Raw genomic sequence first — 115,343 nt, 5'->3', positions numbered from 1 at the left:
TTGCCCACCAGGGTGCCGAGCAAGGGCGGGTACTTGTCCGGGTTGTTGTCGATCAGCCCGGCCTGGTTCGGGGTCAGGCCGTTGTTGACCAGAAACAGCTTGACCCCGCTGTCGCGAGACAGGCGGATGATTTCTGGGGCGATGTACTGTTCGTTGACCAGCACCAGATAGTCCGGCCTTTGCCGGCCTTCAAGCGCTTCACGGGCCTGGGTCAGCGCCAGCTCCGGCCGGCGCTCGCTGTACTGGATGCTCAGTTGCATGCCGAGGTCGTCGGCGGCGGCCTGCATGAAACGCGAATAACCGACCCAGAAAGTCTCGTTGGAATAGCCCGGATTGAGAAACACCACGGAAGCCGCCTGTGCACCGGCCACCAGTGGCAAGCTCAGGCAAAGGCTTTGGCACAAGGCCTTGAGCATGGGTTAACGCTCCTGCTATGCAAACCGGCGATTATAACCGGCCGTAGTGGCACATTGGCTAAACGCCAGTCAGTCTCACTTAGTCCAAATGGTTCTTTTCATATGCTAAAACTTCACTTTTGCGCATAAACGCAAACTGCTATCTTTCCTCGGCTCCGCATCGGAGTGCGCGGCCGTGCGCGCGATTAGCTGCAAGCAGCTTGAGAACAGGACCCCTATGTACGTATACGACGAGTACGATCAGCGGATCATCGAGGACCGCGTCAAGCAGTTCCGTGATCAGACCCGCCGCTACCTGGCCGGTGAACTGAGCGAAGAAGAGTTCCGCCCCCTGCGCCTGCAAAATGGCCTCTATATTCAACGTTTTGCCCCGATGTTGCGGGTCGCGGTGCCCTATGGGCAGCTGACTTCGCGCCAGACACGGATGCTGGCGAAGATCGCGCGCGACTACGACAAGGGCTACGCCCACATCAGCACCCGGCAGAACGTGCAGTACAACTGGCCAGCGCTGGAAGACATCCCCGAGATTCTGGCGGAACTTGCCACCGTGCAGATGCACGCGATCCAGACCAGCGGCAACTGCCTGCGCAACGTCACCACCGACCAGTTCGCCGGTGTTGCCGCCGATGAAGTGATCGACCCGCGCCCATGGTGCGAGATCGTCCGCCAGTGGACCACTTTCCACCCCGAATTCGCCTACCTGCCGCGCAAGTTCAAGATCGCCATCAACGGCTCGAGCAGCGACCGTGCGGCCATCGAAGTGCACGACATCGGCCTGGAGCCGGTGTACAACCAGGCCGGCGAGCTGGGCTTTCGCGTACTGGTCGGTGGCGGCCTGGGCCGTACCCCGGTGGTCGGTGCCTTCATCAACGAGTTCCTGCCCTGGCAGGACCTGCTCAGCTACCTGGACGCGATCCTGCGGGTGTACAACCGCTACGGCCGTCGCGACAACAAGTACAAGGCGCGGATCAAGATCCTGGTCAAGGCGCTCACCCCTGAAGTGTTTGCCGAGAAGGTCGAGGCCGAAATGGTCCACCTGCGCGGCGCCAGCACGACCCTGACCGAAGCCGAAGTGCACCGCGTGGCCAAGCACTTCGTCGACCCGGACTACAAGTCACTGGATAACCTCGACTTCAGCGAGCTCGAACAGCAGCACCCGGGCTTTGCCCGCTGGCGCACGCGCAACGTACTGGCGCACAAGAAGCCTGGCTACGTCGCCGTGACCCTGTCGCTCAAGCCTACCGGGGTAGCACCAGGCGACCTGACCGACAAGCAACTGGATGCGGTGGCAGACCTTGCCGAGCGCTACAGCTTCGGCCAGCTGCGCACCTCCCACGAGCAGAACATCATTCTTGCCGACGTCGAGCAGAGCCAGTTGCACGCCCTGTGGCTGGAGCTGCGCGAAAACGGCTTTGCCACGCCGAACATCGGCCTGTTGACCGACATCATCTGCTGCCCGGGCGGTGACTTCTGCTCGCTGGCCAACGCCAAGTCGATCCCGATTGCCGAATCCATCCAACGCCGTTTCGACGACCTGGACTACCTGTTCGACATCGGCGAGCTGGACCTGAACATCTCCGGTTGCATGAATGCCTGTGGCCACCACCACGTCGGCCACATCGGCATCCTCGGGGTAGACAAGAAAGGCGAAGAGTTCTACCAGGTCTCGCTCGGTGGCAGCGCCAGCCGCGACGCCAGCCTGGGCAAGATCCTCGGCCCCTCCTTTGCCCAGGACGACATGCCGGATGTGATCGAGAAGCTGATCGACGTCTACGTTGAAAAACGTACCGAAGACGAGCGCTTCATCGACACCTACCAACGTATTGGCATCGACCCATTCAAGGAACGCGTCTATGCAGCGAATCATTAAGAATAACGAAATCGTCGACGAAACCTGGCACCTGCTGCCCAAGGATTTCAACATCGACGAAGTGACCAACTGCGACGACTACATCGTTCCGCTGCAGCTGTGGCGTGAACACGGCCATATGCTCAAGGCCCGCGACGGCGGCCTGGGTGTGTGGCTGGACGCCGATGAAGAGGCCGAAGAGATCGGCGAAGTCGCCAACCAGTTCCAGGTCATTGCCCTGAACTTCCCGGCCTTCACCGATGGGCGCAACTACTCCAATGCGCGCCTGCTGCGTGACCGCTACAAGTTCACCGGCGAGCTGCGCGCCATCGGCGACGTGCTGCGTGACCAGCTGTTCTACATGAAGCGTTGCGGCTTCGATGCCTTCGCCCTGCGTGCCGACAAGGACCCGGTCGAAGCACTGCAAAGCCTGCAAGACTTTTCGGTGACCTACCAGGCCGCCACTGACGAACCGCAACCGCTGTTCCGTCGCCGCTAACCCCTGTTGCAGCGGCCCGCCCTCGCGGGCCGCTGTGTCAGTGGGCTCAGACTGCCGCCCAACGTTTCCTTGCCTTGCGCAATGCGCCATCGCTCAACGCCTCGATCAACTTGCGCTCCGCCTTGCTGCGGCGCTTGGCATTGTCCAGGGTTTTATCCACGTGGACCGGGTTTGGCTGGTACGGATTCGGGCTCGGATACTTTTCATCCAGGTGATCCTGGCGCTGATGAAAAGGCGCATTGACCTGATCAAACTGCTCGCGTTCCTTGCGCTTGAGGTAGTCCACCCAGAACTCGCGCTTGATCAACGCCGCCAGCATTTGCGAGCTGCTCTTTTCCCGGGCCAGTACCTTGCCTGCCGCCTGGTCGAGCAAGGTTGCACTCACCCCTGCGGTCGGGCGGTGGCGCATGCCCCTGGGCTGGGCGGGCAACTCCAGACGTTGCGCCAACTCAACGCGAAAGGCCAGGTACACCTGCGCCTCATCCGGCATGCGCCCGGCGCGCTTGCGTGCGGCAATTTCCTGAGCGGCGAGGACATCGACCTGATCCAGACGTTCGAGGTTGCGTGCCAGCGACACCAGTTCAAACTCCGCGTCGCCAGCGGCAGCGGTCAGCTCGGCCTGGTGGACCAGCACGCTGATTTCCAGTCGATTGAAAAACAGGCTGGCCCCATCGGCGCAGGTCCGGTCATGGGCGGCCAGCTCGAACAGCTGGTCACGTAGTGCGCCATGCTCGCCGGCGGCATCAAGGACTCGCCAGACCCGGCTTTTGAGGTAGTCGTAGGCGCGTAGGTAGTCGGCGCTGCTGCGCAACTCATCCAGCAAGCGAAACAACGCTTCGTGCCCGGGCTCCTGGCGCAGGTGCTGCCAAAGCGCAGTGGCATCGCCGCTGATGACAGGCGCGTCGCCCCGCAGCCAGGGTTGAACCCCCGCAGGCGCCGGCAAGGCGGCTTGAGCCGCTGGGCGCATGCCCAGGCCAAAACTGATGTGGTGTTGCTCGGCATAGTCATGCAGGGCATTGAGGCTTTCGGCACTCCACGGATTGAAATTCAAGCGCGTACCCCGATTGATCCGCAGCACTTGCTCCTGCCATTGCGGCTCGGCGGCGATTACCGCCTGGGGTACCTGGCGCAAGTCGTTGCCGGCCAGATTGAGATGTTCAAGGGCCTGAAGCTGCAGGGCGCCGGTCGGCCAACGGTCGATCGCGGTTGCCGACAGGTCGAGGCTGAACAACTGATGCAGGCCGCTGACATCGGGCGGGACCGCCAACGGATTGTTGCTCAGGTCCAGCACCTTGAGCCCGCTCAGGGTCCGCAGGCGCGTGTTCAGATCGTCATCCCAGGTCACCCGGTTGTTTTGCAGGATGAGGCGGGTCACGCTGCTTCTGTTCTCCAGCGCCGCGGGCAAGGTTCTGAATTGGTTGCGACCCAGGTCAATCCAGCGCAGATTGGGAAATGCCGCGAGAAACCCCGACGACAGCTCCTGCAGCCTTGCCCCGCGAATGCTGAGAGCGCCAACATGGCTGAAATCGGCACTGAGCGTCGGCAGGGTATCCAGGCGCAAACCGTCGACCTCCAGGCGCAGGCCGATCTCGCGCCCATCGGCGGCGAAGGCCCGCGGCGCCTCCCGGCGCCAGCAGGCTTCGAGCGCCTGGACAAAAGCATGGCGATCGGTGTTGTGCGCAGGTATTGCCCAGCCTTCGGACAACGTGTTGACCCACGGCTCGTTGGCCCACTGCGCCAGTTGTTGAAGCAGGGTCAAGAGTTCCTGCTCGCGGTCGGCCAGCACTTGCGCGACAGCCAGTTCGTCATCGCCCAGGGCCCTGAGCATGGCCCGGGCACGGGGTTCGTCCAGGCTTGGGTACAGCGCCCTGAACCTGCGCATCAGGTTGATCGGACTGCGGGGTATGGCGCCGGCCTGACGGCCACTCAAGGGGTAGCCGACGCGCCCGTCCGCCAGGCGCAAAGGTGAGGTGAAGCGGCCATTGCGGGGCGCCATCCCCAGTGCCTGGGCAGTGGCCTGGGGGTCGATCAGGGCCTGTTCAATGGCCTTGGCCCGCAGGCTTTCGACCTCCTGCGCCGACACGCCCGGCGCGGGCATGCCCAGCAGCGCCTGTTCAAGCGGCTCGCGCGCAGGCATCGACGACCAGCCCGGCACACGGGGCAAGGTGGCCTGCAGCAATTGGCGGCTGTCGGCACTTGGCCCACGGCGGTCATACAACCCTTGCAGCGCACGACTGATACGCACCTGACGCAGGTACAGGCGGGCCTCCTCGGCCAGGCGCAGCGGCACCCTGCCCGCCTGCAACTGCTCACGTTCGGCTTGCCGGGCCTGGTCGACCAGCTCCAGCGCAAGCCGTCGCGGTAAACCGGGGAAATCCCGCTGCAGGGGACCGCTCAAGGGATGGGCGAGCGGTTCATCACGCCCGTACAGGGCCTCGAACAAGCGCTGGCGATTCACCCGGCAGTAGTCGGCCAATAGCTGGCGCAGGGCCTTGATCCTCTCGGCCGGGCTGGCAGGTAGTGTGCCCCCAAGCAAACCGCGCAACCGGGTTTCGTCGAGCTGCGCGACCAACCGAGGTGCCAACTGGCCTTGCAGCAGTTCGCTGCGGCTCACCGCAACGCGCGTAGTGATCATGCGGCCATGGCCGTACTCGACACGTGCGCCGCTCAGATCGTCGTGCTTGAACACCTGAAGCACCGCATCCTGGGGCCAGCCAGGTAGTTCGGTGATCAGCATTTGCGAGTAGTCCAGGCTGGCATCAAGCAGAGCGCCCTGTTCGATCCGTTCCGGCAGTTCGCTCAATTGACGATCCAGACGGATACGCGCGAGCAAGTCAGTCAGCAACGACGGCATCGGCCTGCGCTCGACAAGACAACGACGCACAACCTGCTCTGCTACACCACTGCAACGCAACGCCCGGTCCCGTTCGGCTTGATCCAGCCCGCTGGCAGCCTCTCCCAGGGCGCTCAACAGTTGGTTACGCGCGAACAACAGAGGCGACTCGTGAGCGTAGCCCCAGCCGCCCTCGCCGTGATACTGCATCGGCGGGCGGTAAGCACCGGAGCGTTCGGGATGCACCAGCCGCCATTGGCCCTGTGCACGGTCAAAGGCCTGTTCATACAGCTCGCCGTCCATGTGCACATAGGTGCGTGCGCCCAGCCGGTACTGACCCTGGTCATTCGCCTGCAACCCCTCGGGCAGCTCAATCCGGCTGCGGTAGGCGCTCAGGTCATTGTTCCAGAGCACCTGGCGGCCATCATTGAGCCGAACCTGTTCGAAGCGCTCGGTAAAGCCTATATGAGCGTCCAACTGAGGAACCCGCAGGTGCTGAGTAACGCCCAGCAACGTCACCTGTGCAAGGTTTTCCAGCACCCCGAACAGATGCGCCTGAGCACGCTGGTAATCACCTGCGCGCCAGTCCTGGATGCCCTCATAGACCTGCGCCAGCAATTGCCCGGCGGCCACCGGCATAAGCACCGTACCCAGCACCGGGACAAACAGCCCGGCAACATTGAGCAGGTCGAAACCGATTTCCAGCCAGGCCTCGATGTGTTGCCAGCGCAGTCGGGCGTCGACCTGGGCAGTGGGCATGGCGATGGCCTCGGCGTCCTCACGGACCCTGTGCAGATGACGCTCCAGAACGGTTTGATACAGCACGGCACTACTGGCCAACGCCGAGGGAATCAGGTGCAGACTGGCGCCCTCGCTGTTGACCGGCTGCCACGTCCCCTCGCGCCATTCGAGGCGGTTGAAACGGACCTGCAGCTCATGGGCGAAGGCGGCGCGATCCCTGACCCGCACCAGGCCGCTCAACAGTTGCTGGAACGGCCGTTGTGGCACCGGCCCGGCACTCCCCAGCGGCGCCTGAGACCGATCAACCTGCTGCAGGCGCCGGCGCCAGGCGCGCTGCCACTCGCGGCGGCTGGCATAGCGCTGCAAGGGCCCCAGCGGATCGCCCGGCAGGTAGACCAGGCACGGACGCAAGCCATCGGCATCGAGCGCCTGCACCTCGAACATCAGCACCTGGTCCAGGGGCAGGTTCCACATGCTCAAGCGCGAGACACTGAAGTGCCGGTCGCCCCTTAGCGCCAGGCCGGCCTCCATGGCCAGGTACTCAGCCTCGCTGATCCGCACCTCCAGCCTCGCCTGCAGCACATGCAGGCGCAGCGCCTGCTGTTGGGCGTTGAACAGCACTACATGCAAATGATCCGCCTGTGGCGGGGCGAAGACAGTGTTCAGATGGTGTTGATAACCCGCTCCCAGATCCAGCCCCCGGCACAGCCGGGCAAACTGCTCAGGTGGCATCGCCAGGGGATTGCCTTGCGCGTCCAGTAGCTGACTGCCGGCATCAAAACGTTCATCGCGGGCAAAGTTCTGCAGGGCGGCTTGCAACAGGCTGCGGCGCTGGGTTCTGAGCACCGCCCCCGGCCGGTCGCTACCGGCCCTGGCGCTGCGCTCGATGTGCAGCAAGGTCGAATGTTCCAGGGAAAGCCCGACAGGCAAGCCGGCATCGCGCAAGGCCTGCGCCAGCAATGGCCGGGCAAAGTCCCAAGGGTTCAGCCAGCCGGCCAGCGCCTGGCGTGCCTGCTCGCTAGCCTTCAGGCTACGCTCGGACTGCGACTGCCAGGCTTGGCGCTGCTCTGCGCTGCAGGCCTTGAGCCAATCAGGAAGACGTTGGGCGATCTGCTGGTGATGAGAGGTAGGGAAGGACGCTTGAGCCGACATGGGGAGTACCTGCTGATGACGTGAAGGTCATCAGCAGAGCATCCCCCCAGACGCGGAGTGCGTTAGTTAATTAGTGCGCTTGCGTTCAAAGTGCCAACACCCGCCATTACAGGCGCGTAACCTGGTTCGGAATACTATTCCAGATCTGCGTGGTCAGTGTCTCGATCAAGCGCCGCTCTTCGGCCTCGCGGCGCTGTGTGATGGTGTCCAACCGCGTGCGATAACTCTGATCCTGCATACTCTGCTTGTCTGCCTCCAATGCCTCAAACCGGGCAAAGTAAGGTTTGTTGACTGCCTCGAAGCGCGTGCCATAGCGTGACTTGAGAAAGGTTATCCAGAAATCCCGACTTGCAATTGCAGCCCTTAATGCCTCGGGCGTTTCAGCAGCCAACACTTCGGCTGCAGCGCTGTCCCGTTGCGCCGTAGTCACATTGGCCATGTTCGCGAACCGCATGCCTTGCGGTTGCCCTGGAATCTCCAAACGCTCCGCCAGCCCTATTCGGTAGGCCAGGCGCACCTGCACTTCGTCAACCCGAAGATTAGCCGCACGGCGCGCGGCAATGTCGCGCAAGGCAATACGCTCAACTTCATCCAGCCGGCTCAGGCCACGCGCCAGGTCGATCAATGCATACTCAGCGCCCACGGCTGTACCTGCCTCGTAGGCCTCCTGCACCAGCACCTGTATTTCCAGTTGGCTGAACACCAGGATTACACCATCGGCACAAGTCTCTGGGTGATTGACGAGCTCGAACAACGCTTGCCGTAAACGCGTATTGTCGTTGGCGGCCTTGAGCATACGCCAGACACGGTCACGCAGCGCCGGATAGCCCTGCCGAAAGTCAGCAGTGCTTTGCAGGTCATTGAGTAGCCGGAAGAACTCGCGGCTGTCCGCGAGTTCAGACAACGCTTGCCAATGCGCGCGAACCTCGGCCGCCTTTTGCGCGTCGGCACCTCGTAGCCAGATGTCCGAAGCCTGGGCAGGCGCTGGTAGCGCAACATGGGGTCCACGCAACACAGGCACCAGGCCCAGGTTCACGCCCGTTCTTTGCTGGTAGGCTGTGCGCCGTTGCAGGCTGTCAGCATCCAGCGGGTTGCCGTGCAACGCGGTGATGCCGTTGATCCTGTCGACACGCTGGGTATGCTCTGCTGGCTCAAGCACCGAGTCAGGAATGCTGGCAATACGGTTGTCGCGCAGGTCCAGGACATCTAGCCTTTCCAGCTCGAACACCCCCGGCGGCCAGGTACTGATGCCGGTGTTGCGCAAGAACAGGTTGAGCAGTTGCGTCATCGTGCCCACGGCGGGTGGCTGGCCGAGGGGGTTGTCGTTCAGATTCAGCGCCTTCAGGCTGGTCAGCCGGGCCAGTACCGCGCCGGTCGCTTGGTCCATCACCAGACGGTTATTCTGCAGGTGAAGCTTTGTCAGCCCCTGCAGCTCACCGACAGCATCGCCAAGCCCGGTGAGGCGGTTACCACTGAGGTCCAGCCAGCGCAGCCGGGGGAAAGCCTGCAAAAAATCGGAGGGTACCGATTGCAGGCCCATGCCTGAAAGGCGCAGTTCGCCAATGTGACTGAAGTCTGCGGTCAACGCTGGCAACTGACTCAGATGCAGGCCGTTCAGCTCTAGCCTGAAGCCGATGAATCGCCCATCACCTGCGTGCACGCGGGGGGTCTCCCGGCGCCAGGCTTTTCTGATCTGTTCGCTGACCCGGCGCAACACCCGCGGTGATACAACAGCGACATGGTCGTTGTCCACCTGGGTGAACTGCGCCTGCTCTACCCATTGATTCAAGGTGTCGGTCAACTGCTGGTACTCCACACGGCGTCGACCAAGTGCTTCGATGCGTTCGGCATCGCTGTGTCCCAGCTCTTCAAGAAAGCCCTCCACCTCCTCCGGCTCCAGGATTGGATACAAGCTGCGGACCTGACTCTGCAGCCCGGAACTGAACTGACCGCCAACAGCACCACGACCGCTGAGCGGATAGCCGATACGTCCATCGGCCAGGCGCATGGGCGTACGCAGCCAAGGCCGCACTGGCTGTTGGCCGAGCAAGGTCGAAGCGCGCAGCCGATCAGCCGTTGCCAGTTTCGCCAATGCCGAGCGCAGGTGTGTGGACTGGCCAATCTGCAGCCCCAGTGCTTGGCGTTCACTGTCCGGCAGGGCTCTGAGTAGCGCGCCAGGCATATCATCATTGACCGTCAGCTCGTTGCCTTCGGCATCGTAAGCGCTGTAGCGACCGTCCTTGTGCAGTAAAGTCTTCAGCGTGCCGGTGGGCTTTCCAACGGCTGCCAGCAACTGGCCGTCGGCTGAGCCCTCATGTACCTGCACACGAACCTCGCCGCTCCAACCGGGCATTTTCTCAAGCAGCAGCACCATCAGGCGGTCACTGTCCAGGCTTGCGCGCCTGGGCTCGAAGATTCCTTCGATGGCGCGGTTCAAGCGCACTTGCCGTTGGTACACACGCGCTTCTTCGGCCAGGCGCAGGGGTATGCGGGCAGATGCGCCCTGCAAGCTCTGCAATTCAACCGTGTTGGCGTTATCGACCAGCGTTTCAGCGCATTTCAGGGGCAACAAGGGGAAGTCCCGCTGCAGCAGGCGCGCCTGTGCACCGACCGACTCGGCAGGCGTGGCGTAAATACTGGCGAAAATTGCTTCCTGGCGTTGTTCTGCGCGACTCGCCAACAGGTTGCGCAGTGCCTGCAACCGATCAGACGGCTGCACCTGAGCCCCCAGCAAGCGTTCAATGGACGGATTGTCCAATTGTCGCAATATGACCTCGGGAAGCCTGTTGGCGTAGAGATCGCTCGCCACCACCTTGAAAGGCTCGGCGCTGGGCCAGCGGTCCAGGCCATGGACCGTTGACTCGCCCCATAATTCAGGGCCGTGAAACACTTTGACGGGCTGCTGCAGCCAACCGGGCATTTCTGTAACCAGTACCGCACCGATATCACGTCCGACACCCCCTGGCGTGCCACTGCGCAGGTTACCGATCCATGCCTGGAGCTGACGGTCCAGACGTAAACGTTGCAGGGTGTCGGCCAGCAGCGGTGGCAGCGGTTGCTGAGTCGCCAGGACACCTCGCAGCTCATCGTCGCTAACGCCACTGCTATCGGCCGCCTGCAGCAGTTCTGTATCGTTCAAGCCCTCAGTGGTGTGGCCCACCCGCCGCAACAACTGCAGGCGACTCCAGCTGGACGGCTGCTCGCCCGCCACCCGCCAGGCGCCCTGACCATTGTGTCTGAGCTCGGGTTGATAGGCCGCTGCATCCTGCGGATGGCGAATGGCCCACTGCCCGGCCTGAGTTTCGGTGACTTCGAAGGTACCGTCGTCGATGCGGATGTAGCGCTTTTCGCCCACCCGGTAATGGCCGCTGTCATTGGGCTCGACCCCACTGAGCTCGACGTCCTGGGCATAATCTGTCAGCACAGGCTGCCACAGCCGTTGTTGGCCATTGGGCAGCCGGACCTTGACCAGGCCGTCTACCACTTCACTGGCAGCCCCCCGCCGGAGCGCAGTGCCGGCGAGGCCGAGTCCGGCGATCACCGCAATGTTCAGGCCGACCGTCTCAAAGTGTCCCCAAGCCTGCGCCAAATCCCCCGCCTCCCAAGCGTGCGCGCCTTCGACAACCTCCTCGATCAGTTGCGCGGCAGCTACGACAGCCATGACGGCACCGAGTGATGGAACAAAGAACGCGGCGGCATTGAGCAGGTTGAAACCGATGGACGCCCAGTACGCCAGGCGGTTTTTCCAGGCTTGTTTATCGACCTCGGCGCTGGGCACCGCCAGGGAGCGGGCGTCATCTTTGATCTTCTGCACATGGCGATCTTGCAGGTAACCAAACAGCGCCTGATCAATGAAGGTTTCACGCAAGTGCAGATTGGCATTGGGGTCAGGGAGTCGCTGGTATACACCATTGTCACCTTTGACATTGTGATGCAGCGCGTCTTGCAGCCGCGTCAGCACATGCTCCTGTAATGAATGAGGTACGTATCGGCGCAATAATGCCTGGTAGGCAGGCTGACGCAACCTGGCCCTGAGGTCGTCTTGCGCCGCCCGCACCGACGCGTACTGCTTGAGCGGCGCGTCCGGCGCGCCTGGCAGATAGAGAATGACAGGCTGCACCTGAGTGTCATCACGTTCCGGCCCAATCACCAGCACGTCTGATACGGCTGCCCCAAACATGCTCAGTTGGCTGCAGCGCACCCGTTTGCCGTTCCAGCGTGGCGCACGAACATCTTGCAGCAGTTCAAGCAGTACCCTGCGGCCCTCCTCGCTGATCTCCTGTTTCATGAACGCGCTCTGCAGGCGAACACGCAGCAGTTCCTTGTTCAGGTCGATGGCAAGGGCTCGGCGCCTGGCGCTGCTGCTCGGGTGCTCGAAGACCGCCGTCAGGTGCCGCTGATACTGCCCCCCCAGATCCAGGTCATGGCACAAGCGGGCAAACGCCTGGGGGTCGGTGGCGAGCGTCTGCGTGTAGCGATAACGGAAACGCGGATAACCCTGCTCACTCCCCGGCACGAGTTCAAGGGAGAATGCATCCTTGGGAGCCAGCGCCGTACCCACTTCAAACTCACTGTCGGCGGCAAAGTTCTGCAGTGCGGCTTGCATCAGACTCTGGCGGCGGGGAATGGTCTTGAGCATTGAGCCAAGAAATGCTGATTCGCGCTCGATATGCACAAACTCATCACGGTCGATATCGGGCTCGACACCGAGGTCAGCCTTCAGACGAGCCTTGAGCAGGGGCTCGCAAAACGCGGTAATACCCTTGAGGTCCTTCAGCTCACGTGCCAGGCGTTGGCCGACAACGCGGCTGCGCTTCTGGTAATCGATCAGTAGCGTTTTTTCCGTTTCGCTGGCGTTGGTGAACCAGTCGCTCTGCTGCCGGCCATGCTGCTCCGGCAGCACCTGGGCACGCATTTGAGCAAAGTTTTCCGGCGTGGCATGCCTGATCCAGTCGGGCATACGCTGCGAAATAAAGGGGCCGTGCAGGCCAGGATAATGTTCTGAAGAGGGAGTGGTCATGTCAGGTCTCCTAGTGGCATGAGCGCCTAGGAGACCTGCTTGGGCATTGATGAAGGTGCTATTTAATTAATGCTCGCACCGCTTGCATCCAAGGCTGCGATTACCACACGCGCCCACTGAGACGACTCCAGAGTTTGACCGCCAGATGCTCGATCGAACCGCTGGCCGCCAACCCCACGCGCTCCTGCAGGCTCTTGCGCTCGGCATAGTGCAGGTGAAACAGGTTGGCCTCGCTGGCCCGTTGCAGCAGGTACTCGTCGCTGGTCATCAAGGTGTCGACCAGCTGCTTGTTCAGCGCCGCCACACCCAGCCAGACCTCACCGGTGGCGACGTCATCGATATGCAACTGCGGTCGATAGCGAGAGACGAAGTCCTTGAACAGCTGGTGAGTGATGTCCAGGTCTTCCTGGAACTTCTCCCGGCCTTTCTCAGTGTTCTCGCCGAACACGGTGACGGTGCGTTTGTACTCACCGGCGGTAAACACCTCGAAATCGACGTCGTGTTTTTTCAGCAGGCGGTTGACGTTGGGCAACTGCGCCACCACGCCAATGGAGCCGAGGATGGCAAAGGGGGCGCTGATGATCTTGTCACCAATGCAAGCCATCATGTAACCGCCGCTGGCGGCGACTTTGTCGATGCATATGGTCAAGGGCACACCGGCCTGGCGGATGCGCGCCAGCTGCGAGGCGGCCAGGCCGTAGCTGTGAACCATGCCACCGCCGCTCTCCAGGCGCAGCACCACTTCGTCCTGGGCGGTGGCCAGGCTCAGTACCGCACTGATTTCATGGCGCAGGCTCTCGGTGGCCGAGGCCTTGATGTCGCCGTCGAAGTCGAGGACGAACACCCGGCTCTTTTCTTCGGGGTTTTTCTTCTGCAGCTTTTGCACCTTGGCCTGCTGCTTGCGCAGGGCCTTGAGCTGGGCCTTCTCCAGCAGACCGCCTTCAAGGCGCTCGCGCAGGTCCTTGTAGAACTCATTGAGCTTGTTGACCTGCAACTGCCCGCCCGCCTTGCGCCGGCCCTTGCCACGCAACCCGGCGATAGCCGAGAGGACTATCAGAATCGCGATCACCAGGGTCGCGGTCTTGGCGAGAAAGCTTGCGTACTCTGCAAGAAACTCCACAGTAACTCCTTAAACATGCCGGCGCCCATGCGGCGCGAACCGATAGTCAAGCATACCGGTGCGTTCGGGCCCATACCAGCGTAGGAAATTTTCGGCAACGCAGTTCAAACGCTCTTTTCAAACGCTTGTATGTTTTTTCGTTGACAGCCTGCCGCCGGGAACCTAACCTCGGCTCATTCTTCCAGCAGGCAGACGACGTGGGCAGTATCTACCTGATTCGACATGGCCAGGCTTCCTTCGGCGCAGACGATTACGACGTCCTCTCGCCCGTGGGCATCCGCCAGAGCGAAGCGCTCGGCGAGCACCTGGCCCAGCTCGGCCTGCACCTGGACCGCTGCCTGGCCGGCGACTTGCGCCGCCAGCAACACACTGCGCAGCTGGCCCTGGCCGCCCTGCACAACGCCGGTTGCCCGGTACCGCTGCTGGAAACCGACAACGCCTTCAACGAGTTCGACGCCGATGCGGTGATCCGCGGCCTGCTCCCCGGGTTGTTGCCCGAAGAGCCCGAAGCCCTGCACATCCTGCGCAACGGCACACAGAACCGCAGCGAGTTCCAGCGCCTGTTCGCCCTGCTGATCCAGCGCTGGCACAGCGGCGAGCATGACTGCGAAGGCGTCGAGCCGTGGCTCGGCTTCGTCGAACGCGTCGACGCCGGCCTGCAACGCGTGCTGCAGCAGGCCCAGAGCGGCGACAACATTGCCATTTTCACCTCCGGCGGTACCATTGCCGCCCTGCTCCACCGGGTCACCCGTATCACTGCCGGCCAGGCCTTCGAGCTGAACTGGCAGATCATCAACACCTCGCTCAGCCAACTGAAGTTTCGTGGCCGCGAAGTGGCACTGGCTTCCTTCAACAGCCAGGCCCATGTGCAGCTGTTGAAGGCGCCGGAGCTCATCACCTACCGATGAACCCCGGCTCGATGTGACCTCACCCGTCACGCAAATCACTTAATAAGGAACACACCATGAGCGATGTAGCAAAAGCCGTCGAAGCGATGAAAGCCAAGTTCAACCCAGCCGCTGCCGCCGGCCTGGACCTGGTGTTCGGTTTCAATATCACCGACGAAGACAAGCACTACGCCCTGATCGTCAAGGATGGCACCTGCGAAATCCAGGAAGGCGAAAACGCCGACGCCAACTGCACCCTGGTGCTGGACAGCGAGACCCTCAAGGGTATCGTCAGCGGCGAAACCGACGGTATGCAGGCCTTCATGGGCGGCAAGCTGCGCGTTGAAGGCGACATGATGCTGTCGATGAAGCTGAGCGAGCTGTTCCCGGCCTGATCTGATTGCCGTGAATAAAAAAACCGAAGCCTGGGCTTCGGTTTTTTTTGCTTCGATAAAAGGTCAGGCTGGGGGGGCCGGTACGATAGCCTCGCGGGTCAACGATTCGGCCAACGCATCCTCCCACTGCACCAGCAGCCTGTGCAGCCGTCGCCGCCAGTCAGGCATTCGCGCCGGATCGTGTGCCTGCATTGTCACCGCCAGTGGTTCAACCTGCATGGCCCCGGCCAGCAAGCGAGTCACTTCATCGGACAGATTCTGCGGCAACGGTCGTGCATTGGCCAACGCATTGAGGTAGGCGCGAGCCTGCTGCCCCTGCGCGCGCAATTGCGCGAACTGCGGTGCATAGGTTGCACGCAAGTAGTCGAACCAATAGGACGCATCCAGCAGCCAGTCAACCAGATCACGGGCCTCGCTTCGTGACACGGCCTGCTCGGCTGCCTGCACCATCGCCTCATCGACCCAGGCAAGGGCGACATGAGGCGTGCGCCTGAGCAGCGGCGCACTCATGGGCAGGCTTTGCGCCAGCCTGAATTCAAGCTCCGCCAGCAGCGCTGTAACTTCAACGACCCGGCCGGGCATCCGCCACTCGTGTACATGGTCATCAACGTAACGGGCCAAGGCATGCCAGCGCCCGCGCGAGCGTGCTTGCGCGATCAGAACCGCACGGGCATCCCCTCCTCCCTGGACAACACGATACATCTGAGCGTTCTGGAACAGTTGTTCAGCAATGTGCAGGTTATCACGTCCCTCATTGAGCATGATCAACACGCCCCGACACATGGCCTGGAGGAAGGCCTGCTGTTCGGACATGGCATCAAACAACTGTTGCACCTGCTGCAAAAATTCCGCCCGATGGCGCCTTGCGGCCTCGGTTTGACTCACAAGCACCAGTGATTCAAACAACTGGCCCATGCCGGCGGTCGGGGCCTCACGGACAATTCCCCAGTTGACTCGTTGTATCGGCGAGCCCCCTTCGAACAGATCGATTGCAGGGTTGTCGAGCGATGTTTCGACAAAGCGATCGGGGTTGCCGACTGCGATCATGTCCGTCTCGACTTGTGCGCGCTCGGCTGGCGGCAATAGCGACAACGACACCCTGAGCCCTGTCACTCGCCCTGCCCCTACCGGAACGCCAGCAATACGGTTATCCAGCAACGACGCCCGGGTTATCGCTGCCAGGCTCTCCAGACCTGCCGGCCACCCGGTAATCTGCGTCCGGTCCAGCATCAATGTGCTCAAGCCCGTCATGCCCTGCAGATGAGGTGCCATTACCAGTGGATTACCGGAAAGGTCCAGACGTTGCAGCCGGGTCAACCCCTGCCAGAGCCCCGCGGTGTTTTCGTCAAGGGTGATCTGGTTTCCACTCAGCACCAGCTCCTCCAAGTGCCCCAGGTCGGCGAACGCACCCGCTTCGAAACTGGCTTGACTGTGAAAGATGTACAGCATCCTGAGACTGTCGATACTCGCCAGGGCAGCCATGTGCCGAGCCGTCCAGCGTGTTGTCTGCGCAGGCGAAAAACTCAGGTACAACGCGGTCAAGCTTGGTGCCCCGCGCAAAGGCTCCAAGTCGTCTGGGGTCAGCGTCGGGCAGACGAGCGCCAGGAACTCCAGCGAACGCAACTCAGTAAAGACAGCAGGCACACTGCGCAACGGCGTGCCTTCGATTCGCAGGAACTGAAGGTTGGGAAAGGCTCGCAGGAAGTCGTCCGGAATGCTGGCGATGTCCAGCCGGTTGAGCTCAAGCACTTCCACCGATGCCAGTTGACCGCTCAACGCTGGCAAACTGTCCAGGGCCATGCCGCTCAAGCGCAATTCGATACCACCCGAATCGAGCCTGATAACCCGGTCTTCAACAACCTGAAAACGCCATGCGGCATCAAGCAGGCGGGCGACTCGCAGGCGCTGCTCAGCTGCCACAAAATAGTGGCTACCATGCCCTTGCATGATCACCTCCATCCGGGTTCCCCTCACCCACGCGTTGAGCGAGTCGCTGAAGGCCCTGAACTGCTGCTCAAGTGCGGTTACCTCTTGTTCGCGCTGGCTCTGGCTGCCCGTCAGGCGCTGGACCCGCAAGGCGATCTGCGTAGGCGTATCATCAACGAAGATCGCCTCCAGGCGTTGCTGCGGCGTACGCGAAGCAAACAACCCGCCGATCTGACTGTCGAGCGGATAGCCACGACGCCTGGCCACGACAGGCAGTTCGGCACTCAGCCAGCGTGGCGGCGAGCCAATGTTCAGCAGCTGGCGAGCACGCTCGGGGTCCGCGGTTGCCAGGTTACGCAGCCCGCGACGCAAGGCTTCGAATGTCGCTGGGGGCGAGTCTATAGCATTGGTGTTGAGGGCTGGCAATGCAGCGTGCAAAGCGGCAAAGAAAGCGTGATTGGCATTGCTGAAACTGCCTAGGCGCAGACCGCCGCCATCGTACAGCTGCCAGCCTTCGTCAAAGCGCACCAGCAACCGATGATTGGTCGCGCTGACCTCACCAATACTGGCGATCAAACGCCCCTGAATGCTGGTATCACGCAGCTCCAGGCGCAACTGTCCCGGCCAGCCCGGCCACTGCTCAAGCAAGCGAAGGGCCAACACCTGAGTATCTTCATTACCTAGATAGACCAGTTCGAAATCGGTGAAGGCGCGACTCAATCGAACCCGACGCGAGACTTCCACCGCACGTTCGGTAAGCGCCAGAGAAGGCTGCTGACCGGCCTGCCAGCGCGCCCGTTCGCGAACATCCACCGTTCGCAGCAGCTCGGCGCCCACCGCCCGGGTCAAACCGGGGAAAAAGCCCCGCAAGGTGGTCAGCGCCTGTTCGTCATCGACCGTCACTTGCAAATGCCCCAGCGGAGCATGCTGGTAAAAATGCTCGAACAGCCTATTCAGCACTCGTTCCAAGCCTTCGGCCAGGGCCCGGCACAGGGATGCCCGCGGCTCATCCTGATCGTCGTTCACATCACGGCGCTGGCGCTGGGGGGCGATTGCTGCCAGAACCCGGTCAAGCAGACGCGTGCCCTGAAAATCCGCCCGGGCAACCTTGACCGGTTCAACCCCGGCCTCAGCAGTACCATTGACCTGCACTGGCGGCCCCCAGAACTCGACGCTGTCATACAGCACCAACTCCTTGCCCTTTGGCCAGTTTGGCAACTGCACCAGCACCTTGGCCACATGCGGATAGTCCTGTGCCAGTACCTGCCCCTCACGCACCCGGCTGAGCATTGCCCATATTTGACGATCCACACTCAGGCGGATCAGGGTTTCGTGCAGCACACCAGGTATCGCTTGATCGTCACGGTAAACCGTGCGCAACTCCTCGTTCGTCACCGCACTGATGTCACCGAGCAGGCGCCGCTCCCTGGCACTGAAGCGCTGGGTCAAATACCCCAGTCTGCGCAACAGCGTTGCCCGCTCCCACTGTTCGGGGCGCTCCATCACATGGTGCCAGGCGCCCTGTTCATTGTGCTCCAGCACCGGGCGGAACAGGTTTGGATGGACGGGCGAAACGATGCGCCACTTGTTCAGCCGGGTGTCTTTAGTCACCTGATAGATTGCACCGTCGATGCGCACCCACTGCCTGCCCTCGGCATCGTAGATACCGTTGCGGTTGTTCGGCGCCAGATTGTTCATCCAGTACACATTCTGGGCGTAGGGCAACAGGTCAGGCAACCACAATTGTTCACGGCCATCGTCCAGGCGCACGGCGACCAGGCGGGCCATGTCAGGTGTCAGGGGTACCTCTTCTTCACCATCGGCAATGCGCGCATTGAGCAGCACCGCACGCAGGAAGGCCTGGCCAGTTTCCTGCACCTTCACGTTCCAGTGATCGGCGCCATGGAAAAAATGCGACAGCCATTTCGACAACAGCACAACATTAAAGCCTACCCCCATGATGGGCATGAACAGTGAGCCGGCCAGTGCGGTGTTGTAGGCGCTGTCCAGGTCTCCCCGTTGAAGATCGTCGCTGTCCTCAGTACTGACTACCAGCGCTCGGGACTCATCCTTGATGAACTGGATGTTTTCCTTGTAAAGCACATCGAAGACCTCCCGACGCACCTGCACTTGCTGCCAGTTCTGGCTACGCTGCAGGCTAACGGCGTCTACTAACAGATCGAGCAGGCTTGGCCGCTCCTTGATCGTGGCAAAGCGCGCGAGGAACTGGCGAAAATCCCGGGAGGCGAGCCGAGTGACCAGGTCTTGCTGAAAATCATGCAACGAGGCGTATTGTTTGAGCGGATGCAGGGGGTCACCGGGAAGGTACACGACGCAAGGCACAGTACTGGCGGTTCCGCTGACGGAGGGTGCCAGGATCAGCACCTGAGTCAACGCCACCCCGTACAGCGCCAGCCGGGTGCACCACGTGTTATTGAACACATGATCTGCAGCAAGCCTGACCATTACTGGCGAACGGATTGGCGTGTTGGCTGATTGCGCCAGCAACGCGGTCAGCATTTCATAGCCTTGCTCGTCGATATCGCCCTTGAGGCGGGCAACGTTGGCGTCCACCGCCATAAGGTCGCGCAAGGCGGATTTTTTCTTGCTGCGTTGCTGCTCCTGGTTGGGTGCTTCGTCCAGCACCTCGAGCAGATGTTGCTGGTAGCGTTTGCCCAGATCGAGTTCACGGCAGGCCGTGGCGAAATCAACCGCGCTCAAAGGCAGGCGATCAGGGTAAGCCGGCTTGCTATCGGTTTTGCTCAGTATGCTGGTCTTGTCACCCGCCAGCCCTGCCAGCTCATCGCTGCTGAAGTTCTTCATCGCCGCCTCGAACAGCGAACAGTTGGCAACATTGAAGCCCGCTATGCGTTCCACGAATTGCCCCACGAGGATGTCGTCGACTTGTGCGCCACGGCTGTGCAGCAGGTTCTCGATCTGCGGCTTACAAAATTCATAGGCACTTTGCAATGCAGAGAACGCCTTGGCCGCCTCATGGCGCGATGCATGGCTGCGGGCCTGGCTGTTTTCCAGGTCCAGACGCTGTTGCCGAGGCGCACTTTTTAGCCACTGCGGCTCGCAAGCGGTTGCACTGGCAGGTAACACCTCCCCCAGTTCGGCGCTTGAAAGGTACGTCATCCAGATCGGAATGCGCGCTTTGATAAAGTCTATGTTGGGGTGAGAGGTGTCCATGGGTAGCGTGTTCCTGTAGTTCAGTGGAACACCAGTTGAGCACCCCGTGACGGTTTGACAGCGGTATATATATCTGCCCAAAAGCGCTTGAAACAAAAAACCGAAGCCTGGGCTTCGGTTTTTTGTTTCAAGCGCTAACCGTCTTCTACCCGGCATTACGCCCGATTTCTTCTCTCGTCAGGATCCCGGGGAGTTCATTTTCCTTCGCCTCCCTGGCGTCCTGCAGTTTTCTGTAGGCCTGAATCCATGCGGCTTCATCATAAGCTAACCGTGGCAGCTCGCTTTGCGCTACGCCAAATGCCAACGCCAGCTGTCCAGCCGTCTCACCCTCTACCGCAGGAAGCGCCATGGTCAGGTCCGGTTGCGAACCCCGTAGCCGCTTCAGTTCGTCCATAAATTCGATTGCCGGGTCGAATAGAGCTGCCAGTTGAAACGATAATGCAGCAAAACGCGCTTTGTACACACGCTTGAGATACGCCTGCCAGTAGACTTCGTTGGTCATCCATTCCGGCAGCAAACCCGTCTGGTCCTCGCGGATAACCCGCGCCGCCTCGGCCAACATAGCGTTGGTGACCCAGGAAACAGTTTGATCGTACTCCATCGCTGTGGGTTGATTACGCAAGCGTAACCTGTCCGCCAGGTGAATACGGAAATACAGCTCCACCTCGACATCATCGATGAATTCCCGGAAATCTTGATCGGCGTGCCAGCCACGAATTTGTGCCGCCACGTAGGTACGCAGGCGCTGCAGCCGCCAGCGGCTGATGCCCAGGGCGAGCAATTGGCGACTTGCCTCGTCACCTTGTGCCTGGGCAAGCTGGCCAAGCGCCTGATGGGCCTCTTGCAGCCCCTGCATATCACTGAACACCACGATGTCGCGGTCTTCGCATGTTTCAGCGTTATCCGCCTGACTGAACAGTTGCTCACCCAACCCCTCAGGTTCCGCCACTGCCGCCTCGATCATCCGCACGGCCTGAGCCTCGGTGATTTGTCTGTTGTTCAGCAACCGCGCCAGCAAGCGCCGCAATGGCCGAGACCCGTGCAGTTGAAACAGATCCAGCGCGGTCTGGCGCTGAGCGACAGTCAACTGCTGATAGGCGCTCAGGTCATCATCATCGGTATCCCCATACTCCATGTTTTCCATGAGAACGTCCGCCCCCGGCTCGGGTTGCACCTGCATTCGTTCACGGATCAGCCGGGTAGTGAGATCCTCGCTCATATTCTGATAACCAAACGACAGCCCTCGCATCAGGCCCGCGCCAACCGGCACCTCGGTGATGACATTGCCGTCGAGCCTGACCTCCATGGGTGAAGTGGTCAGCAGCCCAACCGGCCAGGTAGTGAGTTGTGCCTCGTTCAACAGCAAAAGACGCAGCGCAGGCATGCGGCTGATGTCCGGGGACAGCCGCAACGGATTACGGCCCAGGGACAGCTCCCTCAAGGTGGTGAGGCCGGCCAGCTGCGTAACATCGGCCTCGCTCAGCGTGATGTTATTGTGGAACAAGTACAGCTCACGCAGATCCGGTAGCTGTGCCAGCTCGGCGAAGACCCCCGGCCCGAAGCTGACTTCGTTGTCCATCAGCGACAACACGCGCAAGGCCGTTAGTTGGCGCAAGGGCGCCATTTGCGCGGCCGAGACCAGGGCCGGTGACGGCGAGACATCTCTGAGCTCAAGCAAGTGCAAGTGTGCAAGCCCGCTCAAACGCTGAAGATTGGCGAGACCTGTTCGGGTATGGTCAAGTACCAGCACCTGCAACTCACTCAGTTGCGCCAGGTTTTCAGGGAGTTCAATGAGGGGGGTGCTACGCACACTCAACCGGCGCAAATTCGGAAAGGCACGCAGGAAAGTGCTAGGTAATTCGCTGATAGCCGGCATGTAGTGCAACTCGAGTTCCAGAATCTGGTCGATTTCGCTCGTCAGGGGTGGCAGCGCATCAACCTGCGGGAGGCTCAGTGTCAGCCGGTAACCAGGCGCTTCATCCAAGTGGTACTCACTGACTTCAAGTGGCGCCCGGCGACGTAATTGCCATACATCCAGCAACTGCGTCGCCAGTTGCCTGCGCCGTTCGCGAACCGTGGCCGATGCACCTTGGTCTACCCAGGCCGACAAGCCTTGTCGTTCGGTCTCCAGCTCCTGCTCCAGATCGCCGATTACGCTCTGCAGGCTTTCGCCCTGCAAATCCACATTCCTGAAAAAGTTGCGCAACTGCACTTCGCTGTAGTCTGGAAACAGGCTTCTGAGCCGCTGTTCATGGGTGCGAGGTAACAGGCGCCCGACCACTCCGCCCAATGGGTAGCCACGGCGCCCGGCCCCGACCTGTAGGGGCCGCCTGAAGCCAACAGGGTCCACCGCCATGCCCAGCGCCAGCCTTGCCTTGGCAGGCTGCTGGGCTACCTGCTTGAGCAGCACGCGGCGCAGGGCGGCGTTGTCGCCAATGTGCAGGCCCAGTGCCACACGTTCGCTATCCGGCAATGCCTGCAGCAGGCTGTTGAAAAAACCGTGGTCGTCCCTGTTGATACTGCCCAGCGTCTCGCCTTGCTCGTCAAAGGCGCGCCACCCCTGCGAAGTTCTGACCAGGGTTTTGCGCACCCGTGCATCAGCACGCCCGATGCTGACGATCTCGTTGCCGGCTTCACTGCCGGTACGCACGCTCAGGTGCACGGTGTTCGTCCAGCCGGGCATCTGCGCCAGTAGACGCAGCGCCAGCGTGTAGGTGTCGTCGCTGGCCAGGTAACTGAACTCAAAGCCCTCACAGGCCCGCGACAGGCGCACCCGCCGGGAAGCCTCGCGGGCACGCTCGGCAAGCCTCAAGGGCACCCGTTGGCTGGTTTGCCAGCGGCTGCGTTGCGAGGCATCGGCCGCTTCGGCCAACGATTGTGCAACGGGCCGCGACAGCCCCGGAAAATCTCGCTGCAAGGCGATTTGCAATGGATCGCTGACACCCTCCATGCCGTTGGAAACACTCGCAAAAATGCGCATCCTCGACATCAGCATGTGGTCGGCAAGTTGGGCCCCCAACTCAGTTTGCCCGCGCACCCGGTAATCGCCTCCAAACCACGTGGTCAACTCCATGTGGTTCAACGTTTGGATGACCTTGCCGAGCAAGCGCCCGTTGAGCAAATCGTCGCGCGACAGCTTGATGGCCGCTACCCCTTGTGCCGGGGTACCGTAAACGCTCGGTACCCCCCAATACTCGGCGCTGGAGTAGAGCTCGATGGCCCTGCCACCTGGCCAGCCGGGCAACTCCGGCAACAGCGCAACGGGGTAACTGAAGCCGCTTTGCAGCCCTTGGCCCGAGCGAACCTTGCTGATCTGCGTGGTGATCAGCCGGTCGACTTCGAACCGGTTCAGGGTATCGGCCAACTGTATCGGGAGGGGTTGGTCGTCACTGTAAACACGGCGCAGTTCGGTTTCACTGACGCCGCTGACATCCGCCATGCGCTCAAGCAGCTCATCAGGCCAGCCCTCGAAGCGATGCCCCAGCCTGCGCACCAGCGTCGTGCGGGACCAGGTGTCCGGCCGCTCCAGTGAATGATGCCAACTCCCCTGGCCGTTATGCTCAAGCGGCGGCCGATAAGCCTGTGGATCGTCGGGGTGCTCGACACGCCATTTATCGAGGTTGGCATCCTTGGCGATCTGCAGGGTTTTGCCGTCGACCCTGATGTAGGTCTTGCTGCCGACGCTATACACACCCCGTGCGTCCGCCGACTGCTCCTGGAGAATTTCGGCGCCGCAATCGTAGGGGGCAAGCTCCGGTCGCCACAGGCGAATCTGGCCATTGGGCAACTCCACCGCCTGCAGCGCATCCACCGCCAGTGGCTGGTGCAACTCGGGCGCCACGCGCCCAGCCACGACGCCGAGCCCGGCAGTAATCGCCAGGTTGACACAGAACGACTTCAGGTAATCCAGCGCCTGCTCTTTGTCATTAGCCTCCCAGGCTTGCACACCGTGAAACAGCTCAGCAACGAACTCCGCGCCCATGACCACCAGCATGACTTCGCCCAGCCCCGGAGCGAAGAAAGCCCCGACATTGAGCATGCTCAGCCCCAGTTCGAAGTAGTGCTCCAGCTCAGTGCGCCAGGCATCCCGATCCACGGCATGGGTGGGTACCGCCAGTACTGCGGCGTCATCCTTGGCCCTGACCAGCATCAGATCATATAGATAGTTGTACAACTCGCCGCGCACCGCCATGGCCTGAGGTCGTTGCGCCAGCCAACTGCTGTTCGAGGTCAACTTGGCAACGATCTGTGCTTGCCCTCGACGCGGGAGAAAGCGGCTGAAAAAGCGCCGAAAATCCTTGTTCTGCAAACGCTCCTTTAAATCGTCATAGAACTCGACATAGGAATAGAATTCCTGGACTGGTTTGGCATCACCCGGCATGAACACCACCAGCGGCACCGGCAGTTGCGCAGTATCAGGGTCCGGGCTGATCAGCACTAAACCGCCTCCCAGGGTGGTACCGAACAGATTCAACTGGTAGCACGCCGAGTCGTCGAAAAAACTAACGCGGGTGCCGTCGTCGTAAACCTTCGCGACCTGCAGGGTCTGCCCAGCACGCGCGGTGGCGGACTGCGCCAGCAGTTTTTTCAGCATGCGGTAAGCGGGCTCGCTGATATGCCCGGCGACACGTGCCGCGTCGACCTGGGCTTTACTCAGGTCCCTGGCCGCCGCCGTCAATGCCTGGCGTACCGAATCACGAGTCGCGGGCGCGTCGAGCACCGATTGCAGATGGTCTTGATAGCGTTGGCCAAGATCCAGCTCGCGGCACATTTCGGCGAAATCGCGAGTGCTGATCGATAGCTTGCTCGTGTATCGAATTGACTGGTGGGCGCGTCGCTCAGGGTCAACTGTGGCGGGGAAAGCTTGCAGGGCATCAAGCGGCGCCAGTGCGCTGTAAGCGTCGGCGTGAAAGGCATCGACATCGGCTACGGCGAAATTCTGCAAGGCGGCCTGCAGCAGCGATTGCCGTGAGATCAGTACGGCATCCAAGCGGTCTTCCCGAAGCGAGGCATCATTACGCATGTGGACGAATTCGTTGGCCGTTGTATCGACATCCAGCTTGAAGCGCCGCTTGATCTCTGCGACCAACAGCGGTTCAGCGAACTCGCTGATCCCTTTCAGACCTCGTAGCACGGTCGCCGCCGCCGTGCTGGAAGCCTGACTGCGCCGGCGGCTGGTGGTCAATGCCTCGCGTAGCGACACGCCTGTATCTGCAGGCGGCTGGCTCGCGGGCAACTGGCGCTGGTGCAGTTCCTCGATAGCGTAGGTGCTGGAATGTTTTATCCAGTTGGGGATCTGCCCGTGGAAGAAGGTATCGTGAGATTTTAGAGTCTTGAGTGTGTCATCAGTCATGATGCGGCCTCGCGTACGGATTGAGAGCGCATTCGATCAAGACGGCGCGGGGCCGAGGCACTAGATAATTAGCTCCGCAGCACCGATCAGGCCTGCTGATTGCCCTGCAACACGCTCACCTATAAGGCCTGCGCAGCCTTGTCGGCCTGGGCGGCAAGCATTAGATTGGCCAATAATCTCTGGCTTCGATCATAAGGGGAAAGCATGACGCTCACTGACCAGTCCACCCAGGTACGCCCCGGCGAAGAACTCGATGCCGGCGTCATCGACCCTTACCTGAAGGCGCATATCGCCGGCCTGAGCGGCTCGCCGACAATCAGCCAGTTCCCCGGCGGCGCCTCGAACCTGACCTACCTGGTGCAGTACCCCGAGCGGGAGTTCGTGCTGCGTCGCCCGCCCTTCGGCCACAAGGCCAAGTCGGCCCACGACATGGGCCGTGAGTTTCGCATTCTCAACCAGCTCAACAGCGGCTTCCCCTACTGCCCCAAGGCCTATGTGCACTGCACCGACGAGTCGCTGATCGGCGGCGAGTTCTATGTCATGGACCGGGTCAAGGGCATCATCCTGCGCTCGGACTTGCCCGCAGAGCTTGGCCTGGACGCCCAGCGCAGCGAGGCGCTGTGCAAGAGCTTCATCGATCGCCTGGTCGAGTTGCACCAGGTCGACTACAACGCCTGCGGCCTGGGCGACCTGGGCAAGCCTGACGGCTATGTGCAACGCCAGATCGAAGGCTGGAGCAGCCGCTACGAAAAGGCCATGACCCCGGATGCGCCGCGCTGGGAAAAGGTTATCGCCTGGCTGCGCGAGAAGATGCCGGCCGACCACCCCAGGCCTGCAATCGTGCACAACGACTACCGCTTCGACAACGTCATCCTCGACGCCGACAACCCGATGCTCATCATTGGCGTGCTCGACTGGGAAATGACCACCCTCGGCGACCCGCTGATGGACCTGGGCAACACCCTGGCCTACTGGATCGAAGCCAATGACCCGGCGCCGGTGCAACTGATGCGCCGCCAGCCGAGCAACGCCCCGGGCATGCTGAGCCGCCAGCAGTTCGTCGACTATTACGCCGAACGCGCCGGCATCCGGATTGATAACTACGATTTCTACTACACCTACGGCCTGTTCCGCCTGGCCGGCATCGTCCAGCAGATCTATTACCGCTTTTACCATGGCCAGACCCACGACAAGCGCTTTGCCCAGTTCATCCATATGAACAAACTGCTTGAGCACATGAGCCTGCAGGTCATCGCCACGTCCAGCCTCTGACGACTACAACCAGGAAAAAATCATGTCCAAGACCCAACTGTTCGACCTCGACGGTAAAATAGCCTTCGTTTCCGGCGCCAGCCGCGGTATCGGCGAAGCCATCGCCCACCTGCTGGCCCAGCAAGGCGCCCACGTGATCGTCTCCAGCCGCAAGCTCGAGGGCTGCCAGCAAGTCGCCGATGCAATCATCGCCGCCGGCGGCAAGGCCACAGCCATTGCCTGTCATATCGGTGAGATGGAGCAGATCAGCCAGGTGTTCGCCAGCATTCGCGAGCAGTTCGGCCGCCTGGACATCCTGGTCAACAACGCCGCCACCAACCCGCAGTTCTGCAACGTGCTGGACACTGATCTTGGCGCCTTCCAGAAGACCGTCGACGTCAATATCCGTGGCTACTTCTTCATGTCGGTGCAAGCGGGCAAGCTGATGCGCGACAACGGCGGCGGCAGCATCATCAACGTCGCCTCGATCAATGGCGTCTCACCGGGGATTTTCCAGGGCATCTACTCGGTGACCAAGGCCGCGGTGATCAACATGACCAAGGTCTTCGCCAAGGAATGCGCGCCGTTCGGCATTCGTTGCAACGCCTTGCTGCCGGGCCTGACCGACACCAAGTTCGCCTCGGCACTGGTCAAGAACGACGCCATTCTCAATACTGCGCTGCAACAGATCCCGCTCAAGCGGGTGGCTGATCCGAAGGAAATGGCCGGAGCGGTGCTGTACCTGGCCAGCGATGCATCGAGCTATACCACGGGTGTGGCGCTGAATGTCGATGGCGGTTTTTTGAGCTGAATAGCAACCCTGTCAACAAGAAAAGGGCGTACGCCCCTTTCTTGTGCTACGGCTGGATCAGGTACGTCGCTGGGTACCGGAGGGGCCCGGCTGCGGGCTTTGCGGCGCGCGGGAAGCGAAGAAGTCAGTGAGCACTTGGCGGGTGTACTCCAACCTGGCCCTGTCGATCATTGCCGGCAACACGTTGTAGGCTTGCAGGCGGTGGTTCTCATCGTCCAATTGCAGTGGGCCTGGGTTGACGGTAACACCCGCCTGCGAGGCGATGCGCTCGCGTGCCTGGCGCAGCAGTTGCAGCAGATGTGTACGCGCCGGCTCCTCCAGATCCTGCGGCACCTCCTCGCCCACACGCATGTCCTGCAGGACTTCCTCGACCCGAAAGCTCCAGGGAGCGCATTCTTCGGCACTGATATGGTTCTGCCAGAACGGTTGATCAACCAGTGCGCGGGGAAAGTACTCCTGTTGCGCAGCCAGTACCTCACGCTCCACCTGGTCGGCCATGGCTGGCGTCATCCACTCCACCAGTTCGGCGTACCGCTGGACCGTCGGCTGGTGGCGCAGCCCCAGCCGCTGGGTCAAGGCAATACGGATATACAATTCGATTTCAGCATAGTCGTCCGTCACCCGCACCCCGGCACGGCGCCTTTCGGACAGCCAGTCCCGGTAGTGCTTGAGGACAGACTCGCGCAGGTAGCGCAGCCGCCACAACGACAACCCCAGCTCGATCAACTCGGCGCGCCGCTCGCCCTCCAGCGCGGTGGCGGCGATCCGGTCCGCCTCGGCCAGGCCCTGCAGATCGGCAAAACGCTGGGCGTCGGAGTCGCTACAGCCTTCATCCAAGGCTACCTGATAGAACTCCTCTCGGGTCTGCTCGATGAACATCCGCAGCACGATAGCCTGGATCTGTTCAAGCACCTCCGCTTGACGCTCGTCAGTGGCGCGGGCCAAAGTTCGGCGCATCAAGCCAAAGAAGGCCCGGCTGCCGGGGCTGTCCTGAGCCTCGAGCTGGTCGGCCAAGCGCCTGTCTTCAACCGCCATCCCCTCGAACAACGAGGCGGCCAGGCCATCTTCTTCAGCTTCCTCGTCTTCAGACTCACTGGATGTCCACGCCCCCACGTCCGCTCGGGACAAGCGCACGGGATCGTGATCGGCGCCTCTTTCATTGCCAATCGAGCTCATTTCCCGCAGCACCCGCTCCCGGTCGATTGTCTGCAGCCCGGCAACGGACAGGGACAGCCCGGGAACCAGACCGGCATTCACCGGTACCGTGGTCAGATCCATGGGAGCCAGATTCGCACGTTCGATGTGCGGCAACTGTTCAAGCCCGATTGGCCAACCGCTGCGTGTATAGCTCAGGTTCAGACAACGCAATGCTCGCAACGGCGTAACATTGGCATCTTCATACAGTGGGTTGCTGCTTAAATCCAGCTCACGCACGTGCACCAGGGCCGAAATGTTCTCCTCTTCCAAGGTGATGGAGTTGCGCGAGAGGTCGAGGTCAACAAGGTTCGGCAACTGCGCAAGCACGCCGAACACCCCATCCGCGAACACTGCCCGGCACGACTCGATCGACAAACGCTCAAGGCGGTTGTTGCCGGTTATGGCGGTCATCTCGTCGACGCTCCAGGTCCTTGCCTCTATAGCGGACATTCCGGGTCGTGGAGCGGGATAGGTCAGATTGCCGATATGCAGCTCTCGCAACGAGGCGATTTGCCCCAGCGGCCCGAGTGCCTGCGGCCACATCCGTGCGCCACTGAGTGCAAACACCCTCAATTGGGGCAGGTCAATCACTGCCGTCGGGAGTTGGCCGATCCGCATGACCAGACGCAATTCGCGCAAATTGGGGAAACTGGAAATAAAACCGCCGGGTAACTCACCTACATCAGGCAGGTCAAGGACCAATACTTCTATCGCCGTGAAGTCAACGGGCAACGACGGCAGATCTTCCAGGTGGGCGTTGTGCAGCTCCAGTCGACGCAGGGTTGGGTCAAGCGCACCGAGCAGCCTCGCGGCCATTTCACTTCGGTTGCGTGTTCGCCAGCCGCTTGCAGCGCTTTGGCCAATCCACCCGCGCATCGCGCCATCCAACCGCAGGCGCTCATCCTCAAGCGCATCAAGTGCGTGCGTGAGGGGGGGACCCTGTCGCAGCAGCGCCTGCTCAATCCGCCCGACATGCTCAACCGAACCCCGCGGGAACAGTAACTGCAATCGCTGTTGCGGGCTTTCGCGCTCGAAGTGGCCACCGGTCCCCCTCATTGCCCGCAAACGCCGCCATACTCCATCGGGATGCAAGGTAATGGGCGGCTGCTCGATGCCCAGCAGTGCCATGGCATCGCCAGGTTCAGCGTACGCCCGCTCACTCAACAGGTTGCGCAGCCGCTCCCCTTCGTGCATGCCCAGGCCCAGGCGCGTGCGCTGAGGTGCGCCAATCAGGTCGAGAAGGGCACGATAGAAGTCTGTTACTCGACGCTCTTGCAGCAGATTGTTCACATCCATGCGGGTGATGGTCCAGCCCAGGTGCCCCTCAGAAAGCCCCCATGACGGCGCCTCGGCCACCGGCCGATGTCGCGCCAGGGGAAATGACCACGAGCTTCGCCCATACAGCGCCAGGTTCAAGTCGACTTGCCAGCCGGGCAACCGCGCCAGCAAGGCAAAAGCCAAGCGATGGGTGTCGGAATGTGCCCCTGCCGGGTTGCGAAAGCCCATCAGCGCGCGGGTCAGGCGAAACGCGTTCCAGGCTCGCTGGGAACGCTCGAACAGGTCCGGATCGGGCATACCGCGACCCAGTGTACTGAGCATCGTCGGTGAAGACGCCTCGATCAGTTCCTCGAGAAGCAGCACGGGCAGCCCCGGAAAGTGCTGGCGTAATTCACCAATCTGCGCCTCTGAAGCCACCTGCCCTGCCGGCGGTAGGTCCCGGATTGTAATGCGAGTAAAAATCACCCTGAACAACCGGTCATACCACTCCAGGAACAGCACGGCCGGCGGTGCCCCGCAATCAGCAGCACAGTACTCTTCCCCGGTTTGCGGGCTGCGGCGGGGCCTGTTGTGCGATTCTGCGGCGCCATACTGCTGGTGAAATTCAGTGAGCAAGGGGACTTCGTATTCGCTCGGCACCGGGCGACCGTCCTTGATCAGGCGCATGATCGATTCGGTCTTGGCGATCAACCGCAGTTGCTCGATCGACCACCGCAACAACGCCGGTGGTCGTTCATCCTCACTGTAAACCCGGTGCAACCGATCATTGCTCACGCCAGCCAGGCGCCCGGCCAACAGCAGCGTGTCATCGTCCAGGTCATCCAGCCATGCCCCCAGGCGCCTGAGCAGCGACAACCGTCCCCAGCGCTCGGGGCGCTCCAGGCTGTGGTGCCAACTGCCCGCGCCATTGTGCTCGAGAATCGGCCGGTAGGCATTCTGATCGCCGACGATATCCAAGCGTTCCTTGCCCAATTGAGCATCATGCTGGATCAGAAAGTTGCGCCCATTGATCCGGATCGAGCGTCCCAACGACGACTGGGTGACTCCCTGTGCATTCGCCGGATCCAGCTCCAGCCCAGTGGGCAAAGCGTGACCACTCAGGTTGCTGGCCCAACGCACATAATGGCCATCGGGCAATATCACCCAGTTCAGGGGCAGTACATAGTCGCAAGCCACTTGCCCTTCGTTCTCCTCGCGCCCCTCGAAACCGATACCGGCAGCTAGCATCAGGTGGGTCCGAGTGGTTTCGACAAAGTCGGAAATCCGCACAAAGTTCTTGCGCCCCATCACCGTTTCGGTCGGTACTGCCAGAAACTCGGCATCCTTGCTGATCCGCTGGCGCATCTGCTCATACCAGTGCCAGTTCAGGCCTTTGTCCAGCGGCACAGCGCGCAGGTTCAAAAGATCAAGACGCTGCGCATCTTCGTTGGCACGCATTGCTTGCAGCGCCGCAGGCCTGGCGCTGCGCGGCACAAAGCGCAGGAAGTAGTTAGCAAAGGCAGTGGCGTCCAGCTGGTGGACCAGATCGGCAAAAAAAGCCGCGCGTGTCGGGTACACTTTCAACGGTTGCGCATGCCCGGGCAAAAAGGCTATACAGGCAGACTGCGTCTGCTCGGCGCAAAACAGCAGAACTTCACTGAGTGGCACATCTTCCAACAGGCGCAGGCTCCATATCCGGCAGCCGTTGAAGGCGGTCGATTTTTGTGGATTGCTGTCGGTCAGGTAATCATAACGCTGATCGCCTTGAGCTGCGCGATCGAGGAACAGGGTGATCGCCCGCTGGGCGTCAGCGGTGACTTGCCCCTTGATTTCAGCGATCAGCAGTTCTTCGCGCAAGACATTCACGGCAGCGGCACACTTGAGCGACAACAGCCTGTCGCCCTTGAAGGTGCTTTGCAGATACTCCTGGTACTGCTTGCCCAGATCGAGATTGCGCACCCGCAGGGCGTAGACAGTCCCCTCGTCCGGATACACGATGATCGAATTGATCGCCTGGGTGGCCTGTTTTTCCTTGCCGGTAAAACCGGCAAAAATGTCGAACTCCTGCGGTACCGCCATCTTGACGAACGGATTGCCTGCCAAGGCGACCAGTTCATGCTCGCTGAAATTCTGCAGCGCCGCCTCGTACAGTGAGCGATTGCTTTGCAGCACCTGATCCAGGCGGTCAGGCAGATTTGACGAAGCAGGCTTGAACACCAGGAACTGGCCATTGACAGTGTCGACTACCTGCCCGTTTGCCTCTCGCGCCATTTGTTCAAGCTTGGGCTGGCTGAACTGGTAGAGGCTCTGGATCTTTGCAATCGCTTCGGTGAACGCCAGACGCAACGCTCGCCCTTCGGCGCGCACACGCATCAGCGCCTGGCGCTTGGCTGGATCGGCATTCTGCAACCAGAGCGCCAGCCCCTCCTGCTCCAGTGGTGAAAACACAGAAGGGATGAAACCAATGGCGTGCCCTGGCAATAAAGCAGAGGACTGATCGGATGAATGCAAGAACATGAGGGGTGCCCCCTATTGAAGTTGGACCCTCACTTCAACAGAGCCACACCGCGTGGGTGACATACATAGTTATTCGCAGTGGCCGGTGCACTGGGCAGCGCAAACGCTTGCGTTTACCATAGCGACCTTCCGCGCTGCCGCCGCGCGCCCTGCCAAGCCCAAGCCATGCCATTCGAACTCAGCGTAGACCCAAGCACCCTTGCCATTCTTGCCGCCGTTGCCTTTGTCGCAGGCTTCATCGATGCCATCGCCGGGGGCGGTGGCCTGTTGACCACCCCGGCGTTGCTCACCGCCGGCATGCCGCCACACCTGGTGCTGGGCACCAACAAGCTCAGTTCGACCTTCGGCTCGGCCACCGCCGGCTTCACCTACTACAAGCGCAAGCTGTTCCATCCGGCGCAGTGGCGGCACGCCCTGGTCGGCACCTTTGTCGGCGCCCTCATCGGTGCGGTGGTGGCCCATTACCTGCCCGCCGAATGGCTGAACAAAATGCTACCGGTGATCGTCTTTCTGTGTGGCGTGTACCTGCTGTTCGGCGGCACGCCCAAGGCGCCGCTGGACGCCGACGCACCGGTGAAAAAGAAATGGCAGATCCCCCAGGGCTTCACCCTGGGATTCTATGATGGCGTGGCTGGCCCCGGCACCGGGGCGTTCTGGACCGTCAGCACCCTGCTGCTCTACCCCATCGACCTGGTCAAGGCCAGCGGCGTGGCGCGCAGCATGAACTTCGTCAGCAACGCCGCGGCGCTGTCGGTGTTTATCTTCTCTGGCCAGGTCGACTGGCTGGTGGGCCTGTCGATGGGCTCGGCGCTGATGGTCGGCGCGTTCTTCGGCGCACGCACCGCCATCAGCGGCGGCAGCAAGTTCATCCGCCCAGTGTTCATTACCGTGGTGCTGGCCTTGACCGTGCGGTTGGCCTGGCAGCATTGGTTTGGGCAGGTGTGAACCTGGCAATTCCCGCCAACGTACTCAGAGGTGAGTGACTTCGCGGCCAAAACGCTCTGCAACGATCTCCAGTAGCAGTTCAACCTCTTGCTTGTCGGCGGTTCGCCGCAGCCGTTCGACTTCGAACCTGTAGTCGATATCATTGCTGGCGTCTATGGACTCCAGTTGCTCATGCTTTGCTTCATCCAGATCGGTAAATCGCTGCGGATACTCTTCACGCACCAGCGAGATCAACTGCTCCATCTCCAGACGGTGATGTTCGATGGCATTTGAACAAGCTCTACTCTGCGACAGCTGCTCAAGCGCTTGCGCACGATTGTCGCGATGTTCCTGCAACACATTCACCGCCTGGCCTGCAATTTCCTGAGCGGTTTGCATAAGCTCAAGCATCGCCTCCCACCCTTGCTGCTCGATACCCTCCAGGTTCGAATGGTCTCTGGCAATGAACACTGCACCACGAGGTTGGCGCACGGGAATATCAAGCAGCCGGTCAAAGGGGTTGCCAGGCGCAGCAGCAGCTATTGCCGATTGCCATGACTGATCCTCAGAGAACGCCTGCACATTGTGATAGGCGTTAACACGAGCAGCCAAATCCAGTTGCCATGGCTGATTCTCAGAGAACGCCTGCACATTGTCATAGGCTTCAACACCGAAAGGCGAAAAAAACCAGCATCTGCCTTGCACAGAGTCCTGAAAAATCATTACTCCTTGAAGCTCCCCCCCCTGCACTGTTCGCACTTCGCGGGTGAGATACATGGGGAAAGCCTCCATCGGATCGGTATTGCGGCCAAACAGGGCCGCACGCTCCAGAATGGGCTTGAGGTCTGCACTGGAACATTCACTCATGAAACGCTCAATCAGCTGATTGTATCGCTGGTTACGTTCCTGATTCTGCATTGGCGGATTGCTGTCGAGAGAAACGCTGCGAGGTGAGGCAACGGATGAGGCGGCGGGGAGGCTTGCATTGATCATTGGTACTCCAGTCATACTGAAAACCGGCGATCATCGGCGATTCGATCAAGCCACCCCAGAGGGAATCACTTCCCTCAATTCACCAGCACCGGCTCCACCAACCCCAAGCGCCGCGCCACATACAGGTCAATCAGATACCGCGCAATCGACCGCCCCGCCGGCAACGGCGGCAGCGCATCGACCCGGAACCAGCGGGCGTCCTCGATCTCGTCCGGCTGCATGACGATCTCGCCGCCGGCGTATTCGGCATGAAAGCCGAGCATCATCGAATGCGGGAACGGCCAGCACTGGCTGCCGATGTACTGGATGTTGCGCACCTCGATCGCCACTTCCTCGCGCACCTCGCGCACCAGGCAGTCCTCGGCCGACTCGCCCGGTTCGGCGAAGCCTGCCAACGTGCTGTAGACCCCGGTGACAAAGCGCGGTGAACGGGCCAAGAGGATTTCGTCGCCACGGGTGATCAGCACGATCATGCTCGGCGAGATGCGCGGGTAGCTGCGCAGCTCGCACGGCGCGCAGTACATGGCCCGCTCCCAGTGGATCTGCTGCATAGGCTGGCCGCAGCTGCCGCAAAAGCGGTGCTCGCGAGCCCAGGTGCCGATCTGTGCGGCATAGCCAAGGATCTTGTAGGTGTCGAAGTCGTCTTCGAGCATGAACTGGCGCAAGCCGCGCCAACTGCAGCCCGCTATCGCCTGCGGGCTGCGCAACTCGAGGAGGAACACCGGCTGGCCATCGAAATGGCCGATGCCGTGCTCGCACAGCACGTCCAGCTCCTGGCGCTTGAGCCAGTCGCGCGGGAACAGCGCGCCATTGTCATCGACCAGGAACCCTTCGCTGCAGTGGGCTACAGCCCAGCCGCCGCTGATGTTGGTATCCAGTACTGCGGTGATCCAGCGCGCTGACATCGTGCGGTTCCTTGCGGGGTTCGCCGGTGTAAAGTCAGTCGGCGAACTCGGGTTTTTGTTTGCTCATGTGGGCGGCAACCGCCACCCGCAGATCGGTGGATTGCAGCATGGCGGCGTTCCAGGTGGCGATGTATTCCAGGCCATCGTCGATACGGTGATCGCGCATGTAGCTGATCATGTGCTTGGTGCCGGCCACGGCAAGGGGGGATTTTCCCGCAATTTCAGCGGCAATGGCAAAGACTCCGTCAAGCAGCGCCTCATAGCTGTCGAACACCCGATTGACCAAGCCGATGCGCTGGGCTTCGTCGGCCGCGACATTGCGCCCAGTGTAGGCCAGCTCGCGCATGATGCCGTCGCCGATGATCCGTGGCAGGCGCTGCAGGGTGCCGACGTCGGCGGCCATGCCCATGTCGACTTCCTTGATCGAGAACTGCGCATCGCTGCTGCAGTAACGCATGTCACAGGCCGAGACCAGGTCGATGGCGCCACCGATGCAGTACCCCTGGATCGCCGCCAGCACCGGCTTGCGGCAACTGTCGACGGCATTGAACGAAGCCTGCATGCGCAGGATGGTGCGGCGCAGCAGGCGCGTGTTGCGGCCGACGTCCTTGCCCAGTTCGTTGGCCACCGAGGCCAGTATCATCAGGTCGATGCCGGAAGAGAAATGCTTGCCCGCACCGCTGATCACCACCGCACGCACTTCGTCGGTGTCATCGATCCAGCGGAAGATCTCGACGATTTCGCTCCAGAACGCCGCGTTCATGGCGTTGTACTTGTCCGGACGGTTGATCTGCACGTGGGCGATGTGGTTGTTCAGTTCGACCTTGAACGCTTGGTAGTCAGTCACAGCGACACTCCGGGTTGCGGTGGGGAATGGCGGGACTATAGCAAGAGTGAGCGCAGTGACTATGCCGTGAAATTGCCAAAGCAGGGATTTAAAGTGGCTGGGATTAACCCCAGGCGCTGGAAGCGCCCGAGGATAAACCACCCATACATCAACGAGGTAATGCGCTAAAAACTCACATCAAGTTTCAACAGGCTTGACTCCCAAAGCACCAACTCGAATATTGTAATCCCTGTATTGATAGATATTCCCGTCAATTCGATTGACAACCAGTTGATCCACGGGATTCCCACCTATCAAAAAATACTCTTCGTGAAAATGCGGCCCACTTCCATTTACAATTTCTGGCCACCCGTAAAATGAAAGCCTCCCCCATTCTGAGCAAAGCCGGCCGTTGCGCCTTGCGTTCCTTTCAAAGGCTACTTCAGTCCTAACGGGCAATCTCCAACCTTCCGAGGTAAGTAGACTTACCGCTCCGGCATAGTGATATGCTTGGGATGTTGGTGTCCGAAACCAATACGTAAGTGGTTCAAGCGAATAACTACCACGCTTACCGTTTTCAAGAGTTGCTGTCACAATCAAGGTACCTTGCCAAGCACGGTCGACACTCACTTTTCCTTTGTTATCGACCCTGACGGCTGATTGATTGCTTACATAGGTTACAGCGCCGACGTGTCGAACTGCGCGAATATACCCCGCCCCGGCAAAACCTGTTACAGGCTCAAAATTACGCGTACGCCAACCATTAACTTCAAAATCATCCCAGCGCAACTGGTTACTGACCCACAACTCATAAGGTTTGGAAAAATGCGTACGGGAGCCTTCACGAATCACCCGGTAGCCAATCTTCACCACACTGTTGTTGCTCGGAATGATCCGGTCGTCCCAGACTTCAAAACGCAGATCTTCACCCTCGGCCCCAGGCGGCACAATCAGAGTATCGGTCCAGGTCCCGGCCGCGGTTTCGCCAATCCATTCGAAGATAACCTCATCATCTTCCTGGAATACATGCTCGCCCGCTTCATCCTTGCCCAGCAGCCGCACCGTGGCATAACCGGTGACCTCGTCCGGGTCCAGCCAGGCCCCTTCAGCGTCTTCGTAGATATCTTCGACGATCACCGAAGGCAGCACCTGCGGGCTTAGGCCAACATACAGCCGCAGTTTTTCGGATTCCTTGATCGGCGAGTCCGGGTCGCGCTCAGTCTTGATCCGGTACGAGACTTCCACCTCGCCGCCATCGAGCAGGTCGATATGTTCGCTGCGCACCACCCTGCGCAACAGCCGTCCCGCCTGACTGCCGGAGATGTAAAAAGTGTCTTCGTGCAGGTAAGCCTTGCCGTCCACCGTGGTGCCGCGCCACACCAGCTGGAACCAACTGCCGTTGACCATGCCCACCCAGGGCTGGATTTCGGCCACCACGAACGGCAGGCCGATGATCAACTGCCCCTCTTCGTCCAGCTCCTTGATCACCGGCGCCGGCAAGCCGAAGGGCTCGCCGATTACGCCTACGGTAGTTCGCCTGGATTGCACCGGATCGCCATCCGGGGGTAGGAGCTGATAGGAGACGATCGCCAGGCCGCTGGCAATCGCCTGGACCTTGTTGTTTGGCACCAACAATTGCACCCCCGCGCCATCTTCTTCCAGGTCCACCGTTTCGCGGTGTTCAACCAATTGTCCGTCGGGCGTACGGCCGATCCACTCCAGGAGCAGGCTGTCGCCAGCGGCAAACTGATCGTCTGCGCCAATGGCTACCCGGACATCGTCATAGCCGAGTACCTCAAGATCGATATACCCCTGCTCGTTGGCATCCAGCACCGTGGGTGCCGCCAAGGGGTAGCCCTGGGTATCGACCTTGATCGACAAATGCGGCGACCAGCCATCGGAGTGGTTGTGCACTTCGTCGACGATCTTGTACAGCACCGGCAGGTTCTCCGAATCGCCCGCGCGGGCGATGGTGTCGGGGTCGATGAACACTACAATGTCATCGAGCAGGTCCTCTTCCTCGACCCGTCGACGGATGATCACCCCGCCCCAACTGACCCGAATCGAATCCCCCGCCACTCTGCCCTCATAAGGCGGCACCCGCGCATCGAAGCCCTCGGCCGCCAAGGCTTCGTCGACGCCGAACTCGATGACCTCGTCGGGCAGTATCAGCAACTCCAGGCGTTGATGCCCCGGCTCACCGGGATGCGGGTCGATGCCCCCCGGCCGGTCCAGTTTCACCAGCACCCGCAAAGGCGCCGAATCGTCGCTGTTGCCATCCAGTGCGGTGATGCGAAAGAACGCCGTGATCCAGCCCGGGTTCTCTTCGATGCGCGCGCGAGGCAGGTAGAAGAACAGGTTCTTGCCGACGTCATCCGGGTCCAGCGGGTAGACATAGATCGGCAGCTGCGGGTCGTCCCAGAAAATCTCCACGATATCGCCACCTGCCATGCCTAGGTAAGGCTCGACGATCACCATGACTCCGTAGTCGCTGACCTCAAGGGCAGCGATATTCAGCCCGCCATCCCCTCCGGCCACCGGTTGGGCGAGATTGGGGATACGCAGTTGAGTCAGGGCCAAAGGCTTGACCACCTGCGGTTCGGGTGCTTCATCGAGTGCCTGATAGAGGGTGACCTGGCAATGGGGAAATTCGGTGGCTGCGCTTTCATCGTCAGCGCCATCGAAACTGACCGCAAGGATCAGGCTGAGCGCGCTCTCGTGACCGAGCGCTTCCAATTGCGCGCGGTCGATGAACAGGCGCAGGCCGAACTGCACCTGTTGGCGGCTTACCGGTTCGGCTTCGCAGACATGCCATTGCACTGGCTCGCCGTCAGGGTCATGGCCCAGGCAGCGAAGCCAGACCTTCTGCCCCTCCTCGATACCCGGCCAGGGCACTACCAGCACCGCAATATCATCGGGAAAGGTATCCAGGTACAGGCCATCACCCAGGGCTTGGGGCAACTCAGGGGGAAGCAGGTCGGTTGCAACGAAACCGGTCATCTTGAACCTCCAGCCACGCTTTTCACGAGAAGCGACCGGCCCGCCCGGCGCACTGGGGGGTATTACGCTACAAAAGCAAATACGGCGAAACTGACAAAAATGCTAGGTCTGCTGAGGAAATCGCTTCTTGATCTTGCTTGCCACATCCGGCACTTTGCCCAGCTGTTGAATCATAAGGATACATTTTCATGTCCCGCTCCCTGGCCGGCGCCCTGGCCCACAATTTTCTCGGGCAGTCGCCGCGCTGGTACAAGGCCACCTTGTGCCTGTTCCTGCTGCTCAATCCCCTGCTGCTGTTCACCTTGGGCCCGGTGGTGGCCGGCTGGGTGCTGGTGATCGAGTTCATCTTCACCCTCGGCATGGCACTCAAGTGCTACCCGCTGATGCCCGGCGGCCTGCTGATGATCGAAGCCCTGCTGCTGGGCATGACCACGCCGCAAGCGCTGTATGAAGAGCTGCAGCACAACTTCCCGGTGATCCTGCTGCTGATGTTCATGGTCGCCGGCATCTACTTCATGAAGGACCTGCTGCTGTTCGTGTTTTCACGGATCCTGCTCGGGGTACGTTCCAAGACCCTGCTGGCCTTGCTGTTCTGCTTTCTCTCGGCCTTCCTCTCGGCGTTCCTCGATGCCCTGACCGTGACGGCGGTGATCATCAGCGCGGCGGTGGGTTTCTATTCGGTGTATCACCGGGTGGCTTCGGGCGGCAATCCGCGGGAAGACTCGGACCTGGACAGCGACCAACAGATCGCCCACCTGCACCGCGAAGACCTGCAGCAGTTTCGCGCCTTCTTGCGCAGCCTGCTGATGCATGGCGCCGTGGGTACCGCCCTGGGCGGCGTGTGCACCTTGGTGGGCGAGCCGCAGAACCTGCTGATCGGCCACGAAATGGGCTGGCACTTCGCAGAATTCTTCCTCAAGGTTGCACCGGTATCGCTGCCGGTACTGGCCGCGGGCCTTGTGACCTGCGTCCTGCTGGAGAAGCTGCGCTGGTTCGGCTACGGCACCCTGCTGCCCGACAACGTGCGCCAGGTGCTGGCCGCCTACGCCGCCGAAGACGACGCCCAGCGCACCACCCAGCAACGTGCCGCACTGGTGGTGCAAGGCCTGGCAGCGCTGATCCTGATCATCGGCCTGGGCCTGCATGTGGCCGAAGTCGGCCTGATCGGCCTGCTGGTGATCGTGCTGATCACCGCCTTTACCGGCATCACCGACGAGCACCGCCTGGGCCGTGCCTTCCAGGACGCCATGCCGTTTACCTCGCTGCTGGTGGTGTTCTTTGCCGTGGTGGCGGTCATTCATGACCAGCAACTATTTACCCCGCTGATCCAGTGGGTACTGGCGCTGCCGGCCGATCAACAGCCGGGCATGCTGTTTATCGCCAACGGCCTGCTGTCGGCGATCAGCGACAACGTGTTCGTCGCCACGATCTATATCACCGAGGTGAAGCAGGCGTTTCTCAATGGCGGCATGAGCCGTGAGCACTTCGAAACCCTGGCGGTGGCGATCAACACCGGCACCAACCTGCCGAGCGTGGCCACGCCCAATGGCCAGGCGGCGTTCCTGTTCCTGCTGACCTCGGCGATTGCGCCGCTGATTCGCCTGTCGTATGGGCGGATGGTGTGGATGGCGTTGCCCTATACCGTGGTCATGGGTGGCCTGGGCTGGTGGGCGGTGACTTACTGGTTGTAGATAGCCAAGCGCTGTGGGGCTGCACTGGCCGGCCGCTGGCGGAAGTTTTGTGCGTGAACCCTCAACCAATCGGGTGCCAGACCCGTCGATCGCGGGTCAACAATTCATCCGCTGCGGCCGGGCCGTCCTCGCCTGCGGCGTAGGCCTGCACTTCGCCGCCCTCCTTCCAGGCATCGAGAAACGGCTGCACCGCGCGCCAGCCGTTCTCGATGTTGTCGGCACGCTGGAACAACGTCTGGTCACCGGTCAGGCAGTCGTAGATCAGCGTCTCGTAGCCGGTGGACGGCTGCATCTTGAAAAAGTCCTTGTAGGCAAAGCCCAGTTCGACGTTCTCCATGGCCAGGGCCGGCCCCGGGCGCTTGGCCTGCAGGTCGAACCACATACCCTCGTTGGGCTGGATCTGGATCTTCAGGTAGTTGGGCTTGAGCCGCTCGACCTCGGTGTCGCGAAACTGGGCATAGGGCGCCGGCTTGAAGCAGATGGCAATCTCGGTGTCGCGCACGCTCATGCGCTTGCCGGTACGCAGGTAGAACGGCACGCCGACCCAGCGCCAGTTGTCGATCAGCACCTTCAAGGCGACGAAGGTCTCGGTGTTGCTGTCGGGATCGACCCGGGGCTCTTGGCGGTAACCGGGTACTTTCTTGCGCCCTTGCTTGCCGGCGCTGTACTGGCCACGCACGGAGTTTTTCAGGGCCATGTGCTTCGACCAGGGCCGGATCGCACCGATGACCTTGGCCTTCTCGCTGCGTACCGCATCAGCGCCAAAGGCCGCTGGCGGCTCCATGGCGACCATGGCCAGCAACTGGAACAGGTGATTGGGCACCATGTCGCGCAAGGCACCGGTGCTGTCGTAGAAGGCGCCACGGCTCTCGACGCCGACGGTTTCGGCGGCGGTGATCTGCACATGATCGATGTAATGGTTGTTCCAGAACGCTTCGAACAGGCCGTTGGAAAAGCGGCTGACGAGGATGTTCTGTACCGTCTCTTTGCCCAGGTAATGGTCGATGCGGTAGATCTGTTTTTCGCTCATGACCTTGAGCAGGCAGGCATTGAGCGCTTCGGCACTGGCAAGGTCCGAACCGAAGGGCTTTTCCACCACCACCCGGCGAAAACCATCGGTTTCGTCAAGCAGGCCGGCGGCGCCCAGGCGCTGTACCACTTCGCTGAAAAAGCGCGGCGAGGTGGCCAGGTAGAACACTGCGTTGGCACTGGGGTTGCTGCGGATGCGTTCGGCAATGGCCTGGTAGGTGGCCTCGTCGAGGAAGTCGCCGGTGAGATAACCGATGCGCTTGGCCAGGCGCGCCCAGAGCTTGTCATCCAGGCACTTGCTGGCGTCTTCGCGGGCCGTATCACGCTCGCGCATGAAGGCTTGCAGGCGGGCGGCAAATTCACTGTCGGTGGCCGCGTTGTGGTCGACGCCAATGATGCGCAGGCCCTTGTCGAGCAGGCCGTCGCGGCTGAGGTTGTACAGCGCCGGCATCAACAGGCGCTTGACCAGGTCGCCATTGGCGCCAAACAGGAACAGGTTGCAGGGCGGGGCCGCTTCGATGTGTGTTTTGCTCATTCGGCTTTCTTCTCGACGTGACCACCAAAGCCGAAGCGCATGGCCGACAGCATGCGGTCGGCATAGGTGCCTTGCTGCTGGCGCGAGCGAAAGCGGGCAAACAGTGCACTGGACAACACCGGCACCGGCACCGCCTGCTCCACCGCTGCATCGATGGTCCAGCGCCCTTCACCGCTGTCGGCTACCGAACCGCTGTAGCCGCCCAGTTGCGGATCGGCCACCAGGGCATCGGCGGTGAGGTCGAGCAGCCAGGAGGTAACCACGCTGCCACGGCGCCACACTTCGGCGATTTCGGCCAGGTTCAGGTCAAAGCGCTGTTCGGCCGGCAACGCATCGCTGCCCTTGCTCTTGAGCAGGTCGAAACCTTCGGCATAGGCCTGCATCAGGCCGTACTCAATGCCGTTGTGGATCATCTTCACGTAGTGCCCGGCGCCCGCCGGGCCGGCATGAATGTAACCCTGCTCGGCACGCTCGGCCGGGCCCTGGCGGCCGCGGGTGCGGGGAATGTCGCCGACCCCGGGAGCCAGGGTGGCAAACAGCGGATCGAGCCGGTCGACCACGGCCTTTTCGCCACCGATCATCATGCAGTAGCCACGCTCCAGGCCCCAGACGCCACCCGAGGTGCCGACATCGATGTAGTGCAGGTTGCGCTTGCCCAGGTCGCTGGCGCGGCGCATGTCGTCCTTGTAGAAGGTATTGCCGCCGTCGATGATCACATCATCGGCGTCGAGCAGGTCGGCCAGCTGGGCGATGGTCTGCTCGGTCGGCTCACCGGCCGGCAGCATCACCCACACCGCCCGTGGTTTTTCCAGTTTGCCCACCAGCGCGCCAAGGTCGTGGGCGCCGTTGGCGCCTTCCTTGACCAGGGCTTCCACCGCCTGACGATCACGGTCATGCACCACCATGCGGTGCCCGCCACGCATCAAGCGCCGTGCAATATTGCCGCCCATGCGGCCCAGCCCCACGATTCCCAATTGCATGTGCGATGCTCCCCTGGATTGAAAAATACCGGCTCAGGCCTTCAAGGTTAGTCCAGCCCTCGCCCACTTGGTTCAGCGACGAACGGCAAGACACCCAGAAACAAAAAAGTTCCCATGAGTGACAAAAGAATTCAGAATCGCCGCCGATCAAGCAGCTACGCTGTTAGAAAAACGACCTACCCTATGCGAGGTGTGCAATGGGAACCCTTCTGCCGAAAATGCCTGCCCAGACCCTCTACGTGACGGTTCACCGCGACGAGCTGCGTCGCCTCAAAGAAGAACGCGACCAGTTGCAACAGCAAGTCGCCAAGCTCAACCTGCTGCTGCAGCAAGTCCAGGATGGCCAGGTGCCGGCCCGCGCCTGAGCATCCTAACTGTCGGCGGTGCAAAACGGCCTGCCGACGTGCACGACGGCGCCTTTTCCGAATGCGCCGTCCGACGCTTGGAGCGTCCCTGCCCACGGTTGTGTCGTCACACTGCGGGGCCCCATCGTAGAAACCCGCGTCGCCCCGCATAAAGTGACCAATGGGTCACATTCTCTCCGATTTCTCTCCTACACTCAGTATTCGGCCAGACATCGCCCGGAAAACTCGACTAAAAAAAGTCGAAACTTCTGCAAACGCGGTAGGTCAGGAACTAAGTAGGCCATCGATTCCGCTTCAACGGACGCGGCCCACCCACCCCATATCGTCACCACGCCGTCGGCAGGACGCCGGCTTGCGTAGCGCTTGTGCGCTTGGCTTCGGGGCATGGAACGCAAGGCAAGACCACTTACAGAGAGAAGTACCAGCAGAGAAACAACAACGGGCGCCCACGCTCGCACAACATAGGGACGGAGAGAAGTATGATCAGTGCCGCTGTCGAACCTCATGCAGAGCATTTCACCCCGGACACGCGTGAACCGCTGGTTGCAGCGGATTTCACGCCGACAGCCAAGGCACAGGGTGCTGACACCAGACATTCTTCGCATAAACGCAAAGTGTTGTTCGTAACCTCGGAAATCGCCGACCTGGTCAAGACCGGCGGCCTGGGCGATGTCTCGGCGGCGCTGCCACGGGCCATGCGTCACCTGCACGATGTACGGGTGCTGATCCCCGGTTACCCGCAAGTACTGGAAAGCGACAACCCGATTCACTTGGTTGGCGAGCTGGGCGGCCACGCAGCCTTGCCGCCGTGCAAGATCGGCCGCATGGACGTGGCCGATGGCCTGGTCATCTATGTGCTGATCTGCCCCGAGCTGTACCAGCGTGAAGGCACACCCTATGGGGCCAACAACGGTCGCGACTGGCCCGACAACCACATCCGCTTCGCCCGCCTGGGCCTGGCCGCCGCGGAGATCGCCGCCGGTGAAGGCATGGTCCACTGGAAGCCCGACCTGGTCCACGCCCACGACTGGCCAGCCGGGCTGGCCCCGGCCTACATGCACTGGCGCGGCCTGCAGACCCCGACCCTGTTCACCATTCATAACCTCGCCTACCAGGGCGTGGTCAGCCGCGCCTGCTGCCCGGAGCTGGCGATCCCCAACCATGCCCTGCAGCAGGAAGGCATGGAGTTCTACGGCAAGCTGTCGTTTCTCAAGGCCGGCCTTGCCTACTCCAGCCACATCACCACGGTCAGCGCCACCTACGCCCGGGAAATCACCACGCCGTCGTTCGGTTGCGGGCTGGATGGCTTTCTCGCCAGCAAGGCCCAGCAAGGCTTGCTCAGCGGCATTCCCAATGGCATCGATGAGAGCTGGGATTCGGCCAGCGACCCGCACCTGGCCCACCCCTTCAGCCTCAACGACTGGGACGGCAAGGCGGCCAACACCCGCCAGGTTCGCGAGCTGTTTGGCCTTGAGCCTTCGACCGGACCGCTGTTCGCCGTGGTCTCGCGCCTGGTCTACCAGAAAGGCCTGGACCTGACCCTGGGCGTGGCCGAGTACATCGTCCGCCAAGGCGGCCAGATCGCAATCATCGGCCGCGGCGAGCCGGAAGAAGAACACGCCATGCGCGAACTTGCCCTGCGCCATCCCGGGCAGATCGGCGTGCGCATCGGCTTCAATGAAACCGATGCCCGGCGCATGTTTGCCGGCAGTGACTTCCTGTTGATGCCGTCGCGCTACGAGCCCTGCGGGCTGAGCCAGATGTACGCCCAGCGCTTCGGTTCATTGCCGGTGGCGCGCAATACCGGCGGGCTTGCCGACACCATCGAGAATGGCGTCACCGGTTTTCTGTTTGACGAATCCACTGTCGACAGCTACCGCGAGGCCTTGAGCCGGGCGTTTTACGTGTACGGCAAAAAGAACCTGCTCAACGCCATGCGCTGCCTGGCCATGACTCAGCCGTTCAACTGGTGCCAGGCCGTCGAACCTTATGCCCGTCTTTATCAGGAGCTGGTGGAAAACGCCCGTGTAACCCCACGCTGAACGCGAGGTGGCAGGTATGCCCTTGAGGTCACAGGAACAGGCGACCCACGGGGCCGCGATGCTGGACAGCAACAGCGCCCGGTTTGCCCTGTGGGCGCCGGACGCACAGCGGGTGGACGTCGAGTTCGAGGCGGGCGCGCAGCACCCCTTGCAGGCGCAGGCTGACGGTTGGTTCGTCGGCCGCTTGCCGTGCAGGGCCGGTGATCGTTACCGCTATCGGATCGACGCCGACCTGGCAGTCGCCGACCCGGCATCGCGCTACCAGCCCGAAGGCGTGCACGGCCCCAGCCAACTGGTCGACCCTGGCGCCTATCGCTGGCAGCACCCGGGTTGGCGCGGACGGCCCTGGCATGAAGCGGTCATCTACGAACTGCACGTCGGCCTGTGCGGCGGCTATGCCGGGGTGATCGAGCGCTTGCCGACACTGGCGGAACTTGGCATCACTGCGATTGAGCTGATGCCGCTCGGGCAGTTCCCCGGGGACCGCAACTGGGGCTATGACGGCGTGCTGCCGTTCGCCCCGCAGCACAGCTACGGCACCCCGCAGCAGTTGCGTGAGCTGATTGACCAGGCCCACGGCCATGGCCTGATGGTGGTGCTGGATGTGGTCTACAACCACTTCGGCCCGGATGGCAATTACCTTGGCCACTACGCCAGCGGTTTTTTTCGCGAGGATCGTCAGACCCCCTGGGGCGCGGCGATCGATTTTCGCCGCCGCCAGGTGCGCGACTTCTTTATCGAGAACGCCCTGATGTGGCTGCAGGACTACCGCATCGACGGCCTGCGCCTGGACGCCGTGCATGCCATCGACGACCCGGACTTCCTCGCCGAACTGGCACGCCGGGTGCGCAGCGAAATCGCCCCGGGGCGTCAGGTATGGCTGAACCTTGAGAACGAGCACAACCAGGCGCACCTGCTCGAACAGGGTTTCGATGCGCAGTGGAACGACGACGGCCACAACGCCCTGCACGTGCTGCTCACCGGCGAGCAGGAGGCGTACTACGCCGACTACAGCGAGTCGACCATCGACAAACTGGCGCGCTGCCTGAGCCAGGGCTTCGTGTTTCAGGGCCAGCCCGACCGCAACGGCCGCCCTCGCGGTGAACCCAGCGGGCACTTGCCACCCAGCGCATTCGTGCTGTTCCTGCAGAACCACGACCAGATCGGCAACCGTGCCTTCGGCGAGCGCCTGAACCAGTTGTGCCCGCCCCAGGCCCTGCGCGCAGCCACAACGCTGTTGCTGCTGGCACCGATGATTCCGCTGCTGTTCATGGGCGATGAATGGGGCTGCGAGCAACCTTTCGTGTTTTTTACCGATCACCCTGACGCACTGGCCGATGCCGTGCGCGAAGGCCGGCGGGCCGAGTTTGCAGGTTTTAGCGCCTTCGCCGACGCTGCCAACCGGGCGCGGATCCCCGACCCCAATGCCGCCAATACCTTCAACGCTTCACGGCCGCTGGCACCTGAGTCATACCAGCAACCCTGGCTGCAGTTCTACCGTGAACTGCTGGCCCTGCGCGCGCGCTGCATCGTCCCCAACCTGCCTGGCATCCAGGCCCTCGGCGCCCGGGTATTAGGGCCCCAAGCGCTGACGGTGCGCTGGCAACTGCAAAGCGGCGACGAGCTGCGTATCGACCTGAACCTGGGCCCGACCGTGCAAGTTGCCGAGCTGCCCGACAGCGCTGCACGACTGTTCACCTGCAGCCAGGCCAGCGTCGGCACCAGGCAATTGCCGCCCTACACCACCCTGGTCAGCCTGAAGCCGACCACCCCTGCGGAGCCTGCCCATGACTGACCCACGCTTGCAGCAACTGGCCGAACTGGCGGGCCTGGCCGTGGACTGGATCGACGCCAACGGCCGCGCCCAGCGGGTCAGCGACCCGGCGCTGCAGCGGGTCCTGGCCGGGCTTGGCCACCCGGCCGACAGCGCACCGGCAATCGAAGCCAGCATCCAGGCCCTGCTCACCGCCCACGATGCCCGCCATTTACCGCCGCTGTTGACGGTTGATCAGGGCCTGGCGCTGGAGCTGAACGGCTATTTCCCTGCGTCGATGCCGTGCAAGGTGCTGCTCGAGGATGGCAGCCAACAACAGCTGCAACTGGATGACCAGGCGAGGCTTCCCGCCGGCCTGCCGATCGGCTATCACCAGGTGCAGATCGAACGCCAGCCGTTCACCCTGGCCGTCGCGCCAACACGCTGCTACAGCATCGCCGATGCCCTCGACACGCCGACACCGCGCTGCTGGGGCTTGAGCGCCCAGCTGTACAGCCTGCGCCGTCCTGACGATGGCGGTTATGGCGACTGCCTGGCCCTCGAAGCGCTGGTGCGCAGCGCCGCCGAACGCGGCGCCGATGCCCTGGCGATCAGCCCGCTGCACGCCATGTTTGCCAGCGACAGCCAGCGCTACAGCCCTTATTCACCGTCGAGCCGACTGTTTCTCAACAGCCTCTATGCCAGCCCTGCGGCGCTGCTCGGTGACCGCGCCGTGCGCATGGCCATCGAAGCCTGCCAGTTGCACGGGCCACTGGAGCAGCTTGAACAACTGCCGTTGATCGACTGGCCACAAGCCGCCTCGTTTCGCCAGCGCTTGCTACGCGCGCTGTATCGCGACTTCATCGCCGGCGAGCACCCGTTGTTCGCCGACTTCGACAGCTACCGCCAGCACGCCGGTCCCGCCCTGGAGCGCCATTGCCGCTTCGAGGTGCTGCTGGAACATGCACTCAAGCGCGATATCGGCCAGGACTGGCGCAACTGGCCCGCCACCTGGCACGACCCACACAGCCCGCAAATCAACGCCTTCGCCCGCCAGCACAGCGAAGAGGTGGAGTTTCATGCCTTCTGCCAATGGCTGATCGAACGCAGCCTGCAACGCGCCCAGGATGCGGCGCGCAGCAACGGCATGAGCATCGGCCTGATCGCTGACCTGGCAGTGGGGGCCGACGGCGCCGGAAGCCAGGCCTGGAGCCGCCAGGACGAGTTGCTGGCCGGCCTCAATGTCGGCGCCCCGCCGGATATTCTCAACCGCGCCGGGCAAAACTGGGGCATCTGCGCCTTCTCGCCCGAAGGCCTGCGGCGCAACGGCTACCGCGCCTTCATCGAAATGCTGCGGGCCAACTTCGCCCATGCCGGCGGCTTGCGCATCGACCATGTCATGGGCCTGCAACGCCTGTGGCTGATCCCCCAAGGCGCAAGCCCGGCCGAGGGCGCCTACCTGCACTACCCGCTCGATGACCTGCTGCGCCTGCTCAGCCTGGAATCGGTGCGCCACCAGGCTATCGTGCTGGGTGAAGACCTCGGCACCGTGCCCGAAGGCCTGCGCGAAAAGCTCGCCGCGCGGGCGATCCTCGGCATGCGCGTGCTGCTGTTCGAGCAAGACCCGCCCGGGCACTTCAAGCCCATTCTCGACTGGCCCGACAACGCCCTGGCCACCACCAGCACCCACGACCTGCCGCCCTTGGCCGGTTGGCTTGAGGCCCGCGATATCGACTGGAACCAGCGCCTGAGCCTGATCGACGGCATTACCGAACGGCACTGGCGCGAAACCCGCCAGCACGAGCGCCAGGGCCTGCGGCGCATTCTTGAGCAGAACTACGGCCAGGCCCTGGCAGACAGCGACGCCCTGATCGATGCCAGCATCCGCTACCTCGGCCATACCCGCACGCCTTTGGTGCTGGTGCCGCTGGAAGACCTGCTGGGCACCGATGAGCAACCCAACCTGCCCGGCACCGTCGACGGCCACCCGAACTGGCGCCGGCGCTTTGCCCTGCCGGCCACCGCCCTGCTCGACGACGAGGACGCGGCGCGGCGCCTGGAGCTGCTGGCCCAAGCCCGCGAACAAGCCTGGGAGCGTGACCGATGAAAGCCCTGAGCGCGACCCTGCGCCTGCAGTTTCATGCCGACTTCGACCTCGACGATGCGGCGGCGCTGGTGCCCTACTTCGCCCGCTTAGGGATAAGCCACCTGTACGCCTCGCCGCTGCTACGCGCCCGCCCTGGCTCACGACACGGCTACGATGTGGTCGACCCCGGCCAGGTCAGCCCGGAATTGGGCGGCGAAGCGGCGCTGGAACGCCTGGTGGCGGCCTTGCGCCTGCACGGCATGGGCCTGATCCTCGACATGGTCTCCAACCATATGGCGGTCGGCAGCGACAACCCCTGGTGGCAGGACCTGCTGGCCTGGGGCCGGCGCAGCCGTTATGCCGAGTTCTTCGATATCCAGTGGCACTCGCCCGACCCGCTGCTTGAAGGCCAGCTGTTGCTGCCGTTTCTGGCCAGTGACTACGGCGCGATGCTGCAAGGTGGCGAGATTCCTCTGCGCTTCGATGCCGCCACTGGCCAGTTGCATATCCAGCACCATGAACACCGTTTTCCGATCTGCCCGGCCGACTATGGCGCAGTGCTCGCCCATGGTGGCGCCGCCTTGCAGGAACTGGCCACGCGCTTCAGCGCCCTGCGCAGTGGAGCAGATGCGCCGGCGCGGGCCAGGCCACTGCTGGCTGAGCTTGCGGCGTTGTCCCGCCAGCAACCCCTGGATGATCTGCTGGGCGCCTTCGACAGCCGCACGCCCGAGGGCTTCAAGCGCCTGCACGCGCTGCTCGAACGCCAGCCCTATCGCCTGGCCAGCTGGCGCACCGCCGGCGACGATATCAACTGGCGGCGCTTTTTCGACGTCAACGAACTGGGCGGCCTGCGGGTCGAGCGCGCAGCGGTGTTCGAGGCCACCCACAGCAAGGTCTTCGAGCTGATCGGCCGCGGCCTGGTCGACGGCCTGCGCATTGACCACATTGATGGCCTGGCCGACCCGCGCGGCTACTGTCGCAAGTTGCGCCGGCGGGTCGACCGGCTGCTGGCCCAACGCCCGCTGGAGGCGGCGCTGGAACACTTTCCGATCTATGTCGAGAAGATCCTCGGCGCCGACGAGCAACTGCACCGCGACTGGCAAGTTGACGGCACCACTGGCTACGAGTTCATGAACCAGGCCTCGCTACTGCAGCATGATCCGGAAGGTGAAGCGGAACTGGCGGCGCTGTGGAGCGCGCTGAGCGATCGCCCGGACTTTACCGAGGAAGTGCGCCTGGCCCGCCAGCAGATCCTCAACGCCAGCCTGGCCGGCGATTTCGAATCGGTGGCCCAGGCGCTGTTGCAGGTGGCCCGCGACGACCTGATGAGTCGCGACCTGACCCTGGGCGCCATTCGCCGGGCGCTGCAGGCGCTGATCGAGCATTACCCGGTGTACCGCACCTATATCAATGCCTGCGGGCGCCCGGCAGAAGATGAAGCGTTCTTCCAGCAGGCAGTGCGCGGTGCCCGCCAGTGCCTGAGCGAAGCCGACTGGCCGGTGCTCGACTACTTGCAGCGCTGGCTCGGCGGCGAGCCCTGGCGCCGCATGCCGCCAGGCCGACCGCGCAAGCACCTGCGCCACGCCTGTGTGCGCTTTGAGCAACTGACCTCGCCCACCGCCGCCAAAGCCGTTGAAGACACCGCGTTCTACCGCTCGGCCCTGCTGCTGTCGCGCAACGATGTCGGCTTTGATGCCGAGCGCTTCAGCGCCCCGGTCGAGGATTTCCATCAGCATTGCCTCAAGCGCCTTGAGCAGTTCCCGGACAACCTGCTGGCCACCGCCACCCACGACCACAAACGCGGCGAAGATACCCGTGCGCGCCTGGCGGTGCTCAGCGAGCGCAGCAGCTGGTTTGCCAGCCGGGTCGAACACTGGTGCGAACTTGCCAGCCCCTTGCGCAGCAGCCTGGCCGACGGCGAGGCACCGGGCGCTGCGGATGAACTGCTGCTGTACCAGACCCTGCTCGGCAGTTGGCCGCTGACCCTCGACGAGAACGATCCGCTGGCGCTTGAAGCCTATGCCGAGCGCCTGCGCCTGTGGCAGCGCAAGGCCCTGCGCGAAGCCAAGTTGCGCAGCAGTTGGAGCGCACCGAACAAGGCCTATGAACAGGCCTGCCTGGACTTCATCGACACCCTGCTGCTGGAGCGCAGCAGCCAGCAGTTGCGCCACTCCCTGGCCGAGGCGGCGCAGGCGATCGCCTGCGCGGGTGCCCTCAACAGCCTGGTGCAGTGTTTGCTGCGCATGACCACGCCAGGGGTGCCCGACCTCTATCAGGGCAACGAATTCTGGGATTTCAGCCTGGTCGACCCGGACAACCGCCGCCCGGTGGATTTTGCCAGACGCCGCCACGCCCTGGCGGACGGCACCACAACCGCGCAGCTGCTGCAGGACTGGCGCAGTGGCCGGGTCAAGCAGGTGCTGATCAATCAGGTGCTGGAGCGGCGTCAACACTACCCGCAGTTGTTCCTGCGCGGTCAGTACCTGCCCCTTGAAGTGCGCGGCAGACACGCCGACCGGGTCCTGGCGTTTGCCCGGGTGAGCGCCGACGAGCGCGCCGTTGTCGTGGTGCCGCGCCTGGCCTGGGGCTTGCTTGCACAGTCACCCATTCCCCTGATCCCGGCACAGAACTGGGACGATACCCGGTTGGTCCTGCCGTTTGCCTTGTCGCCTGCCAATTGCTCGGGACTTTTTGCCACAGCCGCAGTCACAGCCTCAAAGGAACTGTGGCTGAGCACTGTACTCAAGGAATTTCCGGTCAATCTGTTCATTGAACCTATTTAAGTCCTCAGGAGCGTAGAGATGAGTGTCGAAGAAAAACGTATCCGTGAATTCGCCTATCAGATCTGGGAGTCGGAAGGTAAGCCCGAAGGCCAGGAAGAGCGGCACTGGGACATGGCGCGCAAGCTCGCCGAAGCCGAAGCGCTGGCGCCCAAGGTGACGCCGCGCAAGCCCGCCAAGGCGCCGGCGGCCAGCACCAGCAAGGCCAAGCCGGCCAGCGCTGCGGTGGCGCCGAAAAAGCCCAGGGCCGCCAAGAAGCCACCGACTGCATGAACCTGATCGTGGGGTAAGCCCGCGCCTACACAGGCTGTGGGAGCGGGCTTGCCCCGCGATAACCCCTGTGCCCCCCGGTCTCATCAAGGAGCCCCATGAGCAAGCCAAAGCCTACCGCCGAAGTTCACCTCGAACCGTCGCGCATCCGCGAAGGCCTGCCCTTCCCCCTGGGCGCCTCCTGGGATGGCCTGGGGGTCAATTTCGCGCTGTTCTCGGCCAACGCCACCAAGGTCGAGCTGTGCCTGTTCGATGCCAGCGGCGAGGTCGAGCTCGAACGCATCGAGCTCCCCGAATACACCGATGAAATCTTCCACGGCTACCTGCCCGACGCCCACCCCGGGCAGATCTACGGCTACCGGGTACATGGCCCCTATGACCCGGAGAACGGCCACCGCTTCAACCCCAACAAGCTGCTGATCGACCCCTACGCCAAGCAACTGGTCGGCAGCCTGAAATGGTCCGAAGCGCTGTTCGGCTACACCATCGGCCACCCCGACGGCGACCTCAGCTTCGATGAGCGCGACAGCGCGCCGTTCGTGCCCAAGTGCAAGGTCATCGACCCGGCCTACACCTGGGGTCGCGACCAGCGCGTGGGCACTCCCTGGGAACGGACGATTCTCTACGAGGCCCATGTGCGCGGCATCAGCATGCGCCACCCGGCGGTGCCGCAGGCCAGTCGCGGCACCTTCGCCGGGCTGATGTGCGACGAGCTGCTCGGCCATATCAAGCAGCTCGGGGTGTCGTCGATCGAGCTGCTGCCAATTCATGCTTTCGTCAACGACCAGCACCTGTTGCAAAAAGGCCTGAACAATTACTGGGGCTACAACAGCATCGCCTTTTTCGCTCCGCACCCGCGCTACCTGGCCAACGGCAAGATCGCCGAGTTCAAGGAGATGGTCGCACACCTGCACGACGCCGGCCTGGAGGTGATTCTCGACGTAGTCTACAACCACACCGCCGAGGGCAACGAACTGGGCCCGACCCTGTCCATGCGTGGCATCGACAACGCCTCCTACTACCGGCTGATGCCCGACGACAAACGCTTCTACATCAACGATTCCGGCACCGGCAACACCCTCGACCTCAGCCACCCCTGCGTCTTGCAACTGGTCACCGATTCGCTGCGCTACTGGGCCGGCGAGATGCATGTGGACGGTTTTCGCTTCGACCTGGCGACCATTCTCGGCCGTTACCACGAGGGCTTTGACGAGCGTCACAGCTTCCTTGTGGCCTGCCGCCAGGACCCGCTGCTGAGCCAGGTCAAACTGATCGCCGAGCCCTGGGATTGTGGCCCCGGCGGTTACCAGGTAGGCAACTTCGCCCCCGGCTGGGCCGAATGGAACGACCGTTTTCGCGATACCGTGCGGGCGTTCTGGAAAGGCGACGAAGGCCAGCTGGCCGACTTTGCCGCGCGCATGACCGCCTCCGGCGAGCTGTTCAACCGCCGCGGCCGCAGGCCCTATGCCTCGGTCAACTTCATCACCGCCCACGACGGCTTCACCCTGCGTGACCTGGTGTCGTACAACGACAAGCACAACCAGGACAACGACGAAGACAACCAGGACGGCAGCAACAACAACCTGTCGTGGAACCACGGCGTCGAGGGCCCCACCGACGATCCCCAGATCAAGGCCTTGCGCCTGCGCCAGATGCGCAACTTCTTCGCCACCCTGCTGCTGGCCCAGGGCACGCCGATGATCGTCGCCGGCGACGAGTTCAGCCGCACCCAGCACGGCAACAACAATGCCTATTGCCAGGACAGCGAGATCGGCTGGGTCAACTGGGAACTGGACGACGATGGCGCGGCGCTGCTCAAGTTCGTCAAGCGCCTGACCAAACTGCGCCTGGCCTACCCGGTACTGCGCCGCTCGCGTTTTCTGGTCGGTGACTACAATGAGGCGATCGGGGTCAAGGACGTCACCTGGCTCGCGCCGGATGCCAGCGAGATGAGTGTCGAGCAATGGCAGGATGCCCACGGGCGCTGCCTGGGCATGCTGATGGACGGCCGCGCCCAGGTCAGCGGCATCCTGCGCCCCGGCGCCGATGCCACCTTGCTGCTGATCGTCAACGCCCACCACGACACCGTGGCCTTCACCCTGCCCGAAGTGCCGGAGGGCGAATACTGGAACTGCCTGATCGACACCGACCGGCCGCAACTGCGCAAAGGCGAGCATCATGACTTCGGCAGCGAGTTCCAGGTCAGCGGTCGCTCATTGCTGCTGCTGGAGCTGTACCGTGACGACGATGTCTGAGCCAGGCCGCCAGCTTTAGCAATCATTCGGCATAGCCGCACTGCTGGAAAGAGCGGTTGCGGCTATCGGAAGTAAATTCTTGTTTAATTTCAGTAAATTGCTGCTTCCAATAGCTTGACAACGGTTATTTCACGCTTTCTTGACGCCCGCTCTCTCCTCTCCTTAGCTACAAGTAATGCAGCAACTGCAGATTTCATTCCGAGCCTCTAGCGTGCGCTTTTCAGCGCGCGGCGGGGAGCGGTTTGCTGGTTTGGGTCGCCCTCTGGTTTTGCTTTACAGCCCGTGACATCAGGCCAGAACCCTGGCTAAGAACAACAGAGGAGATCCGCCATGAAAAAAACTCCGAACCCTACGGGCTTTGAGTATGTTTTCTATGCGGTTTCCACGTCGCTGCTACTGGCAACCCCGTTGGAAACCCATGCGTTGGGCCTGGAGGATAACGACCCGTTCAACCACCTGGTGCAAGCTCAACCGGTGCTGTCGCTCAACCCGATCAGTGCCAGCGGCCTGGGCTTGAGCACCCTTGGCGCGTTTTCCGAGCGCCTGGCCGAGCGCAATGCTCCGGCGGCTACCGACAACATCGCCACTCAATGGGCACAGTTTTTCCCGACCCCGGTGCGCACCCCGAGCCCGGAAGTCGACCACCTCGGCACGCCGAACCAGAACTTGCAGATCAGCCCTGACCTGTTCATTCGTGAAACCGGTGGCGGCAATACTCACCGCGCCGGATTCTTCGTCGGCCACAGCAACCTGCAAAGCGGTTTTGATGGCCTGCGCAAACCCCAGGTCGGCGACAAGAAGACCGTCGTCAACCTCGACGGTGAAAGCCTGGGTGTGTACTGGAGCATGACCCACGACCAGGGCTGGCACCTGGATGCGGTGGCCATGGGCACCCGCTTTGACATCAACGGCCGCAGTGAAACCGGCCAGCGCCTGGACGGCAACGGCCACGCGCTGACCCTGTCGGTCGAAGGTGGCTACCCGATCAGCCTGGGCAACAACTGGACCCTGGAGCCGCAAGCACAGTTGATCAACCAGCAATACTTTCCCGGCAGCCAGACCCAGACCGATACCCAGCAAGCATTTGACCAACAGCCGAACTGGACCGGGCGGGTCGGTGCCAGGTTGTCGGCGCGCTACAACGTGCGCGGCATGCCGATCGAGCCGTTCGTGCGGACCAACGTCTGGTACGACTTCTCCAACGCCGACACGGTGAGCCTGGACCAGGTCGACAAGATCAGCAGCGGCCGCAATTCCACTACCATCGAACTGGGCCTGGGCCTGGTGGCACGGGTAACGCCGAAAGTGGCGCTGTTTGTCAGTGCCGACTACAGCAGTGACGTGGATGACAATGACTTGAACGGCCTGATTGGCAACCTGGGGGTCAGGATCAGGTGGTAACTTCGAACACGCTCACCAGGCCGGTCGGCAGCCGGCCCGGCGAGCGCCGCCTTACGCCGCAGCCTGTGGGATCAAGGGCGTTTCGCGGCTCAGGTCCGCCGTGGTCAGGCGGCTGTTCAAGCGTGCCTTGGACTGCTCGGCCACATTGATGCTGTTCAGTTCAAACTGCGGCGCCTTGGCGGAGCCGTAGACCTGATAGGCTGCGTTCAGTTTAGCGTCCGCGAAGTAGTGCTTGAACAGCGCTTCAAAATCACTGAAACGCTCGAACTCGACCAGCCCGGTGTTCGGATCATAAAAATAATACTTCGCCTGCCCTTGGCTGATGCGCTTGCCCACCAACATCGCATGGTTTTCGGTGCCTAACTCAAAGTAACCCGTTGCCGGCATTGCCTTCATGCGAGTGCAGACGCCGTCCAGCGAAACATGTGTCATGGAGCGCGAAGGCAGAGCGTCATGATTCAAGGCCACCACACCACGTTTGAACATGACGCTTTCGGCTGCCTCAGGCTCTGCGGCAAACAGGAACAACCTGTCTACCAGGTTGTTCTGTGCCCCATCGTCCAATGCCACAGCCATTGCCTTGACCAACCCCAGGCACCGCCCCTCGCCGGTCCCGACGACCAATGCCTGAGGCGCTGCCCGGTACACCGCATTGCCCTGGACATTGAATTGCTTGAACCTGTTGCCTGCCCGCAACAGGTTCTTCATCACGGTCTCGCGGTAAACGGCACTGTCGATACGCTGCGCTATTGCGCCTTTGTGCAGGTCAGTAAGTTGTGCTTGATGACGAAGGTACCAGTTCTTGAGTTCTGTACTTGACCAGCGCTGGGTGTTGGCCGGCAAACCGGGGATAGCTACCGGTTGTTTTTTCCCCAGTTCATATTCCGTCTTTCGCACGCCCGTTGCGAACTTCCACTGGTGCAGGTGCTCAGCATATTTTTTGTCGATAACCGGCGGGGCTTCGAGCAACTCGCCTTTGGGCTGCCAGAAGCGCCCCGTCACTTGTCTGTAATCCGCAGGCGCCTTGATCAACACCGCACCCTCCTGATAGCTGACAGGTGACATACCGCGCACTTTTTGCGCAAAGGCCTTGGCATCTTTAAACGTGGAAAATTCCCGATACTTCACCGTCCAGCCATTGGCCTTCTGATAAGCACCAACCCAGAGCTCTTCAGGCAGAGCCATCGAGCCGTCCAGCACTTCATTCCCCCACTTGCCTGGCAGTGCAGGCTTGAGGTCAAAAACCATGCGCCGTCCATTCGGGGCGGTCCCCACAGCGACATACTGGACGATTTTACGCTCACCCCTCCAGGCGCTCATGACCCGTACCTTGATATCGCCAAACCCGTGACCCTGCAGGTAATTGATCGCTTGTCGACAGTACTTTGCTTTTGCTCGCAGGTTATTCACCGGCAAGTCATGAAGGTAGCTGCGTTGCGCCTCAACCTCGGCAGCGGTCATGGCAGCCCTGCCTGGGCCAAGCAATGGTTCACCCCGGAACTCGGCCACCGAGGCATCTGCGTAAACCCGCACACGTTGACCTTGCAGATGGATGCCGTCCTCGGTGAATGTCAACTGCTCCTCCAGGTCGACCGACCTCCAGCCATTACTGGACGCCTCAGTCGCCATCGCCTGTCGGCCCGGCCCGCTGACTTTGCCTTCGCCAAGGCTCAGGGAACCGTGCACAAGCTCTGCGTCACTTTCCCTGACCACCGCGACTCTATGACCGCGCGGCAAGGCCAGCAGGTCTTCGGCCGTGTGCACCTGTCGGGCCTCACTGCCCAGAAACGCCTCGCGCCATCCCTGCCTCATCGAAGCCGATACAGACTCAGAACTCAGCACGCCAGCACTGCCTTGCAGGTGCATCACTTGTTGCCAAGCAGCAGTACCTTGAGCCGCGGTGGGCTCGAATCCAATTTCGGCCATCATGAGTGAACGCTCACGAGGCGAAGCGCGAAGAAACGTCATAACACCGAGTCGCTCGGCGTTTTGTGTCGTCTGTTGCCGAGCCATCAATCTGGCGAATTGCCGTAGGTCCGCGCAAAACGTCCTCACTTGTTCGAATGTGTGCAAGATCGGACGCGCAAACGCTGCCCCGCCCAAACCAGCACCGACAATCAACGCCAGTTTATCGGCATAAATATCCTCTTCGGCACGGCGCACCAATTCAGCGCTATCTGCTTGCGCCAGCAACTGGGAATCGAAGTAAAGGCTAGCTAAACCGGTGCCCAGATCCAGGCCCACCCCAAGCATAAGAGGAATGTCTGCTCCCCCCGTGAAAACGCCCAAGGCAACCGAGGCGAGTGCAGCCCCAAATTGCATCAGCCCTTTCTCAAGCCTCAGTTTTGCATTGGCACGTTGCTCATCCGTGGTGAAGACCGCGCTGTTCAAATTCGAGTCCAGCCAAGCCATCTCGGCCGTGAACAAACTCGAATAGGGATTGTGTGCCTGCAGGAAGGTCAACCTTGGCGTAAAAAAATCAACGTTGCTGACCCTGAAACGCTGGGCGATGATCTGCTCGTCGGTGACCAATTGCTGATCCAGTTGCGACAGGTGTAAACGAGTAAAACGCAGCAACTCGTCAGAGCGATCATTGACCGCCCACAGGTAAATCTGTCCGGTTGCCGTCGAAACAAGCAGGGCACCCTGCTTTCCCCACAACGCCAGCAAATGAGGCACAACCCTGTTGTCGACCTGCACCAGGCGTTCATGGGTATGCCCGGAGAACCATCGCCTGACCAAATAATGGCCGTAACCTGCCGGGCTACTCAGTAGATACTTGGTCAGTACACCGCGAACGCGCTGACGGGCAGTGCTCTCATAATTGCTTTTGTACAACGGGTCATTTTTCAGGGCCGCCAAATCTTGAGAGCATTGTTCGGCTACCTTTCCGGAAAAAGTGCTGTCCTTGAGAAAAGGCACGACGGGATGCCCACGCAATGCTTGACTGGGCACAACATCGGCAATCACCGTGGTCGTACGATAGTGCTTGCCGAGCAGGACCTCGCGCACGGTGTATGGTTTTTCCTCAGTGACAAAGGCATTACTGACTTTGTAACCTCTGGGCGCCACCTTCACAGTGACTGTTTGATCCAGGACCGACGCATCAATGGTCACATTGCCGCTGCGTTGTTGCTGCATCACCTTGATCAGCATCGCATCGATATATTCATCACTCCCCAACACGGTGGCAGAACGTGATTCGGCTGTTTGCAGAGAGCGCGTGTCGACGTCATCGCTTGCCATGGGCGCTGACGACGGTTCACGCTCCAGTGCACGAATCCTGCTTTCTAGTTCTTCAATCCTGAAGCGGTTGTAGACCCTCTGCTGTACAGTGCTTTCCTTTGCCAACTCAAAGAATCTCTTGTTACTTATCAGAGCGTTGGACAGCATACTGACCGCTATTGGAAATACCCCGCTCGCGGTGCGCTGTAACGCTGTGTAGTTGACATAGTTGCTGGACAATTCGCGACTCTGCGCCTTGAGTGCATTGATCGCTTTATCGAGCGACTCGCGTGCTTCATTGACATGCGCTGGCGAAGTTTGAGCGTGCAATTCAGGCTTGTCCGCCACAACCTCTGGTTGCGCAACGGGGGCTGCTTGAGCTCCTGAAGTCATCGCAAGAGCCAACCCTGCAATCAGGCCAGTACTGGGCGAGTCAGTGACCACAGCCACTGCCAGCGGCAACAGGACATTCACGGGAGCCTCGAGCGCGGTCCTCTGGGGCATCCGCAACGGCGCCCCGGTAGCATCACGCGGATCAGGCTTGGCCTCCCTGGATTCAACATGAGTCAGTTGCCTACCTGGCGGTATGACAGTACCGGCCTTGTACATCTGCCCTGGAACAAAGCAGGGAACACCAAGGTTTACCATCAACTCGAGCCCTGCGCCCACAGCCGTCTTTGCCGGGGTGAGGTCGGGCATGCGCTGCAGGTTTTTCCCTGCCGCGCGAACCCATGCTCCGGGGTCCATGCGCTCAAGTAACTCCTCCCCCATTACCCCGGGAGCGCGCTGCGCAAATAACTTCCTGACGTTGCCTACCACGGTTGTAACATCCAGGTCGCCCACCCTGGCATCGAGCTTGTTCATCAGTATCTGCAGTTGCGGGTCGTCGAGTCCGGGAAGACGGCTGGCCAACGCCAGCAACAGTTGCTCGCGACTCTCATCCGGCCCCGTTCTTGCCAGATGCACCGCGCTCGCCAGCGGCATGCCAAAGTACCAAACGCCGAGCGCCAGAGGTCCTATGCCACCGAACACACCAAAACTGGCGGCTACGCAAGCCAACATGCCGACACGCATCAGCAGACTTGCCGGATTGATCGACCAATCTTGCGCTTTCACCTCGTCAACCGAAGGATGTACCTGCTCCCAGATCCGCGACAACAGCGGCTCATTCAACAGCACCCACTCGGCAAGCTCATTACGTAGCGCCAATACTTGCAGATCGCTGATGATCTGCGGCGCACAGTCCACGACCGCGGCGATGACTACCTTGAAGAAGGCATCACCCTGCAGGTCGATCGCGCGGAACTCACCCTTGCTTACCAGGCCAATTCGCATGGGTTCCAGCCTGATCCTGACAGCCTGGTCCAATTGATTTCGCCCAAGATGCTCCGGCTCCAGAGGGCAGGCCGGGTCCGCAATATCCACCCCATACAGCACCTGGCCATCCACCCCTTCGAGTATCAGGGTTTTGCATTCAAGCACGCCACTGGCCACCAGCAACCCAGGTAGCACAGTCATGGCGATGTTGTCCTCAACCGCTGCCGTGCGCAGTGCTTTGGCGATGCGTTGCAGGTCCATCCCGGGAGGGCTTGGCATCGCGCTGGCTTGTTGGACCTGGGCTACGTTTGCTGTCGACGTCCGCGCAGGGCTAACCGACAGGCTGGAAACAACGGGCATGACTGCGCTTCCACTGGAAAACGGGGAGCGCAGTACACCACCCTCTTACCGCCTTGAGCTTTCACAGAACGCTCAGTCGTTGCCCCCCGCTCGCCCCCCCCCCCTCACAGCGGTCGTAGTATCAACACCCCCAGCGGCGGCAGGTTGAGCCCCAGCGACAGCGGCTGGCCATGGCTGGGCAGTGCCTGGCTGGCGACCTCGCCAAGGTTGCCGTAATTGGAGCCGGCATACCCCTCGGCATCGCTGTTGAACACCTCGGCCCAGCGCTCGCCAAAGGGCACGCCGATGCGATAGCCCTCGCGCGGCACCGGGGTGAAGTTGGCCACCACCAGCAACGGCTCGCCGCTCGCGCTCCAACGCAGCCAGGCGTACACACTGTTGTGCGCATCATCGCCAATCAGCCACTGGAAGCCCTGGGGCAGGCAGTCCTGCTCGTGCAGGGCGCGCTCATCGCGATACAAGCGGTTGAGGTCGCTGACCAGCCGTTGCACGCCCAGGTGCTCGGGGTACTTGAGCAGGTACCAGTCCAGTTCGCTGTCGTGGTTCCATTCGCGCCACTGGCCGAACTCGCAGCCCATGAACAGCAGCTTCTTGCCCGGATGCGTCCACATGAAGGTCAGGTAGGCGCGCAGGTTAGCGAACTTCTGCCAGCGGTCGCCGGGCATCTTGTCGATCAGCGAATGCTTGCCGTGCACCACTTCGTCGTGGGAGATCGGCAGGATGAAATGCTCGGTATAGGCATAGATCAGGCCGAAGCTCATTTCATTGTGGTGATAGGTGCGGTGGATCGGGTCATTCTGGATGTAGTGCAAGGTGTCGTGCATCCAGCCCATGTTCCACTTGTAGGCAAAGCCCAGGCCGCCCTGCTGGGTCGGCTGGCTGACGCCCGGCCAGGCCGTCGACTCTTCGGCGATCACCAGGGCACCGGGGGCCTCCAGTGCCACCACGTCGTTGAGGTGACGCAAAAAGTCGATGGCTTCGAGGTTCTCGCGCCCGCCATGGCGGTTGGGCACCCACTCGCCGGCCTTGCGTGAATAGTCGCGATAGAGCATCGAGGCCACGGCATCCACACGCAGGCCGTCGATATGAAAGTGCTTGAGCCAGTGCAACGCCGAAGCCAGCATGAAGCCATGGACTTCGGTGCGGCCAAGGTTGTAGATCAGCGTGTCCCAATCCTGGTGGAAGCCCTCCAGCGGGTTGTCGTACTCGTACAGCGCAGTGCCGTCGAAACGCGCCAGGCCGTGGGTGTCGGTGGGGAAATGCGCCGGCACCCAGTCGAGGATCACGCCGATGCACGCCTGGTGGCAGGCGTCGATGAAGGCGGCAAAATCCTCGGCCGTGCCATAGCGCGCGGTGGGCGCGAACATCGACAGCGGCTGATAGCCCCAGGAGCCGCCAAACGGGTGTTCCATGATCGGCATCAGCTCGATATGGGTGAAGCCCAGTTGCTGGATATAGGGCACCAGGCGCTCGGCCAGTTCGCGCCAGTTGTAAAAGCCTGCCACTTCGCCGTTGTCGTCCAGCTCGCACTGCCAGGAGCCGGCGTGCAGTTCGTAGATCGACAGCGGCGCGTTGGTGGCCTGGCGTTCGCCGCGCCGTTGCATCCAGTCCTGGTCTTGCCAGTCATGGGCCAGGGGCCCGGCAACCCTGGAAGCGGTGCTCGGCGGCAACTCGGTGGCGCGGGCCAGCGGGTCAGCCTTGAGCGGCAGGATGCCCTCGCGCCCGAGCACTTCGAACTTATACGCTTCGCCAGCGCGCAGGCGCGGCACGAACAGCTCCCAGACCCCGGAGGGATGGCGCAGGCGCATGGGGTGACGGCGGCCGTCCCAGTTGTTGAAATCGCCGACCACCGACACGCGTCGGGCATTCGGCGCCCACACCGAGAAGCGCACGCCGTCGACCCCTTCGACGTTCAGCGGTTGCGCGCCCATCGCCGCGGACAGGTCGCGGTGATTGCCTTCGGCAAACAGGTACAGGTCCATGTCACCGAGCAACGGCCCGAAGCTGTAAGGATCCTCGGTGACCTGCTCGCCACCCGCCCAGTTGATCTGCAACAGGTACGGCTGCAGCTCCGGCAGATGAGTGATGAACAACCCCGGTACCGGGCCCTGCTCCAGTTCTGCCAGCACGCGACTGTCATCGCGGGCCAACACCCGCACGTTCAGGGCGTTAGGCAGATAGGCGCGGACAAACTGGCCACCGGCACCATCCGGGTGCGGGCCGAGCACCGCGAACGGGTCGGTATGTTCGGCTCTTACCAGGGCATCGATATCACGCTGCCCCAGTCCTCCTTCCTCGCGCTTGCGTTGAGTCATTTACTGCTCTCCCCAGGTACTGATCAGACCATGCAGGCCATGCAAAGGCACGGCCAGCCAATGCGGACGGTTCTCGGCTTCGTAGAGGATTTCGTAGGCGGCTTTCTCGAGACTGAACAACGCCAGCGCCGCCTGCTCGCCGTCGCCATGCTCCCAGGCATGGGGCATGGCCGCACTGGCCAGGCCATACGCCTCGACAAAGGCATGCCGGGCCTGGTGCAGGTAACGGCGGGCGACGCGTTGACGCGCCTGACGGGCAGCCTCGGAAAGATCGACACCAGAAGCACTGCGCAGCACCATCGCTGCAGCATAGTCGAAGGAACGCAGCACGCCGCTGACATCCTTGTACGGGCTGTGTTTGGCCCGTCGCTCGTCCAGCGGCCGCGCCGGTTCGCCCTCGAAATCGATCAGGTAGGCATCGCCCTGTACCACCAGCACCTGACCCAGGTGCAGGTCGCCATGCACGCGCATCAACAGCCCGCCCACCGCCTGCTTGCTCAGCTCGCCAATGTGCTTGAGCAGGCTCTTGCGTTGCTGTTGCAGGTCGTCGACCAGGGCTTGGCTATCACTGTCGAGGCTGACCCGGTGCGCCTGCAGCAGGTCCAGGGCGCGGGCCAGTTGGGCGCTGATCTGCTGGCTCCAGGCCTGGCTGTCGCGGCGGGTGCTGGCCCGCGGCTGGAAAGCAGGGTCAGCGCTGGGCACTGCCAGCAGCAGGTGCATCTCGCCCAGGCGCTGGCCAAGCAAGGCGGCAAAATCTGCCAGGTCCTGCAGGGCATCGGTGTGTATGTCCTGCGCCTTGCTCGAGGGCTCCATCTCGTCACGGATGGCCCGCTCAAGGTTGTTCTGGGTCCAGTCCCAGGCGTCACCCTGGTTGCTCAGGTAGCCCTGGGCGATCATCAGCAGGTGCGGCTGGGCCTGGGCGTCGACACGGCTGAGCCAACCCAGCAGCGGCGAGATATTGGCGAAGCCTGCGGCGGTCAGGTAGGCGCTCATTTCCAGCTCCGGATGCACCCCAGGGTTGACCCGGCGGATCAGCTTGAGCACCAGGCTGGCGCCGACCACCACCGAGCTGTTGGACTGCTCGGCGCTCAGGTAGCGGACTTGGGCATTATCTCCCAGGTTCAGTGCCGCCAGTTGTTCGCTGGCCTCAAAACGCAGCTCGCCCTCGCTGCACGGCAGGCGCAAGCCGTCCTTACAGCCGGCGAGTACCGCGCGCACGAAGCTCTCAAGGACGAAGCCGTCGGTGATCAAACCTACCTGACGACCGCGACGCACCCGGGCCAGGGCCAGTTGCTGCGGCGCCGGGCTGTTGATGTGTTCTTCGCCGATCAGGCCGAATGGCAGTTGATAGCGGCTGCTCTGGCCAGCGCCCTGCACCTCGATCTCGCTGAGCAATACCGGGCTTGTGGCAGCGCCAAAGCGCACGCCATAAACGATCCGCACCTGGTCGATGCGGGCTTCCTTGCCGGCAAACCAGCGGCGCTTGGGCAAGTACTGAGGCAGGATGCTGTCTTCCAAGGTGGCCCGTGCCGGCGCTTCGAGCAGTTCTTCCATGCGCTTTTTCAGCACCAGGGTGGTGAACTCCGGCAGGCTCTGGGCCGGCTCCATGTGCCAACTGGGCATCTGGTCCTTGTCGGCCAGCAGGAACCAATAAAAGCCATAGGGCGGCAAAGTCAGCAGGAACGGCAGTTGGCCGATCGGCGGGAAGGCGCTGCCACCGAGCATCTCCACCGGCACCTTGTCGGCGTATTGCTGCAGTTCGAGCTCGGCCGCTTGGGCGGCGCGTGAGACGTTGGCCACGCAGAGGATGATCTCGGTCTTGCCGTCACTGCCGGTGTACTCGCGGATATAGGCCAGAATCCGCCGGTTGCTCGGTGAGAGCATCTTCAGTGTGCCGCGGCCAAAGGCTTTCTGCTGCTTGCGCACCGCCAGCAAGCGCCGGTTCCAGTTGAGCAGCGAATGCGGGTCGTGGGCCTGGGCTTCGACGTTGACCGACTGGAAGCCGTACAGCGGGTCCATGATCGGCGGCAGTACCAGGCGCGCGGGGTCGGCGCGAGAGAAACCACCGTTGCGGTCAATCGACCACTGCATGGGTGTGCGTACGCCATCGCGGTCGCCCAGGTAGATGTTGTCGCCCATGCCGATCTCGTCGCCGTAGTACAGGGTCGGCGTGCCGGGCATCGACAGCAGCAGGCTGCACAGCAGCTCGACCCGACGCCGGTCGCGTTGCAGCAGCGGCGCCAGGCGCCGGCGAATGCCGAGGTTGATCCGCGCCCGGCGGTCTTCGGCGTAGTAGTTCCACAGGTAATCGCGCTCGCGATCGGTGACCATCTCCAGGGTCAGCTCATCGTGGTTGCGCAAGAAGATTGCCCACTGGCAGTTGGCCGGAATCTCCGGGGTCTGGCGCAGGATGTCGGTGATCGGAAAACGATCCTCCTGGGCCACGGCCATGTACATGCGCGGCATCAGCGGGAAGTGAAAGGCCATGTGGCATTCATCGCCCTGGCCTTCGCCAAAGTACAGCTGGGTGTCTTCCGGCCACTGGTTGGCCTCGGCCAGGAGCATGCGGTCGGGGTAGTTGGCGTCGATCTCGGCGCGGATCTTCTTCAGTACCTGATGGGTCTCGGGCAGGTTCTCGTTGTTGGTGCCGTCACGCTCGATCAGGTACGGGATGGCGTCCAGGCGCAGGCCGTCGACGCCCAGGTCGAGCCAGTAGCGCATGACTCCAAGCACCGCCTTGAGCACCTGCGGGTTGTCGAAGTTGAGGTCCGGCTGGTGCGAATAGAAACGGTGCCAGAAGTACTGGCCGGCTACCGGGTCCCAGGTCCAGTTGGATTTCTCGGTGTCGAGAAAGATGATCCGCGTACCGTCGTACTTCTGGTCGCTGTCGGACCATACATAAAAGTCCCGGGCCTTGCTGCCCGGCTTGGCGCGCCGGGCCTTCTGGAACCACGGGTGCTGGTCGGAGGTGTGATTGATGACCAGCTCCGTGATCACCCGCAGGCCACGCTTGTGCGCCTGGGCTATGAAGCGTTTGACGTCAGCCAGGGTGCCATAGTCGGGATGCACCGCCTTGTACTCGGCGATGTCGTAGCCATCGTCGCGGCGCGGCGAGGGATAGAACGGCAGCAGCCACAAGGTGTTGACCCCAAGCTCGGCAATGTAGTCGAGCTTGGCGATCAGCCCGGGAAAGTCACCGATACCATCGTTGTTGGAATCAAAGAAGGATTTGACGTGTACCTGGTAGATGATCGCGTCCTTGTACCACAACGGATCATCGATAAAGGCGGCTGGGCGGGCGCGCTTGGCCATGCTCGACTCCTTTCTAGAGGGCTTTTTCGATACGCCAGATACCAAACGGCAGGTGCCAGGGCTCGATGCGCATCCATTGGGTCTTGCCGTGCCAGGTCCAGCGATGGCCAGTCATCAGGTCTTCACCGAAGGTGTCGGCATGGTCGTCCAGCCCCAGCTCCCACAGCGGCAGTTCGAAATGCGCTTCCTGGGCGTTGTGCGGGTCGAGGCTGACAGCGATGAGGATGAAGTTGTCGCGCTCGGCGGTGCGTTTGCCGAAGTACAGGATGTTGTCGTTCCAGGCGTGATAGAAGGCGACGCCCAGGTGGGTGTGCAACGCCGGGTTCTGCCGGCGGATACGGTTGAGCTGGGCGATTTCGGCGATGATGTTGCCCGGCTGGGTGAAGTCGCGCGGGCGGATCTGGTACTTCTCCGAATCCAGGTATTCCTCCTTGCCCGGCACCGGCGATGCCTCGCACAGCTCGAAGCCCGAATACATGCCCCACAGGCCCGAACCCATGGCCGCCAGGGCGGCACGGATGAGGAAGCCGGCGCGCCCGGACTCATGCAGAAAGTACGGGTTGATGTCCGGGGTATTGACGAAGAAGTTCGGCCGGTAGCAGTAGCGCCACGGCGGCTGGTTGAGCTCTTCGAAGTAGCTTTGCAGCTCGGCCTTGGTGTTGCGCCAGGTGAAATAGGTATAGCTCTGGGAATAGCCGACCTTGCCCAGGCGCGCCATCATCGCAGGCTTGGTGAAGGCTTCGGCGAGGAAGATCACCTCTGGGTACTGACTGCGCACATTGGCGATCAGCCAGTGCCAGAACGGCAAAGGCTTGGTGTGCGGGTTATCGACCCGGAAGGTCTTGACCCCCTCCTTGACCCAGCCGACCACCACGTCGCGCAGGGCCAGCCACAAGGCCGGGACCGCATCGGCGGCGTAGAAGTCGACGTTGACGATGTCCTGGTATTTTTTCGGCGGATTCTCGGCGTAGCGGATGCTGCCGTCCGGGCGCCAGGAGAACCAGCCCGGATGTTCCTTGAGCCAGGGGTGGTCCTGGGAGCACTGGATGGCAAAATCCAGGGCGACTTCCAGGCCGTGCTCGGCGGCGGCGGCCACCAGCCGGCGAAAATCCTCGCGGCTGCCCAACTGCGGATGAATCGCCTCGTGCCCGCCTTCGGCGCCGCCAATCGCGTAGGGGCTGCCCGGGTCATCGGGCTCGGCCTGCAAGGCGTTGTTGCGGCCCTTGCGGTGGCGCACGCCGATGGGATGAATAGGCGGAAAATACAATACGTCAAAGCCCATGTCGCGGATCATCGGCAGGCGTTCGTGCACGTCATTGAAGGTGCCGTGACGTTGAGGATCGTCGGTGATCGAGCGCGGAAACAGCTCGTACCAACTGGCAAATTGCGCCTGGATGCGTTCGACATCCAGCGGGTATTCGGGGCTGCGGCTAAGGTAGCTGCGGTGCTCGGCCTCGGCCATCAGCACGGCGGTGTCCGGGTGCAGCAGCAAGGCCACCTGCTCGTCGACGGGCAGCCCCGGCAGGTGCTGGTACAAGGCCCGCAAGTGGTCACGCAGGGGCCCGTTGCTGCGGCCGATGTTGTGCTCGATCAGCAGCAACCCTTCCTGCAGCTCCAGCGGCACCGCGACGCCGGCGTTGAACTTCTTCTCCAGGTCATGGCAGTAGGTGGCGAACGGATCGATCCAGGCCTCGATGCTGAACAGGTGCCGGCCCTGCTCGCTGACGGTGAACTCGGCCTGCCACAGGTCATTGCCGGCAAACTGCATCGCCACGCAATGCCAGCGCCGGCTGTGGGCCTGGCGCCAGTTGAGCCTCACCGCCAAGGCATCATGGCCATCGGCATAGACCTTGCTGCTGACCTGCACCGGCTCGCCGACCACCGCCTTGACCGCAAACAGCCCGCCGTCGAGCACCGGCAGGGTGTTCTCGATGACGATCCGCGGCTCGAGCAAAGCCTGGGACAGGCTCAGGGCCTGGTCCGGATGGTCGTTCGCCGAAGCCAAGCGGTCAGTTTCGAAGGGCTCATCGCGGGTCATCGAACGTTGCTCCGTTATGAAGTGGCGGTAAAGGTTCAGAGCGGGGGCGCGGCCCGGGGTTCAAAAAAAATGAGCGATTGATCGGCGTCGGGGTCGAAACCCTGAGCATGTCATCCATAACCCCGTTGCGAGGTCAGGCCATGAACATTCCCATCCCGGCACAAACGCCCGATCCGAATATCGACGACCCGACACTGCCACCGCCGGTGCCGGACGAAGAGCCTGAGGAATTGCCGGTCCAACCGACGGTGCCGCCCACCGTGGGCGACCCGCCAAGCAACGAGCCGCCGGTGAAAGCGTAGTCTCCAATCGCTGGCAAGCCAGCGATTGGAGCGCTGCGGACTCAGCGCTTGATCAGCTCTTCGATGCTGATCTCACGCATCCTGAACTTCTGCACCTTGCCGGTCACCGTCATCGGAAACTCATCGACAAAGCGGTAGTAACGCGGAGCCTTGAAGTGGGCAATGCGGCTCTTGCACCACTGCTGCAGTTCGATCTCGCTGGCGCTGTGGCCAGGGTGGAACTTGATCCAGGCGACGATCTCTTCGCCATAACGCTCATCGGGAATGCCGATCACCTGCACATCGGCCACCGCCGGGTGGGTAAAGAAGAACTCCTCAAGCTCGCGCGGATAGATGTTCTCGCCGCCGCGAATGATCATGTCCTTGTTGCGCCCGGCGATGCACACATAGCCGGCCTCGTTCATGGTCGCCAGGTCACCGGTGTGCATCCAGCCCGCCGGGTCGATGGCTTCGCTGGTGGCCGCCGGATTGCCCCAGTAGCCGAGCATCACGCTGTAACCACGGGTGCACAGTTCACCGACCTGCCCGCGCGGCACGATGCAGCCCTGCTCGTCGACGATCTTGCTCTCCAGCTGCGGCTGGGTCCGCCCCACCGTGGTCACGCGCAGCTCAAGGTCGTCATCCGGGCCGGTTTGCATCGACACCGGGCTGGTTTCGGTCATGCCGTAGGCGATCTGCACCTCGCTCATGTGCATCTCGCCGATCACCCGGCGCATCACCTCGATCGGGCAGGTGGCGCCGGCCATGATCCCGGTGCGCAGGGTCGACAGGTCCATCTCGCTACGCTGCGGGTGATCGAGCATGGCGATGAACATGGTTGGCACGCCGTACAGCGCCGTGGCCTTTTCCTCGGCGACGCAGCTTAAGGTCAGCAGCGGGTCGAAGGCGTCGTTGGGGTAGATCATGGTGCTGGCGTGGGTGATGCAACCGAGGTTGCCCATGACCATGCCGAAGCAGTGGTACAGCGGCACCGGGATCACCAGGCGGTCGTGCTCGCTCAGGCCCAGGCTCTCGCCGACCATGTAGCCGTTGTTGAGGATGTTGTAGTGGCTGAGGGTGGCGCCCTTGGGGAAGCCGGTGGTGCCGGAGGTGTACTGGATGTTCACTGGCTGGTCGAACTGCAGGCTGTGCTGGCGGGCCTGGAACTCAGCCGGGTCGGTTTCGCTGGCAAGCCAGGCCAGGCGCTCCCAGGGCAGAAAGCCCGCTGGCGGCTGCACGTCGAGGCTGATCAGCCCGCGCAGCTCCGGCAGGCGCTCGCTGCGCAGTTGGCCCGGCGCCTGTTGCGCCAGGTCCGGCAGCAGTTCGCCGAGCATGGCGTGGTAATCGGAGGTCTTGAAGGCGCCGGCGCTGACCAGCCAGTGGCAGCCCGACTGCTTGAGCACGTATTCAAGCTCGCTGGTGCGATAGGCCGGGTTGATGTTGACCAGGATCACGCCGATCTTGGCGCTGGCAAACTGGGTAATACACCACTGCGCGCAGTTGGGCGCCCAGATGCCGAGGCGATCGCCGGTTTTCAGCCCCAGCGCCATTAGCGCCCGGGCATGCAGGTCGACGCTGGCGGCCAGCGCCTGCCAGGTGTAACGCTGCTGTTGATGGCGTACCACCAGCGCCTCGCGCTCGGCAAAGCGCGACACGGTCTGGTCAAACGCCTGGCCGACGGTCATGGCCAGCAACGGCTTGTCCTGGCGGCCCTGGGTATAGCTCGGTTGATTCATGGCGGTCCCTTTTTGTGTTTGTTCTGGGAGCTGATTCAAGCGGGTCTTACTCTGGCGCATATTTACGTTAACGTAAAGGTCATGGCGAGATTGACAGTGACCGATGGCAGGTTTACGTTAACGTAAAGGTTACTGAGCAACAGGGTTTGCGGTGTGAACCTATCGCGGCTCCCACAAAGAACTGTGGGAGCGGGCTTGACCCGCGATGAGGCCAGCACAAGCACCCTTAATCCAAGAACAAACAAGAGAAGGTGCCAGCATGCGTTATCCGACCCTGAACTTCGCCCTGGGCGAAACCATCGACATGCTCCGCGACCAGGTCCAGTCCTTCGTCGCTGCCGAGCTGGCGCCACGCGCCGCGCAGATCGACCAGGACAACCTGTTCCCCGCCGACATGTGGCGCAAGTTCGGCGACATGGGCCTGCTCGGCATCACCGTCAGCGAAGAGTACGGCGGCGCCGGCCTCGGTTACCTGGCCCACGTGGTGGCCATGGAAGAAATCAGCCGCGGCTCGGCCTCGGTCGCCCTCTCCTACGGCGCCCACTCCAACCTCTGCGTCAACCAGATCAACCGCAACGGCAACGCCGAGCAGAAAGCCAAGTACCTGCCCAAGCTGATCAGCGGCGAGCACATCGGCGCCCTGGCCATGAGCGAACCCAACGCCGGCTCCGACGTGGTGTCGATGAAACTGCGCGCCGAACAGCGCGGCGACCACTTCGTCCTCAACGGCAGCAAGACCTGGATCACCAACGGCCCCGACGCCAACACCTACGTGATCTACGCCAAGACCGACCTTGAGAAAGGCGCCCACGGCATCACCGCCTTTATTGTCGAGCGTGACTGGAAAGGCTTCAGCCGCAGCAACAAGTTCGACAAGCTGGGCATGCGCGGTTCCAACACCTGCGAGCTGTTCTTCGACAACGTCGAAGTCCCCAAAGAGAACATCCTCGGTGCACTCAACGGCGGCGTCAAAGTGCTGATGAGCGGCCTGGACTACGAGCGCGTGGTGCTCTCCGGCGGCCCGACCGGGATCATGCAGGCCTGCATGGACCTGGTGGTGCCCTACATCCACGACCGCAAGCAGTTCGGCCAGAGCATCGGCGAGTTCCAGCTGATCCAGGGCAAGATCGCCGACATGTACACCCAGCTCAATGCCAGCCGCGCCTACCTGTACGCCGTGGCCCAGGCCTGCGACCGTGCCGAAACCACGCGCAAGGACGCCGCCGGGGTCATCCTTTATACCGCCGAGCGCGCCACCCAGATGGCCCTTGAGGCGATCCAGATCCTCGGTGGCAACGGCTACATCAACGAGTTCCCCGCAGGCCGCCTGCTGCGTGACGCCAAGCTCTACGAGATCGGCGCCGGCACCAGTGAGATCCGCCGGATGCTGATCGGCCGCGAATTGTTCAACGAAACCCGCTGAGCACAAGGAATCGCGCCATGGCTACCTTGCACACCCAGATCAACCCGCGCTCGGCGGAGTTCGCCACTAACAGCGCGACCATGCTCGAACAGGTCAACGCCCTGCGCAGCCTGATCGCCCAGGTTCACCAGGGCGGCGGCCCCAAGGCTCAGGAGCGGCACACCTCGCGCGGCAAACTGTTGCCACGCGAGCGCATCGACCGCCTGCTCGACGCAGGCTCGCCGTTCCTCGAAATCGGCCAGTTGGCCGCCCATGAGGTGTACGGCGAAGACGTCCCGGCCGCTGGCGTGATCGCCGGCATCGGCCGGGTCGAAGGCGTCGAATGCATGATCGTCGCCAACGACGCCACGGTCAAAGGCGGCTCCTACTACCCGCTGACGGTAAAAAAACACCTGCGCGCCCAGGCCATCGCCCTGCAGAACCGCCTGCCGTGCCTGTACCTGGTGGACTCCGGTGGCGCCAACCTGCCACGTCAGGACGAAGTGTTCCCTGACCGCGAACACTTCGGGCGGATCTTCTTCAACCAGGCCAACATGAGCGCCCTGGGCATTCCCCAGATCGCCGTGGTCATGGGCTCGTGCACCGCCGGTGGCGCCTATGTGCCGGCCATGGCCGACGAAGCGATCATGGTCCGCCAGCAGGCGACGATCTTTCTTGCCGGCCCACCGCTGGTCAAGGCCGCTACCGGTGAAGTGGTCAGCGCCGAAGACCTCGGTGGCGCCGATGTGCACTGCAAAGTCAGTGGCGTTGCCGACCACTATGCCGACAACGACGAACACGCCCTGGCCATCGCCCGGCGCTGCGTGGCCAACCTCAACTGGCACAAGCTCGGCGAGCTGCAGCAACGCGCCCCGGTGGCGCCGCTGTACAGCAGTGAAGAGCTGTACGGCGTGGTTCCAGCCGACGCCAAGCAGCCGTTCGATGTACGCGAGGTGATTGCGCGGCTGGTCGACGGCTCGCAGTTCGATGAATTCAAGGCGCTGTTCGGCACCACCCTGGTGTGTGGCTTTGCCCACCTGCACGGCTACCCGGTGGCGATCCTGGCCAACAACGGCATCCTCTTCGCGCAAGCGGCGCAAAAAGGCGCGCACTTCATCGAACTGGCCTGCCAGCGTGGCATCCCGCTATTGTTTTTGCAGAACATCACCGGCTTCATGGTCGGCCAGAAGTACGAAGCCGGCGGCATCGCCAAGCACGGCGCCAAGCTGGTCACCGCAGTAGCCTGCGCCCAGGTGCCGAAGTTCACGGTGATCATCGGCGGCAGCTTCGGTGCCGGCAACTACGGCATGTGCGGCCGCGCCTACGACCCGCGCTTTTTGTGGATGTGGCCGAACGCGCGAATCGGCGTGATGGGCGCCGAACAAGCCGCCGGCGTGCTGGCCCAGGTCAAGCGCGAGCAGAGCGAACGCAGCGGCCAGGCCTTCAGCGCCGAAGACGAAGCGCGCCTCAAGCAACCGATCCTCGACCAGTACGAGCACCAGGGCCACCCCTACTACTCCAGCGCCCGGCTGTGGGACGACGGGGTCATCGACCCGGCGCAAACCCGCGAGATCCTTGGCCTGGCGTTGTCCGCTGCCCTCAACGCACCGATCGAACAAAGCCGTTTCGGCATTTTCCGGATGTGACCATGAGCGACTTCACTACCCTTGAACTGATCAAGGACCCCCGTGGTTTCGCCACCCTGTGGCTAAGCCGGGAAGACAAGAACAACGCCTTCAACGCACAGATGATCCGCGAGCTGATCATCGCCATCGACCACATCGGCGCCGACAGCAGCCTGCGTTTCGTGCTGCTGCGCGGCCGCGGCCGGCACTTCAGTGCTGGCGCCGATCTGGCCTGGATGCAGCAGTCGGCGCAGCTGGACTACAACACCAACCTCGATGATGCCCGCGAGCTGGCCGAACTGATGTACAACCTGGCGCGGCTCAAAGTACCGACGCTGGCCGTGGTGCAAGGCGCAGCCTTTGGCGGTGCCCTGGGCCTGATCAGTTGCTGTGACATGGCCATTGGCGCCAGCGACGCGCAGTTGTGCCTGTCCGAGGTGCGCATCGGCCTGGCGCCGGCGGTAATCAGCCCATTCGTGGTCCAGGCCATGGGCGAGCGCGCCGCCCGCCGCTACGCCCTGACCGCCGAACGCTTCAGCGGTGAGCGTGCCCGTGAGCTGGGCCTGCTGGCCGAAGCCTACCCGGCCGCCGAACTGGAACAGCAGGTGGAGAAATGGATCGACAACCTGCTGCTCAACAGCCCGCTGGCCATGCGGGCCAGTAAAGAACTATTGCGCGAAGTCGGCCATGGCGAACTGACCCCGGCCATCCGCCGCTACTGTGAGAACGCCATCGCCCGCATCCGCGTCAGCCCCGAAGGTCAAGAAGGCCTGCGCGCCTTCCTGGAAAAACGCAGCCCGGCCTGGCAGGGCGAACCGTCGAACAAGGAGCCGCGCCCATGAGCCGCACCCCGTTGACCACCCTGCTGGTCGCCAACCGTGGCGAGATCGCCTGCCGGGTGATGCGCACCGCCAAGGCCCTGGGCCTGACCACCGTGGCCGTGCACAGCGCCATCGACCGTGAAGCGCGCCACAGCCGTGAAGCTGACATCCGCGTCGACCTCGGTGGGGCCAAGGCCGCTGAAAGCTACCTGGACATCGACAAACTGCTGGCCGCGGCCAAAGCCAGCGGCGCCCAGGCGATCCACCCCGGCTACGGCTTCTTGTCCGAGAACGCAGGCTTTGCCCGCGCCATTGAACAGGCCGGGCTGATTTTCCTTGGCCCACCGGCCAGCGCCATCGATGCCATGGGCAGCAAGTCGGCGGCCAAGGCCCTGATGGAACAGGCCGGCGTGCCCCTGGTGCCGGGTTATCACGGCGAAGCCCAGGACCTGGAAACCTTCCGCGCCGCCGCCGAGAAGATTGGCTACCCGGTGCTGCTCAAGGCCACCGCCGGTGGCGGCGGCAAGGGCATGAAGGTGGTCGAGCACGAAAGCCAGCTCGGCGAAGCCCTGGCCTCGGCCCAGCGTGAAGCGCAGTCTTCGTTCGGCGATGCGCGCATGCTGGTGGAAAAATACGTGCTCAAGCCCCGCCACGTCGAGATCCAGGTGTTCGCCGACCAGCACGGCAACTGCCTGTACCTGAACGAGCGCGACTGCTCGATCCAGCGTCGGCACCAGAAGGTCGTCGAAGAAGCCCCTGCCCCGGGCCTGAGCAGCGCCCAGCGCCAGGCCATGGGCGAAGCGGCGGTCAAGGCCGCCCAGGCCATCGGCTACGTCGGCGCCGGCACGGTGGAGTTTCTGCTCGATGCCCGTGGCGAATTCTTCTTCATGGAGATGAACACCCGCCTGCAGGTCGAGCACCCGGTCACCGAAGCGATCACCGGCCTGGACCTGGTGGCCTGGCAGATCCGCGTCGCCTGTGGCGAGCCGCTGCCGATCAGCCAGGACCAGGTACCGCTCAACGGTCACGCCATCGAAGTGCGCCTGTATGCCGAAGACCCGGCCAATGATTTTCTGCCGGCCACTGGCCATCTAGCGCTGTACCGTGAGTCGGCGCCGGGCGAAGGCCGACGGGTCGACAGCGGCGTCAGTGAAGGTGACGACGTCTCGCCGTTCTATGACCCGATGCTCGGCAAGCTGATCGCCTGGGGCGAAACCCGCGAACAGGCGCGCCTGCGCTTGCTGGCGATGCTCGACGAGTTCGCCATTGGCGGGCTGAAAACCAACATCGCCTTCTTGCGGCGCATCCTCGCCCACCCGGCATTTGCCGAGGCCGAGCTGGATACCGGGTTCATTGCGCGCTACCAGGAACAACTGCTGCCTGCACCGCAAGCCTTGCCTGCGGCGTTCTGGCAGGCAGCGGCCGAAGCCTTCATCCAGAGCCAACCGTTGGCACCACGGGCCGATGACCGGCATTCGCCGTGGGCCGCCAACAGCGGCTTTCGTGCCGGCGTCCCGGCGCAGATCAGCCTGCACCTGACCTGCAACGGTGAAGCCCGGGCCATCAACCTGAGCCAGGCGGCGGCATCGAACCTGACCCTGGACGGCGAGCAGTTGCTGATCGACCAGAGCGGCCTGCGCCGTCGGCACCTGGCCATCCGCCGTGGCGACACCCTGTACCTGCAGTGGGACGGCGAGCTGCACAGCATCAACCGCTACGACCCGATAGCCGAAGCCGACGCCAGCCACAGCCACCAGGGCGGCCTTGGCGCGCCCATGAACGGCAGCATCGTGCGGGTGCTGGTGGAGGTCGGTCAGGCGGTGGACACCGGCACGCAACTGGTGGTGCTGGAAGCCATGAAGATGGAACACAGCATCCGTGCGCCCCACGCCGGGACGGTCAAGGCGCTGTTCTGCCAGGAAGGCGAGATGGTCAGTGAAGGGGCTGTGCTGGTGGAGCTGGAAGAGGCTTGAGGGCCTCATCGCGGGGCAAGCCCGCTCCCACATGGACCTGTGGGAGCGGGCTTGCCCCGCGATCAGATTCACCTCAAAACTTGACCAATGCCTGCACCACCACCCCCAGCAACTCACACTGCTCGGTGCACAAGGCCTTGGGATAGGTCGGATTGAGCGGGCGCAAGTAGCGCTGACCGCCCTCCTCGCTCAACTGGCGAAAGCTGGTTGCCGTGCTGTCAGGTGAACGCGCGATCACCAGCTTGCCGGGTTCGGCCTCAAGCCCGGTATCGACCAGGATCAACATCCCCTCCGGCACGCTCAAGCCCAGCGGCGCGGTCATCGCGTCACCTTCAACCTTGAGCCAGAACGCCCGCCCCTGCGCCTTATAGTCGGTTGACTGGCGCGGGCAGTCGTCGGCCACCTCGAGCTCGTCAAGATTGCCCCATGGCAGAACCGGGTACCGAAAATACAGTTCGTGCTGTAGGCCATCGGCGCCAGTAACAGTAGTTGGATTGCCCAACACCGTGTAGGAACCGTTACTTTCAGCGACCTGATGAGGGAATACCATCTGCAACGGCGGCAGGCCTACCTCCACCAGGATCTGGTTGAGCACCTTGAGCTTCGGCTCGCGCTCCTCACGCAGCCAATGGCCCACGGCGCCTTGAGTGACCCCGATGCGTTCGGCGAGATTTTCCTGCGTGACCTTCAGTTCACGCATCCTGGCTTTGACCAGGTCAGTCCATTTATCCATCGCTGGCACGATACGGACTGCCTCTTGGCGCTCAATACACATATTGTAGTATTTAAACAATCGCAATAACTACATATCGTATTAGTATCCCCGAACACCTCTTTTCGCTTACCCAAACAGCAGGCAGCCGAATGAAGCCGACAATTCCTGACACGGACCTCAGCTTTGACAAACACGCATTAAGTAACAGTGACGCCGCCCGGCGCGCGCTGGATTACTACCTCAATCCGGCCCCCACCAGACTCGGCCCTGACGAGCCCCTGCTGGTCGCCCGCGAAGGCCTCAGCAGCGCCCAGGCCACGGCCCACGCCACCAACCTGTTGCGCTGCGCCGCCGCCACTGCCTACGAATCGGCGGACGGCCTGCAAGGGGTGCCGCGGGACCTGGCGCTGGCATCGATGCACATGATCAACATGGCCAGGGCCATGCTTGAACGCACAGCAGCCAACCAGGACCATGCCTGAGACAGGTTCGCATGTGACGTGGAGAGTCGACCGCAGGCGGGTGCTGGTGTCCGCCGGTCAGGAGGGAGTGCATTGCGTAAAAGTTTTTTACGCAATGACAGAAAATTCATTTGACTTGCAAATGATAACGATTACTATTGCTCACAACTGGTCGCGAGACTGGTTGGATAAACTGAAAGCCCTTAGGTCGGACTCTCAGATTATCTCCTCATCAGGCTAATCACGGTTTTTGACCCGGCTTTTTGCCGGGTCTTTTTTTTGGTCTTCAGGCTAATGAAGAGGGGTGTTGCTTGAATGGCCGCGATGATAGCAAATGAATGTCGCGCAGTGAATGGTTGTAACAGCGCTTTGCAGAATTAGCACTTGAGAATCAATCTCGTTACGATTAAGCTGTTACAGCATCACGGAAGACGCCCCCACTCCACCGACCAGCAAGGAGCTTGTACATGACCCGTCTGTTGCTGCCCCTTGAACACAATCCCCTTTCCCACGACCTGGCGGACGACGCTTTGCTGCAGCGGCTGAAAAAGCTGCCGCGCCGCGTTCAACAGGTGTTTTTGCTCAGCCGCCTCGATCAACTGTCGTTCGCCAGCATTGCCGAACGCCTGGGCCTGCCCGCGCTCACCGTCGAGCGCCACATGAACCAGGCCCTGCAAGCCGCACGCGAGGGGCGTGACGCCCTGGCCAGTGTTGCCGGCCAATGGTACGTGCGCCTGCAGAGTCCGGATGTCACCGCCAGCGAGCGCATCGACTTTCGCCGCTGGCTGGACAGCGCGCCCCAGCACCGCGAGGCATTCCATGCCACCGAACTGCGTTGGCGCACCTTGCTCGCCCCGGCCCGCCAGTTGGGCGAAGACGGCTGGTACCGGCAACCACGGGCCGCGCTGTCGCTGGGCGGTTGCTCGGTGGCCATCGGCCTGGGCCTGGCGGCATTGGCAGCGATCGGTTTCTGGTCCTGAGCCAGGCGTGTAGAGTAGTTGCCACAACAACTCTACATGGAGCCTGGTGATGACCGTGACGCTGCCCCCCCTGCATATCGACTGCGATTTCGATTCCGGCAACATTCTCGTCAAGGATGCCAGTGACCCTACACGGGTGCGCCTGGATATCCGCCCCGACACCAGCAGCGACCACTTCCAGTGGTTTCACTTCAAGGCCGACGGGCTGACGCCGGGCCAGCGCCATGGCTTTATCCTGGAAAACGCCGGCGCCTCGTCCTACCGCGACGCCTGGAGCGGTTACCAGGCAGTGGCCTCCTACGACCAGCAGCAGTGGTTCCGCGTGCCGACCACCTTCGACGGCAAGGCCCTTGAATTTCACCTCAAGGCCGAACAGCCCCAGGCCTGGTTTGCCTACTTCGAGCCCTACCCGCGGGCGCGCCACAATCAATTGATTGAACGGGCCAAAACCCTTCCCGGCGTCGAACTGCTGGCCACCGGCCGCAGCGTCGAAGGCCGCGACATCCAGCTGCTGCGCGCCGGCAGCGGCGAGCCGGGCAAGCGCAAGCTGTGGATCATCGCCCAGCAGCACCCGGGCGAGCACATGGCCGAGTGGTTCATGGAAGGGGTGATCGACCGCCTGCAAGACAATGACCCGACCATCCAGGTATTGCTGCAGCAAGCCGACCTGTACCTGATCGCCAACATGAACCCCGACGGCGCCATCCACGGCCACCTGCGCACCAATGCCAAGGGCCAGGACCTCAATCGCGCCTGGCAGGATGCGAGCATCGACACAAGCCCGGAAGTGTTGTTCGCCCAGCAGCAGATGAGACTGCATGGCGTCGACCTGTTCCTCGACGTGCACGGCGACGAAGAAATCCCCCATGTGTTCACCGCCGGCTGCGAAGGCAACCCCGGCTATAGCGCGCGTATCGTCGCACTGGAAACCACCTTCCGCGACAGACTGTGTGATCGCACCGTGGATTTCCAGCAGCTCCATGGCTACCCGCGCGCAGCTCCAGGCGAGGCCAACATGACCCTGGCCTGCAACAGCGTCGGCCAGGCCTATGATTGCCTGTCGCTGACCCTGGAGATGCCGTTCAAGGACCACAACGACGCGCCCAACCCCGAGACCGGCTGGAACGGCCTGCGCAGCAAGAGCCTGGCCAGCGCTGTGCTCGACGTGTTCGAAAAAATGGTCAGCACCCTGCGCTAACGCAGCTGGCGGGCTGGATCAACCGCCCTGGCAGGCAAAGCAAAGACCTGCCGGGGCCTTCCCACCCTAAATGGCGGCCACCAACGCCTCCGTTTAGGAACCCGCCCCATGACCACCCGCCTCCCCCTGCGTTCAAGGCTGCCCCCTGTGCCTGCTGCTTGCCCTGCCTCCGGTTCAGGCCCTTGAGCTGTACGCTGATGACGACACGCACCTGAACGCCAACTTCCTCGCCGTGTATGGCCTGTTCAACAGCCGCAAGAATTACGACGGGACCACGGGGGGTTCGACCTGGCGTGAGGGCTTCATCAAATATGGCCTGAGCGCCGACCAGCGCCTGGGCGAGCTGGGCACGGTCTACGGCACCGCCAACCTGGTCAGCTCGGCCACCTGGGGCGACGGCGATGCCGCCGGTATCAGCGATGGCAGCGAACGCACCACCAAGTTCGACGAAGCCTTCGCCGGCTGGCGCTCCGGCAGTTTGATTCCGGCACTGGGCGACGATGGCCTGGACCTGTCGTTCGGTCGCCAGGTGATCACCCTCGGCGATGGCTTCATCATCAACGACGACGGCTTGAACTTCGGTAAAGGCCCGGCCGATGGCGAGCTCAATCGTGGCGGCGCCTATTACCTGGCCGCCCGCCATGCCTTCGACAAGACCGCAGTGCTGCGCCTGGGCGGCAAGGAAGGCCTGCACGCCAGCCTGCTGTGGCTGAAGTCGGACAACCGCGCCCAGGCCAACAGCGAACTGGCTGCCAGTACCCTGGCCTACAGCGCCGCCCCCGGCACCCTGGAGCTGACTTACATCCGCGGCCTGAATGTCGATGATCGTTACGCCAGCGAGTTCCAGAAACAGCGCGAAGGCATGGACATCTACAGCTTGCGCGGGGCCGGTGACGCTGGAGTCGAGAACGCGCATTTTGCCTTCGAGTATGCCTGGCAACACAAGGACGCGGGGCCTGAGAAAGCCTGGTACGCCGAGGCCGGCTACACCTTCGCCGATGTGCCCTGGCGCCCCGACCTGACGTACCGCTACAGCCGCTACTCCAAAGGCTGGGACTCGATGTTCAACGGCATGAACCGTGGCTACGGCACCTGGTTCCAGGGCGAGGTCACGGGCAACTATTCGGGGCCGTTCAACAGCAACAACGACGTGCACTTTGTCGGCCTCAAGGCCACCCCGGCCGAGGCACTGACCCTGGGCGTGCTGCTGTTCAACTACAAGACCCTGCACGAGCGCGGCACGCTGAACCTCGATGGCCGCGAGCTGGACCTGTACGCCGAATGGGCGGTCAGCGAACACCTGATCATCAGCCCGCTGCTGGGCCTGTACCAGCCGCGCAAGAGCAGCGATAACGGCGGCAACCAGGTGGGCGGCAATGGCACCAACGTCTACAGCCAGCTGACCATAGCAGTACCGTTTTAAGCAGTACCGTGGGCCTTGTGCTTGAGTTTTTCGGTATCGACACGGACGAACACCGAATCGGCCGTCACGGTCAGCACGTCGTCGGCCCAGACCTCGCAGATCACCCGGGTCTTGCGCCCGACTTCACCCTCGACCCGAGCCTTGAGCAGCAACTCGACGCCCATGGGCGTGGGCTTGAGGTAGGTCAGGTTAAGCTGGCCGGTGACGCAATCGATGCGCGGCAGGCTGCCCGGCTCACGGCCTTCGGCACGGTAGTGATAGGCCATGGCGGTCCAGTTGGAATGGCAGTCGACCAGCATCGCCAGCAAGCCGCCATAGACCAGCCCCGGCCAACCGAGGAAGGTACTGTCGGGCGAGTGGCGGCACAGCAGGTGGATACCGTCGGCGTCCCAGTGGCTCTGCAGGTGCAGGCCGCTGGGGTGGGAACAGCCGCAGCCGTAGCAGACGCCTTCGGGGGCGGCGAGTTCCTGCAGGGATAAGGCTTGGGTACTCATAGGCTTCCTGATTGTCGGTTATTGGTGGGAAAGCGATCCCGATAGTAACGCCGCAGCACGAAAAAGCCCATGAACCGGTCATGGGCTTTTGCCTTGCCAAATGCCGCGCTAGAGGCCTTTGCCCGATACCGCCGGGCTGCCGGCCGGCTCGCTGGCCGGGGTTTTGCGCCGGGTCAGCGAAATCAGCAGGATGGCCAGGGTCACACCTGCAGTCATCAGGGTTTCATAGCGGTAAGCCGGGCTGATCAGCATGTAGCCCAGCACCAGGGTGATCAGGCCGATCACCAGCCAGGTCAACCACGGGAACAGCCACATCTTGAACGCAAGCTCCGTGCCCTGGCGGTCGGTGATGGCGCGCATGCGCAGTTGCGACACGGCGATCACCAGGTACACCAGCAAGGCGATGGCGCCGGTGGTCGACAGCAGAAAGCCGAAGACCTTGCCCGGGAACACGTAGTTGACCAGGCAACCGGCGAACCCGGCGAAGGTCGAGAGAATCACCGCCACGGTAGGCACGCCATTGCCGGAGATACGCTTGGTCATCTTCAGCGCTTCGCCGCGCGAGCCCAGCGAGTACAGCATGCGCGAGGCGGTATAGAGGCCCGAGTTCATGCAACTGGTCACCGCCACCAGCACCACCAGGTCGACCATCAGCTTGGCGCCCGGCACGTTGAGCACTTCCAGCACCCGCTGGAACGAACCCACCGCCTTGAGGGCCGGGTCGTTCCAGGCCACCAGCGAGACAATGAAGAAGATCGAGACGATGTAGAAGATCGCGATGCGGTACACCACCAGGTTGGTGGCCTTGCGGATCTTGTCCTTGGGGTTGGAGGTTTCGTCGGCAGCGATGGTGACAATCTCGGCGCCGAAGAACGAAAAGATCGTCACCAGCACGCCGCCGAGCACCGCGCCAAAGCCGTTGGGCATGAAGCCGCCGGTTGCCCACAGCTGTTGTACGCCCGAGACCTCGGCCAGGGGCCAGAAACCGAACACCGCCAGAGTGCAGACACCGATGAAGGCGAGAATGGCAATGACCTTGATCAGGGCGAACCAGTACTCGAATTCACCGAAGTTCTTCACGCTGATCAGGTTGGTGCCCGACAGCACGATCATGATCAGGAAGGCAAACAACCACGACGGTACGCCGGGGAAGTAGGCATGCAGGATATCGGCGCCGGCAATCGCCTCGACCGGAATGATCAACACCCAGAACCACCAGTACAGCCAGCCGATGGTAAACCCGGCCCAGGGCCCGATGGCTTGGCTGGCGTAGGTGGAGAACGAGCCGCTGTTGGGGTTGGCGATGGCCATTTCCCCGAGCATGCGCATGACCAGCAGCACCAGCAGGCCGGTCATGGTGTAGGAGATCAGGATGGCCGGCCCGGCGGTGGCGATGGCCGTGGACGAGCCAATGAAAAGCCCGGCGCCGATGATCCCGGCAATCGAGATCATCGACACCTGGCGCGAGGTCAGACCGTGTTGCAGCGAACGCTGTTTCTTTTGTTGTAGCGATGCCATGGGTAACCCTCAACTGCTGATTCTTATGCTCATTGCGGGGCAAGTGGGAGCGGGCTTGCCCCGCGATAGGGCCCGTCAATCGAACACAATCCCCTGCGCCAACGGCAGTTCACGGGAATAGTTCACGGTATTGGTCTGCCGACGCATGTAGGCTTTCCATGAATCCGAGCCCGACTCACGGCCACCGCCGGTTTCTTTCTCACCGCCAAACGCCCCGCCAATCTCCGCACCGCTGGTGCCGATGTTGACGTTGGCAATCCCGCAGTCACTGCCCGCCGCGCTCTGGAAGCGCTCGGCTTCGCGCAGGTCGGTGGTGAAGATGCACGAGGACAAGCCTTGCGGGACTTCGTTGTTCAGGCGCAGGGCTTCTTCAAATTCGTCGTAGGCCAGCACGTACAGGATCGGTGCGAAGGTTTCATGCCGCACCACGGCGCTCTGGCCTGGCATCTCGACGATGGCCGGGGCCACGTAGTAGGCATTCGGGTACTGGTCCTGGATCTGCCGCTCGCCGCCAAACACCTGGCCGCCTTCATCACGGGCCTGGGTCAGGGCATTCTGCATGGCGCTGTAGGACTGCTTGTCGATCAGCGGACCGACCAGGTTGTCTTTACGCGGGTCTCCGATACGCACTTTGGCGTAAGCAGCTTTTACCCGAGCAACCACTTCGTCCTTGATCGAGCGATGAACAATCAGCCGGCGCAAGGTAGTGCAGCGCTGGCCAGCGGTGCCGACGGCGCTGAACAGGATGCCGCGCACGGCCAGATCCAGGTCGGCACTGGGCGCAAGAATCATCGCATTGTTGCCACCCAGTTCGAGGATGCTGCGACCGAACCGTGCGGCCACACGCGGGCCGACTTCACGGCCCATGCGGGTGCTGCCGGTAGCGCTGACCAGCGGCACGCGCGGGTCGTCGACCAGGGCTTGGCCGGCGTCACGATCACCGATGATCAGTTGGCTCAGGCCTTCTGGCGCATCACCAAAGGCCTTCAGGGCTTTTTCGAACAGGGCCTGGCAGGCCAGCGCGGTCAGCGGGGTCTTCTCCGACGGCTTCCACACCACGGCGTTGCCGCAGACCAGCGCCAGGGTGGTGTTCCAGGCCCAGACCGCAACGGGGAAGTTGAACGCGCTGATGACACCGACCACACCCAGCGGGTGCCAGGTTTCACGCATGTGGTGGCCCGGGCGCTCGGAGGCGATGGTCAAACCGTACAGCTGACGCGACAGGCCAACGGCGAAGTCGCAGATGTCGATCATTTCCTGCACTTCGCCCAGGCCTTCCTGGGTGATCTTGCCGGCTTCGATCGATACCAGCTCGCCGAGTGCCGCCTTGTGCTCACGCAGCACTTCGCCGAACAGGCGCACCAGTTCACCACGCCGTGGTGCCGGCACATCGCGCCAGTGCAAAAAGGCTGCTTGCGCGGCATCGATACGGCGGGTTACCGCCTCTTTGTTTTCCAGGGTAAGCGCTGCGATCTGGCTGCCGTCGATGGGCGTAAAAACAGCATGCGTGCCGCCGTTATATAAACTTTCGGACACGCCCAAACGGGTAAGTAGTTCAGCAACCATCTTATTATTCTCCTACAGCGGATACGGGTTGAAATCGTTGATGCAGGTCAGTATTAATCTATAGGGCCGCTGCTCACAAACGACCTTTTAGAAGCACATGATTCCGTAACGGAATGACCTAATCTCTTTTTCGCCAGGTTGACCTCGCCCATGTCCAAACGCCTGATGCCCTCCACCACCGCCCTGCAGTGCTTCGAAGCCGCCGCCCGGCACCTGAGCTTCACCCGCGCCGCGCAAGAGCTGCACCTGACCCAGAGCGCGGTGAGCAAGCAGGTCGCGCAGCTCGAAGAAATGCTCTCGCACCCGCTGTTCCAGCGCATTCGCCGGCGCCTGCACCTGACCCCGGCCGGCGCCCTGTACCTGGCCGAGGTAAACAAGATCCTCGTGCAGTTGGACATGTCCAGCCGCTACATCCTCAGTTACGGCGGCGAAACCGAGGTGTTGCGCATTGCCACCCAGCCGACCTTCGGCGAGCGCTGGCTGGTGCCCAACCTCAAGGGCTTCGGCGAGCGTCATCCGCGTATTCACCTGGACATCCGCAACGAACTGGAGCCCTTCGACCTGGTCCAGGCCAAGGCTGACATCGCCTTCTTTTTCGGCCAGGGCACCTGGCCCGGGGCAACCTGCATCGAGCTGTTCAAGGAGCAGGTGGTGCCGGTGTGCGCGCCGGAGCTGCTGGCCCGGCAGCGATTCGACAGCGCCGAATCGCTCACCCAACACCGCCTGCTGCAGTGCACCTCGCGGCCCGAGGCCTGGCATGAATGGTTCCTCGGCCAGGGCCTGCACACCCAGAACAGCTACCACGGCCCGCGCTTCGATACCTTCTACATGTGTATCCGCGCCGCCCAGGCGGGCTGCGGCATCGCCCTGATCCCCCGCTACCTGGTGGCCGAAGAGTTGGCCGAGGGCAAACTGGTGATCGCCTGGAACCATCGGAAAACCAGTGAGGGCTCGCACTTTATCGCCCACGCCGAGCATGCTGCCGAGGTGCCCAAGGTCCGCGCCTTTGTCGAGTGGATCGCTGAACGGCTACGCCTGGCCGGGAAAGTTCCAGAATTGAAGGAATGATTGCAATCCAATATTTCGTTTGCGCTCAATTACCGCGGCTCGCTTAGATAATAAGAAACTGCAACGAGGCCGCGGGCACATGAGTCACGAAACTATCAGCCAGTCTATTTCCGTAGTTCACCCTATTACACTGTCCCACGGTAAAAACGCGGAAGTCTGGGACACCGACGGCAAACGTTATATAGATTTCGTTGGCGGCATTGGCGTATTGAACCTGGGCCATTGTCATCCGCGGATTGTCGCGGCCATCCAGCAGCAGGCCACGCGCCTGACCCACTACGCCTTCAACGCCGCCGGGCATGAACCCTACATCGAACTGATGCAGCGCCTGGCGCAGTTCGTGCCGGTGTCCTATCCGCTCAGCGGCATGCTCACCAACAGCGGCGCAGAAGCGGCAGAAAACGCCCTGAAGATCGCCCGCGGGGCCACTGGCAAGACCGCGATCATCGCCTTCGACGGTGGCTTTCATGGCCGCACCCTGGCCACCCTCAACCTCAACGGCAAGGTGGCGCCCTACAAACAGCGGGTCGGCGTACTACCAGGGCCGGTGTATCACCTGCCCTACCCCAGCCAGGACACCGGAATCACCACCGAACAGGCACTGCAGGCCCTGGAGCGCTTGTTCAGCGTCGAGATCGACGTCAATGACGTGGCCGCCTTCATCTTCGAACCGGTTCAGGGCGAAGCCGGCTTTCTGGCCATGGAACCTGCATTTGCCCAGGCCTTACGCCGCTTCTGCGACCAGCACGGCATCCTGATCGTCATCGATGAGATCCAGTCGGGTTTTGGCCGCACCGGCCAGCGCTTCGCCTTCCCGCGCCTGGGCATCGAGCCGGACCTGCTGTTGCTGGCCAAGAGCATCGCCGGTGGCATGCCGCTGGGCGCGGTGGTCGGGCGCAAGGCGCTGGTCGACAACCTGCCCAAAGGCGGCCTTGGCGGCACCTACTCCGGAAACCCGATGGCGTGCGCCGCCGCGCTGGCGACCCTGGAGGAAATGAGCGATGCCAACCTTTCGACCTGGGGTGAGCAGCAGGAAGCGGCGCTGCTCAGCCGTTTCGAGCGCTGGCAGGCGAACAAGCTCTCACCTTACCTGGGCCGCCTGACCGGCACCGGCGCCATGCGCGGGATTGAACTGCTCAAGGCCGACGGCACCCCGGCCACGGCACAACTGGCGCAACTGCTGGCAGCGGCCAGGAGCGCCGGCTTGCTGCTGATGCCCAGCGGCAAGGCCCGGCACATCATCCGCCTGCTGGCGCCACTGACCATCGAGCCTGACGTATTCGCAGAGGGCCTGGACATCCTCGAGCGCTGCCTTGGCGAACTGGTTTAACCCTGCAGCGGCTCGGGCCACTGTTCGACGCCCTGAAGGTAGTGCCGTGCCCTGAAGCCCCCGGCTTTCAGGGCCGTCACCGCATCACGGGAAAACACGCACCAGGGCCCGCGGCAATAGGCGACCACTTCCTGGCTGGCCGGCAATTCGCCCAGGCGCTGCTGCAACTCAGCGAATGGAATATTGATCGCACCCGGCAAATGCCCCTGGGCAAACTCCTCGGCCGGGCGCACATCGAGCAGGGTCACGCTGCGTTCCTGCAAACGCTCAAGCAACTCTTCCCTGCTGATCGCCTCCAACTGCTCGGGTGCGCTCACGCTGTCGCTCATCAACTCGCGGATTGCCGCGCGGTTGAACGCGGCCAACTGGCCGAGCGCCACCAACACCTCGGGGATCGGCCCGGCGCTGAGCCGGTAGAGCACGCGCTTGCCATCGCGGCGGGTCTGCACGAAACCGGCACGGCGCAAGTGCTGCAGATGCTGGGAGGCGTTGGCCACCGACAGCTCGCACTGCTGGGCCAGTTGCTCGACGGCAAGCTCGCCGTCGGCGATCTGTTCGAGCAGGTTCAAGCGATGGGCGTGGCCAAGGGTCCGCGCCAGTTCGGCGATGTGCTGGTGTTGCTGGGTTTTCATATCGGTCATTGACAGGAAGGTAGCATTGGCCAATCATTCAATCAATCTATTGAATGTTATTGAGTGGAGTACGCCATGCTTGCAGGAATAACCCTCGCGCTACTGATTGGCTTGACCGCCACTGCCCTCGCCGATCTCTGGTCGCTATTCCAGCAGCGCGTATTGGGCATGGGCGGGCCGAACTGGGGCCTGGTCGGACGCTGGATCGGCCATATGCCGCGCGGGCAGTTTGCCCATCAGAGCATCGCCAAGGCGCCTGCGCTGGCCAATGAACGATTGATTGGCTGGACCGCGCATTACAGCATCGGGGTGATTTTCGCCGGCTTGCTGCTGGCGATCTGCGGGCTGGAGTGGGCGCAGCAGCCACGCTTTGTACCGGCATTTGTGCTCGGCCTGGCGACGGTGGCGGCGCCCTACCTGGTCATGCAGCCCTGCATGGGCGCAGGCCTCTTCGCCTCGAAAACCCCCAAGCCGAATGCGGCGCGGGGCCGTAGCCTGCTGTCCCATGGCGTGTTTGGTGTGGCTTTGTACCTGGCCGGGTTGGTCTGGGCTGCCGTGCTGCAGCCCAACTGATTACAGGCCCAGTTCTTCCGGCGTGAGCATGTCGCTCTCAAACGCGATCCAGCCACCTTCCAGTTCGGCATGGCCGTTGACGATCGGGCCGTAGTAGCTCAGGCCGTTTTCCAGGGTCACGCAGAGATGCGTGGATTTGCTCGGGGCGGCCAGGGTCCCGACAAAGTGGACCTTCTTCAGCGACTCGGTAACGGCTTCAAGGCCAACCCGAATCGCAACGTTTTCCACGGCTTCGACGTCATCATGCTGGTCGTCGCTGACGGTCACGGTGGCTGTGTAGTTGTACATGGTCGAACTCCAACGACAATTCTATCGGCGTCTGCTGACGCGTGCGGGCGCATAGGGTAAAGGAGCGGCACGGAAAAAGCCCGCGGCCATCGACGAGGTGACGCACGAAGGTACCCTCGGCCCGCCCCGGCTGGTATTGTGCCCCTCGGTAAAAACCTGTCAGAGGAATGACATTGAGTGCTGAACAGAACCTGACCTCGGACATGTTCGAGGTCGACAAGCGCCTGGGGCTCAAGCCCGTGGTGGATTTCAACAACTACCTGGGCAAAGCCTTCGGTGACGGTCCGTGCACCTGCATCCGCTGCCGCAGCAGTGGCAGTGACGAAACGGGCTACGAGTACCAGCACACGTTCGTTCTTGACGGCCAGACCCTCAACCGCCGCTTTGCCAACACCGCGGGCAGCGATGTGCTCAATGCGCTGAAGAAGGCCTGGCTGTCGTATACCAAGGCCGACTTGCCGGCGCTGGGTACACTGGACCTGACCGCAGTGAAAGGCTTCGTCGAGCCGCAACTGCACAAGCGCTTGCTGCCGTTGTTCCTGGCCAGTGGCCTGGTGCGTGAGATTGACGGGCAATGGATGCTGCAGGTGCAGGCCGGCGATTGAGTACCCGGGGCTGCTCTTCGCAGCCCATCGCCGGCAAGGCCGGCTCCCACAGTTCTGTGGTCTGTACAGCACCTGTGGAAGCTGGCTTGCCAGCGATTAGGCCGGTCCTGCCAAATGCGCCCTCACCCGCCCACCGCCAAGGCAAACGGCCCCTGCGCCAGTTGCTCACGCAAGAACGCCACGCAACTGCGCACCTTTGCCGAACTGCTCGAACGCGCCGCCGTCACCGCCCAGACATCCGCCGGCTGGTAATACGCCGGCAACACCCTGACCAATGAGCCGTCCTGCAAGCTGCCGGCCACGTCCCAGTACGAGGCCATGATGATGCCGTGCCCGTCCATGGCCCACTGGCGCACGATATCGCTGTGGTTGGCGGCCATGGGCCCGGTGACCTTGACCGTTTCCGGACCGCCCGGCCCGAGCAGACGCCACACGCCAAAGCGATCGTCGCGGCTGCGAAACAGCAGGCAGTCATGCTGGGCCAATTCCGCCGGTACCCGCACCGGGCCGCGCCGCGCCAGGTACTCTGGCGACGCCGCCAGTACCCGCTTGTTCTCGGCAATACGATGGGCGATCAGGTGTTTTTCCTGCACTTCGCCGACGCGGATGTCGATATCGAAGTTCTCGCCAATCAGGTCCACGCGCCGATCGAGCAGCTCCAGCCAGATATCCAGGGTCGGGTAGCGCTTGCGCAACAGCGACAGGATCGGAGCGATGTGCTCGCGCCCCAGGCGCAGGCTGGTGCTGATGCGCAAGGTGCCGCGCGGTTCGCTGTGGGCGCCGGACAGCGACTCGAGCATCGACTCGACGTTCTCGAGGATCTTCTGCGCCCAGACGAACGCCGCCTCGCCATCGCTGGTGATGTTGACCCGCCGCGTGGTGCGGTTGAACAGCTTGACCCCCAGCAGCGTCTCAAGGGTGGCAATGCGCTTGCTGACATGCGCCGGCGACAGGCCGATCTCGGTGGCTGCGGCGATGAAGCTGGAGCGCCGCGCCACTTCGCAGAACAACTGCAGGTCGCGCAGCAGCGGGTCATTATTCGCTAATAGCGCATTCTGATTCTTCATCTGGCCCGATTATCTCCTGGGACTTTTTTATTAGCCTCTCACAAAACCGCTGTCGCGGTCCGCATAACAATAATGAGAGCGCCATGAACAAGATCCGCATTGCCGTCGCCGGCGCCGGCCTGATTGGCCGCAGGCATATCGAACTGATCCAGGCCAGCGCCGAGTGCGAACTGGCCGCCCTGGTCGACCCGGCCCCGGCCGCCGCCGAACTGGCGACCAGCCACGGCGTTGCCCTCTACCCAGGCCTTGAGCAACTGTTCGCCGCGCAGCGCCCCGATGGCGTGATCCTCGCCACGCCCAATCACCTGCACGTCGAAGGCGCCCTGGCCTGTGTCGAACACGGCGTCGCCGCGTTGATCGAAAAACCCGTGGCCCACACCCTGGACGAAGGCAAGCGCCTGCTGGCCATCGCCGAGCAAACGGGCGCGCGGCTGCTGGTCGGCCATCACCGTGCCCACAGCGCGATCCTGGCCAAGGCCCGCGAGGTGATCGGCGAAGGCCTGCTCGGCAACCTGGTGGCGGTGATGGGCAGTGCGCTGTTCTACAAGCCCGACGACTACTTCGACGCCGCGCCCTGGCGCCGCCAGATCGGCGGCGGGCCGGTGCTGATCAACATGATCCACGAGATCGGCAACCTGCGTTCGCTGTGCGGAGAGATCGTCGCCGTGCAGGCCCAGGCCTCCAGCGCCACCCGTGGCTTTGCCGTGGAAGACAGCGTCGCCATCAGCCTGCGCTTTGCCAGCGGCGCCCTGGGCACCTTCATGCTTTCCGACACCGCCGCCTGCGCCCGCAGTTGGGAGCAGACCGCGCGGGAGAACCTCGACTACCCCAGCTACGACGATGAAGACTGCTATGTGATCTGCGGCACCCAGGGCTCGCTGTCGATCCCGAGCATGCGCCTGAAGTACTACGAGCAGCGTGCCGAGCGCTCGTGGTGGAAGCCCTTCAGCAGCGCCGTGGCGCCGCTAGCAAGCGCCGACCCGCTGGCCCGCCAGCTGGCCCATTTCTGCCAGGTAATGCGCGGCGAGCAAGCGCCGCTGGTCAGCGTGCGCGACGGCTTGCGCAACCTGCTGATCGTCGAAGCCATCAGCAGCGCCGCTCGCAACGGCCAGATCGTGCGCACCGACAGCCTCTGAGGCTTTTTTCCAGCGCTACGCCTCCATAACAACAAACGGAGACAGACAGATGGCCAACCATCCCGACAAGCACGTGTTGCTGCTGTGCATGGCAAGGTCGACGCGCTGAGCCTGGACAAATCCACCTACGACGCCCTGCGCGCCAACGCCCTGACTGGAAACCACCCATGAATACCCTGCTCGTGCTCAACGGCCCCAACCTGAACATGCTCGGCCTGCGCCAACCCGAGGTCTACGGCCGCGAGACCCTGGCCGACGTCGAAAGCCTCTGCCAGCAGGCGGCCAGCCGTCTGGAACTGAAGCTTGAGTTCCAACAGACCAACCACGAAGGCCAGTTGATCGACTGGATTCACCAGGCCCGTGGCCGGGTCGCCGGGATTGTCATCAACCCCGGTGCCTGGACCCACACCTCGGTGGCGATTCATGACGCCTTGATTGCTGCCGAAGTGCCGGTGATCGAGGTGCATATCTCCAACGTCCACCGCCGCGAAGCCTTCCGCCATCACTCCTATGTGTCGCTGGTGGCCAAGGCGGTGCTGGCCGGTTTCGGCACCCACGGCTACGTGCTGGCCATCGAACATTTCGCCCGTGAACTCAAGCACGGCAACGGAGGCGCCCAATGAAAACCATGGCCGACCCACAGCAACGACTGCGCCTGGGCTTTGTCGGCGGCGGCCTGGAGTCGTCGATCGGTTCGACCCACCGCTACGCGGCGTCACTGGACGGGCATTACCAACTGGTCGCCGGAGTCTTTGCCCGTGACCCTGCGCGCAACCTGGCCGCAGCCCATGCCTATGGTGTTGCGCCAGAGCGCGCCTATGCCGACTTTGCAGCCATGGCCAAGGCCGAAGCCGCCCGCGAGGACGGCATCCAGGTAGTAGCGATCATGGCGCCCAATGCCGTGCATGTGCCGGCCAGCCTGGCGTTTCTCCAGCACGGTATCGATGTCATCTGCGACAAGCCGCTGGCGGCCAACCTCAGCGAGGCCAATGCCCTGCTCGAACAGGTCCGCCGCGGCCCCGCCCTGCACCTGCTGACCCACAACTACAGCGGCTACCCGTTGATTCGCGAAGCCCGCGAACTGATCGCCCAGGGTGCCATTGGCGAGGTACGCCTGGTGCAGGTCGAACACGCCAGCGCCTTCGGCACCCACCCGCTGGAACAGCAAGGGGTCAAGGCCCTGGCCTGGCGCACCGACCCCAACCAGGCCGGCGCTTCGTCGGTGCTGGCCGATGTCGGCGTGCATGCCCATCAGTTGCTGCGTTTTGTCACAGGCGAAGAAGTCAGCCAGGTCTCGGCCGAGCTCAGCACCCTGGTGCCAGGCCGCGTCTCGGACGACAACGCCCACGTCAAACTGCGTCTGAGCGGCGGCGGCCGAGGCTTGCTGTGGGCCAGCTTTGTCGCCGCCGGCCAGCGCCATGGTTTGCAAATCCGCATCTTCGGCTCAACTGGCTCGCTGTACTGGCACCAGGAACACCCCGAACGCCTCGAACTGCGCCACCAGGACCAGCCGCACCAGGTGCTGCGCCGTGGCGAAAGCTGGCTCAGCGACGCCGCCAGGCAAGCCACGCGAATCAAGGCCGGCCAGCCCGAAGGCCTGCTCGAAGCCTTCGCCAATATCTACAGCGACGCCGCCGAACTGATCAAAGCCCGTAGGGAGCAGCGCGCCCCGGCGCCCTTGGCACGCCTGTGCCCGACCGCCGAGGACGGCTTGCGCGGGATGGCGTTTATCGAGGCTTGTGTGCAGTCGGATCGCCAGGAGGGGCGCTGGATCGAAGTCAGCTGAGCGCACACTCGCGCAACCACTCAATCATCACCCGCAAACGCAGCGGTAACCTCTCCCGCGGCGGATGCACCAGGTAATAACCCTGCCCCGCCGCCTGGCTGAAGCCGCCCAGAGGCAGGATCAACGCGCCCTGATCGAGCAAGGGTTGCACCAGGCGCTGGCGACCGATGGCCACGCCAGCATGGTGGCCGGCGGCGGCGCTGCTCAGGTCGGAGCGGTCGAAGGTCAGATGGCTGGCGGGCAGGTGCTGCCGTACGCCCTGCTCACCGGCCCAGCGCTGCCATTCGACGTCGAAGGCGGCGTGTTCCCAGGCCAGGGCGTCGTGCAGCAAGGTGCACTGGGCCAGGCGCTCGGGATGGCCGATCAGGCCATGGCGTTCGGCGTACTGCGGGCTGCACACCGGGGCGACGCGCTCATCCATCAGCAGTTGACTGGCCAGCCCGGGAAACTCGCCATGGCCATACAGCAAGGCCAGGTCCACCGGGCGGGTACGAAAGTCCACCGGGTCGTTGCCGGTGCGGATGTCCAGGCTGACCTGCGGATAGCGCTGCTGGAAATCCGCCAGGCGCGGCACCAGCCAGTGCTGGGCCAGCGATGGCCGCACATACAGGCTCAGGGCACCGCTGACTTCTTCAGTCGACGGTTGCAGGGCTTCCTGCAGTTGCGCTTCCAAACCTTGCAGCACTTGATAGAGGCGCTCGCCCTCGGTGGTCAGGCGAATGCGCCGGGTCAGGCGCTCGAACAGGCGCAGCGCCAGGGCCTGCTCCAGGCGCGCAATGCGGTGGCTGACGGCACTGGCGGTCAGGCACAGCTCCTGCGCCGCCTGGCTGAAACTCAGGTGCCGGGCGACCGCCAGAAAGGTGTGCAAGTTGGCGAACTGGGCGCCGTTCAAGCGGGTAGCAAGGCGATCAGGCAGGTTGAGCATGGTCAATTGCCGGCCAGTTCAGCGCGGCCCCTGGCCAGGTAACGGTCCATCTCGTCGCGCGGCACCATGCTGCCACCGGTGCCCCAGACCAGGTGGGTGGCGCGGGCCAGGCGCTCATCGGTCAAGCCCAGGCGCTGACGGTAGCCTTGCTGCTCCTGCAGCACGTAAGACATACCCGCCAGCCCGGCCAGCGCCGACGGCTCGAGCTCGATACCTTCACACGCCTGCATCTGCGCCAACTGGCGGTACAGGGTGGCATCGCTGACGGTGTAGTAGCCGTCGATCAGGCGCTGCAGCGAGCGGCCGACAAAGCCCGAGGGCCGGCCCACCGCCAGGCCGTCGGCGGCGGTCAGGTTGTCGATGCCGAAGTCGTACACCGACACCCCGTCGTGTAGGCCGGTGTACACGCCGAGGAACATGCACGGCGAGTGGGTCGGCTCGGCGAACAGGCAATGCACCGCATCGCCGAAGATATGCTTGAGGCCGAAGGCCACGCCGCCAGGGCCACCGCCGACGCCACAGGGCAGGTAGACGAACAGCGGATGCTCGGCGTCCACCGCGATGCCCTGCTCCGCCAGTTGACGCTGCAGGCGCTCGGCGGCCACGGCGTAACCGAGGAACAGGTTCAGCGAGTTCTCATCATCGACGAAATGACAATGCGCATCGGCCTCGGCCTCCTGGCGCCCCTGCTCCACCGCCACGCTGTAGTCGGCGCTGTACTCGCGCACCTCGACGCCGCAGGCGCGCAGGCGGTCCTTCTTCCACTGGCGGGCATCGGCCGACATATGCACCGTGGCCTTGAAGCCCAGGCGCGCACTGATGATGCCGATCGACAAGCCGAGGTTGCCGGTGGAGCCGACCGCCACGCTGTACTGGCCGAAGAACGCCCGGGCCTGATCGCTGTCGAGCTTGGCGTAGCTGTCGCCCAGCTGCAGCAGGCCACCGGCCAGGGCCAGGTCTTCGGCGTGCTTGAGCACTTCATAGATGCCGCCGCGGGCCTTGATCGAGCCGGAAATCGGCAGCAGGTTGTCGGCCTTGAGCCACAGGGCGCCGCTTGGCGGCAACTGCTGTTCGGCGCAGAGCACCGCCTGCAGCGCGGGCAGCGGCAACAACGGCGATTCGATGATGCCGGCGCTGGGCTCGGTCTCGGGGAAGGCCGAGGCGATGAACGGGGCAAAGCGCTCGAGCCTGGCGCTGGCCTCACGGATGTCCTCGGCGCTCAGTGCCACGTCACCCAGGGCCTCGGCGCTCGGCGCCAGGGCCGGGTTGAACCAGCTGGTCGGGCGCAACGCCACCAGATCGGCGATCAACGGATGACTCTGACACCAGGCATTAACGGATTTTTCCAGCGGCATTGGGCGACTCCATCAGGCGGATAGAACGATTAAGCGTCAGCCCCAGATGCTTTACAACCGATGGTTACTCAGGCCATGGATGAACCTGCTTCAGCCATGGCCTGCCGTGCAAGGCGCCGCACTTCTGCTACCTTGGGAATACCCTCTTCTTGTGCATCACACACAGGTGACCCCTCATGGCGCGCACCACCCCCATCGAGCTGTACCGCAACATCGGCATCGTCGCCCATGTTGACGCCGGCAAGACCACCACCACCGAGCGCATCCTGTTTTACACCGGGGTCAACCACAAGATGGGCGAGGTGCACGACGGCGCCGCGACCATGGACTGGATGGCCCAGGAGCAGGAACGCGGCATCACCATCACCTCGGCGGCGACCACGGCGTTCTGGCAGGGCTCGACCAAACAGTTTCCGGACAAATACCGCTTCAACATCATCGACACCCCCGGCCACGTCGACTTCACCATCGAAGTGGAGCGCTCGCTGCGCGTGCTCGACGGCGCGGTGGTGGTGTTCAGCGGTGCCGACGGCGTCGAGCCGCAATCGGAGACGGTCTGGCGCCAGGCCAACAAGTACCACGTGCCGCGCCTGGCCTACGTCAACAAGATGGACCGCCAGGGCGCTGATTTCCTGAAGGTGGTCAAGCAGATCGACAAGCGCCTGGGCCACCACCCGGTACCGATCCAGCTGGCCATCGGCAGTGAAGAGCACTTCATCGGCCAGATCGACCTGGTGAAGATGAAGGCCATCTACTGGAACGAGGACGACCAGGGCACCAGCTACCGCGAAGAAGAGATTCCGGCCGAGATGCTCGCGCTTGCCAACGAATGGCGCGCGCACATGATCGAGGCCGCCGCCGAGGCCAATGACGAGTTCATGGAGCTGTACCTCGACGGCCGGGAGCTGAGTAACGAGCAGATCAAGGCCGGCCTGCGCCAGCGCACCCTGGACAACCAGATCGTCCCGGCGATCTGCGGCTCGTCCTTCAAGAACAAGGGGGTGCCGCTGATGCTCGATGCGGTGATCGACTACCTGCCGGCGCCGTCGGAAATCCCGGCCATCCATGGCACCGACCCGGACCACGAAGACAGGCACCTGGAGCGCCATGCCGACGACAACGAACCGTTCTCGGCGTTGGCGTTCAAGATCGCCACCGACCCCTTCGTCGGCACCCTGACCTTCGCCCGGGTCTACTCCGGCGTGCTCAGCTCCGGCAACGCCGTGCTCAACTCGGTCAAGGGCAAGAAGGAACGCATCGGCCGCATGGTGCAGATGCACGCCAACCAGCGCGCCGAGATCAAGGACGTGTGCGCTGGCGACATCGCCGCGCTGATCGGCATGAAGGACGTCACCACCGGCGACACCCTGTGCGATATCAATCAGCCGATCATCCTCGAACGCATGGACTTCCCCGACCCGGTGATCTCGGTGGCGGTGGAGCCGAAAACCAAGGCCGACCAGGAGAAAATGGGCATTGCCCTGAGCAAGCTGGCCCAGGAAGATCCCTCGTTTCGCGTGCGCACCGATGAAGAGACGGCGCAGACGATCATCTCCGGCATGGGCGAATTGCACCTGGACATCATCGTCGACCGCATGCGCCGCGAGTTCGGCGTCGAGGCCAATATCGGCAAACCGCAGGTGGCCTACCGCGAAAAAATCACCAAGACCTGCGAGATCGAAGGCAAGTTCGTGCGCCAGTCGGGTGGCCGTGGTCAGTACGGCCATTGCTGGATCCGCTTCGCCCCGGGGGCAGAAGGCAAGGAAGGCCTGGAATTCGTCAACGAAGTGGTCGGTGGCGTGGTGCCCCGCGAGTACATCCCGGCAATCCAGAAAGGCATTGAAGAGCAGATGCAGAACGGTGTGGTGGCCGGGTATCCGTTGATTGGCCTGAAAGCGACGGTGTTCGATGGCTCGTACCACGACGTCGACTCCAACGAAATGGCTTTCAAGGTCGCCGCCTCCATGGCCACCAAACAGCTGAAGGAAAAAGGCGGCGCGGTGCTGCTGGAACCGGTGATGAAAGTCGAGGTGGTGACCCCCGAGGAGTACCAGGGCGACATCATGGGCGACTTGAGCCGGCGCCGCGGGATGATCCAGGAAGGCGGCGAGACCCCGGCGGGCAAGGTAGTACGCGCCGAAGTACCGTTGGGCGAGATGTTCGGCTACTCCACCCAGATGCGCTCCATGACCCAGGGCCGGGCCAGCTACACCATGGAGTTCACCAAGTACGCCGAAGCGCCGGCGAGCATCAGTGAGGCGATCATCAAGAAACAAGGCTGATACGGCGACCGCTTCGCGGTCGATCGCCGGCCTTGCCGGCGATGGGGTGCGCAGCAGTGCCACCTCGAACAAAAGCCGATTGAACTCCCACCCCTGCCGCCCTATCCCAATGCTGAGGACCCGCCCAAAAGCTGCAGGAAACCGCCATGGCCAAGCCGTTGCAGGAGTACGCGCGCAAGCGCAATTTCGACGCCAGTCCGGAGCCCGCAGGCAATCGCCGCACCGGCAAAAAAGCCGCGCACGCCCTGCAGTACTGCATCCAGAAGCACGACGCCAGCCACCTGCACTATGACTTTCGCCTGGAGCTGGACGGCACCCTGAAAAGCTGGGCCATCCCCAAGGGCCCGTCGCTCGACCCGAAAGTCCGGCGCCTGGCCGTACATGTCGAAGACCACCCGCTGGACTATGCCGACTTCGAAGGCCATATCCCCGAGGGCCATTACGGCGCCGGCGACGTGATCGTCTGGGACCGTGGCGTGTGGATCCCCGAAGAAGATCCGCACAAGGCCTATGCCCAGGGCAAGCTGCGCTTTCGTCTGCAGGGCGAGAAGCTGTCGGGCATCTGGAACCTGTTTCGCACCCACCTGGCCGGCAAGAAGGAGCAGTGGCTGCTGATCAAGTCCGACGATGCCCAGGCGCGACCGCAGGGCGACTACGACATCCTCCAAGCCGAGCCCGATAGCGTGCTCAGCGAACGTACCCTGATCGCGCGCAAACCCAAGGCTGCGGCAAGCAAAACCACCAGCAAGACCACGCTCAGCGGTGCCAGGAAAGCCGCCCTGCCCGACTCGCTCAAACCAGAGCTGGCCACGTTGGTAGAGACCCCACCCGAAGGCGACTGGCGCTACGAAGTGAAATTCGACGGCTACCGCATCCTCGCCCGCATCGACGGTGACGATGTCCGCCTGTTCACCCGCAACGGCCATGACTGGACCGCCAAGCTGCCCAGACAGGCCAAGGCCCTGGGCAAGCTCGGCGTGCAAGCGGCCTGGCTCGATGGCGAGATGGTGGTGGCCAACGAGCACGGCGTGGCAGATTTCCAGGCGCTGCAGAATGCCTTCGACCAGGCCCGCGACGAGCAGATCATCTACTACCTGTTCGACCTGCCCTACCTCAACGGCATGGACCTGCGCACATGCCCGTTGGAGCAACGCCGTGCTGGGCTAGAGAAGGTGTTGGAGAAGGCCGATGACAAACGCCTGCGCTTTTCTGCCGACTTTGCGCAAAGCGTCGAGTCGCTGCTCGACAGCGCCTGCAAGATGCAAATGGAAGGCCTGATCGGCAAACGCCTGGGCAGCAGCTACCTCAACCGGCGCAGCAGCGACTGGATCAAGCTCAAGTGCAAGCAGCGCCAGGAGTTCGTCATCGTCGGCTATACCGACCCCAAGGGCTCGCGTGAAGCCTTTGGCGCGCTGCTGCTGGCCCTGCACGATGACAGCGGCGCGCTGCGCTATGCCGGCAAGGTCGGCAGCGGGTTCAACAGCACGACCCTGGCCCATCTTCATCAGCGCCTGACGCCGCTTGAAGTCGCCAAACCGCAGTTCGGCAAGCCGCCCACCGGCGCCGAGGCCAAAGGAGTGCACTGGCTCAAGCCAAGGCTGCTGGCCGAGGTCGCCTATGCGCAGATGACCCGCGACGGCGTGGTGCGCCATTCGGTGTTCCATGGCCTGCGCGACGACAAACCGGCCAAGGCCATCGGCCTGGAGCAGCCCGTGAAAACCCCGGCACGTAAAACCTCCGACCTGCACCTGACCCACCCCGAACGCATCATCGACGCCAGCACCGGCACTACCAAGCGCCAGGTCGCCGAGTACTACGCCCTGGTCGCCGAGTGGATCCTGCCGCATCTCAAGCGTCGCCCGGTGGCACTGGTGCGGGCCCCGGATGGCCTGGCCGGCGAGCTGTTCTTCCAGAAGAACGCCGCACAACTGAACATCCCCGGCCTTGAGAGCCACGACAAGGCCGAAGCCGGCCAGGCGCTGATGATCATCGACCAGGCCCAGACCCTGCTCGGCGCAGTGCAGATGAACACCCTCGAACTGCACACCTGGAACGCCACCGCCAAGGACTTCGACAAACCCGACCGTTTGATCCTCGACCTCGACCCGGACCCGGCGCTGCCGTGGAAAGCCATGCTTGAGGCCACCCAGTTGACCCTGGCACTGCTCGACGAACTGGGCCTGCAATCATTCCTCAAGACCAGCGGCGGCAAGGGCATGCACATCGTCGTGCCGCTGACCCGGCGTGCCAGCTGGGACGAGGTCAAGGGCTTCAGCCAAGCCATGGTCCAGCACCTGGCCGGGCTGTTCCCCGAGCGCCTGTCGGCGGTGTCCGGGCCGAAGAATCGGGTCGGGCGGATCTTCATCGATTACCTGCGCAACGGCAAAGGCGCCACCACGGTTTGCGCCTATTCAATCCGCGCCCGCGACGGGCTGCCAGTGTCGGTGCCGATTCGCCGCCAAGAGCTGACCGAGCTCAAGGGTGCGAACCAGTGGAACCTGCTCAACCTCGGCGAGCGCCTGGCCGAAGGCGATGACCCTTGGGCCGATTATGGCCAGGTGCGCCAATCGATCAGCAAGGACCTGCGTCGACGCATGGGCGTTGAATCATGAGCGCCCTGAAACTGCTCCAGGCCTTCGCCCAGCGGCCCCTGGCGTTGAACCTCGACCGTCAGCTGCAACGCTGCCTGGAACAATGCCGGGAAAGCGGCCTCGACCAACTGCCCCTGCCCGGCCATGGCCGCACCCTGCAGCGCTGGCAGATGCTGGCTGAGGTCGCCGGGGCCGACCTGGCCCTGGCCAAACTGTTCGAAGGCCATACCGATGCCCTGGCGATCATCCATGAGTGCGGCGCCAGCCATCTGGAACCGGCAGGCAGCTGGGGAGTATGGGCCGCCGAGCCGCCGAACGCGCGGGTACGCATCGTCAGGCGCAACGGCAACGACGTGCACCTGCAAGGGCGCAAGGCCTGGTGTTCCGGCGCCCTGCAGATCGACCGGGCGCTGGTCACCGCCTGGGACGAACAGGAGCGCCCGCAACTGGTGGCAGTGACATTGAATCAACCGGCTTTGCGCATCTTCAACGAGGGCTGGCAGGCCGTCGGCATGGCCGTCACCGCCAGCGTCGATGTCGAGTTCAACGACTGTCCGGCGCAACTGGCCGGTAGCAGCGGCCAGTACCTCAACCGCCCGGGCTTCTGGCATGGCGGCGCTGGCATTGCCGCCTGCTGGTATGGCGCGGCGCACAGCCTGGGCAACTTCTTGCTCGAACACTGCCGCAGCCGTGAAGAGCCCCACGCCCAGGCCCACCTGGGTGCGGTGGACGCCGCACTGGCTGGCGCCCGGGCAGCCCTGCACGAAACCGCCAGCTGGATCGACGGCCACCCCGGCAGCGACGCCGAGCTGGCCGTCCGGCGCCTGCGCGCGCAAGTCGAAAGCGCCGCGCTCAGCGTGCTCGATCATGTCGGCCGGGCTTTGGGCGCAACACCGTTCTGCCGCGACAGTCATTTCGCCCGGCTCAGCGCCGACCTGCCGGTGTTCCTGCGCCAGAGCCATGCCGAACGCGACCTGGCCGAACTGGGCCGACAATTGAGTGCAACCCCCGAGGGAGGCTGGCGGCTATGACCCTGCAGCAACCGCAAAACCCGATCCAGGCAACGGGCACGCCGCTGGCGCACTGGCAATCGTCGGCGACCCTGCAGGCGGTGCCGGCCATCACCCATGAGCAATTGGTGCCGCTTGGCAGCCGCCTGGTGGTGGTCGCCCCGCACCCGGATGACGAGGTGCTTGGCTGCGGCGGGGTGCTGGCCGGCATGCGCGGCCGCGAGCAGGAACTGCTGCTGATTTCGGTCAGCGACGGTGAGGCCAGCCACCCTGATTCACGCCACTGGACCAGCGAACGCCTGCGCCAGCAACGCCCACGAGAAAGCGCCGATGCCCTGCGCCGCCTCGGGCTCGACCTGACTCAACTGACCTGGCTGCGCCTGGGCCTGGCCGACAGCGCCGTGGCCAACCATGAACGCTGGCTGGCCGAACGCCTGGTGCAGCTATTGCGCACCAGCGACCGGGTGCTGACCACCTGGCGCCTGGACGGCCATTGCGACCATGAAGCGGTGGGCCGCGCCTGTGCCCGAGCCTGCGAAACCGTCGGCGCGCGCTTGATCGAAGTGCCGATCTGGGCCTGGCACTGGGCCCGGCCGAACGATCCGCGGCTGCCCTGGCAGCGCGCCCACAAGCTGTTTCTCGACCGCGCAGTGCTGGCCCTCAAGCAGCAGGCCGTCGCTGCCCATACCAGCCAGTTGCAGGCCGACGAACAGACCCCGCCGGTGCTGGACCGCGAGGCCCTGGCACGTCTGCTGCAACCTTTCGAACTGGTGTTCACATGAACGTATCGGCAAGCTATTTCGAGCGACTGTTCGAGCAGAGCGACGACCCCTGGGCCTTTCGCACCCGTTGGTACGAGAAGCGCAAGCGCGAGCTGCTGCTGGCCAGCCTGCCACGCCAATACTACAACCGGGTGTTCGAGCCGGCCTGCGCCAATGGCGAGCTCAGCGCCGCCCTCGCCGAACGCTGCGAAAGCCTGCTGTGCCAGGACCTCAACGCCACTGCCGTGCAGTTGGCCGGTGAACGCCTGCGGCCCTGGCACAACGCCCGGGTCGAGCAAGGCTGCCTGCCGGGCGATTGGCCGGCAGGCGAGTTCGAGCTGATCGTGCTCAGCGAGATCGGCTACTACCTGGACCCCAGCCACTGGCTGGAAGTGCTGGAGCGCGCAGCCGCCAGCCTCACCTGCGACGGCGCCCTGCTGCTATGCCACTGGCTGCACCCGATCGACGGCTGCCCGCAAACCGGCCATCAGGTCCATGAACTGCTGGCCGAACGCTTGCCGCTATACCGCAGCCTGCGCCATGAAGAGGCCGACTTCCTCCTTGAGTACTGGTGCATGCAGCCCTGTGCCATTGACCTTGACGAGCCTTGCCTATGATTGCCGTGATTGTCCCCGCGCATAACGAAGAACACCTGCTCGGCCGCTGCCTGCACGCCCTCGGCCGCGCCGCAAAGACGCTGGCGGCAGTGGGCGAAGAGGTGCAGACGGTAGTGGTGCTGGATAGCTGCAGCGATGGCAGTGAAGCCATCGCCCGTGTCCATGGCGTGAAGGTGCTCAAGGTGCAGGCACGCAACGTTGGCCACGCCCGCCACGCCGGTGCGGCGCTGATGCTCGAGCGTGGCGCACGCTGGTTGGCGTTTACCGATGCCGACAGCTGCGTGCCGGCCGACTGGCTGTTGTGCCAACTGGCCTTTGCCGCCGACGCGGTGTGCGGCACCGTGCATGTCCAGAGCTGGCAGGCGCATCAGGGTGCGGCGCTGCGCGAACGCTACCTGGCCCACTACCAGGCCCGCGAAGGCCACCGGCATGTTCACGGCGCCAACCTCGGCATCTGCGCCCGCGCCTATGAAAAGGTCGGCGGCTTCAAGGCACTGGCGCTGCACGAGGACGTGCAACTGGTCAACGACCTGCAGCGAAGCGGCGCGCACATCGTCTGGACTGCTCGCAACAGCGTGTCCACCAGCAGCCGCCGCGACTGCCGGGTGCGCGGCGGCTTCGGTGACTTTCTCAACAACCTGGGCGGCCAGGTCTGAACAGAGAAACCTGTTAAACGTCCCGCGCACTTCTTCACAAATGCCCTCAAGTTAATCATCAGCCTGGTTCTTATGATGAGACCCGCTTGATCAACCACGAGGGAGAAACACCATGGATGTCAGTTGGCAGTATCTGAGTACCCCGGCCGCCGATTATTTCAACGAGGTACTGCAGACCACACCTGCCCAAGTCAAAAATGACATGAGTCATATCTTCAAGAGTCTTTCGGCAAAGGCTGGCCCCGGCTGTGTCTTCAGTGTGGAAAAACAACAGGCCTTTGTGCTTGAAGGCGCTACCGGCTATGCCGACATCGAGAAGCAGAGCCCTTTGAATGCCGACTCGGTGTTCAACCTCGCCTCGGTGTCCAAGCAATTCACGGCCTTCGCCATTTACTTGCTGGCCCGCGAGGGCAAGTTGTCGCTGGATGACTCCATCCGCCGCTACGTGCCGGAGCTTGGCCGTTACGCCGACCCGGTGACCCTGCGCCATCTGCTGCACCACACCGGTGGCCTGCCCAGCTACGAGGAGGCAGCCCAGGCGCAAGGCATCACCGATACCCAGCCATTGACCGAGGCCCAGGCACTCGCCTTGCTGGCAGCCCAGAAGCAGGCGGAATTTGCCCCCGGCACACAGTTCTCCTACAGCAACAGCGGGTACTTCATGCTCTCGCTGGTGGTCGAGCGCGTCAGCGGCAAGAGCATTCGGTTGTTTTCCCAGCAGGCAATCTTCAAACCGCTGCAGATGAACCATACCCGGATCGTCGACAAGTACCCGCTGGATTTCGCCGTGGTGCGTGGCTATACGCGCCCGTTTTGGGGCCCGGTCAAGTTGTACGAGAGCCCGTGGGAGGTGACCGGCGATGGCCAGGTGCATTCCACCGTACGCGACCTGATGAAATGGGGAGCCAACCTGCACAGCGGTAAAGTGGGAGGCCCCGACCTGCTGGCGGTGATGTCCAGAAGCGGACCGCGGGTGGCAAAAGACCATGAGGATTACGCCATGGGTCTGTCGCCCAAACTGTACAAAGGCACGCGCCTGGTCGAACACTCGGGCGGCTGGGCCGGCTATGCGACGCAATTCATGTACTTCCCGGATGCGCAGACCACCATTGCGGTCTTGTGCAACGAAGAAGACATCAGCGCAGCCAATTACGGCAGAAAAATCGCCGACGCTTTAGCGGTCGAAAAGTGGACCCATCCCCTCTAGGCAAGCCTGCCCACCTTCTGTTGCGCCCCTGAACGCAGACGTGCCATGCCACGTGGCAGGTCTGCGCCGCTTGCGAAAAACATAATAACCGTTATGATCTTTTCCGTTACGCCGTTTTGCCCCTGTACAACGGAGAACGCCCTTGAGCCCTGATCTGAGATTTGCCCGCGTCGGTCGCGCCACCCTTGCCTATGAAACGCTGGGGCCTGAACACGCCCCGCCCGTACTGCTGATTCACGGCCTTGGCCAGCAACTGACGGGATGGCCCTACGCGCTGGTCCGCAGCCTTGTTCAGGGCGGATTTCGCGTGATTCGCTTCGATAACCGCGACATTGGCAAGTCCAGCCGCATGCAGGGCAAAGCGCACCTGACCCGGCATTACCTGTGCGCTCAGCTTGGCCTGGGCAGTTGCCCGCCCTATACGCTGGAGGAAATGGCCCACGACACGCTGGGCTTGATCGACAGCCTCAAACTCGGCCCGGTGCATCTGGTCGGGGCGTCGATGGGGGGCATGATTGCGCAGCTTGTCGCCGCCCGCTTTCCGTGCGCCGTACGGTCACTGACCTCGATCATGTCCAGTTCCGGCGACAGGCGCTTGCCCAAGGCCCGCGCCGATGTGCTCAGGCTGATGCTCAACCCTCCCCGCACCCCCTCGTTGCAGCGCGAAGTCGACTACAACGTCCAACTCTGGGAACTGATCGCCAGCCCCGCGCACCCGACAGCTCGCGAAACACTACGCGCCCGGGTTGAAGATGACCTCAGGCGCAACGCGCCAGCCGCCGGCGGTATCGAGCGACAGTTCGCCGCGATCCTGGCGTCGGGATCGCGTGTGCCCTTGCTGGCGCAGATCACCAGCCCCAGCCTGGTACTGCATGGCCTGGAAGACCCGCTGATACCGTTCGAAGCCGGGCGCAGCACCGCCGAGCACATACCCGGCGCGCAATTCGAAAGCATTGCCGGTATGGGGCACGACCTGCCACCGGAACTGTTGCCGGCGCTGGCTCAGCGCCTGCTCAGGCATTTTCGCCAGGCCTCCCGTGCACGCCTGCCCTGCGTCGATTTGCGTACAGCCCCTGACCTGCAACCAATAAACCAACAAACAGGAACACGACCATGAAGGTAATTGCACTGGGAGGCTGTGGCCATATGGGCCGGCACTTTGTCGACACGGCGATCAAGCTCGGCGCCTTTTCCTGGCTGACGGTAGCCGACCGTGACGGCGAAGAGGCGCGGCGCTACGTGACCAGCCTGGGACGGGCGGATGTCGATGTACTGCAGGTCGATGCGCGCAATCCCGAAGCCCTCACCCGGGTCTTGCGTGATTACGATGTCGTGGTGTCAACCATCGGGCCTTACTACCTGTTTGGTACTACGGTGTTGCAATGTGCCATCGATGCAGGCTGTCACTACATCGACATCTGCGATGACCCCGAACCCACCCTGGCAATGCTCGACCTCGATGCGCGTGCCCAAGCCGCCAATATCACCGCCATCGTCGGCATGGGCGCCAGCCCCGGCGTGGCAAACCTGCTGGCCAGCAAGGCCATCCGCCAGGTCGACGCCCCGCATCGAGTGGTCACCACCTGGGGCAGCGCTTCGCGCGCCAAGGAAGCCGCCAGTCACGATACTGACATGGGTGCGGCACTCGATCACTGGGTCGAACAACTGACCGGCAACATTCCGGTGTTTCGCGGTGGACGCATCGCCAGCGGCCTGCCGTTGACCGAAATCGACCTGATGGTGCCCGGCGTCGGCGCAGTGCGCGCCCATACGGTGGGGCATCCGGAACCTGTGACCTTGCCGAGCACCTTCGCCTCGATCCGTGAATGCACCAATGCAATGGTGTTGTCCAACAGCCTGCTCAGCCTGCTGAAACTGATTCAGGCCCGTGTCGACAAGCGCGGCCACAGTGTCAGCCAAGCAGCCTCGCAATTACGCAAAGTCGCGCTGAACAACGACCTTTCGGGCTTGAGCCTGGCTGAATCCATGTCCCTGCTGGTGGGTTCGGTAAAAGAAAGCCTGTTTGGCCGGCGCTACATTCCAGCAGAAATGTCAGCTATCGCCGAAGGCCTGCGCCAGGGTCGGCGCCATGTCTGCAGCGCCTGGCTCAACGGCGAAATCCCCGGCGGGATGGGGCCCAACACCTGCATACCGACAGCGGTTGCCTTGCTGATGCTGGGCCGGGGGCAAATCAGCCGCAAAGGGGCGTTTGCCCCCGAGGCCGGTATTGACGCCGACCAGTTCTTCACCCTGCTGCACCCCTTCATCAAGGCCGCTGACAGCAGCCAACCGGTCATCACCCTGCGCGAGGCGGTACTGTGAACGCGCGGTCGGCGCAACTGCCTTTGACCCGGGAACGCCGCGCCACCCTGGGGGAACTTGAACAGTTGTTGGGGCAGCCGGTGCAAGCCTATGTCTGGGCCTTTCGCAAGATCCACCCTGGCTGGCTGCTGTTCGCAAGCTTCATGACCTCGCAGGTGATCAACGAAATCATCATCTACGAGCTTTTCGAAGCGCGTGGCCGCTACGGCATCGAGCGAACCCTGGTGGAAATCGTTTCACCGCTGCTGCTGTGGTTTCTGCTCGACACCGCCATCCAGTTCATCTTGACGGTTGCCGGGCGTGGCCATCGCCTGCTGGTGCAAAGCCGCGACGGCGAACTGCTGGTGTTTCATCGCCGGCTCCTCAGCGCCCGGCCCGAACGACTGGAGCGGCGCATCTGCGGCTCGTTGGCGCTGGACGCGAAGCTGATGGGCTTTGCCATAGATCGCCTGGACACCAGCATCGGGCGGTTTTACGTCTGGGGCCGCTGGCGCGATGTGCGGCTGCTGGTACAGCCTGCTACGCAGGCAAGCCATGCGCACGCCTGACCCCTGCCCCTCATTCCTGCGGCATGAGAAACGCCTCGAAATGGCGCTTGACCAGCATGCGCTGCTGCTGCGCGAGCAAGCGCTGGCTATCGATGACTCGCCCGACGCCCAGGCCATCGGCCAGGGCGATCATGGCGTCAGCTTCCAGGCTCAGGTCAAGACCGTCCCGAATGGCTTTTTGTGCCTGCAACCGGGTCAGCTCGTCGACCAGGGCGTTGCGCATGAAGCTATAGCGTCGCTGGTGCTCCATGCCGAGCTTGTCGTTGCCCACCGAGGTGCGCAGAAACGCCAGCCAGATACGCCAGGCGGTTTCACCCTCTTCATCGAGCGGCAACGACGCATGCAGGATGCACTCCAGACGGGCAATTCCCTCCACCCCTTCGAGGCGTTGGGTGACCTCTTCGACCATACCGCTGATCAGGTGATCGAGTGCGTACAACAGCACTTCGTCCTTGGTCCTGAAGTAGTGCACGACGGCGCCGGTGGTGGCCTGCAGTTCGGCGGCAATCTCGCGGATGGTGACGTTCTCGACCCCAACGCGAAGAATCGCCCGCCAGGTGGCCTCCAGCACCTCCTGACGCTTGCGTTCATTGTTGGAAACCGCAGCGCCCGCCTTGCGTCGGGTGCGGGTCGGGGCTTCTCGGGATATCGCCATGGGCAGTGATCTCGCTGTTGGCAGGTTCGATTCTGCACACATCATAACAATGATGATCAAAAAATAAGATGCTCGATAAGGGAGAACGATGTGATCAATCAACCAAGACCCACGCTTTCGACGGCCCTGGACGCCGAGGTAATCATCGTCGGCACCGGCTTCTCCGGGCAGTGCATGGCCATCAAGCTGCGCCAGGCGGGTTTGCGCTCGGTTGTGCTGCTGGAGCGCGGCGCTACGGTGGGCGGCACCTGGCGTGACAACCATTACCCCGGCGCAGCCTGCGACATCCCTTCGCACCTGTATTCCTTCTCGTTCATGCTCAACCCGCACTGGTCACGCACCTATCCGGGCCAGGCCGAAATCCTCGCCTATCTGCAGGCCAGTGCCGAACGGAACGGGTTGCTCGAACACACGCGTTTCAACACCCTGGTCAGCGCTGCAACCTTTGATCCTAGCCGCCTGATCTGGCAGGTAGAGACCAACGCTGGGCCACTGCGCTGCCGGTTTCTGATCCTCGGTACCGGCGGTTTGAGCGAACCTGTGATACCCCGCCTGGAGGGCCTGGACACCTTTGCCGGTCGCACCTTTCACTCGGCGCGCTGGGACCACGACTATACCCTGCAAGGCAAGCGCGTGGCGGTGATCGGCAGCGGAGCCAGCGCCATCCAGTTCGTGCCGCGAATTGCCCCGCGCGTCGAGCGGCTCAGCGTGTTTCAGCGCACCCCGGCGTGGATCGTACCGCGCCAGGACCGCCCCTTCGGCACCTTGCGCAAAGCGCTTTACCGCTACCTGCCGGGGGTGATGCGGCTCAAGCGCTGGGGCATTCACTGGCTGAACGAAGTACAGGCCCTTGGCACGGTGGTTGACCCCAAGTACATGGCCCTGGGTGAGAAGATCGCCCTGCAACACCTGCACCGGCAAGTCGCCGATCCCCAGTTGCGGGCCCGCCTCACGCCCAATTATGTAATGGGTTGCAAGCGTATCCTCATTTCGGATGACTGGTACCCCGCCTTGCAACGGGCCAACACCTCGCTGGTGAGCGATGCCATCGAACGCATCACCCCCACCGGCATATTGACCTGCGATGGCCGCTTGCATGAGGTCGACGCGATTATCTTCGGTACCGGCTTCCAGGCCACCGAAGCGCTGTGCAAGCTCAGCATACGCGGGCGACTGGGCCGTGAACTGAACGAGGCCTGGGCACAGGGTGCCGAAGCCTATGTCGGCGCCAGCGTCAGCGGTTTTCCCAACCTGTTCCTGATCACCGGACCGAACACCGGCTTGGGGCATAACTCGATGGTCTTCATGATCGAAGCCAACGTGGCACACATCGTCGGCGCCCTGAAGGCTGCCCGGCAACGCGATGCCCAGGTGGTGGAGGTCAAGCGCGAGGTCCAGGCCCGTTACAACCAGAAGCTGCAGCAGCGCCTGGAAAAATCGGTATGGGTGACCGGCTGCAAGAGCTGGTACCAGGACAAGGCCAGCGGCAAGGTCACCACCCTCTGGCCTGGATTCAGCACTCAGTACTGGGCGATCGCCCACCGTTTCAAGGCTGACGACTACCTGTTGCTGGGGGCGGGGTTGCCTCAGGCTCCTGCGCCCGCTTCACCAAGGTAAGCCTTGATGAAGTCGAGCCAGGCGCGGACCTTGCGCGGCACATGCCGGCTCGACGGATACAGGGCGTACACGCCCTGGGGCGCAAAGCGGCACCCGGGCAGCGCATCGAGCAACTGCCCGCTGGCCAGCTCATCAGCCACCAGCCAGTCCGGCAACAGGGCCACGCCTGCGCCCTGCACGGCAAAGGCACGCAGGATCGAAGCATTGTCGGCGACCAGCAACGGCGTGCCCTGCGGCTCATACACAACCTTGCGCGCCTTGCTGTCGACCAGCGCCCAACGGTTGTTCTGCTCGAAGCGGCTGTGCACCAGTTGCGGCAGCCTGGCCAGTTGCTCCGGGGCACCGATCAGCGCAGCGCCATGCGCCGCCAGTAGCGCCGGCGCCAGCACCAGGCGCACTTCATAGTAAGCCAGGCACACGCCCCGGTAGTTGGAGTCCTGCACCTGACCCAGGCGAATGGCGACATCGAAGCGCTCGCGCACAAGGTCGGCCTGCGTGGTGTGGGTTTCCAGGCGTACGCTCAAGTCCGGGTGCAGGCGGCAGAACGCCTGCAGCGCCGGAGCGAGGACTTTCAGCCCGTACTCAACCGTGGAGGTGATCCGCAGGCTGCCCTGCAGGCCGGCATGCTCGGCGCGCGCTTCATCGATGGCGATGCGTGCCTCTTCAACCACTTGCAGGCAACGCTGGTAAAAGCGCTCGCCTGCATCGGTCAGGGCGATGCGGCGGGTGGTGCGAGTCAGCAAGGTCACGCCAAGTTCCGCCTCCAGCTGCTTGATGCTGAAGCTGACCGCAGCGCGGGTTTGCTGCAAACGCTCGGCGGCGCCGGTGAAGGAGCCGGCCTGAACCACAGCGCAGAACAGTTCGAAACGGTCGAGGCTGACCATGCGGTGCATTCGCCATTGTCAAAATAATTAGATCAATTTGCCGGGTTTACGCGCCTTATTCAAGCACCAGCAAGGCTCTAGACTGCGCCTTTCTTCGGCCCCTCGAATTGCCCATGCCCGATCGCACGAAAGTTACCCTGGTCTATCTGCTGGGTTTCACCCTCGACCTGCTCAACATGTTCGCCCTCAACGCCGCCTACCCGGCGCTGGGCCAGGAACTGCACGCCTCGGTGGCGCAACTGAGCTGGACCAGCAACCTGTACATGCTCGGCCTGACCCTGGTCATCCCGCTGGGCACCTGGCTGGCCACACGGCTGGGTGAACGGCAGACGCTGCTGCTGTCGCTGGCCCTGTTCGGCCTCGGCTCGACGCTGGCTGGCAGCGCTGGCTCGATCGAAAGCCTGCTTGCCTGGCGCCTGCTGCAAGGCCTGGGTGGCGGCCTGTTGATTCCGGTGGGCCAGGCCATGGCTTATCGCTTGTATGCGCCTGAGCAGCGCCACCACCTGACCTCGCTGGTGATGATGGTCGCCCTGCTGGTACCGGCCTTGTCGCCGGCATTGGGCGGGGTGGTGGTCGATCAGGGTTCGTGGCGCTGGATTTTCTTTGCCATGCTGCCGCTGACGCTGATGACTGGCGCACTGGTGCTGGCCTGGCTGCCGGCAAACCAGCCGTTGCCGGCGCCACAGCCGATGCTCGACCTACGTCTGCTCAGCCAGCCGCTGCTGCGCACGGCGATGCTGATCTACCTGTGCGTGCCGGGGGTGTTCATCGGCGCCAACCTGGTGGCAGCCTTGTACCTGCAACAGCGCCTCGGGCTGAGCGCCACGGCCACCGGCGCGCTGATGCTGCCCTGGTCAGTGGGCGCCTTGGGCGCGATTGCCTTGGTCCGCTGGCGCTTCAACCTGACCGGGCCCAAGCGCCTGTTGATCGCCGGGATGCTGATCCAGTGCGCCGCCCTGCTGTGGCTGGCCTTGCCCTGGGTTGCCGGGCATCACGCCTGGCTGGCGGTGATCTTTGCCCTGCTTGGCCTTGGCAGCAGCCTGTGCAGCAGCAGCGCGCAAAGCCTCGCGTTCCTGGCCATCGCGGCGCAGCAGATGGGCCAGGCCAGCGCCTTGTGGAACCTCAACCGCCAGTTGAGCTTCTGCCTCGGTGTCGCCGTGCTCGGCGCCGTGCTCAATCAACTGCTGCCCGGCGTACAGGCTTTCCAGCACACCTTCATCCTCGCCGCGCTGCTGACCCTGCTGCCGCTGGCGATGGTGTTGAAACTGCCTGGGGCTCGCGCCCTCGGGCTTACCAGCGCAACCACTTGAGCCCTGCCCATGAGCCAAACCCATCCCGCTTTCAAAGAAGTTATCGACGCCCACGTGGCGATCCAGCAATGGCTGTCCGGCACGGCCCCCGCCGCTGAGCTTGACCCGTTGATGGCACGCTTCAGCGCCCAGTTCTCGATGATCAACCTGCCCGGCCAGGTCGTCGATTATCGGGGCCTGCAGCGACTGTTCGAACACGCCCACGGCCAGCGCGCCGGGCTGGAAATCAGCATCGATGAGCTGCAGCTGATCGCCGAAGGGCCGAGCCTGAGCGTGGTCGGTTATCGTGAATGGCAGGTCGATGGCGCAGGCAATCGCTCGCTGCGCCGCTCGACCGCGGTGTTCGAGCGCGATGACAATGGCGCCCTGTGCTGGCGCCATCTGCATGAAACCCCGGTGAGCGGCTGATCAGGCCTTTTTGCGTGGTTTACTGGTTCCAGCGGGCTTTTTCGCCGCTGGCGCCGCTTTCTTCGCCGCCGGTTTACGTCCACCCAGGCTGCGTTTGAGCAGTTCGGTGAGGTCGATGATATCGGCGCTCTTCTGTTCGCCTTCGCCCTCCGGCGCCTCGACCGTGGCGATCTTGCCCTGGCTGGCCTTCTCTTCGACCAGGCTCATGATGGTGTCCTTGAAGTCGTTGCGGTAGTCCGCAGGCGTCCAGTGCCCGCTCATGTCCTCGACCAGGCGCTTGGCCATCTGCAGCTCGCGCTTGTCGATGCTCGAATCGCGCACGCTGGCATCCAGCTCCAGGCTGTCCAGGCCACGCACTTCCTCGGGCCAGCGCAGGGTGATCATGACCAGGGCGTCCTCCAGCGGGCGCAGCAGCGCCAGGTGCTGCTGGGTGTGCAGCACCACCTTGGCCAAGGCAACCTTGCCCGTGCTTTCCAGGGTCTCGCGCAGCAAGGCATAGACCTTGCCGCCACGCCGGTCGGGGCTCAGGTAATACGGGGTGTCGAACTGCTGCAGGGGGATTTCGTCACTGTCGACGAACGAGAATATATCGATGGTCTGGGTCGCCTCGGGGCGGGCCTTGCGGATCTCCTCCTCGCTGATCACCACGTACTGACCCTTCTGGTACTGCACGCCCTTGACGATATGCTCGCGGGCGATTTCCTTGCCGGTGACCTTGTTTACCCGCTTGTAGCCCACCGGTTCCATGCTGCGTTCATCGAGCCAATCGAAGTCGACCCGGTCGCTGCTGATCGCGGTACTCAACGACACCGGGATATGCACCAGGCCGAAGCTGATGGCACCTTTCCAGATGGCTCTGGCCATGACGTTCTCCCACTGGCAAGTGAAGGGCCCTTTGTCTGTCTGACTGCGCCGGGCCGTGAAGGTTTGCCGCCGGCCCCGACCGACGGTCCGCCAGCTCAATAAAACTGAACTCGACGAAAAGGCGTTTGCCCAGCAGATGATCAAGGATCACACTAAAGCCAATCAGCACCTGCTTGATCTGGCCAAGCAACTGCAGAACGCGCACCGCAAGAACTGAAGGAGGCTCCTGGTATGAGAAAGGTCAACCCGGCCTGCCCGACCTGCCTGCAGATCGACTTCGTTCAGGACACGCTGTTCGGTCCGGTAGCCCACAGCGCCGAATGTGAAGTACAACTGGCGCCGCTGAACATCAACGGCTTGCCCGGCCTGCGCATGCAAGTGAGCGCCCCGGTGCCGGCCAAGCTCGAACGCTCGCACAGCGTGGCGTTTGTCTGGGAAGGTCGTACCTATCGCGCAATCGTCCAGTATCACCGGCGCTGTGATGACGGCGGTTTGCAGTTGCAGCTTGAGCTGCAATAAGTACCTGTGGGGGCGGCGGTGCGACGATTCGAATTGAATCGCGATGAGGCCGGTGAATCCACAGACAGGAGGTTGTCAGTACAGGCCCTATCGCGGGTCAAGCCCGCTCCCACAATGGATCGGTGTACACCGCAATAGGGAGAGGTGTTTCCAGCCCTGCTTAACCGGAGGTCACCATGAGTACCCATCTGGTTCAACTCTTCACTCACCCTGACGATGCCTGGATGGAAATCCGCCAGGAAGAAGAACTGCACCCGCGCCACTACCTGCCGCACCTGCTGCTGATGGCGCTGATTCCCGCCCTGTGCCTGTTCATCGGGACCACCAGTATTGGCTGGAGCCTGGCCGGGACCGAGCGCGTGCGCCTGAGCGTGGCCAGCGCCGCTGAGCTCGGGGTGCTGCTGTATGCCGCGAGCGTAGTCGGGGTGATGATCATGGGCGGGTTCATTCGCTGGATGTCGCGTACCTTCGATGCTCGCCCCAGCCTCAACCAGTGCATCGGCTTTGCCGCCTACACCGCCACGCCGTACTTCGTCGCCGGTGTCGCCGGGCTCTACCCCGGGCGCTGGCTGGCGCTGATCGTGCTCGGTGCGGCTTCGGCCTATGCGACCTTTTTGCTGTACGTCGGCCTGCCGACCTTCCTGCGCCTGCGCAAGGAAGACGGCCTGCTGTACTCGACCAGTGTCTGGGCAGTAGGGCTGCTGGTGCTGGTGACCATCCTGGTGGCGATGATCCTGTTCTGGTTCAACGTCCTCAGCCCTGAATACCTGCGCCCGGCCAGCCTCGGCTGAGCGCAGGCACACGGTATTTCAGGCAAGTGCCTGGGGCTTGAGCGGAATCTGGCTGCGCCCCAGGCGCTGTTCTTCACGTACTTGGGCAACCAGGACGGCCAGTTCGTGGCAGGTGGTCAGGCTGTGCACCTTGATGCCAGTGACGGTCAGGCAGTCGCCCAGGCTATCGCCCTGGCCCACTTGAATGGTCAGGTGCTCGCCATCGGTGCAGGACACAACGCTGTGCTCAGGCAGCAATGCCTGTTCGATCATATGACACAACTCAAGGGTGGAAACGCCAATCAGTGACATGCTGCGATCCTCGTGTCGGAGGCCCCGACTATTCAGTTAGTACCCCATCGGCCCTCGATGCCAATTGAAATTGCTGATGCCGCGCCGCTTCCCCATGCAGGGCAGCAATGATCAATCGCAAGGGCTGCGGCGCAGGCGGACCGTTCGTCCCGCCACGGCGAAATATTTCAAACTTTGCCCTGCGCGCCCTCCTCCCAACCTGTGTAAGGCAAACGCCTTGCGAACATTCACAAG

Annotated in this window: 79 protein-coding genes (1 of these 79 only partly in view); 48 read left to right on the top strand and 31 right to left on the bottom strand. The window is 62.8% G+C overall.

All coding sequences use genetic code 11. The annotated features are described in order from the left end of the window. Nucleotides 1-416 carry the start of an ABC transporter substrate-binding protein gene (locus F8N82_RS08800; RefSeq protein ID WP_038994882.1) on the bottom strand. It extends 667 nt beyond the left edge of the window, so the window shows 416 of its 1,083 coding nt (coding positions 1-416); its start codon is at nt 414-416; its stop codon lies beyond the left edge, outside the window. Nucleotides 417-633: 217 nt separating this feature from the next. On the opposite strand from F8N82_RS08800, the gene F8N82_RS08795 reads away from it, so the two are divergent. Beyond that, entirely contained in the window at nt 634-2,286 is a 1,653-nt protein-coding gene (locus F8N82_RS08795) for a nitrite/sulfite reductase (protein ID WP_038994880.1), read from the top strand. Then, entirely contained in the window at nt 2,270-2,764 is a 495-nt protein-coding gene (locus F8N82_RS08790; protein ID WP_038994879.1) for a DUF934 domain-containing protein, read from the top strand. The genes F8N82_RS08795 and F8N82_RS08790 overlap by 17 nt, the downstream gene beginning before the upstream one ends. A 46-nt stretch (nt 2,765-2,810) precedes the next feature. Here F8N82_RS08790 and F8N82_RS08785 read toward each other — a convergent pair whose 3' ends face one another. The 3 genes from F8N82_RS08785 to sohB all read right to left on the bottom strand — a co-directional run bounded on the left by F8N82_RS08785 (nt 2,811) and on the right by sohB (nt 13,630). Beyond that, a complete protein-coding gene (locus tag F8N82_RS08785; protein WP_038994878.1) occupies nt 2,811-7,490 on the bottom strand; it encodes an NEL-type E3 ubiquitin ligase domain-containing protein in 4,680 nt (1,559 codons plus the stop codon). A 106-nt stretch (nt 7,491-7,596) separates the two neighbouring features. Further along, nucleotides 7,597-12,510 (bottom strand): NEL-type E3 ubiquitin ligase domain-containing protein, encoded by a 4,914-nt coding sequence (locus F8N82_RS08780; RefSeq protein ID WP_080764725.1) that lies wholly within the window; start codon nt 12,508-12,510, stop codon nt 7,597-7,599. A 100-nt stretch (nt 12,511-12,610) separates the two neighbouring features. Beyond that, nucleotides 12,611-13,630, bottom strand: a complete 1,020-nt coding sequence (gene sohB, locus F8N82_RS08775) for a protease SohB (RefSeq protein WP_038994875.1) — start codon at nt 13,628-13,630, stop codon at nt 12,611-12,613. A 197-nt stretch (nt 13,631-13,827) separates the two neighbouring features. Between sohB and F8N82_RS08770 the strand changes: the two genes are divergently transcribed. Further along, nucleotides 13,828-14,538 (top strand): histidine phosphatase family protein, encoded by a 711-nt coding sequence (locus F8N82_RS08770; RefSeq protein ID WP_095162899.1) that lies wholly within the window; start codon nt 13,828-13,830, stop codon nt 14,536-14,538. Between the two features lie 56 nt (nt 14,539-14,594). Further along, nucleotides 14,595-14,912: an SCP2 sterol-binding domain-containing protein gene (locus F8N82_RS08765; RefSeq protein ID WP_036995189.1), complete on the top strand. Its 318-nt coding sequence runs from the start codon at nt 14,595-14,597 to the stop codon at nt 14,910-14,912. A gap of 63 nt (nt 14,913-14,975) precedes the next feature. Here the strand turns inward: F8N82_RS08765 and F8N82_RS08760 are convergent, their stop codons facing one another. Next, a complete protein-coding gene (locus tag F8N82_RS08760; protein ID WP_038994873.1) occupies nt 14,976-20,030 on the bottom strand; it encodes a dermonecrotic toxin domain-containing protein in 5,055 nt (1,684 codons plus the stop codon). Nucleotides 20,031-20,175: 145 nt separating this feature from the next. Then, on the bottom strand, nt 20,176-25,383 hold the full coding sequence (locus F8N82_RS08755) for a dermonecrotic toxin domain-containing protein (RefSeq protein WP_080764724.1): 5,208 nt from the start codon (nt 25,381-25,383) through the stop codon (nt 20,176-20,178). 204 nt (nt 25,384-25,587) lie between these two features. On the opposite strand from F8N82_RS08755, the gene F8N82_RS08750 reads away from it, so the two are divergent. Both F8N82_RS08750 and F8N82_RS08745 read left to right on the top strand, forming a co-directional pair. Continuing rightward, nucleotides 25,588-26,655, top strand: a complete 1,068-nt coding sequence (locus F8N82_RS08750) for a phosphotransferase family protein (RefSeq protein WP_038994870.1) — start codon at nt 25,588-25,590, stop codon at nt 26,653-26,655. Between the two features lie 22 nt (nt 26,656-26,677). Next, nucleotides 26,678-27,445, top strand: coding sequence for an SDR family oxidoreductase (locus F8N82_RS08745; protein ID WP_038994869.1), 768 nt, complete (start codon nt 26,678-26,680; stop codon nt 27,443-27,445). A 57-nt stretch (nt 27,446-27,502) separates the two neighbouring features. On the opposite strand, the gene F8N82_RS08740 is transcribed toward F8N82_RS08745, so the two are convergent. Next, nucleotides 27,503-32,416, bottom strand: coding sequence for a dermonecrotic toxin domain-containing protein (locus F8N82_RS08740; protein ID WP_080764723.1), 4,914 nt, complete (start codon nt 32,414-32,416; stop codon nt 27,503-27,505). 165 nt (nt 32,417-32,581) lie between these two features. On the opposite strand from F8N82_RS08740, the gene F8N82_RS08735 reads away from it, so the two are divergent. Then, entirely contained in the window at nt 32,582-33,361 is a 780-nt protein-coding gene (locus F8N82_RS08735) for a TSUP family transporter (RefSeq protein ID WP_038994867.1), read from the top strand. A gap of 24 nt (nt 33,362-33,385) precedes the next feature. Here the strand turns inward: F8N82_RS08735 and F8N82_RS08730 are convergent, their stop codons facing one another. From F8N82_RS08730 to F8N82_RS08715, 4 genes are all read right to left on the bottom strand, one after another. Then, nucleotides 33,386-34,333: a hypothetical protein gene (locus F8N82_RS08730; protein WP_150776889.1), complete on the bottom strand. Its 948-nt coding sequence runs from the start codon at nt 34,331-34,333 to the stop codon at nt 33,386-33,388. A 74-nt stretch (nt 34,334-34,407) separates the two neighbouring features. Continuing rightward, complete coding sequence (nudC, locus tag F8N82_RS08725; protein ID WP_038994864.1) at nt 34,408-35,238, bottom strand: NAD(+) diphosphatase; 831 nt, start codon at nt 35,236-35,238, stop codon at nt 34,408-34,410. Nucleotides 35,239-35,272: 34 nt separating this feature from the next. Continuing rightward, nucleotides 35,273-36,085: a crotonase/enoyl-CoA hydratase family protein gene (locus tag F8N82_RS08720; RefSeq protein WP_038994863.1), complete on the bottom strand. Its 813-nt coding sequence runs from the start codon at nt 36,083-36,085 to the stop codon at nt 35,273-35,275. A 177-nt stretch (nt 36,086-36,262) separates the two neighbouring features. Further along, on the bottom strand, nt 36,263-39,064 hold the full coding sequence (locus tag F8N82_RS08715) for a hypothetical protein (RefSeq protein WP_038994862.1): 2,802 nt from the start codon (nt 39,062-39,064) through the stop codon (nt 36,263-36,265). Between the two features lie 188 nt (nt 39,065-39,252). Here F8N82_RS08715 and nhaB point away from each other — a divergent pair, with 188 nt between their 5' ends. Further along, nucleotides 39,253-40,755 carry a sodium/proton antiporter NhaB gene (gene nhaB / locus F8N82_RS08710; protein WP_038994861.1) on the top strand — a complete coding sequence of 501 codons (1,503 nt, stop codon included), beginning with the start codon at nt 39,253-39,255 and terminating at the stop codon, nt 40,753-40,755. A gap of 61 nt (nt 40,756-40,816) precedes the next feature. Here the strand turns inward: nhaB and zwf are convergent, their stop codons facing one another. After that, nucleotides 40,817-42,319: a glucose-6-phosphate dehydrogenase gene (zwf, locus tag F8N82_RS08705; protein ID WP_038994860.1), complete on the bottom strand. Its 1,503-nt coding sequence runs from the start codon at nt 42,317-42,319 to the stop codon at nt 40,817-40,819. Continuing rightward, complete coding sequence (gene gnd / locus F8N82_RS08700; protein WP_038994858.1) at nt 42,316-43,299, bottom strand: phosphogluconate dehydrogenase (NAD(+)-dependent, decarboxylating); 984 nt, start codon at nt 43,297-43,299, stop codon at nt 42,316-42,318. Before gnd ends, zwf begins: the two co-directional genes overlap by 4 nt. A gap of 197 nt (nt 43,300-43,496) precedes the next feature. On the opposite strand from gnd, the gene F8N82_RS08695 reads away from it, so the two are divergent. The 8 genes from F8N82_RS08695 (at nt 43,497) to F8N82_RS08660 (ending at nt 56,251) form a co-directional block, all read left to right on the top strand. Beyond that, on the top strand, nt 43,497-43,664 hold the full coding sequence (locus tag F8N82_RS08695) for a DUF6026 family protein (RefSeq protein WP_167336590.1): 168 nt from the start codon (nt 43,497-43,499) through the stop codon (nt 43,662-43,664). A gap of 479 nt (nt 43,665-44,143) precedes the next feature. After that, nucleotides 44,144-45,706, top strand: coding sequence for a glycogen synthase GlgA (gene glgA / locus F8N82_RS08690; RefSeq protein ID WP_038994857.1), 1,563 nt, complete (start codon nt 44,144-44,146; stop codon nt 45,704-45,706). A 16-nt stretch (nt 45,707-45,722) separates the two neighbouring features. Next, on the top strand, nt 45,723-47,501 hold the full coding sequence (gene treZ / locus F8N82_RS08685) for a malto-oligosyltrehalose trehalohydrolase (RefSeq protein ID WP_052251435.1): 1,779 nt from the start codon (nt 45,723-45,725) through the stop codon (nt 47,499-47,501). Then, nucleotides 47,494-49,566 (top strand): 4-alpha-glucanotransferase, encoded by a 2,073-nt coding sequence (gene malQ / locus F8N82_RS08680; protein WP_150776890.1) that lies wholly within the window; start codon nt 47,494-47,496, stop codon nt 49,564-49,566. The genes treZ and malQ overlap by 8 nt, the downstream gene beginning before the upstream one ends. Continuing rightward, a complete protein-coding gene (locus tag F8N82_RS08675; protein WP_038994854.1) occupies nt 49,563-52,328 on the top strand; it encodes a malto-oligosyltrehalose synthase in 2,766 nt (921 codons plus the stop codon). Before malQ ends, F8N82_RS08675 begins: the two co-directional genes overlap by 4 nt. 18 nt (nt 52,329-52,346) lie before the next feature. Beyond that, entirely contained in the window at nt 52,347-52,598 is a 252-nt protein-coding gene (locus tag F8N82_RS08670; protein WP_038994853.1) for a DUF2934 domain-containing protein, read from the top strand. Nucleotides 52,599-52,693: 95 nt separating this feature from the next. Next, nucleotides 52,694-54,850: a glycogen debranching protein GlgX gene (glgX, locus tag F8N82_RS08665; protein ID WP_038994852.1), complete on the top strand. Its 2,157-nt coding sequence runs from the start codon at nt 52,694-52,696 to the stop codon at nt 54,848-54,850. A 330-nt stretch (nt 54,851-55,180) separates the two neighbouring features. Further along, nucleotides 55,181-56,251: an autotransporter domain-containing protein gene (locus F8N82_RS08660; RefSeq protein WP_038994851.1), complete on the top strand. Its 1,071-nt coding sequence runs from the start codon at nt 55,181-55,183 to the stop codon at nt 56,249-56,251. Nucleotides 56,252-56,302: 51 nt separating this feature from the next. Here F8N82_RS08660 and F8N82_RS08655 read toward each other — a convergent pair whose 3' ends face one another. The 4 genes from F8N82_RS08655 to F8N82_RS08640 form a co-directional block, all read right to left on the bottom strand. Next, complete coding sequence (locus tag F8N82_RS08655) at nt 56,303-61,153, bottom strand: hypothetical protein (RefSeq protein WP_038994850.1); 4,851 nt, start codon at nt 61,151-61,153, stop codon at nt 56,303-56,305. Between the two features lie 104 nt (nt 61,154-61,257). Then, nucleotides 61,258-63,468, bottom strand: a complete 2,211-nt coding sequence (gene glgB / locus F8N82_RS08650; RefSeq protein ID WP_038994849.1) for a 1,4-alpha-glucan branching protein GlgB — start codon at nt 63,466-63,468, stop codon at nt 61,258-61,260. Next, nucleotides 63,469-66,780: a maltose alpha-D-glucosyltransferase gene (gene treS, locus F8N82_RS08645; RefSeq protein WP_038994848.1), complete on the bottom strand. Its 3,312-nt coding sequence runs from the start codon at nt 66,778-66,780 to the stop codon at nt 63,469-63,471. Nucleotides 66,781-66,793: 13 nt separating this feature from the next. After that, nucleotides 66,794-68,818 carry an alpha-1,4-glucan--maltose-1-phosphate maltosyltransferase gene (locus F8N82_RS08640; protein ID WP_038994847.1) on the bottom strand — a complete coding sequence of 675 codons (2,025 nt, stop codon included), beginning with the start codon at nt 68,816-68,818 and terminating at the stop codon, nt 66,794-66,796. A gap of 140 nt (nt 68,819-68,958) precedes the next feature. Between F8N82_RS08640 and F8N82_RS08635 the strand changes: the two genes are divergently transcribed. Beyond that, complete coding sequence (locus F8N82_RS08635; protein ID WP_167336589.1) at nt 68,959-69,120, top strand: hypothetical protein; 162 nt, start codon at nt 68,959-68,961, stop codon at nt 69,118-69,120. A 41-nt stretch (nt 69,121-69,161) separates the two neighbouring features. Here F8N82_RS08635 and F8N82_RS08630 read toward each other — a convergent pair whose 3' ends face one another. Next, on the bottom strand, nt 69,162-70,835 hold the full coding sequence (locus F8N82_RS08630) for an AMP-binding protein (protein ID WP_038994845.1): 1,674 nt from the start codon (nt 70,833-70,835) through the stop codon (nt 69,162-69,164). Nucleotides 70,836-71,094: 259 nt separating this feature from the next. Between F8N82_RS08630 and F8N82_RS08625 the strand changes: the two genes are divergently transcribed. From F8N82_RS08625 to F8N82_RS08610, 4 genes are read left to right on the top strand one after another with little or no spacing between them, the layout of a single operon-like run. Then, nucleotides 71,095-72,258 carry an isovaleryl-CoA dehydrogenase gene (locus tag F8N82_RS08625; RefSeq protein ID WP_038994844.1) on the top strand — a complete coding sequence of 388 codons (1,164 nt, stop codon included), beginning with the start codon at nt 71,095-71,097 and terminating at the stop codon, nt 72,256-72,258. Between the two features lie 17 nt (nt 72,259-72,275). Continuing rightward, a complete protein-coding gene (locus tag F8N82_RS08620) occupies nt 72,276-73,883 on the top strand; it encodes a carboxyl transferase domain-containing protein (protein WP_038994843.1) in 1,608 nt (535 codons plus the stop codon). A gap of 2 nt (nt 73,884-73,885) precedes the next feature. Beyond that, nucleotides 73,886-74,704, top strand: a complete 819-nt coding sequence (locus F8N82_RS08615) for a gamma-carboxygeranoyl-CoA hydratase (RefSeq protein ID WP_038994842.1) — start codon at nt 73,886-73,888, stop codon at nt 74,702-74,704. After that, nucleotides 74,701-76,656, top strand: a complete 1,956-nt coding sequence (locus F8N82_RS08610; RefSeq protein WP_038994841.1) for an acetyl/propionyl/methylcrotonyl-CoA carboxylase subunit alpha — start codon at nt 74,701-74,703, stop codon at nt 76,654-76,656. Before F8N82_RS08615 ends, F8N82_RS08610 begins: the two co-directional genes overlap by 4 nt. 73 nt (nt 76,657-76,729) lie before the next feature. Here F8N82_RS08610 and F8N82_RS08605 read toward each other — a convergent pair whose 3' ends face one another. Then, complete coding sequence (locus tag F8N82_RS08605) at nt 76,730-77,389, bottom strand: S24 family peptidase (RefSeq protein WP_038994840.1); 660 nt, start codon at nt 77,387-77,389, stop codon at nt 76,730-76,732. A gap of 131 nt (nt 77,390-77,520) precedes the next feature. On the opposite strand from F8N82_RS08605, the gene F8N82_RS08600 reads away from it, so the two are divergent. From F8N82_RS08600 to F8N82_RS08585, 4 genes are all read left to right on the top strand, one after another. Further along, nucleotides 77,521-77,853: a DUF6124 family protein gene (locus tag F8N82_RS08600; protein ID WP_038994839.1), complete on the top strand. Its 333-nt coding sequence runs from the start codon at nt 77,521-77,523 to the stop codon at nt 77,851-77,853. Nucleotides 77,854-78,299: 446 nt separating this feature from the next. Further along, nucleotides 78,300-78,812, top strand: coding sequence for a DUF4880 domain-containing protein (locus tag F8N82_RS08595; RefSeq protein WP_038994837.1), 513 nt, complete (start codon nt 78,300-78,302; stop codon nt 78,810-78,812). A gap of 49 nt (nt 78,813-78,861) precedes the next feature. Further along, on the top strand, nt 78,862-80,010 hold the full coding sequence (locus F8N82_RS08590) for a M14 family metallopeptidase (RefSeq protein ID WP_038994836.1): 1,149 nt from the start codon (nt 78,862-78,864) through the stop codon (nt 80,008-80,010). 145 nt (nt 80,011-80,155) lie between these two features. Continuing rightward, complete coding sequence (locus F8N82_RS08585) at nt 80,156-81,433, top strand: hypothetical protein (protein WP_338918975.1); 1,278 nt, start codon at nt 80,156-80,158, stop codon at nt 81,431-81,433. Here F8N82_RS08585 and F8N82_RS08580 read toward each other — a convergent pair. From F8N82_RS08580 to F8N82_RS08570, 3 genes are all read right to left on the bottom strand, one after another. Then, on the bottom strand, nt 81,430-81,927 hold the full coding sequence (locus F8N82_RS08580) for a PaaI family thioesterase (protein ID WP_095162872.1): 498 nt from the start codon (nt 81,925-81,927) through the stop codon (nt 81,430-81,432). The two genes, F8N82_RS08585 and F8N82_RS08580, sit on opposite strands and share 4 nt — an antisense overlap. A gap of 108 nt (nt 81,928-82,035) precedes the next feature. Then, nucleotides 82,036-83,445: an amino acid permease gene (locus F8N82_RS08575; RefSeq protein ID WP_038993878.1), complete on the bottom strand. Its 1,410-nt coding sequence runs from the start codon at nt 83,443-83,445 to the stop codon at nt 82,036-82,038. 75 nt (nt 83,446-83,520) lie between these two features. Then, entirely contained in the window at nt 83,521-85,011 is a 1,491-nt protein-coding gene (locus tag F8N82_RS08570) for an L-piperidine-6-carboxylate dehydrogenase (protein WP_095162870.1), read from the bottom strand. Nucleotides 85,012-85,161: 150 nt separating this feature from the next. Here F8N82_RS08570 and F8N82_RS08565 point away from each other — a divergent pair, with 150 nt between their 5' ends. After that, complete coding sequence (locus F8N82_RS08565) at nt 85,162-86,079, top strand: LysR substrate-binding domain-containing protein (RefSeq protein ID WP_038994832.1); 918 nt, start codon at nt 85,162-85,164, stop codon at nt 86,077-86,079. A gap of 79 nt (nt 86,080-86,158) precedes the next feature. Further along, nucleotides 86,159-87,409 (top strand): 2-aminoadipate transaminase, encoded by a 1,251-nt coding sequence (locus tag F8N82_RS08560; RefSeq protein WP_095162868.1) that lies wholly within the window; start codon nt 86,159-86,161, stop codon nt 87,407-87,409. Here the strand turns inward: F8N82_RS08560 and F8N82_RS08555 are convergent. Then, nucleotides 87,406-88,041 (bottom strand): ArsR/SmtB family transcription factor, encoded by a 636-nt coding sequence (locus tag F8N82_RS08555; protein ID WP_095162938.1) that lies wholly within the window; start codon nt 88,039-88,041, stop codon nt 87,406-87,408. The two genes, F8N82_RS08560 and F8N82_RS08555, sit on opposite strands and share 4 nt — an antisense overlap. 75 nt (nt 88,042-88,116) lie before the next feature. On the opposite strand from F8N82_RS08555, the gene F8N82_RS08550 reads away from it, so the two are divergent. Further along, nucleotides 88,117-88,614 (top strand): DUF2938 domain-containing protein, encoded by a 498-nt coding sequence (locus tag F8N82_RS08550; protein WP_038994829.1) that lies wholly within the window; start codon nt 88,117-88,119, stop codon nt 88,612-88,614. Here F8N82_RS08550 and F8N82_RS08545 read toward each other — a convergent pair whose 3' ends face one another. Then, a complete protein-coding gene (locus F8N82_RS08545) occupies nt 88,615-88,902 on the bottom strand; it encodes a hypothetical protein (RefSeq protein ID WP_038994828.1) in 288 nt (95 codons plus the stop codon). A gap of 167 nt (nt 88,903-89,069) precedes the next feature. Between F8N82_RS08545 and F8N82_RS08540 the strand changes: the two genes are divergently transcribed. Continuing rightward, nucleotides 89,070-89,507 carry a hypothetical protein gene (locus F8N82_RS08540; protein ID WP_038994827.1) on the top strand — a complete coding sequence of 146 codons (438 nt, stop codon included), beginning with the start codon at nt 89,070-89,072 and terminating at the stop codon, nt 89,505-89,507. Between the two features lie 122 nt (nt 89,508-89,629). Here the strand turns inward: F8N82_RS08540 and F8N82_RS08535 are convergent, their stop codons facing one another. Next, the gene (locus tag F8N82_RS08535) at nt 89,630-90,574 is read right to left on the bottom strand and encodes a LysR family transcriptional regulator (RefSeq protein ID WP_038994826.1); all 945 of its coding nucleotides are present in this window, start codon (nt 90,572-90,574) and stop codon (nt 89,630-89,632) included. 83 nt (nt 90,575-90,657) lie between these two features. On the opposite strand from F8N82_RS08535, the gene F8N82_RS08530 reads away from it, so the two are divergent. The 3 genes from F8N82_RS08530 to F8N82_RS08520 all read left to right on the top strand — a co-directional run bounded on the left by F8N82_RS08530 (nt 90,658) and on the right by F8N82_RS08520 (nt 93,496). Beyond that, entirely contained in the window at nt 90,658-91,710 is a 1,053-nt protein-coding gene (locus F8N82_RS08530; protein ID WP_038994825.1) for a Gfo/Idh/MocA family protein, read from the top strand. Between the two features lie 167 nt (nt 91,711-91,877). Further along, a complete protein-coding gene (gene aroQ / locus F8N82_RS08525; protein ID WP_038994824.1) occupies nt 91,878-92,333 on the top strand; it encodes a type II 3-dehydroquinate dehydratase in 456 nt (151 codons plus the stop codon). Beyond that, nucleotides 92,330-93,496, top strand: a complete 1,167-nt coding sequence (locus tag F8N82_RS08520) for a Gfo/Idh/MocA family protein (protein WP_218231870.1) — start codon at nt 92,330-92,332, stop codon at nt 93,494-93,496. The genes aroQ and F8N82_RS08520 overlap by 4 nt, the downstream gene beginning before the upstream one ends. Here F8N82_RS08520 and dsdC read toward each other — a convergent pair. Both dsdC and F8N82_RS08510 read right to left on the bottom strand, forming a co-directional pair. Continuing rightward, nucleotides 93,489-94,421 carry a DNA-binding transcriptional regulator DsdC gene (gene dsdC / locus F8N82_RS08515; protein WP_038994823.1) on the bottom strand — a complete coding sequence of 311 codons (933 nt, stop codon included), beginning with the start codon at nt 94,419-94,421 and terminating at the stop codon, nt 93,489-93,491. The genes F8N82_RS08520 and dsdC overlap by 8 nt on opposite strands. A gap of 2 nt (nt 94,422-94,423) precedes the next feature. After that, nucleotides 94,424-95,776 carry a D-serine ammonia-lyase gene (locus tag F8N82_RS08510; RefSeq protein ID WP_038994822.1) on the bottom strand — a complete coding sequence of 451 codons (1,353 nt, stop codon included), beginning with the start codon at nt 95,774-95,776 and terminating at the stop codon, nt 94,424-94,426. Between the two features lie 176 nt (nt 95,777-95,952). Here F8N82_RS08510 and fusA point away from each other — a divergent pair, with 176 nt between their 5' ends. From fusA to F8N82_RS08460, 10 genes are all read left to right on the top strand, one after another. Further along, a complete protein-coding gene (gene fusA, locus F8N82_RS08505) occupies nt 95,953-98,058 on the top strand; it encodes an elongation factor G (protein WP_038994821.1) in 2,106 nt (701 codons plus the stop codon). A 146-nt stretch (nt 98,059-98,204) separates the two neighbouring features. Continuing rightward, the gene (gene ligD / locus F8N82_RS08500; RefSeq protein ID WP_038994820.1) at nt 98,205-100,670 is read left to right on the top strand and encodes a DNA ligase D; all 2,466 of its coding nucleotides are present in this window, start codon (nt 98,205-98,207) and stop codon (nt 100,668-100,670) included. Next, nucleotides 100,667-101,680 (top strand): acyl-CoA dehydrogenase family protein, encoded by a 1,014-nt coding sequence (locus F8N82_RS08495; RefSeq protein WP_038994819.1) that lies wholly within the window; start codon nt 100,667-100,669, stop codon nt 101,678-101,680. The genes ligD and F8N82_RS08495 overlap by 4 nt, the downstream gene beginning before the upstream one ends. Next, nucleotides 101,677-102,441 carry a PIG-L deacetylase family protein gene (locus F8N82_RS08490; protein ID WP_038994818.1) on the top strand — a complete coding sequence of 255 codons (765 nt, stop codon included), beginning with the start codon at nt 101,677-101,679 and terminating at the stop codon, nt 102,439-102,441. Before F8N82_RS08495 ends, F8N82_RS08490 begins: the two co-directional genes overlap by 4 nt. Continuing rightward, the gene (locus F8N82_RS08485) at nt 102,438-103,037 is read left to right on the top strand and encodes an SAM-dependent methyltransferase (RefSeq protein WP_038994817.1); all 600 of its coding nucleotides are present in this window, start codon (nt 102,438-102,440) and stop codon (nt 103,035-103,037) included. Before F8N82_RS08490 ends, F8N82_RS08485 begins: the two co-directional genes overlap by 4 nt. Continuing rightward, nucleotides 103,034-103,693, top strand: a complete 660-nt coding sequence (locus F8N82_RS08480; protein ID WP_038994816.1) for a glycosyltransferase — start codon at nt 103,034-103,036, stop codon at nt 103,691-103,693. Before F8N82_RS08485 ends, F8N82_RS08480 begins: the two co-directional genes overlap by 4 nt. A gap of 112 nt (nt 103,694-103,805) precedes the next feature. Then, nucleotides 103,806-104,900 carry a serine hydrolase domain-containing protein gene (locus F8N82_RS08475; protein ID WP_200889116.1) on the top strand — a complete coding sequence of 365 codons (1,095 nt, stop codon included), beginning with the start codon at nt 103,806-103,808 and terminating at the stop codon, nt 104,898-104,900. A gap of 142 nt (nt 104,901-105,042) precedes the next feature. After that, nucleotides 105,043-106,017 carry an alpha/beta fold hydrolase gene (locus tag F8N82_RS08470; RefSeq protein ID WP_052251434.1) on the top strand — a complete coding sequence of 325 codons (975 nt, stop codon included), beginning with the start codon at nt 105,043-105,045 and terminating at the stop codon, nt 106,015-106,017. Next, nucleotides 106,014-107,222 (top strand): saccharopine dehydrogenase family protein, encoded by a 1,209-nt coding sequence (locus F8N82_RS08465; protein ID WP_038994815.1) that lies wholly within the window; start codon nt 106,014-106,016, stop codon nt 107,220-107,222. Before F8N82_RS08470 ends, F8N82_RS08465 begins: the two co-directional genes overlap by 4 nt. Further along, the gene (locus F8N82_RS08460) at nt 107,219-107,770 is read left to right on the top strand and encodes a hypothetical protein (protein ID WP_038994814.1); all 552 of its coding nucleotides are present in this window, start codon (nt 107,219-107,221) and stop codon (nt 107,768-107,770) included. The genes F8N82_RS08465 and F8N82_RS08460 overlap by 4 nt, the downstream gene beginning before the upstream one ends. Before the next feature lie 10 nt (nt 107,771-107,780). Here the strand turns inward: F8N82_RS08460 and F8N82_RS08455 are convergent, their stop codons facing one another. Further along, nucleotides 107,781-108,425 (bottom strand): TetR/AcrR family transcriptional regulator, encoded by a 645-nt coding sequence (locus F8N82_RS08455; RefSeq protein ID WP_052251433.1) that lies wholly within the window; start codon nt 108,423-108,425, stop codon nt 107,781-107,783. 90 nt (nt 108,426-108,515) lie between these two features. Here F8N82_RS08455 and F8N82_RS08450 point away from each other — a divergent pair, with 90 nt between their 5' ends. Beyond that, on the top strand, nt 108,516-110,042 hold the full coding sequence (locus F8N82_RS08450) for a flavin-containing monooxygenase (protein ID WP_224793759.1): 1,527 nt from the start codon (nt 108,516-108,518) through the stop codon (nt 110,040-110,042). On the opposite strand, the gene F8N82_RS08445 is transcribed toward F8N82_RS08450, so the two are convergent. Next, nucleotides 110,012-110,926: a LysR family transcriptional regulator gene (locus tag F8N82_RS08445; protein ID WP_038994813.1), complete on the bottom strand. Its 915-nt coding sequence runs from the start codon at nt 110,924-110,926 to the stop codon at nt 110,012-110,014. The genes F8N82_RS08450 and F8N82_RS08445 overlap by 31 nt on opposite strands. A 113-nt stretch (nt 110,927-111,039) precedes the next feature. On the opposite strand from F8N82_RS08445, the gene F8N82_RS08440 reads away from it, so the two are divergent. Further along, nucleotides 111,040-112,236 (top strand): MFS transporter, encoded by a 1,197-nt coding sequence (locus tag F8N82_RS08440; RefSeq protein ID WP_038994812.1) that lies wholly within the window; start codon nt 111,040-111,042, stop codon nt 112,234-112,236. Nucleotides 112,237-112,245: 9 nt separating this feature from the next. Further along, on the top strand, nt 112,246-112,644 hold the full coding sequence (locus F8N82_RS08435; RefSeq protein ID WP_038994811.1) for a hypothetical protein: 399 nt from the start codon (nt 112,246-112,248) through the stop codon (nt 112,642-112,644). On the opposite strand, the gene F8N82_RS08430 is transcribed toward F8N82_RS08435, so the two are convergent. Next, entirely contained in the window at nt 112,645-113,508 is an 864-nt protein-coding gene (locus F8N82_RS08430) for a Ku protein (RefSeq protein WP_038994810.1), read from the bottom strand. 55 nt (nt 113,509-113,563) lie between these two features. On the opposite strand from F8N82_RS08430, the gene F8N82_RS08425 reads away from it, so the two are divergent. From F8N82_RS08425 to F8N82_RS08415, 3 genes are all read left to right on the top strand, one after another. Further along, entirely contained in the window at nt 113,564-113,725 is a 162-nt protein-coding gene (locus F8N82_RS08425) for a DUF4142 domain-containing protein (protein WP_224793760.1), read from the top strand. Between the two features lie 14 nt (nt 113,726-113,739). Next, the gene (locus F8N82_RS08420; RefSeq protein ID WP_038994809.1) at nt 113,740-114,027 is read left to right on the top strand and encodes a hypothetical protein; all 288 of its coding nucleotides are present in this window, start codon (nt 113,740-113,742) and stop codon (nt 114,025-114,027) included. Between the two features lie 176 nt (nt 114,028-114,203). Further along, on the top strand, nt 114,204-114,818 hold the full coding sequence (locus tag F8N82_RS08415; protein WP_038994807.1) for a Yip1 family protein: 615 nt from the start codon (nt 114,204-114,206) through the stop codon (nt 114,816-114,818). Nucleotides 114,819-114,836: 18 nt separating this feature from the next. On the opposite strand, the gene F8N82_RS08410 is transcribed toward F8N82_RS08415, so the two are convergent. Next, nucleotides 114,837-115,109: a DUF1652 domain-containing protein gene (locus tag F8N82_RS08410; protein ID WP_052251432.1), complete on the bottom strand. Its 273-nt coding sequence runs from the start codon at nt 115,107-115,109 to the stop codon at nt 114,837-114,839. Nucleotides 115,110-115,343: the final 234 nt, after the last annotated feature.

This window comes from Pseudomonas fluorescens (genome assembly GCF_902497775.2).
Lineage (GTDB): Bacteria > Pseudomonadota > Gammaproteobacteria > Pseudomonadales > Pseudomonadaceae > Aquipseudomonas > Aquipseudomonas putida_F.
The sequence above is the reverse complement of the archived record's forward strand: the minus strand, read 5'-3'. Positions and strand labels throughout refer to the sequence as shown.

Excerpts from the sequence above, each read along its gene's own strand:
- nudC (WP_038994864.1), bottom strand. The coding sequence starts at position 35,238 with ATGTCAGCGCGCTGGATCACCGCAGTACTGGATACCAACATCAGCGGC.
- F8N82_RS08550 (WP_038994829.1), top strand. The coding sequence starts at position 88,117 with ATGCTTGCAGGAATAACCCTCGCGCTACTGATTGGCTTGACCGCCACT.
- glgB (WP_038994849.1), bottom strand. The coding sequence starts at position 63,468 with ATGACTCAACGCAAGCGCGAGGAAGGAGGACTGGGGCAGCGTGATATC.
- F8N82_RS08780 (WP_080764725.1), bottom strand. The coding sequence starts at position 12,510 with ATGACCACTCCCTCTTCAGAACATTATCCTGGCCTGCACGGCCCCTTT.
- F8N82_RS08465 (WP_038994815.1), top strand. The coding sequence starts at position 106,014 with ATGAAGGTAATTGCACTGGGAGGCTGTGGCCATATGGGCCGGCACTTT.
- F8N82_RS08545 (WP_038994828.1), bottom strand. The coding sequence starts at position 88,902 with ATGTACAACTACACAGCCACCGTGACCGTCAGCGACGACCAGCATGAT.
- aroQ (WP_038994824.1), top strand. The coding sequence starts at position 91,878 with ATGAATACCCTGCTCGTGCTCAACGGCCCCAACCTGAACATGCTCGGC.
- F8N82_RS08695 (WP_167336590.1), top strand. The coding sequence starts at position 43,497 with ATGGGAACCCTTCTGCCGAAAATGCCTGCCCAGACCCTCTACGTGACG.
- F8N82_RS08625 (WP_038994844.1), top strand. The coding sequence starts at position 71,095 with ATGCGTTATCCGACCCTGAACTTCGCCCTGGGCGAAACCATCGACATG.
- F8N82_RS08435 (WP_038994811.1), top strand. The coding sequence starts at position 112,246 with ATGAGCCAAACCCATCCCGCTTTCAAAGAAGTTATCGACGCCCACGTG.
- F8N82_RS08530 (WP_038994825.1), top strand. The coding sequence starts at position 90,658 with ATGAACAAGATCCGCATTGCCGTCGCCGGCGCCGGCCTGATTGGCCGC.
- F8N82_RS08755 (WP_080764724.1), bottom strand. The coding sequence starts at position 25,383 with ATGACTGATGACACACTCAAGACTCTAAAATCTCACGATACCTTCTTC.
- glgX (WP_038994852.1), top strand. The coding sequence starts at position 52,694 with ATGAGCAAGCCAAAGCCTACCGCCGAAGTTCACCTCGAACCGTCGCGC.
- F8N82_RS08615 (WP_038994842.1), top strand. The coding sequence starts at position 73,886 with ATGAGCGACTTCACTACCCTTGAACTGATCAAGGACCCCCGTGGTTTC.
- F8N82_RS08535 (WP_038994826.1), bottom strand. The coding sequence starts at position 90,574 with ATGAAGAATCAGAATGCGCTATTAGCGAATAATGACCCGCTGCTGCGC.
- F8N82_RS08730 (WP_150776889.1), bottom strand. The coding sequence starts at position 34,333 with ATGATCAATGCAAGCCTCCCCGCCGCCTCATCCGTTGCCTCACCTCGC.
- F8N82_RS08430 (WP_038994810.1), bottom strand. The coding sequence starts at position 113,508 with ATGGCCAGAGCCATCTGGAAAGGTGCCATCAGCTTCGGCCTGGTGCAT.
- F8N82_RS08745 (WP_038994869.1), top strand. The coding sequence starts at position 26,678 with ATGTCCAAGACCCAACTGTTCGACCTCGACGGTAAAATAGCCTTCGTT.
- F8N82_RS08520 (WP_218231870.1), top strand. The coding sequence starts at position 92,330 with ATGAAAACCATGGCCGACCCACAGCAACGACTGCGCCTGGGCTTTGTC.
- F8N82_RS08715 (WP_038994862.1), bottom strand. The coding sequence starts at position 39,064 with ATGACCGGTTTCGTTGCAACCGACCTGCTTCCCCCTGAGTTGCCCCAA.
- F8N82_RS08420 (WP_038994809.1), top strand. The coding sequence starts at position 113,740 with ATGAGAAAGGTCAACCCGGCCTGCCCGACCTGCCTGCAGATCGACTTC.
- F8N82_RS08785 (WP_038994878.1), bottom strand. The coding sequence starts at position 7,490 with ATGTCGGCTCAAGCGTCCTTCCCTACCTCTCATCACCAGCAGATCGCC.
- F8N82_RS08605 (WP_038994840.1), bottom strand. The coding sequence starts at position 77,389 with ATGGATAAATGGACTGACCTGGTCAAAGCCAGGATGCGTGAACTGAAG.
- F8N82_RS08630 (WP_038994845.1), bottom strand. The coding sequence starts at position 70,835 with ATGAATCAACCGAGCTATACCCAGGGCCGCCAGGACAAGCCGTTGCTG.
- F8N82_RS08620 (WP_038994843.1), top strand. The coding sequence starts at position 72,276 with ATGGCTACCTTGCACACCCAGATCAACCCGCGCTCGGCGGAGTTCGCC.
- F8N82_RS08595 (WP_038994837.1), top strand. The coding sequence starts at position 78,300 with ATGACCCGTCTGTTGCTGCCCCTTGAACACAATCCCCTTTCCCACGAC.
- F8N82_RS08750 (WP_038994870.1), top strand. The coding sequence starts at position 25,588 with ATGACGCTCACTGACCAGTCCACCCAGGTACGCCCCGGCGAAGAACTC.
- F8N82_RS08415 (WP_038994807.1), top strand. The coding sequence starts at position 114,204 with ATGAGTACCCATCTGGTTCAACTCTTCACTCACCCTGACGATGCCTGG.
- F8N82_RS08485 (WP_038994817.1), top strand. The coding sequence starts at position 102,438 with ATGAACGTATCGGCAAGCTATTTCGAGCGACTGTTCGAGCAGAGCGAC.
- dsdC (WP_038994823.1), bottom strand. The coding sequence starts at position 94,421 with ATGCTCAACCTGCCTGATCGCCTTGCTACCCGCTTGAACGGCGCCCAG.
- F8N82_RS08795 (WP_038994880.1), top strand. The coding sequence starts at position 634 with ATGTACGTATACGACGAGTACGATCAGCGGATCATCGAGGACCGCGTC.
- F8N82_RS08540 (WP_038994827.1), top strand. The coding sequence starts at position 89,070 with ATGACATTGAGTGCTGAACAGAACCTGACCTCGGACATGTTCGAGGTC.
- F8N82_RS08670 (WP_038994853.1), top strand. The coding sequence starts at position 52,347 with ATGAGTGTCGAAGAAAAACGTATCCGTGAATTCGCCTATCAGATCTGG.
- F8N82_RS08410 (WP_052251432.1), bottom strand. The coding sequence starts at position 115,109 with ATGTCACTGATTGGCGTTTCCACCCTTGAGTTGTGTCATATGATCGAA.
- F8N82_RS08480 (WP_038994816.1), top strand. The coding sequence starts at position 103,034 with ATGATTGCCGTGATTGTCCCCGCGCATAACGAAGAACACCTGCTCGGC.
- F8N82_RS08600 (WP_038994839.1), top strand. The coding sequence starts at position 77,521 with ATGAAGCCGACAATTCCTGACACGGACCTCAGCTTTGACAAACACGCA.
- F8N82_RS08560 (WP_095162868.1), top strand. The coding sequence starts at position 86,159 with ATGAGTCACGAAACTATCAGCCAGTCTATTTCCGTAGTTCACCCTATT.
- F8N82_RS08565 (WP_038994832.1), top strand. The coding sequence starts at position 85,162 with ATGTCCAAACGCCTGATGCCCTCCACCACCGCCCTGCAGTGCTTCGAA.
- F8N82_RS08575 (WP_038993878.1), bottom strand. The coding sequence starts at position 83,445 with ATGGCATCGCTACAACAAAAGAAACAGCGTTCGCTGCAACACGGTCTG.
- treS (WP_038994848.1), bottom strand. The coding sequence starts at position 66,780 with ATGGCCAAGCGCGCCCGCCCAGCCGCCTTTATCGATGATCCGTTGTGG.
- F8N82_RS08555 (WP_095162938.1), bottom strand. The coding sequence starts at position 88,041 with ATGAAAACCCAGCAACACCAGCACATCGCCGAACTGGCGCGGACCCTT.
- fusA (WP_038994821.1), top strand. The coding sequence starts at position 95,953 with ATGGCGCGCACCACCCCCATCGAGCTGTACCGCAACATCGGCATCGTC.
- F8N82_RS08490 (WP_038994818.1), top strand. The coding sequence starts at position 101,677 with ATGACCCTGCAGCAACCGCAAAACCCGATCCAGGCAACGGGCACGCCG.
- glgA (WP_038994857.1), top strand. The coding sequence starts at position 44,144 with ATGATCAGTGCCGCTGTCGAACCTCATGCAGAGCATTTCACCCCGGAC.
- F8N82_RS08455 (WP_052251433.1), bottom strand. The coding sequence starts at position 108,425 with ATGGCGATATCCCGAGAAGCCCCGACCCGCACCCGACGCAAGGCGGGC.
- treZ (WP_052251435.1), top strand. The coding sequence starts at position 45,723 with ATGCCCTTGAGGTCACAGGAACAGGCGACCCACGGGGCCGCGATGCTG.
- F8N82_RS08660 (WP_038994851.1), top strand. The coding sequence starts at position 55,181 with ATGAAAAAAACTCCGAACCCTACGGGCTTTGAGTATGTTTTCTATGCG.
- F8N82_RS08580 (WP_095162872.1), bottom strand. The coding sequence starts at position 81,927 with ATGAGTACCCAAGCCTTATCCCTGCAGGAACTCGCCGCCCCCGAAGGC.
- zwf (WP_038994860.1), bottom strand. The coding sequence starts at position 42,319 with ATGAGCAAAACACACATCGAAGCGGCCCCGCCCTGCAACCTGTTCCTG.
- nhaB (WP_038994861.1), top strand. The coding sequence starts at position 39,253 with ATGTCCCGCTCCCTGGCCGGCGCCCTGGCCCACAATTTTCTCGGGCAG.
- F8N82_RS08635 (WP_167336589.1), top strand. The coding sequence starts at position 68,959 with ATGAACATTCCCATCCCGGCACAAACGCCCGATCCGAATATCGACGAC.
- malQ (WP_150776890.1), top strand. The coding sequence starts at position 47,494 with ATGACTGACCCACGCTTGCAGCAACTGGCCGAACTGGCGGGCCTGGCC.
- F8N82_RS08655 (WP_038994850.1), bottom strand. The coding sequence starts at position 61,153 with ATGCCCGTTGTTTCCAGCCTGTCGGTTAGCCCTGCGCGGACGTCGACA.
- F8N82_RS08590 (WP_038994836.1), top strand. The coding sequence starts at position 78,862 with ATGACCGTGACGCTGCCCCCCCTGCATATCGACTGCGATTTCGATTCC.
- F8N82_RS08610 (WP_038994841.1), top strand. The coding sequence starts at position 74,701 with ATGAGCCGCACCCCGTTGACCACCCTGCTGGTCGCCAACCGTGGCGAG.
- ligD (WP_038994820.1), top strand. The coding sequence starts at position 98,205 with ATGGCCAAGCCGTTGCAGGAGTACGCGCGCAAGCGCAATTTCGACGCC.
- F8N82_RS08760 (WP_038994873.1), bottom strand. The coding sequence starts at position 20,030 with ATGGACACCTCTCACCCCAACATAGACTTTATCAAAGCGCGCATTCCG.
- F8N82_RS08445 (WP_038994813.1), bottom strand. The coding sequence starts at position 110,926 with ATGGTCAGCCTCGACCGTTTCGAACTGTTCTGCGCTGTGGTTCAGGCC.
- F8N82_RS08475 (WP_200889116.1), top strand. The coding sequence starts at position 103,806 with ATGGATGTCAGTTGGCAGTATCTGAGTACCCCGGCCGCCGATTATTTC.
- F8N82_RS08495 (WP_038994819.1), top strand. The coding sequence starts at position 100,667 with ATGAGCGCCCTGAAACTGCTCCAGGCCTTCGCCCAGCGGCCCCTGGCG.
- F8N82_RS08735 (WP_038994867.1), top strand. The coding sequence starts at position 32,582 with ATGCCATTCGAACTCAGCGTAGACCCAAGCACCCTTGCCATTCTTGCC.
- F8N82_RS08675 (WP_038994854.1), top strand. The coding sequence starts at position 49,563 with ATGAAAGCCCTGAGCGCGACCCTGCGCCTGCAGTTTCATGCCGACTTC.
- F8N82_RS08570 (WP_095162870.1), bottom strand. The coding sequence starts at position 85,011 with ATGGTTGCTGAACTACTTACCCGTTTGGGCGTGTCCGAAAGTTTATAT.
- F8N82_RS08440 (WP_038994812.1), top strand. The coding sequence starts at position 111,040 with ATGCCCGATCGCACGAAAGTTACCCTGGTCTATCTGCTGGGTTTCACC.
- F8N82_RS08740 (WP_080764723.1), bottom strand. The coding sequence starts at position 32,416 with ATGTTCTTGCATTCATCCGATCAGTCCTCTGCTTTATTGCCAGGGCAC.
- F8N82_RS08510 (WP_038994822.1), bottom strand. The coding sequence starts at position 95,776 with ATGCCGCTGGAAAAATCCGTTAATGCCTGGTGTCAGAGTCATCCGTTG.
- gnd (WP_038994858.1), bottom strand. The coding sequence starts at position 43,299 with ATGCAATTGGGAATCGTGGGGCTGGGCCGCATGGGCGGCAATATTGCA.
- F8N82_RS08765 (WP_036995189.1), top strand. The coding sequence starts at position 14,595 with ATGAGCGATGTAGCAAAAGCCGTCGAAGCGATGAAAGCCAAGTTCAAC.
- F8N82_RS08790 (WP_038994879.1), top strand. The coding sequence starts at position 2,270 with ATGCAGCGAATCATTAAGAATAACGAAATCGTCGACGAAACCTGGCAC.
- F8N82_RS08640 (WP_038994847.1), bottom strand. The coding sequence starts at position 68,818 with ATGACCCGCGATGAGCCCTTCGAAACTGACCGCTTGGCTTCGGCGAAC.